This window comes from Myxococcus sp. NMCA1, assembly GCF_026810205.1.
GTDB lineage: Bacteria > Myxococcota > Myxococcia > Myxococcales > Myxococcaceae > Myxococcus > Myxococcus xanthus_A.
In genome coordinates, this window is the sequence record NZ_CP113950.1 from 5,829,988 (window position 1) to 5,945,330 (window position 115,343).

Annotated in this window: 95 protein-coding genes, 2 tRNA genes and 1 pseudogene (2 of these 98 only partly in view); 25 read left to right on the plus strand and 73 right to left on the minus strand. The window is 68.9% G+C overall.

What is annotated here, in order from left to right; genetic code table 11:
• The 3 genes in view from OZ403_RS23705 to tgt are tightly spaced (at most 39 nt apart) and all read right to left on the minus strand, a layout consistent with a single transcriptional unit that may run on beyond the window.
• Window positions 1-851, minus strand: partial view of an alpha/beta fold hydrolase gene (locus OZ403_RS23705; protein ID WP_268781813.1) — the 5' portion only. It extends 16 nt beyond the left edge of the window; only the first 851 of its 867 coding nucleotides appear in the window; the start codon lies at window positions 849-851; the stop codon falls past the left edge of the window.
• Window positions 852-890: 39 nt separating this feature from the next.
• The gene (locus tag OZ403_RS23710) at window positions 891-1,754 is read right to left on the minus strand and encodes a tRNA (5-methylaminomethyl-2-thiouridine)(34)-methyltransferase MnmD (RefSeq protein WP_268781814.1); all 864 of its coding nucleotides are present in this window, start codon (window positions 1,752-1,754) and stop codon (window positions 891-893) included.
• Window positions 1,751-2,920, minus strand: coding sequence for a tRNA guanosine(34) transglycosylase Tgt (gene tgt / locus OZ403_RS23715; protein WP_268781815.1), 1,170 nt, complete (start codon window positions 2,918-2,920; stop codon window positions 1,751-1,753). The genes OZ403_RS23710 and tgt overlap by 4 nt, the downstream gene beginning before the upstream one ends.
• A 314-nt stretch (window positions 2,921-3,234) precedes the next feature.
• Between tgt and OZ403_RS23720 the strand changes: the two genes are divergently transcribed.
• The gene (locus OZ403_RS23720; protein WP_140793320.1) at window positions 3,235-4,833 is read left to right on the plus strand and encodes an ABC-F family ATP-binding cassette domain-containing protein; all 1,599 of its coding nucleotides are present in this window, start codon (window positions 3,235-3,237) and stop codon (window positions 4,831-4,833) included.
• Window positions 4,834-4,930: 97 nt separating this feature from the next.
• Here the strand turns inward: OZ403_RS23720 and OZ403_RS23725 are convergent, their stop codons facing one another.
• Together OZ403_RS23725 and OZ403_RS23730 are read right to left on the minus strand one after the other, a co-directional pair.
• Window positions 4,931-8,743, minus strand: a complete 3,813-nt coding sequence (locus OZ403_RS23725) for a chitobiase/beta-hexosaminidase C-terminal domain-containing protein (protein WP_268781816.1) — start codon at window positions 8,741-8,743, stop codon at window positions 4,931-4,933.
• 251 nt (window positions 8,744-8,994) lie between these two features.
• A complete protein-coding gene (locus OZ403_RS23730) occupies window positions 8,995-10,074 on the minus strand; it encodes a YihY/virulence factor BrkB family protein (RefSeq protein WP_140793324.1) in 1,080 nt (359 codons plus the stop codon).
• A gap of 246 nt (window positions 10,075-10,320) precedes the next feature.
• On the opposite strand from OZ403_RS23730, the gene OZ403_RS23735 reads away from it, so the two are divergent.
• From OZ403_RS23735 to OZ403_RS23745, 3 genes are read left to right on the plus strand one after another with little or no spacing between them, the layout of a single operon-like run.
• Window positions 10,321-11,871, plus strand: coding sequence for a PEGA domain-containing protein (locus OZ403_RS23735; RefSeq protein ID WP_237077363.1), 1,551 nt, complete (start codon window positions 10,321-10,323; stop codon window positions 11,869-11,871).
• Complete coding sequence (locus tag OZ403_RS23740) at window positions 11,861-12,853, plus strand: tetratricopeptide repeat protein (protein ID WP_140855762.1); 993 nt, start codon at window positions 11,861-11,863, stop codon at window positions 12,851-12,853. Before OZ403_RS23735 ends, OZ403_RS23740 begins: the two co-directional genes overlap by 11 nt.
• Before the next feature lie 36 nt (window positions 12,854-12,889).
• Window positions 12,890-14,659, plus strand: coding sequence for a serine/threonine protein kinase (locus OZ403_RS23745; protein WP_140855764.1), 1,770 nt, complete (start codon window positions 12,890-12,892; stop codon window positions 14,657-14,659).
• 248 nt (window positions 14,660-14,907) lie between these two features.
• On the opposite strand, the pseudogene OZ403_RS23750 reads toward OZ403_RS23745, so the two are convergent.
• A pseudogene (locus OZ403_RS23750) lies at window positions 14,908-15,102 on the minus strand (transposase); the annotation flags it as partial.
• A 226-nt stretch (window positions 15,103-15,328) separates the two neighbouring features.
• Here OZ403_RS23750 and OZ403_RS23755 point away from each other — a divergent pair.
• Window positions 15,329-16,648, plus strand: a complete 1,320-nt coding sequence (locus OZ403_RS23755) for an MFS transporter (RefSeq protein WP_140855768.1) — start codon at window positions 15,329-15,331, stop codon at window positions 16,646-16,648.
• 6 nt (window positions 16,649-16,654) lie between these two features.
• Here the strand turns inward: OZ403_RS23755 and OZ403_RS23760 are convergent, their stop codons facing one another.
• Both OZ403_RS23760 and OZ403_RS23765 read right to left on the minus strand, forming a co-directional pair.
• Window positions 16,655-18,616, minus strand: coding sequence for a DUF4185 domain-containing protein (locus OZ403_RS23760; protein WP_268781817.1), 1,962 nt, complete (start codon window positions 18,614-18,616; stop codon window positions 16,655-16,657).
• Between the two features lie 112 nt (window positions 18,617-18,728).
• On the minus strand, window positions 18,729-19,178 hold the full coding sequence (locus tag OZ403_RS23765; protein WP_140855772.1) for an SRPBCC family protein: 450 nt from the start codon (window positions 19,176-19,178) through the stop codon (window positions 18,729-18,731).
• Between the two features lie 474 nt (window positions 19,179-19,652).
• Between OZ403_RS23765 and OZ403_RS23770 the strand changes: the two genes are divergently transcribed.
• Window positions 19,653-20,387 carry a hypothetical protein gene (locus OZ403_RS23770; protein WP_237080579.1) on the plus strand — a complete coding sequence of 245 codons (735 nt, stop codon included), beginning with the start codon at window positions 19,653-19,655 and terminating at the stop codon, window positions 20,385-20,387.
• A gap of 10 nt (window positions 20,388-20,397) precedes the next feature.
• On the opposite strand, the gene OZ403_RS23775 is transcribed toward OZ403_RS23770, so the two are convergent.
• The 5 genes from OZ403_RS23775 to rfbB are packed head-to-tail and all read right to left on the minus strand — an operon-like array spanning window position 20,398 to window position 25,211.
• Window positions 20,398-21,831, minus strand: coding sequence for an MFS transporter (locus tag OZ403_RS23775; protein ID WP_140793338.1), 1,434 nt, complete (start codon window positions 21,829-21,831; stop codon window positions 20,398-20,400).
• 3 nt (window positions 21,832-21,834) lie between these two features.
• The gene (rfbC, locus tag OZ403_RS23780; RefSeq protein ID WP_140793340.1) at window positions 21,835-22,386 is read right to left on the minus strand and encodes a dTDP-4-dehydrorhamnose 3,5-epimerase; all 552 of its coding nucleotides are present in this window, start codon (window positions 22,384-22,386) and stop codon (window positions 21,835-21,837) included.
• Window positions 22,383-23,264: a glucose-1-phosphate thymidylyltransferase RfbA gene (rfbA, locus tag OZ403_RS23785; RefSeq protein ID WP_268781818.1), complete on the minus strand. Its 882-nt coding sequence runs from the start codon at window positions 23,262-23,264 to the stop codon at window positions 22,383-22,385. The genes rfbC (OZ403_RS23780) and rfbA overlap by 4 nt, the downstream gene beginning before the upstream one ends.
• A gap of 15 nt (window positions 23,265-23,279) precedes the next feature.
• Window positions 23,280-24,182, minus strand: a complete 903-nt coding sequence (locus OZ403_RS23790; protein ID WP_268781819.1) for an SDR family oxidoreductase — start codon at window positions 24,180-24,182, stop codon at window positions 23,280-23,282.
• 3 nt (window positions 24,183-24,185) lie between these two features.
• Complete coding sequence (rfbB, locus tag OZ403_RS23795; protein ID WP_140876094.1) at window positions 24,186-25,211, minus strand: dTDP-glucose 4,6-dehydratase; 1,026 nt, start codon at window positions 25,209-25,211, stop codon at window positions 24,186-24,188.
• Between the two features lie 119 nt (window positions 25,212-25,330).
• On the opposite strand from rfbB, the gene OZ403_RS23800 reads away from it, so the two are divergent.
• The 3 genes from OZ403_RS23800 to OZ403_RS23810 all read left to right on the plus strand — a co-directional run bounded on the left by OZ403_RS23800 (window position 25,331) and on the right by OZ403_RS23810 (window position 29,847).
• Window positions 25,331-26,971, plus strand: coding sequence for a glycosyltransferase (locus OZ403_RS23800; protein WP_268781820.1), 1,641 nt, complete (start codon window positions 25,331-25,333; stop codon window positions 26,969-26,971).
• Window positions 26,961-27,482 carry a hypothetical protein gene (locus tag OZ403_RS23805; RefSeq protein ID WP_140793349.1) on the plus strand — a complete coding sequence of 174 codons (522 nt, stop codon included), beginning with the start codon at window positions 26,961-26,963 and terminating at the stop codon, window positions 27,480-27,482. The genes OZ403_RS23800 and OZ403_RS23805 overlap by 11 nt, the downstream gene beginning before the upstream one ends.
• Before the next feature lie 253 nt (window positions 27,483-27,735).
• Window positions 27,736-29,847: a glycosyltransferase gene (locus OZ403_RS23810; protein WP_268781821.1), complete on the plus strand. Its 2,112-nt coding sequence runs from the start codon at window positions 27,736-27,738 to the stop codon at window positions 29,845-29,847.
• Window positions 29,848-29,901: 54 nt separating this feature from the next.
• Here the strand turns inward: OZ403_RS23810 and OZ403_RS23815 are convergent, their stop codons facing one another.
• Entirely contained in the window at window positions 29,902-31,095 is a 1,194-nt protein-coding gene (locus OZ403_RS23815; protein WP_268781822.1) for a DUF2304 family protein, read from the minus strand.
• 177 nt (window positions 31,096-31,272) lie between these two features.
• On the opposite strand from OZ403_RS23815, the gene OZ403_RS23820 reads away from it, so the two are divergent.
• On the plus strand, window positions 31,273-33,435 hold the full coding sequence (locus OZ403_RS23820; RefSeq protein WP_268781823.1) for a hypothetical protein: 2,163 nt from the start codon (window positions 31,273-31,275) through the stop codon (window positions 33,433-33,435).
• Here OZ403_RS23820 and OZ403_RS23825 read toward each other — a convergent pair.
• The 10 genes from OZ403_RS23825 to OZ403_RS23870 all read right to left on the minus strand — a co-directional run bounded on the left by OZ403_RS23825 (window position 33,419) and on the right by OZ403_RS23870 (window position 47,175).
• A complete protein-coding gene (locus tag OZ403_RS23825; protein ID WP_268781824.1) occupies window positions 33,419-35,761 on the minus strand; it encodes a glycosyltransferase in 2,343 nt (780 codons plus the stop codon). The genes OZ403_RS23820 and OZ403_RS23825 overlap by 17 nt on opposite strands.
• Window positions 35,758-37,812 (minus strand): class I SAM-dependent methyltransferase, encoded by a 2,055-nt coding sequence (locus tag OZ403_RS23830; protein ID WP_268781825.1) that lies wholly within the window; start codon window positions 37,810-37,812, stop codon window positions 35,758-35,760. Before OZ403_RS23830 ends, OZ403_RS23825 begins: the two co-directional genes overlap by 4 nt.
• A gap of 62 nt (window positions 37,813-37,874) precedes the next feature.
• A complete protein-coding gene (gene rfbC / locus OZ403_RS23835; protein ID WP_268781826.1) occupies window positions 37,875-41,702 on the minus strand; it encodes an O-antigen biosynthesis protein RfbC in 3,828 nt (1,275 codons plus the stop codon).
• A 41-nt stretch (window positions 41,703-41,743) separates the two neighbouring features.
• Window positions 41,744-43,057 (minus strand): ABC transporter ATP-binding protein, encoded by a 1,314-nt coding sequence (locus tag OZ403_RS23840; RefSeq protein WP_140876108.1) that lies wholly within the window; start codon window positions 43,055-43,057, stop codon window positions 41,744-41,746.
• An 8-nt stretch (window positions 43,058-43,065) separates the two neighbouring features.
• Window positions 43,066-43,848, minus strand: coding sequence for an ABC transporter permease (locus OZ403_RS23845; protein WP_161605168.1), 783 nt, complete (start codon window positions 43,846-43,848; stop codon window positions 43,066-43,068).
• Between the two features lie 202 nt (window positions 43,849-44,050).
• Window positions 44,051-44,125, minus strand: a tRNA-Gly gene (locus OZ403_RS23850).
• A 51-nt stretch (window positions 44,126-44,176) separates the two neighbouring features.
• A tRNA-Gly gene (locus OZ403_RS23855) sits at window positions 44,177-44,251 on the minus strand.
• A gap of 81 nt (window positions 44,252-44,332) precedes the next feature.
• Window positions 44,333-45,022, minus strand: coding sequence for a CDP-diacylglycerol--glycerol-3-phosphate 3-phosphatidyltransferase (gene pgsA / locus OZ403_RS23860; protein WP_140793362.1), 690 nt, complete (start codon window positions 45,020-45,022; stop codon window positions 44,333-44,335).
• A 13-nt stretch (window positions 45,023-45,035) separates the two neighbouring features.
• Window positions 45,036-46,532 carry a tetratricopeptide repeat protein gene (locus OZ403_RS23865; RefSeq protein WP_140855791.1) on the minus strand — a complete coding sequence of 499 codons (1,497 nt, stop codon included), beginning with the start codon at window positions 46,530-46,532 and terminating at the stop codon, window positions 45,036-45,038.
• Complete coding sequence (locus tag OZ403_RS23870; RefSeq protein ID WP_140793365.1) at window positions 46,489-47,175, minus strand: lytic transglycosylase domain-containing protein; 687 nt, start codon at window positions 47,173-47,175, stop codon at window positions 46,489-46,491. Before OZ403_RS23870 ends, OZ403_RS23865 begins: the two co-directional genes overlap by 44 nt.
• An 87-nt stretch (window positions 47,176-47,262) precedes the next feature.
• On the opposite strand from OZ403_RS23870, the gene nadB reads away from it, so the two are divergent.
• From nadB to OZ403_RS23885, 3 genes are all read left to right on the plus strand, one after another.
• Window positions 47,263-48,852 (plus strand): L-aspartate oxidase, encoded by a 1,590-nt coding sequence (gene nadB, locus OZ403_RS23875; RefSeq protein ID WP_268781827.1) that lies wholly within the window; start codon window positions 47,263-47,265, stop codon window positions 48,850-48,852.
• 93 nt (window positions 48,853-48,945) lie between these two features.
• Window positions 48,946-49,599, plus strand: a complete 654-nt coding sequence (locus tag OZ403_RS23880; protein WP_140796565.1) for a rhomboid family intramembrane serine protease — start codon at window positions 48,946-48,948, stop codon at window positions 49,597-49,599.
• A 1-nt stretch (window position 49,600) separates the two neighbouring features.
• Window positions 49,601-50,194: a TIGR00730 family Rossman fold protein gene (locus OZ403_RS23885; protein WP_140799057.1), complete on the plus strand. Its 594-nt coding sequence runs from the start codon at window positions 49,601-49,603 to the stop codon at window positions 50,192-50,194.
• A gap of 6 nt (window positions 50,195-50,200) precedes the next feature.
• Here the strand turns inward: OZ403_RS23885 and OZ403_RS23890 are convergent, their stop codons facing one another.
• The 9 genes from OZ403_RS23890 to OZ403_RS23930 all read right to left on the minus strand — a co-directional run bounded on the left by OZ403_RS23890 (window position 50,201) and on the right by OZ403_RS23930 (window position 59,657).
• On the minus strand, window positions 50,201-50,833 hold the full coding sequence (locus OZ403_RS23890; protein ID WP_140793370.1) for a hypothetical protein: 633 nt from the start codon (window positions 50,831-50,833) through the stop codon (window positions 50,201-50,203).
• Window positions 50,830-51,396: an orotate phosphoribosyltransferase gene (gene pyrE, locus OZ403_RS23895; protein WP_140855797.1), complete on the minus strand. Its 567-nt coding sequence runs from the start codon at window positions 51,394-51,396 to the stop codon at window positions 50,830-50,832. Before pyrE ends, OZ403_RS23890 begins: the two co-directional genes overlap by 4 nt.
• A gap of 3 nt (window positions 51,397-51,399) precedes the next feature.
• A complete protein-coding gene (locus OZ403_RS23900; protein ID WP_268781828.1) occupies window positions 51,400-52,788 on the minus strand; it encodes a ParB/RepB/Spo0J family partition protein in 1,389 nt (462 codons plus the stop codon).
• A 64-nt stretch (window positions 52,789-52,852) separates the two neighbouring features.
• Window positions 52,853-53,602: a bactofilin BacP gene (gene bacP / locus OZ403_RS23905; protein ID WP_268781829.1), complete on the minus strand. Its 750-nt coding sequence runs from the start codon at window positions 53,600-53,602 to the stop codon at window positions 52,853-52,855.
• 3 nt (window positions 53,603-53,605) lie between these two features.
• Window positions 53,606-53,986: a bactofilin BacO gene (bacO, locus tag OZ403_RS23910; protein WP_011554629.1), complete on the minus strand. Its 381-nt coding sequence runs from the start codon at window positions 53,984-53,986 to the stop codon at window positions 53,606-53,608.
• Window positions 53,983-54,324, minus strand: coding sequence for a bactofilin BacN (gene bacN / locus OZ403_RS23915; protein ID WP_002636699.1), 342 nt, complete (start codon window positions 54,322-54,324; stop codon window positions 53,983-53,985). Before bacN ends, bacO begins: the two co-directional genes overlap by 4 nt.
• A gap of 55 nt (window positions 54,325-54,379) precedes the next feature.
• Window positions 54,380-55,219 carry an alpha/beta hydrolase gene (locus tag OZ403_RS23920; RefSeq protein WP_140793378.1) on the minus strand — a complete coding sequence of 280 codons (840 nt, stop codon included), beginning with the start codon at window positions 55,217-55,219 and terminating at the stop codon, window positions 54,380-54,382.
• Window positions 55,220-55,231: 12 nt separating this feature from the next.
• The gene (locus OZ403_RS23925; protein ID WP_268781830.1) at window positions 55,232-57,106 is read right to left on the minus strand and encodes a tetratricopeptide repeat protein; all 1,875 of its coding nucleotides are present in this window, start codon (window positions 57,104-57,106) and stop codon (window positions 55,232-55,234) included.
• A 43-nt stretch (window positions 57,107-57,149) separates the two neighbouring features.
• Entirely contained in the window at window positions 57,150-59,657 is a 2,508-nt protein-coding gene (locus tag OZ403_RS23930) for an ATP-binding protein (RefSeq protein WP_140793381.1), read from the minus strand.
• Window positions 59,658-60,142: 485 nt separating this feature from the next.
• Between OZ403_RS23930 and OZ403_RS23935 the strand changes: the two genes are divergently transcribed.
• Window positions 60,143-61,744, plus strand: coding sequence for a hypothetical protein (locus tag OZ403_RS23935; RefSeq protein WP_268781831.1), 1,602 nt, complete (start codon window positions 60,143-60,145; stop codon window positions 61,742-61,744).
• A 9-nt stretch (window positions 61,745-61,753) separates the two neighbouring features.
• On the opposite strand, the gene OZ403_RS23940 is transcribed toward OZ403_RS23935, so the two are convergent.
• From OZ403_RS23940 to OZ403_RS24070, 27 genes are all read right to left on the minus strand, one after another.
• Complete coding sequence (locus tag OZ403_RS23940) at window positions 61,754-62,494, minus strand: TlyA family RNA methyltransferase (RefSeq protein ID WP_268781832.1); 741 nt, start codon at window positions 62,492-62,494, stop codon at window positions 61,754-61,756.
• Window positions 62,491-64,242: a 1-deoxy-D-xylulose-5-phosphate synthase gene (locus OZ403_RS23945; RefSeq protein ID WP_140799063.1), complete on the minus strand. Its 1,752-nt coding sequence runs from the start codon at window positions 64,240-64,242 to the stop codon at window positions 62,491-62,493. Before OZ403_RS23945 ends, OZ403_RS23940 begins: the two co-directional genes overlap by 4 nt.
• Window positions 64,242-65,135, minus strand: a complete 894-nt coding sequence (locus OZ403_RS23950; RefSeq protein ID WP_140793387.1) for a polyprenyl synthetase family protein — start codon at window positions 65,133-65,135, stop codon at window positions 64,242-64,244. Before OZ403_RS23950 ends, OZ403_RS23945 begins: the two co-directional genes overlap by 1 nt.
• A 17-nt stretch (window positions 65,136-65,152) precedes the next feature.
• Window positions 65,153-65,533, minus strand: coding sequence for a response regulator (locus OZ403_RS23955; protein WP_140793389.1), 381 nt, complete (start codon window positions 65,531-65,533; stop codon window positions 65,153-65,155).
• A gap of 24 nt (window positions 65,534-65,557) precedes the next feature.
• Window positions 65,558-65,908, minus strand: a complete 351-nt coding sequence (gene xseB / locus OZ403_RS23960) for an exodeoxyribonuclease VII small subunit (RefSeq protein WP_140793391.1) — start codon at window positions 65,906-65,908, stop codon at window positions 65,558-65,560.
• 42 nt (window positions 65,909-65,950) lie between these two features.
• Window positions 65,951-67,666 (minus strand): exodeoxyribonuclease VII large subunit, encoded by a 1,716-nt coding sequence (gene xseA, locus OZ403_RS23965; protein ID WP_140793393.1) that lies wholly within the window; start codon window positions 67,664-67,666, stop codon window positions 65,951-65,953.
• Window positions 67,663-69,411, minus strand: a complete 1,749-nt coding sequence (locus tag OZ403_RS23970) for an FHA domain-containing protein (protein ID WP_140876129.1) — start codon at window positions 69,409-69,411, stop codon at window positions 67,663-67,665. Before OZ403_RS23970 ends, xseA begins: the two co-directional genes overlap by 4 nt.
• Window positions 69,412-69,438: 27 nt before the next feature.
• Window positions 69,439-70,893, minus strand: coding sequence for an FHA domain-containing protein (locus OZ403_RS23975; protein WP_140799069.1), 1,455 nt, complete (start codon window positions 70,891-70,893; stop codon window positions 69,439-69,441).
• A gap of 6 nt (window positions 70,894-70,899) precedes the next feature.
• A complete protein-coding gene (locus OZ403_RS23980) occupies window positions 70,900-71,790 on the minus strand; it encodes a type II secretion system F family protein (protein WP_140793399.1) in 891 nt (296 codons plus the stop codon).
• Between the two features lie 10 nt (window positions 71,791-71,800).
• Window positions 71,801-72,646 (minus strand): type II secretion system F family protein, encoded by an 846-nt coding sequence (locus OZ403_RS23985; RefSeq protein ID WP_140793401.1) that lies wholly within the window; start codon window positions 72,644-72,646, stop codon window positions 71,801-71,803.
• Window positions 72,647-72,687: 41 nt separating this feature from the next.
• Complete coding sequence (gene cpaB / locus OZ403_RS23990) at window positions 72,688-73,503, minus strand: Flp pilus assembly protein CpaB (RefSeq protein ID WP_140793403.1); 816 nt, start codon at window positions 73,501-73,503, stop codon at window positions 72,688-72,690.
• A gap of 203 nt (window positions 73,504-73,706) precedes the next feature.
• On the minus strand, window positions 73,707-74,441 hold the full coding sequence (locus tag OZ403_RS23995; protein WP_140793405.1) for a hypothetical protein: 735 nt from the start codon (window positions 74,439-74,441) through the stop codon (window positions 73,707-73,709).
• 116 nt (window positions 74,442-74,557) lie between these two features.
• On the minus strand, window positions 74,558-75,304 hold the full coding sequence (locus OZ403_RS24000) for a hypothetical protein (RefSeq protein ID WP_140793407.1): 747 nt from the start codon (window positions 75,302-75,304) through the stop codon (window positions 74,558-74,560).
• Window positions 75,301-75,528, minus strand: a complete 228-nt coding sequence (locus OZ403_RS24005; RefSeq protein WP_140793409.1) for a hypothetical protein — start codon at window positions 75,526-75,528, stop codon at window positions 75,301-75,303. Before OZ403_RS24005 ends, OZ403_RS24000 begins: the two co-directional genes overlap by 4 nt.
• A complete protein-coding gene (locus OZ403_RS24010; protein WP_140793411.1) occupies window positions 75,525-76,334 on the minus strand; it encodes a hypothetical protein in 810 nt (269 codons plus the stop codon). The genes OZ403_RS24005 and OZ403_RS24010 overlap by 4 nt, the downstream gene beginning before the upstream one ends.
• Complete coding sequence (locus OZ403_RS24015; protein ID WP_140876133.1) at window positions 76,331-77,140, minus strand: hypothetical protein; 810 nt, start codon at window positions 77,138-77,140, stop codon at window positions 76,331-76,333. The genes OZ403_RS24010 and OZ403_RS24015 overlap by 4 nt, the downstream gene beginning before the upstream one ends.
• On the minus strand, window positions 77,106-78,299 hold the full coding sequence (locus OZ403_RS24020) for a TadE/TadG family type IV pilus assembly protein (RefSeq protein WP_140793414.1): 1,194 nt from the start codon (window positions 78,297-78,299) through the stop codon (window positions 77,106-77,108). The genes OZ403_RS24015 and OZ403_RS24020 overlap by 35 nt, the downstream gene beginning before the upstream one ends.
• 8 nt (window positions 78,300-78,307) lie before the next feature.
• Window positions 78,308-80,392 carry a Tad domain-containing protein gene (locus OZ403_RS24025; RefSeq protein WP_268781833.1) on the minus strand — a complete coding sequence of 695 codons (2,085 nt, stop codon included), beginning with the start codon at window positions 80,390-80,392 and terminating at the stop codon, window positions 78,308-78,310.
• A 21-nt stretch (window positions 80,393-80,413) separates the two neighbouring features.
• A complete protein-coding gene (locus OZ403_RS24030; protein WP_140793418.1) occupies window positions 80,414-81,403 on the minus strand; it encodes a TadE/TadG family type IV pilus assembly protein in 990 nt (329 codons plus the stop codon).
• A 264-nt stretch (window positions 81,404-81,667) separates the two neighbouring features.
• Window positions 81,668-82,876: an anti-sigma factor family protein gene (locus OZ403_RS24035; protein WP_268781834.1), complete on the minus strand. Its 1,209-nt coding sequence runs from the start codon at window positions 82,874-82,876 to the stop codon at window positions 81,668-81,670.
• Window positions 82,873-83,505 carry an RNA polymerase sigma factor gene (locus OZ403_RS24040; protein WP_174258872.1) on the minus strand — a complete coding sequence of 211 codons (633 nt, stop codon included), beginning with the start codon at window positions 83,503-83,505 and terminating at the stop codon, window positions 82,873-82,875. Before OZ403_RS24040 ends, OZ403_RS24035 begins: the two co-directional genes overlap by 4 nt.
• Before the next feature lie 82 nt (window positions 83,506-83,587).
• Window positions 83,588-83,995 carry a DUF2085 domain-containing protein gene (locus tag OZ403_RS24045; protein ID WP_268781835.1) on the minus strand — a complete coding sequence of 136 codons (408 nt, stop codon included), beginning with the start codon at window positions 83,993-83,995 and terminating at the stop codon, window positions 83,588-83,590.
• Window positions 83,964-85,016 carry an ABC transporter ATP-binding protein gene (locus OZ403_RS24050; RefSeq protein ID WP_174260075.1) on the minus strand — a complete coding sequence of 351 codons (1,053 nt, stop codon included), beginning with the start codon at window positions 85,014-85,016 and terminating at the stop codon, window positions 83,964-83,966. Before OZ403_RS24050 ends, OZ403_RS24045 begins: the two co-directional genes overlap by 32 nt.
• A complete protein-coding gene (locus OZ403_RS24055) occupies window positions 85,013-86,032 on the minus strand; it encodes an ABC transporter ATP-binding protein (protein ID WP_328285461.1) in 1,020 nt (339 codons plus the stop codon). Before OZ403_RS24055 ends, OZ403_RS24050 begins: the two co-directional genes overlap by 4 nt.
• Entirely contained in the window at window positions 86,029-87,045 is a 1,017-nt protein-coding gene (locus OZ403_RS24060; protein ID WP_140799083.1) for a general secretion pathway protein GspE, read from the minus strand. The genes OZ403_RS24055 and OZ403_RS24060 overlap by 4 nt, the downstream gene beginning before the upstream one ends.
• Window positions 87,046-87,051: 6 nt before the next feature.
• Window positions 87,052-87,807: a general secretion pathway protein GspE gene (locus tag OZ403_RS24065; RefSeq protein ID WP_140793431.1), complete on the minus strand. Its 756-nt coding sequence runs from the start codon at window positions 87,805-87,807 to the stop codon at window positions 87,052-87,054.
• Between the two features lie 61 nt (window positions 87,808-87,868).
• Window positions 87,869-88,705, minus strand: coding sequence for a DUF4292 domain-containing protein (locus OZ403_RS24070; RefSeq protein WP_268781836.1), 837 nt, complete (start codon window positions 88,703-88,705; stop codon window positions 87,869-87,871).
• A 43-nt stretch (window positions 88,706-88,748) separates the two neighbouring features.
• Between OZ403_RS24070 and OZ403_RS24075 the strand changes: the two genes are divergently transcribed.
• Window positions 88,749-89,471 (plus strand): MotA/TolQ/ExbB proton channel family protein, encoded by a 723-nt coding sequence (locus OZ403_RS24075; protein WP_140793435.1) that lies wholly within the window; start codon window positions 88,749-88,751, stop codon window positions 89,469-89,471.
• An 18-nt stretch (window positions 89,472-89,489) separates the two neighbouring features.
• Window positions 89,490-89,942, plus strand: coding sequence for an ExbD/TolR family protein (locus OZ403_RS24080; RefSeq protein WP_011554662.1), 453 nt, complete (start codon window positions 89,490-89,492; stop codon window positions 89,940-89,942).
• A gap of 97 nt (window positions 89,943-90,039) precedes the next feature.
• Here OZ403_RS24080 and OZ403_RS24085 read toward each other — a convergent pair whose 3' ends face one another.
• The 4 genes from OZ403_RS24085 to OZ403_RS24100 form a co-directional block, all read right to left on the minus strand.
• Window positions 90,040-91,884 (minus strand): acyl-CoA dehydrogenase, encoded by a 1,845-nt coding sequence (locus tag OZ403_RS24085; RefSeq protein ID WP_140793437.1) that lies wholly within the window; start codon window positions 91,882-91,884, stop codon window positions 90,040-90,042.
• A 168-nt stretch (window positions 91,885-92,052) separates the two neighbouring features.
• Window positions 92,053-92,718, minus strand: coding sequence for a MaoC family dehydratase (locus tag OZ403_RS24090; protein ID WP_140793438.1), 666 nt, complete (start codon window positions 92,716-92,718; stop codon window positions 92,053-92,055).
• A complete protein-coding gene (locus tag OZ403_RS24095; protein WP_002636736.1) occupies window positions 92,718-93,167 on the minus strand; it encodes a MaoC family dehydratase N-terminal domain-containing protein in 450 nt (149 codons plus the stop codon). Before OZ403_RS24095 ends, OZ403_RS24090 begins: the two co-directional genes overlap by 1 nt.
• 14 nt (window positions 93,168-93,181) lie before the next feature.
• Window positions 93,182-94,183 carry an NAD(P)H-dependent amine dehydrogenase family protein gene (locus OZ403_RS24100; RefSeq protein ID WP_140799089.1) on the minus strand — a complete coding sequence of 334 codons (1,002 nt, stop codon included), beginning with the start codon at window positions 94,181-94,183 and terminating at the stop codon, window positions 93,182-93,184.
• A gap of 237 nt (window positions 94,184-94,420) precedes the next feature.
• On the opposite strand from OZ403_RS24100, the gene OZ403_RS24105 reads away from it, so the two are divergent.
• Window positions 94,421-95,536, plus strand: a complete 1,116-nt coding sequence (locus OZ403_RS24105) for an HD domain-containing phosphohydrolase (RefSeq protein ID WP_140799091.1) — start codon at window positions 94,421-94,423, stop codon at window positions 95,534-95,536.
• Between the two features lie 9 nt (window positions 95,537-95,545).
• Here OZ403_RS24105 and OZ403_RS24110 read toward each other — a convergent pair whose 3' ends face one another.
• Window positions 95,546-97,714 (minus strand): peptidylprolyl isomerase, encoded by a 2,169-nt coding sequence (locus OZ403_RS24110; protein WP_140799093.1) that lies wholly within the window; start codon window positions 97,712-97,714, stop codon window positions 95,546-95,548.
• A 110-nt stretch (window positions 97,715-97,824) separates the two neighbouring features.
• Between OZ403_RS24110 and OZ403_RS24115 the strand changes: the two genes are divergently transcribed.
• The 4 genes from OZ403_RS24115 to OZ403_RS24130 all read left to right on the plus strand — a co-directional run bounded on the left by OZ403_RS24115 (window position 97,825) and on the right by OZ403_RS24130 (window position 104,012).
• Complete coding sequence (locus OZ403_RS24115) at window positions 97,825-98,712, plus strand: hypothetical protein (RefSeq protein ID WP_237077371.1); 888 nt, start codon at window positions 97,825-97,827, stop codon at window positions 98,710-98,712.
• 67 nt (window positions 98,713-98,779) lie between these two features.
• Window positions 98,780-99,715, plus strand: coding sequence for an AAA family ATPase (locus OZ403_RS24120; protein ID WP_011554669.1), 936 nt, complete (start codon window positions 98,780-98,782; stop codon window positions 99,713-99,715).
• Entirely contained in the window at window positions 99,712-101,049 is a 1,338-nt protein-coding gene (locus OZ403_RS24125; protein ID WP_140793446.1) for a DUF58 domain-containing protein, read from the plus strand. Before OZ403_RS24120 ends, OZ403_RS24125 begins: the two co-directional genes overlap by 4 nt.
• 200 nt (window positions 101,050-101,249) lie before the next feature.
• Window positions 101,250-104,012 carry an SNF2-related protein gene (locus OZ403_RS24130; RefSeq protein ID WP_140793448.1) on the plus strand — a complete coding sequence of 921 codons (2,763 nt, stop codon included), beginning with the start codon at window positions 101,250-101,252 and terminating at the stop codon, window positions 104,010-104,012.
• Here the strand turns inward: OZ403_RS24130 and OZ403_RS24135 are convergent.
• The 5 genes from OZ403_RS24135 to aspS form a co-directional block, all read right to left on the minus strand.
• Window positions 103,994-104,362, minus strand: coding sequence for a Smr/MutS family protein (locus OZ403_RS24135; RefSeq protein WP_140793450.1), 369 nt, complete (start codon window positions 104,360-104,362; stop codon window positions 103,994-103,996). The two genes, OZ403_RS24130 and OZ403_RS24135, sit on opposite strands and share 19 nt — an antisense overlap.
• Complete coding sequence (locus tag OZ403_RS24140) at window positions 104,325-104,576, minus strand: hypothetical protein (protein ID WP_140793452.1); 252 nt, start codon at window positions 104,574-104,576, stop codon at window positions 104,325-104,327. The genes OZ403_RS24135 and OZ403_RS24140 overlap by 38 nt, the downstream gene beginning before the upstream one ends.
• Window positions 104,577-104,629: 53 nt before the next feature.
• Window positions 104,630-105,685 (minus strand): DUF72 domain-containing protein, encoded by a 1,056-nt coding sequence (locus OZ403_RS24145; RefSeq protein ID WP_268781837.1) that lies wholly within the window; start codon window positions 105,683-105,685, stop codon window positions 104,630-104,632.
• 169 nt (window positions 105,686-105,854) lie between these two features.
• Window positions 105,855-106,781 (minus strand): diacylglycerol/lipid kinase family protein, encoded by a 927-nt coding sequence (locus OZ403_RS24150; protein WP_140793456.1) that lies wholly within the window; start codon window positions 106,779-106,781, stop codon window positions 105,855-105,857.
• A gap of 153 nt (window positions 106,782-106,934) precedes the next feature.
• Window positions 106,935-108,755 (minus strand): aspartate--tRNA ligase, encoded by a 1,821-nt coding sequence (aspS, locus tag OZ403_RS24155; protein ID WP_268781838.1) that lies wholly within the window; start codon window positions 108,753-108,755, stop codon window positions 106,935-106,937.
• Between the two features lie 236 nt (window positions 108,756-108,991).
• Between aspS and OZ403_RS24160 the strand changes: the two genes are divergently transcribed.
• The 3 genes from OZ403_RS24160 (at window position 108,992) to OZ403_RS24170 (ending at window position 111,468) form a co-directional block, all read left to right on the plus strand.
• Window positions 108,992-110,281 carry a hypothetical protein gene (locus tag OZ403_RS24160; protein WP_140799099.1) on the plus strand — a complete coding sequence of 430 codons (1,290 nt, stop codon included), beginning with the start codon at window positions 108,992-108,994 and terminating at the stop codon, window positions 110,279-110,281.
• A 17-nt stretch (window positions 110,282-110,298) separates the two neighbouring features.
• Window positions 110,299-111,057 carry a hypothetical protein gene (locus tag OZ403_RS24165; RefSeq protein WP_140796567.1) on the plus strand — a complete coding sequence of 253 codons (759 nt, stop codon included), beginning with the start codon at window positions 110,299-110,301 and terminating at the stop codon, window positions 111,055-111,057.
• Between the two features lie 183 nt (window positions 111,058-111,240).
• Window positions 111,241-111,468, plus strand: coding sequence for a YHS domain-containing protein (locus OZ403_RS24170; RefSeq protein ID WP_011554678.1), 228 nt, complete (start codon window positions 111,241-111,243; stop codon window positions 111,466-111,468).
• Window positions 111,469-111,481: 13 nt separating this feature from the next.
• On the opposite strand, the gene recJ is transcribed toward OZ403_RS24170, so the two are convergent.
• On the minus strand, window positions 111,482-113,194 hold the full coding sequence (gene recJ, locus OZ403_RS24175) for a single-stranded-DNA-specific exonuclease RecJ (protein WP_140799101.1): 1,713 nt from the start codon (window positions 113,192-113,194) through the stop codon (window positions 111,482-111,484).
• Between the two features lie 226 nt (window positions 113,195-113,420).
• Between recJ and OZ403_RS24180 the strand changes: the two genes are divergently transcribed.
• Window positions 113,421-114,023, plus strand: a complete 603-nt coding sequence (locus OZ403_RS24180) for a hypothetical protein (RefSeq protein ID WP_268781839.1) — start codon at window positions 113,421-113,423, stop codon at window positions 114,021-114,023.
• Between the two features lie 111 nt (window positions 114,024-114,134).
• Here the strand turns inward: OZ403_RS24180 and secF are convergent, their stop codons facing one another.
• Window positions 114,135-115,313 carry a protein translocase subunit SecF gene (gene secF / locus OZ403_RS24185; protein ID WP_140793467.1) on the minus strand — a complete coding sequence of 393 codons (1,179 nt, stop codon included), beginning with the start codon at window positions 115,311-115,313 and terminating at the stop codon, window positions 114,135-114,137.
• 23 nt (window positions 115,314-115,336) lie between these two features.
• A protein-coding gene (gene secD, locus OZ403_RS24190; RefSeq protein ID WP_140793469.1) for a protein translocase subunit SecD crosses the window boundary here: on the minus strand, window positions 115,337-115,343 show its final stretch. 1,766 nt of this gene lie beyond the right edge of the window; only the last 7 of its 1,773 coding nucleotides appear in the window; its start codon lies beyond the right edge, outside the window; the stop codon is at window positions 115,337-115,339.

Here is a 115,343-nt window from a genome sequence, read left to right on the forward strand (position 1 = left end):
GCCGCCGCGCGGGCTGTCTCCAGGCCGTCGAGGAACGCGAGGATGCGCTGTGCGCAGCGCTCCGGCTGCTCCAACGGAAAGAGGTGTCCCGCGCCGGGAAGCTCCTCCGTCTGAGGCTCATTCAGGGTGAGGCGTGCCCGCTCCAGCGCGTCGCCCGTCAGCGTGTCGGACTCGCCGCCGCGAATCACCAGGGCCGGGACGTTCACGGTGCCCAGTTCCCGCCAGACGTCCTTGGGAGACGTCTCGAAGACACGCGCCTCCCAGGCCTTGGGGATGGTCAGCTTGAAGCCACCGTCCGGGGCCTCGGTGAGGCCGTGGGTGATGTAGTCCTGGAAGCACTCCGGGTCGAAGCGCGCGAACAGCGGCTTCTTGCCGTAGCTTCGCGAGGCCTCTTCCCGTGCGCCCCAAGACTCACGCCGCCGCCTCGCTAGACTCGCGGGTGGCACGCGGCTTCGCAACCCGAGCAGCGTCAAGGCACGGAGCGCCCATTCCCGCGCCCCCGTGAACAACACCGGGTCCAACGCCACCACGGCCCGGAAGAGCGCGGGAGCCTTCGCGGAGGCGAGCAGCGTCGCCACGCCGCCCATGCTGTGCCCCACGCCCACGATGCCCTGCACGCCCTGAGCACGCAGGGCATGAATCAGGTCATCCGCCATGTCATCCCAGGTCCGCATCTCCAGCGGGTCCGAGCCCGGCACGAGACACCGCGTGCGAAGCGTGAAGACGTGGTAGCGCGGCTTCAGGTGCTCGATGAGCTTCCGGTAGCACCCCGGAGGAAAGCCATTGGCGTGGGCCAGGTGCAGCACCGGACCGGTGCCACCCCAGTCCTCCATCTGAAGGGCTTCGCGCATGTCCCGTCGATTACCCCGGACCGCGGCGAATGTCTTCCGTCACTCGGAGGCGGACCGCCACTGCGGGTGCGCCAGCACGCGCGCCTCGATGTCGGGCGTGAGCTGCCCGCCATGAGGCGCCCGGGAGGACGAGCGCTTCCATCGCTCCAGCCACCGCTCTCCGAGCGGCGCCTCCAACGACTCCCGCCGCGTGGCGCCCACCGTCGTCTCGCCCTTCGTCCCCGTCGACACACCCGCGCCCACAAAGAACCCGGCCAGCAGGAGCGTCACCCGCGTGGGCGTGGCCGCGCTGTACGTGAGCAGCAGCGTGCCCACCCCGTCCTCGCGGCAGTGCCGGCGCACACGGGCCAGCACCGCCTCGGTCCACATGTCCGGATTGGACGCCGGTGAGAACGGGTCGAAGTAGACGAGGTCCGCCACGGGCAGCGCGCCATCCAGGTGCGACACCGCGTCCCCCAGCAGCAGCCGCCAGCGGATGCCCTCCGCCTCCCACACCCCGTCGCGCATCAGCGTCTGCGCCGCGTCACGAAACGGCTGGAGGAAGGGAAAGCCCTCGGCGTCCGCCAGTGCCAGCCGCAGCGGCGCCAGGTCCACCTCGAAGCTGACCACCTCCAGCAGCCGGCGCTGCTCCGCGCCCAGACTCCTGGCACAGGTGAGCGCGGCCACCGCGTTGGTGGCGGCGCCCAGCCCCACGTCATGAATCACCAGCGGCGGCCCGGGCTGACGCAGCCGGTCCGCCAGCCGTGCCTGCTCCACATAGAGGCGCAGCGCTTCCTGCCACGGCCCCACGGAGGGGTGCATCACCTCGCCATGGCCCAGGTGCCGCACGGCGCGAGCGCCATTGCGCAGGGTGATGAGCTCGAAGTCGCCGTCGCGCGGGTTGGCTTCGGGTGCGGTGCTCACCCGACCTCCTTCAGCGTCACCTCGCGCGCGTTGGCCTCGTCCTTCAAGTCCTTGGGCGTGGCGATGGCCGCCTTCAGCTCGCGGTACACCTGCGCGTACGTACCACTCAGGATGCCCTCGCGGATGCGACCCATCAGCTTCTGGTAGTGCCGGACGTTGTGCACGGACAGGAAGCGCGAGCCCAGGTGGTGCTTGCCCCGCATCAGGTGCTGCAGGTAGCCGCGCGTGTAGCGCTTGCACACGAAGCAGTCGCACTTCGCGTCCAGCGGCTCGTCGGAGAGGCGGAACACGCTGCGGGAGATGCGGATGAGCCCGCTGAACGTGTACGCATACCCCTGCTGCGCCATCTTGGTGGGGATGATGCAGTCGAACATGTCCACGCCGCGCAGCACGGCTTCCACCAGGTCCGTGGGCGTGCCCACGCCCATCAGGTAGCGCGGCTTGTCGGCGGGCAGGGACGCGGTGGCGCGCAACGTCATGGACTCGCGCTCCACCTTCGTCTCGCCCACGGCCAGGCCGCCAATGGCGAAGCCGTCGAAGGGCAGCTTCGTCAGGAAGGCCGCGCTCTCGTCACGCAGGTTCGGGAAGACGCCGCCCTGGACGATGCCGAACATCGCCTGCCCGGTGTCCCGCGCCGCCTTCGCCTCCAGGCTGCGCACCGCCCAGCGGTGGGTGCGCTCCATGGCCTCGCGCGTGCCGGCCTCGTCGGTCCGCGAGTCGATGCACACGTCCAGCACCATCATGATTTCCGAGTTGATGGCCTGCTGCATGGCGATGCTCGACTCAGGGCTGAGGAGCTGCCGGCTGTTGTCGTAGAAGCTGCGGAAGTGGGCGCCCTTCTCCGTGATGAGCCGGTCCTCTGGCAGGGAGAAGATCTGGAAGCCGCCCGAATCGGTGAGCACGCCCCCGTCCCACTGCATGAAGGGGTGGATACCGCCGAAGCGCTTGAAGACCTCGGCGCCCGGCCGGAGCATCAGGTGGTAGGTGTTGGCCAGCAGGATGCTGGCACCCGCCTCCTTCACCTCCTCCATGGCCAGATGCCGGAAGCCCGCGTGGGTGGCCACCGGCATGAACATGGGGGTTTTGAAGGAACCCCGGCGTGTGTGCAGGATGCCTGCACGGGCGCCCGTGGGGTCGGTGGTGAGGAGCTCGAAACGAACGGCCATGGGCCGGCCCTTATACCCGTCATGCCCGGCAGGCACCGCATCCATCTGCCCTGCCCGCTCCCCCACCCGCAATCCAGGCCTCCTGCCCTCCTGGACAGCCGTACAGGCATCCTGGCATTCCGTCCGAGGCGGAACGCCGCCGGCCTCCCGGCATCTCACGTCCTCCGCCGCCGCTTCCGGGGTCCGAAGTCGACACCGGGGAGGCATTCTCCCGCCTCCCCAGCGGTTACATGGAGTCCTCGCGGTCTCCTGCAGAACGCGAAACACCACGCCGCTTTGGCCCACCGCACCATTTCCGCTACAACGCCGCCGCCATGTTCAACGTCATCAACGTCTCCAAGGCCTACGGGCCCAAGAAGCTTTTCGAGGACGTCAACGTCACGTTCTCGCCGGGCCGCCGCTACGGCCTGACCGGTCCGAACGGGGCCGGGAAGTCCACGTTCATGAAGATCCTCGCCGGGGACGAGGAAGCGGACATGGGCAACATCGTCCGGCCTCGCAAACTGGGAATCCTGCGCCAGGACCACTTCCGCTACGAGGACAACCGCGTGCTCGACGTGGTGCTCATGGGCAACCGTGCCCTGTGGGCGGCCATGTCCGAGAAGAACGAGCTGCTGGCCAAGTCCGACATCACCGAGGAGGACGGCAACCGGCTGGGCGACCTGGAGGGCGTCATCGCCGAGGAGGACGGCTACTCGGCGGAGAGCGACGCGGCCACCCTGCTGGCGGGCCTTGGCATCGACCAGGCCTTCCACGAAGAGCCCATGAAGCAGCTCACCGGCGGCCTCAAGCTCCGCGTGCTGCTCGCACAGGCGCTGTTCGGCAAGCCGGAAGGCCTGCTCCTCGACGAGCCCACGAACAACCTCGACATCGACTCCATCCGCTGGCTGGAGAGCTTCCTCCACGACTACGAGGGCGTGCTCATCACCATCAGCCACGACCGGCACTTCCTCAACGCCATCTGCACGCACATCGCGGACATCGACTACGAGACCATCATCCACTACCCCGGTGGGTATGACGACATGGTCCGGCAGAAGGCGCAGGTGCGCAGCCGCGTCGAGTCCGAGACGGAGGAGAAGAAGAAGAAGATTGCCCAGCTCCAGGACTTCGTCGCGCGCTTCCACGCCGGTACCCGCGCCTCGCAGGTGCAGAGCCGCATCAAGCAGATCGACAAGCTGAAGTCGGACGACCTCAAGCGCTCCAACATCGCGCGCCCGTTCATCCGCTTCGACCAGAAGGTGGTCAGCGGCAAGCAGACGCTGATGGTCGAAGGCATCCACAAGTCCTTCGAGGGCCAGGAGGTCATCAAGCCCTTCAACACCCTGGTCTGCAAGGGCGAGAAGGTCTGCGTCATCGGTCGCAACGGCGTGGGCAAGTCCACGCTGGTGAAGATGATTGCCGGCCAGTTGGAGCCGGACGGTGGGAAGATTGGCTGGGGCCACCAGGCCTCCGTGGGCTACCTGCCGCAGGACCACCATGGCGTCGTGCGCAAGGGCACCACCTGCTTCGGCTGGCTGCGTGACTTGCACGACAAGCTCACCAACGAGGAGATCTCCGGCGTGCTGGGCCGGATGCTCTTCTCCGGTGAGGAGCGGATGAAGAACACCGACACCCTCTCCGGTGGTGAGACGGTGCGGCTGCTCCTGTCCAAGCTGATGATCATGCAGGACAACGTGCTGGTGCTCGACGAGCCCACCAACCACCTGGACCTCGAGTCCATCGCCGCGCTGGCCGAAGGCCTCCAGAAGTACGAGGGCACGGTCATCGTCGTCACGCACGACCAGGAACTCATCTCCGAGGTGGCCACCCGCATCTGGTCGCTCCAGGCAGGCAAGGAGGTGCTCGACTTCAACGGGCCCTACTCGGAGTTCGTGGAGAAGCACTCCGACGTCGCCGCGCGCCGCCGGTAGTCCGACAGACACTGGTGGAAACACGAATCGCCGCCCGGCCCGGGGATGCGCTCCCGGGACGAGGCGGCGATTGCCGTTTCACCCTGCCCTGGCGGGACTACGGGTTCCGGACGCCGAACGAGGAGCCGCCCACGAACCAGTCATCCCGCGTGTCCGAGTCCGTGGCACCGATGCGCTGCACGGAAGAGGACCGGCCCTGGGTGACGAAGGCCTGAGACCAATCCACGGAGACCTCCCATGCAGTCGGGAAGCTCGCATACGTGCACAGCGCGCCGTTGCAGTTCGCCGGCAGCCACAGGGACTCGTCTTGGAGCGCCTGGAGCAGCGCGGGATAGCCCGCGAAGGAATTGCTCGGAACGACGACAGCCAGCGCATCCTGGGTGACGTCGAATCCGTCCTGGATGCGCAAGGTCCGGTTGCCGGTCCCCACGCCGAGCGTGGTGCCATGGAAATCCCAGGCGGTGTCATAGTTCCAGAAGAAGGAGGAGGCGGGGTACTGCGTCTTGCTCAGCGTCTCCGAGCCCGGGGCATCCGCGCCCGGTGTAACGCGGTCCGGGTTGAGGTGGATGACGATGATGTCCCCCGACGCGACCTGCACGTCCGGCAGCGTCGCCAGGGTGGCGTTTCCATCCAGGAGCGTGGCCCCCATGACGGAGCCGCTCGTCAGGACAACCAACTCCACCAGGTCCCGGTTCTGCTGAACATTGGGCGCCACCTCGGACAGACGCAGCCGGGCCGGCACCTGGTAGCCCGTGAAGCTGGTCGAAGCGGCCGTGCTGTCGACGGAGACGCCGCGCCGGTCCCGCACGCTGCTCGCCGCCGTCACCGTGTACTGCTGCCGCGGCGTCTGGCTGGCGGTGCTGAGCCAGACCTCGCCGGTACTCAGCACGACCGCATCCATGACGCTCAGCCCAGGGATGGAGAACTGGCTGCCGTTGCGCTGGACAGAGAGCGGGTCGATGGCGCGGGTGAAGCGCAGGATGACCGAATCGTGGTGCATCGCCTGCGCCCCCGTCACCCGAGGCGCCGGGCAGGAGTGGACGGTGGCCTGGCTCTCCGTCCACACGGAGGGCTGGATGGTATGAGTCGTCTGTGTCCCGCTCATGAAGACCCAGAGCGGAGACACCACCGTCAGTGAGCACCCCTGCGAGAGCGCCAGGGTGTCGTGGAACGGCTCCGCGACGCGCAGCCGCAGGGCCGCCGCGCCTGGAGAACCTTCGGGAACGCCCGCCGTCGTGAACGGCGCCTGGACATGGCCGAGCCCGGCATTGGAGAAGCCCGGGTTGCCAATGGTGCCGGTGATGGAGATGTACTCGGACTCGTAGGCGGGCGGCGTGCCCGTGGTGACATCCACGCCGCTCACGTCCTGGACCAGGTCCGACAGCGAGTGGCCCGTGCTGAGCACGGCGTACGCGGAGATGCGGGCGCGCGTCTGGCCATTCACAAGGCTCTTCTCGGAGACGGTGACACGCACCCGGGCGCCCGCCTGCGGCGCGGGAGAGAGCGTGAGCGGGTCCACCTCGACGAAGAGCGCCGGCCCGGCCTGCTCGGCCTGGAGGAAGAAGCCCGCCGCGTCATTCACCACGTTGCCCACGGCCGGCTTGACATAGGTGATGCGGGCGCCGCTGATGACCAGGTTCACCGTGCCGGTCGCGGCATTGCGAACCGCCTGGATCTGCTCCGAGGCGAGCCGGTCCAGGGAGGGCAGCACATAGACGGCCTGCTTCGCCAGCTCCACGTTGCCCGCGTGGTCCACTGAGGCGAAGCGCAGCGTCGTGCTGGCGGAAATGGAGACAGGTCCCGCGTACACCGGCGAGTCCGCCTCCGGCGCCGAGCCGTCCAGCGTGTAACGCGTCTCGCGGCACCCCGAGCCGCTGTCACTGCACGACAGCGTCACGGTGACGGCATCCGTGTACGAGCCGCCCCCGGGCGAGACCGTCGTCACCGGGGCCACCGTGTCCAGTGTGTACTGTTCGGACTTCGCCGGCTCGGCGTTGCCCGCCAGGTCCACGGAGAAGAAGCGCAGCGTGGCGCTGGTGGAGATGGAGATGGCCGCCGAATAGCGGAGGCTGGAAGTCGTGGGCGCACTGCCATCCAGCGTGTAGTACGTGGCCGCGCAGCCACTGCCGTCGGCGTTGTCCGTGCAGGCCAGCACCACCGACTGCGTGCTCCGGTAGGTGCCGCCCGCGGGCGTCGCCGTCGTCACCGGGGCCACCGTGTCCAGCGCATACTGTTCGGACTTCGCCGGCTCGACGTTGCCCGCCAGGTCCACGGAGAAGAAGCGCAGCGTGGCGCTGGTGGAGACGGAGATGGCCGCCGAATAGCGGAGACTGGAAGTCGTGGGCGCACTGCCATCCAGCGTGTAGTACGTGGCCGCGCAGCCACTGCCGTCGGCGTTGTCCGTGCAGGCCAGTACCACCGACTGCGTGCTCCGGTAGGTGCCGCCCGCGGGCGTCGCCGTCGTCACCGGGGCCACCGTGTCCAGTGTGTACTGTTCGGACTTCGCCGGCTCGACGTTGCCCGCCAGGTCCACGGAGAAGAAGCGCAGCGTGGCGCTGGTGGAGATGGAGATGGCCGCCGAATAGCGGAGGCTGGAAGTCGTGGGCGCACTGCCATCCAGCGTGTAGTACGTGGCCGCGCAGCCATTGCCGTCGGCGTTGTCCGTGCAGGCCAGCACCACCGACTGCGTGCTCCGGTAGGTGCCGCCCGCGGGCGTCGCCGTCGTCACCGGGGCCACCGTGTCCAGCGCATACTGTTCGGACTTCGCCGGCTCGACGTTGCCCGCCAGGTCCACGGAGAAGAAGCGCAGCGTGGCGCTGGTGGAGACGGAGATGGCCGCCGAATAGCGGAGACTGGAAGTCGTGGGCGCACTGCCATCCAGCGTGTAGTACGTGGCCGCGCAGCCACTGCCGTCGGCGTTGTCCGTGCAGGCCAGTACCACCGACTGCGTGCTCCGGTAGGTGCCGCCCGCGGGCGTCGCCGTCGTCGTGGGCGGGGTACGGTCCTCCGCTGAAGCCTCCCGCGTGTAGAGCTCCGACACCACGTCGGAGACATTGCCCGCCCAGTCCACCGCGATGAAGCGCACGCGGGTGGTGGCCGTCAGCACCAACGGCTCCTGGTAGACGGACGAGTCCAGGGAGGGAATGGCGCCATTGGTGGTGTAGTGGATCGCCGCGCAGCCGCTGCCCTCACCGTCGTCACACGTCAGCGTCACCACGCGCGTCCCGGTGAACGTGCCACCCCGTGGCGTCGCGGCCACCTGGGGCGCCTCCGTGTCCACGACGTAACGCGCCTGCCGCACCGCCTCGACGTTGCCCACCCGGTCCACGGAGAAGAAGCGCAGCGTGGTGGACGTGGCGATGGACAGGGGCGCCGTGTAGCGCGGCGAGGCCTGCGTGGGAACGCTGCCATCCAGCGTGTAGTGCGTGGCCGCGCAGCCGCTGCCCGCGCCGTCGTCACACGTCAGCGCCACGCTCCGGGGGCTGCTGAACGAGCCGCTCGCGGGGTTGACCACCGTGCTGGGCGGCTCCGTGTCCGCCGAACCCACCAGGGTAAATGTCGCCGTCCCCGGCGCCTCCGCATTGCCCGCCGCGTCCACGGAGTAGAAGCGCACCGTGGTGGTGCTCCCCAGCGTGAAGGGCTCGCGATACTGCGTGGAGCCGGTGCCGGGCGTGGAGCCATCCAGCGTGTAGTACGTGGCCGCGCAGCCACTGCCGCCGCCGTCGTCACAGGCGAGCGTCACCACCACGGAGGTGGTGAAGTCGCCTCCCGCGGGCGTGGCGCGCGTCGCGGGCGGCGTGAGGTCGGTGGGAGGTGGAGGCTTCGATTCGCCGCCGCCACAGGCCAGGACGAGTTGAGCCGTGAGAAGCACCGCGCCGCAGCGCAGTGGCCAGAAGGGGGTCTGAGACATCGGAACTCCAGGGCGCACGTCGTGCGCGCGCCGGGGCAAGCAGGGTGCGGGGGGAATGTCCGAGGGGGACTGCCAGTGGACGACGTCAGTCACTGTCGTCCAGCCAACAAGGCGCGCACGCTCGCACTGGGGGTAGGCGCTCCGCAAGCCCGCTGCGACGACAACCCTTCACACCGGAATTGCGCCGCGAGTCAAAAGCCACCCGTCGTCACCCACGAACGCCCCGGCTTCACTGGGAAAAGAAAGACGCTCTACCGGGGGGCCGACTTGCGCAGCAGGAACAACCCCAGGCCCATGCCCACGGTCCACTTGAAGGCCGCCGCGAGCGGCGTGTCGCGCAGCCTGGGCGGAGCAGACGGTGGGTCATCCAGGGGCCGGCCCGTCACCGGGTCCACCACGGGCTGGAAGCCCGGAGCGCCCGGAAGCGACGCGCCTCCCGCCTCCAGCTCCGTCTTGGTGGCGGCCAGCGCCTTGCCCTGCTCCGGGACCTTCTGGCCCGGCGCCTTTCCGTCTGGGGAGCGGTGCTCGAGGATGGCGTTGATTTCCGCGCCCAGCAGGATGACCTGCGCGGAGATCCACATCCACAGCAGCATGACGATGACACCGCCGATGGCGCCGTAGTTGACGTCGTACCTGCCGAAGTTGGCCACATACTGGGAGAAGCCCCACGACGCGAACACCCAGATAAGTACGCCCACCACCGAGCCCGGGGTGATGAAACGGAACTTCTGATTCACGTCCGGCAGCACGTAGTACAGCACCGCCCACAGGAACATCATCATCAGGCCCGCTACCGGGAGCCGCAGCCACATGAGCACGGTGCCCAACCCTCCGGGAAGCTTGCCAGCGATGACGGGCGTGACGATGACCGCGAACGCCGCGAGGATGGCCACCGCCGCGCCGCCCAGCGTCACCAGCAACGCGATGCCGCGCAGCCTCCAGATGGGACGCGACTCCGTCACGCCGTAGACCTTGTTGAGCGCCGTCATCAGCGCCACCACGCCCGCGGAGGCCGCCCAGACGGCACCGACACCGCCCACCGTCAGCAGCCCCACCGGCCGGCTGTTCGCCAGCGCCTCGATGCGCTCGCTCAGGATGGACGTCACTTCCCGGGGCGCCACCCGCGCCAGTTCCTGGATGAGCACCTGGGCCTGGGCGGGCTCGATGAGGAGGCCCGCCAGCGACACCAGGAACAGCAGGAATGGGAACAGTGCCAGAATCATCCGGAAGGTGAGCGCGCCAGCGACGTCCCCCACCTCGTCGCGCGTCCACTCGTCCTTCAGCGCCAGAAAGAACTTCTTCCAGCTCATTCCCTTGCCAGGGAGAACCATTCCGCCTCCTCGGAGGTGTTGCGACCGGGGGAACGATGCGCATTCCCCACACCCCAGGCGACCTCCAGCCCCCAGCTTCCCTGCATGCGGCCAGAGGACAGGCGAGCAGGAAGGCCCTGGAAGGCGCCTTCCCAGAAATCCCTCCGTTCTCGGGGCTCCCCCCTAGGCAGGAGAGCGTTCATTGGCGTACACCTTGGACGGGGGCCGCCGGTCGGTTCCGCCGCGGCCCCCTCCCCCGAGGACGCCATGTTCGTCTCCTGTCTCCTGAGTGTCAGCCTGGCGCTGAGCGCCGGCGCCGCACCCGGAATGCCCCCGGGCACCCAGGCACCCACCCCTTCGCACACGCTGTGGCTCGTCCAGGCCCTGTACCCAGGACAGGACGCGTTGCTGCAACGCACCGAGGAAGGGATTGCCGCGCTGATACCGCAGGACGTGCAGGCGGAGCAGCTCATCGGCCGGGGCGCCCTGGCAATGCACCTGAAGGGCCAGGGCGGCGACCTGCGCTGCGTGTCCGGCGAGGCGCGCTGCCGGGAGCCGCTGGAGGCGTACCTGGAATCACTGGGCCTGGAGCGCGTGGTGCTGGTGCAGGTGGGCCAGGACGACGCCGGCTACCGCTTCCGCGCCGTCAGCGTCCGGCCCGGCACGGGCGCCCGGGGCCAGGCGGAGACGGCGAACCCGGCGTTCGAGAAGGCCCTGGCCGGCGTGCTGGTGAAGTTCCTGTCACTCAACGCCACGGTGGTGGCGGAGACAACGCCCGCGGGGGCCACCGTCTTCATCGACGGCGTGAAGGTGGGCTCCACGCCCTTCACCACGGAGGTACTGCCGGGTGAGCACACCTTCCGCTTCGAGCTGGCTTCGCACCTTCCGAAGGAAGAGACGCGCGTGATGAGCTCGCGCCAGCAGGTGAAGCTGGACGCCGCGCTGGAGAAGGTGCCCGCGCGGCTGGTGGTGAAGGCGCAGCCGGAGGGCGCGGAGATTCGCGTGGACGGCCAGCCGGTGGGGACCACCGCGGTGGACCAGGGCATCCAGCCCGGCACGCGCATGGTGTCGCTGACGCTGGACGGCTACGAGCCCCACGAGGTGAAGGCGGAGATCGCGCCCGGCGGGACATACACGCTGGAGCACGCGCTGACGCCCACCTCCATGCAGTCCTTCAAGCTGGCCATGCGCCGCCGCAAGGAAGCCACCATGGCGCGGCAGAGCTACCTGGAGGCCTCGTTCGAGATGCAGCGCCTCACGGGCACGTCGCTGGCGTCCCAGCCGCTGAGCACCTCGGAGGAACTGGAGAGCCTGCGCACCCGGGACGTGCGCGCGCCGGGCTCGCGCAACCTGCGCGGCGTGGGCGTCGAGTACGGCCGATACGGGCAGTTCTTCGGCGTCATGCTGGTGGGCGCCACCTACGCCTCCACTGGCGACACATGGACGCTGGGCATCGACGTACCGCCTGGCGTGGGCGGCGTGGGGCCGGACGGCGTGTCGTCGCTGGACACGCAGGTGCAGGCAGTGTCGCTGCGCGCGCTCCAGCCGCAGCTGCGCTACGTGCTCGGGCCCGTGTCCTTCGCCATCCAGGTGGGACTGGAGGGTCGAGGACTGCTGGTGAAGGAACGCGCGGGTGACGCGGCCATCTTCAAGGACGGCCTCTACGCGCTGGACCTGCACGCGTCCGGACAGGCCACCGCGCGCATCTTCGTGTACGAGGGCCTGTACGCCTCCGTCGCGTACCAGCACAGCTTCACGCTGCTGAAGAAGATTGCCGGAACGAGCAACATTCGCGGAGGGCTGGGCTATGCGTTCTGACCTGCGGCGCCTGACGTGGGCTTGTGTGCTGCTGACGTGTGGCCTGTCCCTGGCCGAGCCCCTGGTGGGGCCCTCCGTCGGCCGTGGCGATGCGCTGCTGGCCGAGGGCACCCGCCTCTACAACAAGCGCAAGCACAAGGACGCGGCGGAGGTGTTGCTCCAGGCCACGCGCGCCAATCCGTCCCTGCTGCCCGCCTACCTGGGCCTGGCCCGCGCGCGCATGGGGGCGAAGGACGTCCCCGGTGCCTGCGCCGCCTACCGCGCCTACGTGCGCAGCGCGCCGGACATCCAGGACCGCACCAAGGCTCAGCGCGAGCTGGCCCTGTGCGAGCGCAAGCTGAAGGCCGCGCGCCGCAAGAAGCGCAACAAGGTGCCGCCCGACATGACGGCCCGGCACGTGGAGTTGAAGGCCGGCTTCTTCGCCGCGCTGGAGGAAGGCCGGCTGGTCGGCCCCAGCGCCGCGGGCGAGACGCTGCGCACGCTGGTGTCCGAGGGCTACCTGGGCACGGACCTGGGAGACATGGCCGCGCGGCTGAGCGCGGCCTCCAAGGCCACCACCGACGACCTGCACCAGCGGGCCCTGGCCGGTGAAGCGCTCCCCACGGCGCGCCTGCGAGCGTCCGGCGCGCTCTTCGACCTGGCTCGCGACACGGGGGAGCCGTCCGCCACGGCCGCTGCCCAGGCGCCTTTCCTGGAAGGGCTCGCGGCGCTCCAGAGTGGAGACTCCGCCGGGGCGCAGCGCCTGTTCGCGAAGGCCGCATCAGCGGCGCCCGAGCGCACCGAGTACCGCGTGTGGCGCGCCGCCGCGCTCCAGCGCGCCGGAGATTTGGACGGCGCGCTGACGGTGCTGGAGACGGACCTGCCGCAAGATGCGCGCACGGACGTGCTCCGCGCGGCCTCCGCCCAGCGGAAGTCCCCCGAGGCGGGAGCTCGCGAGTTGGAGCGCATCCTCTTCCAGCGCTACGCCCCGGCCACGCGCTGACCGCGGTCCCCTCCCCTCCGGCCCTGCAAGGACACCATGTCGCTCTTCATCTGCCAGCGGTGCGAGGTCCAGCATGAGAAGTGGGACGGCGCCTGTCCGGCCTGTGGTGGCACCGAGCTGCTGACGGTGGCGCCGGCCGTGGACCGGATGCTCGGCCGTGTCGTGGCGGGCCGCTTCCGCATCCTCCGGCGGCTGGGCCAGGGCGGCATGGGTTCGGTGTACCTGGCCGAACAGGTGGGCATCGGCCAGCAGGTGGCGATGAAGTTCCTCAACAGCGGCCTGTCCATGGACCCGGACGTGGCCCGCCGCTTCCTCAACGAAGCCAAGAGCTACGCGCGGGTGGCCCACCCCAACGCGGTGACGCTGCACGACTTCGGGCAGGACGAGGAAGGCAGCCTCTACATCTCCATGGAGTACGTGGAGGGGGATGACCTCAAGAGCCTGCTCGCCACGTGCGGCCGGCTCGCGCTCGACGAAGCCGTGGACATCGTCCTCCAGGTGGCGGACGTGCTCGCCTATGCCCACGCGCGACAGGTCATCCACCGCGACCTCAAGCCGGAGAACATCATGGTCCGGCAGGGCATGCGCGGCTGGCACGTGAAGGTGCTGGACTTCGGCATCGCCCGAATCACCGACGGCGCGACACGGCTCACCATCCAGGGCTCGGTGGCCGGCACGCCGCGCTACATGTCCCCCGAGCAGGCCATGGGCCTGGACGTGGACGCTCGCGCGGACGTGTATGCGGTGGGCATCGTCCTCTTCGAGTTGCTCACCGGTCAGCAGCCCTTCGACGGCAACAGCGTCTCCGAAATCATGCAGAAGCAGGTCCACCAGCCCATGCCACGACTGGCGCAGGTGGTGGCGGACTTCCAGCACCCGGCCGTCGACGCCGTCATCCAGAAGGCCACCGCGAAGAACCGCGCGGAGCGCTACTCCACCATGGAGTCCTTCGCGTCGGACCTGGTCAACGCGCTGCCCACCCTCACCAGCCGCCGCGCCGTCAGCGGCGTCAACCCCGCCATCACAGGCGGCGGCCTCGAACCGGCGCGGCCGGCCACGCTCCTCTTTGGCTCGGAGGGCTCCGAGGCCACCCTGGTGCGAGCCGCCCCTGCGGAGGCCGCGCCGGTGACGGGCACCGCGCCCATTCCGCTGACCCAGCCCGCCGCGCCCTCCGGGCTCCGGGTGGGGCCGGAGGGCTTCAACAAGACGGCGCACGCGGCCTCCCCCTACGCGGCGCCGAAGCGCTCGAAGTCCAGCGCGGTGGTGGGGCTGGGCATCGCGGGCGTCCTGCTCCTGGGCGGCGTGGGCCTCGTGGCCCTCCGGGGCGGGAGCGGCGACGACGTCAAGGTGGGAACCCTGGTTCCAGTCGGTTCCCCGGCGCAACCGGCGCCCCCTGTGGCGCCACCCGCCAAAGAGGCCGGAGCGTCACCTCACGCCACCACCGGGACAGTGGAGACGGCGCCTGACGATGTCGCGACCCGGCAACTCAAGGTGCTCGCGGCGGGACAGGCCATCGACATCGGCAATGACTTCAACGAAGGCCGGCTGGACAGCGCGATGAAACGGCTGGCCCAGGCACGGAGCCTGGGATTGGAGGCCGTCGAACCCGAGCTGGCGGCACTCGCGGGCAAGGTGGAGGACGCCTCGAAGCGCATGGCCCGCGCCCGCGCTCTGGAGAACGACGGCAACTGCGAGACGGCCATCCCCCTCTATCGCGCCCTGAAGCGCGACCATCCGCAGCTCGTGGAGGCCCAGCGGGGCATCCGGCGCTGCCAGGACATGCTGCCTCCAGAGGTGTCCGACTAGGCGGTAAAGCCCCGGCCGGCGTGGGCCGGGGTTTAGGCTCCAGGCGCGCGGAGGAAGCCGCTCTCGACGAAGTACTTGAAGTCGGTGCGGAAGAGGGACTCGTCCACCAGCGGGCATTCGATGCCACTGCCCTCCAATCCCGCGCGCGTGTTCTGGTGTTCCACGCGTCCCCAGGATGAAAACAGTTGCAGGGGCCCCGCGCTGCCCGGCTCCTCCCGCGCTCCAATCAGCGGAGCGAGCGCGAAGAGCGCGTTCTCCTTCTCCAACTCCTTGAGCCGCGTCGCGTCGCCTGCCTCCATGCCGCCGAACTTCTGCCGCCACCGGTAGAGCGTCTGCTCGGCGACGCCGTGCTTCCGGGCCACCTCCACCACGCTGGCCCCAGGCGCCTCCGCCTCCCGCAGGATGCGGACCATCTGCTCCTCGGTAAACCTGCTCTTCCTCACGACCGACCTACCTCCTGGCCGCGAGGACTCTCTCACTCTTCAACTGGTCCGAAAATTGGGGAGCAGACCAAACACCGTTTCCCCCTCCATCGCGGTCAACCTCTGGTGGTGGGACATCCCATCAGCGGTTCGCGTCGGTCCGGTGGCGGCACGCATTGCCCTTGGGATGAAGCTGCAAGAGGCTCATGCCTCCCTGCACCGCAGCCCGCCCCGTGTCTGAGCAGTGATGAGCGAGCCAGGGAACGGAGTGCTGCGCTTCGCCATCATCTGGGGCGGCCAGACGGTGTCGAAGCTCGGCAGCGCCCTGACCAGCTTCGCCCTGGGGCGCTGGGTGTATGGCCTCACCAGCTCGGTCACGGATTTCGCGCTGATCTCCGTGCTGACCATCCTGCCCGGGGTGCTCGTGGCGCCCATCGTGGGGGTGCTGGTGGATCGCTGGGATCTCCGGAACGCGATGCGTCTGGGAGATTGCGGCGCGGGGTTGGTCACCCTCGGCTATGCCATTCTGCTCTCGTTGGATCAGCTCGCGCCCTGGCACGTCTACGTGGGCACCGCCATCGCGTCGGTGAGCGGTGCGTTCCAGCGGACGTCGTACACCGCCCTGACCCCAGCACTCATCCCCGCGAAGCACCTGGGCCGAGCCAACGGCCTCGTCCAGGCGAGCGATGCCGCCGTGCCCCTGATCGCCCCCCCCTTGGCGGGGTTCCTGATGAGCGCCACCAGTCTGGGCACGGTGGTCTTGATCGACTTCATCAGCTTCCTGGCCGCCATCACCACGTTGTCGCTCATTCGGAGCCTGCCCGCTGGGAGCGGGGCCTCCTCGGATGCGGGCACATCCGCGCTGCAACAAGCCCTCGAAGGGTGGAACTACCTCAAGGAACGCCGGGGTCTGCTCGGCCTGCTCACGTTCTCCGTCATCACCAACTGCTCGCTCTCCGCCATGCAGGTGCTGCTTCCTCCGCTGGTGTTGGACATCGCCAACCCAGCCGTTCTCGCGGGCCTGCTGTCCACGGGGGGCCTGGGGCTCCTGGTGGGGAGCGTCGTGATGACCGCGTGGGGAGGGCCGAAAAACCGCATCCATGGGGTGCTCGGAGTCGGGATTGGCCTGGGGACGGTCGTGGTGCTCGCAGGGCTGTTCCCCACCCTGAGGATGCTCGGCTATTGCACCTTCATGGCCGGATTCTGCATCCCCATCATGGATGCAAGCAGCCAGGCCATCTGGCAGGGACAGGTCCCCGCCGCACTCCGGGGGCGCGTCTTCGCCATGCGCGGGATGATTGCCTGGTCCGTCCAGCCGCTGGCGTACCTTGCGGCGGGTGTCACCGCGGACCACCTGGACGGCGTCTCCTTCTCCATCCCCGCGCTCTTCGGGCCGCTGGAACAACTCGACGCGCGGAGCCGGGGCATCGCGCTGTGCTTCATCGCCGCCGGCCTCTTGACGCTCATCGCGGCGGTGCGGGGCTATAGCGCCCGCCACGTCCGCGAAGTCGAGGAGATGCCGCCAGGCCCCACCTTCACCGGGGCCGTGTCCCCGCCTTCGCGGTAAGGGGCCTCAGTCCCGCGTCAGCGTCAGGTCATCCACCTGAATCCAGGTGTCGCCGTTGTTCGCCCACATCCCCGCGAACACCTCCACGCTGTGCTGGGCGCCGGAGTTGAACGACACCGACAACTGCGTGTAGTTGCCCAGCGGCTGCGCGAAGCGCACCTCGTTGAGGATGGGCCCACCCCGGAGCAGCCGCGCACCGAAGTAGCCATCCGCGTGGTTCGTGGACGTCTTCACCCAGCCCGTCAACGTGTATTGGGTGTTCGGCGTCACCGCGACCTCCTGCTTCACGGCATTCCACCCCGTGTCGTTCCGCGCCCAGGCGTTGTTGGCGCCCGTGCGCGCATAGCCGAGTCCCCTGTCAATGCCCGCCTTGCCTTCGGTGTACCAGGGCGACGTGGCGTTGTGGGTGGACTGCTGTTCGAAGCCCGCCTGGTGGATGAGATTGCTCCCGCGCGTCAGGCTGACGTCATCGAGCTGCATCCAGGTATCACCGTTGTCGGCCCAGAGGCCGCCATACACCTCGATGAGCGCGTTCGGCCCGGAGTTGAAGTGGACCACCCGCTCCGTGTAGGCCCCCAGCGCGCCGAAGGGCACCTCGCCCAGGATGGGGCCATTGCCCTGCCCGCGAGCCCCGAAGTAGCCCGCGGTGTTGTTGGCGGAGCTGCGGACCCAGCCGCGCAGCGTGTAGTCCGTGTAAGGCTGGACGACGACGCTCTGCTTGAGCGCATTCCAACCGCTGCTCGCGTGCACGAAGCCGTTGTCCTGCCCACTGCGCGCGTTGCCGAGCGCCCGGTCCACGCCGCCCGAGCCTTGCAGATACCAGGGCGCCATCACCGGCGTGGCCGCCTGTGTCTCGAAGCCGGGCTCGGAGAGCAGGTTGTCGCTGTGCGCGTCGTGGGCCAGCGTGGCCCGCATGAGGAAGGTGTTGTACGGCGTCCACTGGGACATGACGAAGTACAGCGAGTTTCCGGTGTTGCCCCAGGGGTGGATGAACGCGTTGTAGAGGCCCGGGTACACGGCTCCACTGGAGAGCACCTTCTCTCCGCTCCAGGGCCCCGTGGGCGTGGCGGCGTCACGCATCACCACCGCCTGCCGGTGCTCGTTCAGGTACGTCATCAGGAAGCGCCCGAGCGGAGCGTGGTACGAGACGGACAACTCACCCGCGATGCCGATGGCGACGGGCCGCGCCGCCGCCTGTGACACGCTCCAGCCGTTTCCATCCCAGTAGCGGTAGGCGTTGATGTCCAGGAGCGCCGTCTCCGGCACGCGGGCCAGGTGGACGTTCCCGAACCGGCCGTTCGGCGTCGCGTACATGTAGACGAACCCGCCGTTCCTGACGAAGGCCGCCATCTGGAAGTTGTTCGTCCAAGCCGGCGTGTTCTGCCAACGCGCCGTCGGGTGCTTCACCCAGTTCTGCCCCTGGTCATCCGAGTACGCGATGCCCGCGTGGTTCGTGAACCACATGCCCGCCTCCCCCCAGTGGTGGATGGACATGTAGTGGATGTAGTGCCGCGAACCGATGGTGACGCCCGCGGTGGGGATGACGGTGATTTCGTCGAAGTTGACCTTCCGGGACGCGAGGATCTCCTTCGCATGCCGAGGCCCGTCCTGAATCATGGTGGAGAAGGACAAGCCGTCGGCCAGGTTCGTATCGGACGAACGCGCCAGGACGTTGCTGCGCCAGCCGCCCCCACAGCCGCCATTGCCACACCAGCCCGCGCCGAAGGTGTCCCCGAACAGGACGAACACCTCGCCACCGCCCTTGTCCCAGACGATGCCCAGGTCCGTCCCATGGACGTCGTGGTTCGTGTGCGTCTGGTTCGGGTTCGGCAGCAGCTCACCGGCGGGCGTCGCGCCCGTCACCCGGGAGACCTTCGTCACGTTCGACGGCGTTACGGCCGCCGCCGTGGTGCCCCACAGGAGCGCCCACGTGGCGTGCAGCAGGAACGTCCGCTTCCATGTCGTCATGCGCTTCATGGCCACCTCTCTGGTTGTCACGGTGCGACCCGGACGGGAGAGGCGACTCTAGCCGCATAGCAAGACTAACCTTTAAATCAAGACACGACGGACGACCGGAGTGTCAGCCCTGCGCCAGCACGCGGACAAGGACGTCAATCATGGTGGCCCAGCCCTGCTCCGTCCGGCTCGCGTAGTCGGCCCACTTCGCGTCCATCTCGTGGGTGAGCGTCAGCTCACAGCCGGTGTCGCGCGGTGTGATTTCCACCGTCACCCGGCTGAGCTCGTCCTCCTCCTTGTCGATGTGCCAGGTGAAGACGAGCCGGCGCGGCCGGTCAATCTCCAGGTACGTGCCCACATGGTCGATTTCTTCTCCGGCCCGCCGCACGAAGAACGAGAACTTGCCGCCCACGCACGGGTCGATGGCGAGCCGCAGCACCTCCTCGTCCCGGACCGTCGGCCCGGTCATCCACTGGCCGACCATCTCCGGCTTGAGCCAGGCGTCGAACACCCGCTCAGGCGACGCGTTGAAACGCCGTGTGACGCGAACCTGGACGCTCTGTGCTGAGGACATGGCTTTTCCTTTCAATCCGAGGGTTGGCGCCTTTGATAAACCACATGGTTCAACATACTCCCGGCCGTGGCAATGAACAACCACTTGGTTGACCTTCGTCACGGGTGAGCCCGGGGCGTTTCTGGTAGAGCCTGGGGCATGCCTCAGCGCCCCACCGTGGCGGAAGTGGAATCCATTCTCCGCGCGCCAGTCCGCCAGAACTGGGAGCAGTTCACCAAGACGCTCAAGACGCTGCCAGCGGATGTCGACCCCGACCTTGCGTCACAAGCTGCGTTGAGCCTCATTCACGGGCAGCCCGCGTCCCACTGGTTATTCGGGCGTACCTGCCAGCAGCTCCCTGCCCCTGTCATCCGCGCGCTCCTGGGTCGGCTCGAAGCCGACTCCCGGCCCCACGCCTACTTCCTACGCGAAGCGGTCCCCCAAGAAGCCTCCGACGAAGAGCTCCGAACGACATGGAAGGCAGCACTCCAGGGCTTGCTCGACCTGGAGACGACCTATGCGTGGGGCTCGAAGCAGCGCAAAGCAAAGTTCCAGGCGCTGGCGAACACCCCATCCTTGCTCCAGGCCATCCAGACCGCTGTCGTGGCCTGTGAGCAGGTGTCGGTGGACATGCTGGCCGTGCTGACGGTGGATGCGTCGGACTCCTCGGTCGATGCGCTCATTCCCCATGTGGAGCGGGCCGTGCAGAGCCAGGGCTGGGAGTTGGACCGTCTGGAGGACTTGCGCAAGCACGCGCGCTCCACCCCCGTGATGGACGACATGTTCGCGCGAATGGAGGCCCTGCTCCAGGGACGTCGCGCGCGCTCGCCCGCGCTCGACCTGGCCCGGCACCTGGGCTTCGGTGAACTAGATGCCATCTGGTTCAGAACCTACCTTCTTGCTGGGGACACCCATGCGACGAACCCCCTCGCGCATCAGTGCAACATCAACGTGGATAGCCGCACCCCTCGCTGGTTCAGTGTCTGGCAGACATCCCGAATGGATGGCCTCGACAGAAACGCCTGGAGCGACACCCACTTCGACAACGAAAAGCTGCACAAAGACATCCGGGGACTTGGCGCATGCGAGTTGATGCAACTTCCTGATTGGGTTGCGCGCACGGCCAAGCGCCTCGGCGCAGCGTGGAACATCAGCGACAGCGCGTTGTTTACGAACCTTCGCGGGAAGAAACGCGCAAGACTCGCGGAGTGGCTTCGCTCGGGCACATGAGCCGCCCGGCTCACCCCACCCTGCGGCCCCCGATGTGCGCCCCGGCATTGGGCGACAACCGGCGATAGAGCGGTCCGGCCAGCGACGACATGATGCCCACCGCGATGAACGGCAGCACGAAGCGGTCCGGCGTCAACGGCGCCTCACCAGCGCCGCGCGCCAGGTGCAGCATCAACCCGCCGAAGCTGATGCCCAACCCCAGCGCCATCTGCATCGTCACCACGGACAGCGTGGACGCGTTGCTCACCGTGTCCGGGGGAATGTCCGCATACGCCACGGTATTGATCGCGGTGAACTGCATCGAGCGCATGAATCCGCTGACCACGAGCACGCCAACGATGAGCGGAATCGGCGTGCTGTTCCGGAAAAAGGCCGGCAGCGCGGTCAGGACGGCGGACGCCAGGTTGGCGAAGATGAGCGTTTGCCGGAAGCCGAACCGCCGGATGATGTAGGGCGCCACCGACTTGCATGCGAGCGCGCCCACGCCGCCGCCGATGGTCACCAGCCCGGCCTCGACGGGCGTCCAGCCCAAGCCGACCTGGAACAGCAGCGGCAGGAGGAAGGGCGTCGCCCCCAGGCCCATGCGCGTCAGGGTTCCGCCAATCATGCTGGCCCGGAAGGTGTCGATGCGCAGCAACCGGAGATTCAATACGGGCCGCTCCACGCGCAGCGCGTGCCACACGTAGGCCCCCAGCGACGAGAACGCGACGGCCGCGAGCCCCAGTTGCAACGGCAGCGGCATCAGCCCGATGCCCACCGTCTCCGCCGCGCCAATCAGCGTGGTGATGGCGACGGCCGCGAGCACGAAGCCCCGCGTGTCGAACGGCCCCGGGTCCGGCTGGTGCAGCGGCGGAACGAAGCGCGCCACCGCGAGCATGCCCAGGATGCCCACGGGCACGTTGATGAAGAAAATCCACGGCCAGTCCGCGACGCCCAGGATGAGGCCCGCCAACGGAGGCCCCACCAGCGGGCCCACCAGCGCGGGCATCGTGAACCAGCTCAAGGCGGCCACCAGGCGCTCTCGCGGCGCCGAGCTCACCACGATGATGCGCCCCACGGGCGTCATCAACGCGCCGCCCAGCCCCTGGAGGGTGCGGAAGATGACCAACTGGGTCAGCGACTGTGAGAACCCGCAGAGCACCGAGCCCAGCAAGAACACGCTCATCGCGAACATGAAGACGCGACGGGGCCCGAACCGGTCCGCCACCCAGCCGCTCGCGGGCGCGAGCACCGCCAGCGCCAGGATATAGGACGTCAGCGCCAGCTTCAGGTGGATGGGGTCGGTGTCGAACGCCAGCGACAGCCGAGGCAACGCGGTGGACAGCGCGGTGGAGTCCACGAACTCCATGAACAGCGCGCTGGCCACCGCAATCGAGGCCAGTCGCGAGCCCCGGGGAGAATCTCCACCTGCGCCGGTGCGGCTGGGAACCGGATGCTCAGGCACGGTTCAGCCCACGTACTCCGGAAGCAAGGGCGCGTCGCGGAGTCTCGGGGCCTGGGCATCCTTGGGCGACAACAGCGGCTCGCTCACCGGCCAGGGAATCGCCAGGTCCGGGTCATTCCACGCGACGCTCCGCTCCGTCTCCGGCGCGTAGAGCGCGGTGCACTTGTAGTGGAAGTCCGCGGAGTCACTCACCACGCAGAAGCCGTGGGCGAAACCCGGCGGAACCCAGAGCTGACGGCGGTTGTCCGAGGACAGCTCCACCGCCACCCACTGGCCGAAGGTGGGCGAGCCGCGCCGCACGTCCACCGCGACGTCGTACACGGCGCCCGCCAACACCTGCACCAGCTTCCCCTGGGCCTGCGGCTCCTGGAAGTGCAGGCCCCGCAGCGTCCCCTTCGCCGAGCGCGAGTAGTTGTCCTGCACGAAGGGCCCGGGAATGCCCACGGCTGCGTACCGCGCCGCATGGAACATCTCCATGAAGAAGCCGCGGTCATCACCGAAGACCTTGGGCTCCAGCAGCAGCACGTCCGGAATCTCCAGCGGCGTCACCTTCACGAAACGGCTCCCCGGTTCTCCGCGAGCGCCCGCAGGTACTGGCCGTAGTCGTTCTTGAGCATGGGCTCGGCCAGCGTCAGCAGTTGCTGCGCGCCGATGTACCCCATACGGAACGCAATCTCCTCCGGGCACGACACCTTGAGGCCCTGGCGGCGCTCGATGATTTCGATGAAGTTCGACGCCTGCATCAGCGATTCGTGCGTGCCGGTGTCCAGCCACGCATAGCCGCGCCCCATGAGCTCCACGTCGAGTTGGCCGCGTCGCAGGTACTCCGCGTTGACGTCGGTAATCTCCAGCTCGCCCCGCTTGCTCGGCTTGAGGCCCGCGGCGATGTCCAGCACCTGGTTGTCGTAGAAGTACAGCCCGGTGACGGCGTAGTTGGACTTCGGCTTCAGCGGCTTCTCCTCCAGGCTCACCGCGCGGTTCTTCGTGTCCAGCTCCACCACGCCGTAACGCTCCGGGTCCTTCACGTAGTACCCGAACACCGTCGCGCCCGAGGCACGTGACGCCGCGCGCTTCACCAGCTCGCTCAGGCCGTGGCCGTAGAAGATGTTGTCGCCCAGCACCAGCGACACGCTGTCACCGCCCACGAACTCCCGGCCGATAACGAAGGCCTGGGCCAGCCCCTCTGGCCTGGGCTGCTCCGCGTAGCTGAAGCGCATGCCCCACTGCTCGCCGCTGCCCAGCAGCTCATGGAAGCGCGGCAGGTCCTGCGGCGTGGAGATGACCAGCACGTCCCGGATGCCCGCGAGCATCAGCGTGCTCAACGGGTAGTAGATCATCGGCTTGTCGTGCACGGGCAGCAGCTGCTTGCTGACCACGCGCGTCAGTGGGTACAGCCGCGTCCCCGAGCCACCGGCGAGGATGATGCCCTTCATGTCCACCTCGGCACGTCAGTGTCCCCGAGCCGCGAGCCAGGTCGCGTGGAAGCGCGACAAGGACTCCGCGAGCGCCAAGGGAGGAACGGAAAGTTCGGCGCGGACCTTGTCGGTGCGCAGGCCACTCTTGAGCGGGCGGGGGCTGGCGAGCTTCAGCTCCGCCATGCGGGAGGGGACGATGAGCCTTGCATCGAACCCGAACACCTCGCACAGCGCGAGGCCAAAGCCCACCCTGTCGATGACCGTTCCGCCGCAAGTGTTCCACACTCCACCCAGCCGCCGCGTCCCCAGCTCCACCAGCATGGCGGCCACGTTGTCCGCGAAACTGGGCGACACAATCTGGTCCTCGAAGAGGCGCACCTGCTGCCCCTTCTCCAGCGCCGTCACCAGCCAGGCACCGAAGTTGAGCCGGCCCTCCACCGGAGGCCAGCCATACACCACGGCGGTACGAGCAACGGCGCAGCCGGGCGCGAGCACGCGCGCGGCCTGCTCCCCCATGTGCTTCGTCACCGAATACACACCGCGAGGATTCGGAATCGCGTCCTCGGAATAGGGCCCGGCCTCGCCGTCGAAGACGTAGTCTGTGGACACGTGCACCAGGTGCGCACCGGCCTTGCGCGCACTCCGCGCCACGGCGGCGGCGGCGGTGACGTTCCCCGCGTAGGCGGCCTCCGGGTCCTTCTCGCAGGCATCTACCTCCGTCATGGAGGCGCAGTGGATGATCACCTCGGGCGCGGCGGTCTCTACCGCGGCGGCGACGTCCGCCTCACGGGTGAGGTCCACGCTCGCGTAGCCATACTCCCCACCGGTGCGCCGGGCGCCGCGGCCCAGGCCCACCACCTGGTGCCCGCCCTGGTGGAGCAAGGAACACACGCGGCTGCCTACCAACCCGTTGGCCCCCGTGACGAGGAAGCGCATGGCTCAGGCCCTCCCCTGCAGGCGCGTGCGGTACTGCGTTTCGAAGTACTGGCGATAGGCGCCGCTGGTGACGCGCTGCCACCACGCCGGGTGGTCCACGAACCAGCGCACCGTCTCCGCCAGGCCCTGCTCGAAGGTGTGCGCGGGCGTCCAGCCCAGCTCCGCGCGAATCTTCGACGGGTCAATGGCGTAGCGCCGGTCGTGCCCCGGCCGGTCCTTCACGTACTGGATGAGGGACTCCGGCTTGCCCACGAGGCCCAGAATCGCCTTCACGATGTCGATGTTCCGCCGCTCCGCCCCACCGCCGATGTTGTAGACCTCGCCGGCCCGGCCCTTCTCCAGCGCCAACAGCAGCGCATGGCAGTGGTCCTCCACGTGGAGCCAGTCGCGCACGTTGCCTCCGTCGCCGTACACCGGCAGCGGCTTGTCGTGCAGGGCGTTCACCACCATCAACGGAATCAACTTCTCCGGGAACTGGTAGCGACCGTAGTTGTTCGAGCAGCGCGTGACGACGACGTCCAGGTTGAACGTGTGGTGATACGCGAGCGCCACCAGGTCGGAGCTCGTCTTGCTGGCCGAGTACGGGCTGGAGGGCTGCAATGGCGAGGACTCGGTGAAGGCGCCCGTGGGGCCCAGCGAGCCGTAGACCTCGTCGGTGGACACCATGAGGAAGCGCTTCACGCCGCGGGCGCGGCTGGCCTCCAGGAGCTGCTGGGTGCCCAGCACATTGGTGGTGACGAACACCTCCGGCCCGAGGATGGAGCGGTCGACGTGGCTCTCCGCCGCCAGGTGCATCACCGCGTCAATGGCGTGCACGGACATGAGGTGCTCCACCAGCTCGCGATTGCCGATGTCGCCCCGGATGAAGACGTGCTGGGGGTCGCCCTCCAGCTCGGACAGGTTCTCGAGGTTGCCGGCGTACGTGAGCTTGTCGAGGTTGACCACCGTCCAGGCAGGCCGCTCACGGCGCAGGTACTTCACGAGGTTGGACCCGATGAAGCCACAGCCTCCTGTCACCAGTACGTTCATTGTCCCGTGGACCTCATGCGCTCGAAGCGAGCGCCTGCGTATCGAAGGGGTCCACGACCGTCAAGGCGCGAGGAGGCCAGGCTTGTGGGCGGCCCTGCACGGCGGTAAGGGAGCCGGTCGTGAGCACACCGCGCCCCCCTCCCCGCCGGACCGGGCTTCCCGCCATCCACCAGGTGCTCCCCCGGCTCGCCTGGGGCGACGCCGTGGGCAATCAGGTGCGATATCTCCAGGGCCTGCTGCGCCGCTGGGGCCATTCCTCCGAAATCTACGCCGAGGCCTGGGACGACGCCTGCAAGGACCAGGTCCGCCCGGTGCGTGATTACGAGCGGGAAGCGGACCACAACGCAGTCCTGCTGGTGCATCACAGCTTCGAATCGCGGCTGGTGCCCCGCATCGCGAAGAGCCCTGGCCGCAAGGTGCTTGTCTACCACAACGTGACACCCGCGCGGCTGTTCGAGGGCTTCGAGCGCAAGGTGGCCGCCGCGTGTGACGCCGCGCGGGGTGAGCTGCTGGCGCTGCGCCCCCACGTCGAAGCGGCCTTCGCCTACTCGCGCTTCAGCGCCGAGGAGCTGGTGGCCGCGGGCTACCCGAACGTCGCGGTGCTGCCCTTCGCCATCGACTGGGCGGCGTTCGACACGCCGCCGGACCCGGCGCTCCAGGCCGAGCTGGACGACGGCATGTCCAACATCCTCTTCGTGGGCCGCGCGGTGCCCAGCAAGAAGGTGGATGACGTGCTGCGCGTCTTCACCGCGTACCAGCGGCTCTACCAGCCCCGCAGCCGGCTCGTCGTCGCGGGCTACCTGCATCGGGATGGGGCCTATGGCGCCTATCTGCATGGACTGAAGGACGTGCTGGGCGCCGAGCAGGTCCGCTTCCTGGGACGCGTCAGCGCCGCGCAGCTCTCTGCCTGCTTCGCCACCGCGTCCGCGTACCTCTCCATGAGCCGCCACGAGGGCTTCGGTGTGCCACTGCTGGAAGCCATGTACCGGGGTGTGCCCGTGGTGGCCTACGGCGCCGCCGCCGTGCCGGAGACGATGGGCGGCGCGGGGCTCGCCACGCGCTCGGACGAGCCACGCGAGGTCGCGAAGCTGCTCGCCGTGCTGGACCGCAATGCCGGGCTGCGCGCGCAGGCGATTGCCGCGCAGCGTGAACGCATCGCCGAGCTGTCGCAGGAGGCCGTGGCCGAACAGGTCCGCGTGGCCTTCGAAGGCATCTGCTCCGGTACGGCGCCGCAGCGCCCGGTAGCCACGACGACGGCAGCCACCGTGGAACTCGTCTGCCCAGGCTTCACCGTACGGCCCGAGGAGCCAGCCTCACGTCTGGCCCGCCGACTGGCCGAGCGCCTGCCAGGTGCCCGAGTGCTTGCCCTGCGCCCGTGGGGTGAAGACGCGTCCCTGACGCCGGAGCCCATCAGCGACGACGGTGTCGCGGTGACGCACTTCACGCCGGACCAACCGGTGGACTCAACCCCCAGGACGGCCCTACCGGGGTCCTCCGCGCTGGAGACGGCGGTGCGGGCTTCGAGCGGGCCCGTGGTGCTGCTGAGCGCGGACACGGTGTCAGCGCAAACCCTGATGCCCCATGTCTCGGCGAAGGCCTTGGGCATCTGTGCACCTTCCAGCCAGCCGGCCCTGCTCGCATCCGCCCGGGAGCACCTGGGTGACAGGTTGGTGGTGGAGGAGCCGGCTCACCTCGAGACGGCGCTGCAGGCACTGCTCACGACGCTGGCTTCAACGGGAGTCCTCCCACGTGCGACCTGAAGACCTCATCACGCGCAGCCCCACGGCCGAAGCAGTGGTGCGCGAAACGCAGCAACTGCCCACGCCCTCCAATGAAGCCCAGGATGCGCTTCGCCAGACGCTGGAGGCGGCGGCTCGTCCACCCACGCCCACGCCCTGGCCCGCGCTGCTCCAGGAAGCACGTGGGAAGATGGACAGCCGCTACGCGGAACCGGCGACCTCCCACCGGGGAGTCATCACGGGCACCGCGCTCGTCCTGGCCAAGCGCGCCTTCCGACTCGCCTTCCAGCCCTTCATCAACGAAGTGCTGCGCAAGCAGGTGGAGTTCAACGAGTCCATCCTCGACGCGCTGGCCACCGTGCACGACGTGCAGCGCGAACAGGCGCGTGCCCAGGCCGCATGGCGCAAGGAGTTGGAGCGCAGGCTGGCGAAGCTCGAAGCCACGGGCACCCGCACCGAAGCCGTCACGACCGAGCAGCAGGCGCCCACGCCTGCCGCGTCCTCCAAGCGGACACGCAAGCGAGGCCGATGACGGCCAGGGCGCGGGACCTCGACCCGTCATCCTCGTGAATCCGCGTCCTGCGGAAGGAGGCGTGAAAGCCTCCGGCCTCGACAGGCGATGAGCATATGACTCAGGGGCGGCGTTGAGGATGGCGGCCGTTCGGGTGTATTCCCCATCCGTTCGACGCCTTCCTCTGTCCAAGGTCTGGTCCTTGCGCATCTGCCTCGTCTCCAAAGAACTCGCCCCCTTCGACAGGGGCGACATCGCGACCTACGTGGCAACCATGAGCCGGGCGCTTGCGGAGGCCGGACATGAGGTCCATGTCTTGACGGCGGCGCATGCCGACTGGCAGCGGGCCGTGTCCTTCCTTCCCGGCGTGCAATTGCACGCCGTGGATGAGCGAGAGGTGGACTTCAAGGGTGCGTTTCCACACGCACCACTTCGCCATGCGTGGGCGGCGTACAGAAGCCTGCTGGAACTCCACGCGCGTCATCCCTTCGACGTCATCGAGTTCCCCGACGACGCAGGCGAGGGCTATTTCGCGATGCGCGCCCGGCGGACGCTGGGGCACTTCGAGCCAGCGGTCCTCGCGGTGCGCTTGCACGACTCCACCCACGACCGCCTGCTGCTCAACAGGGTGGCCACGCTCGACATGGACACCACCCAGCGCGAGCACATGGAGGACACGTCCATCCGTGAAGCGGACCTCGTGCTGTCTCCCTCCGGGCCAGCCATGGCGCGAGTCCGCACCAGGCTGGAGCTGAAGCGCAGCGGCGTCGTGATTCCACCTCCGTTCTCGGCACTCCGGGAGCACCGCTCATCCCCTCGTTCCCGCGAAGGACTGCCCCTGGTGCTGTACGTCGGAGACCTGGAGTACCGAAAGGGCGTGCATCTTCTCGTCGAAGCCATGCAGGTGCTCTTCGAGCAAGGAGTCGCCGCGGAGGTCCGGCTCATCGGGGATGACACACGCACCGGCCCGTTCGGCCGCTCCCTACGACAGTGGCTGGACCAGCGCATCGCCCCCGCCTGGCGAAACAGGTTCCACTTCACACCTCCGCGCGAGGGAGCAGACCTCGCCTCGGCGCTCGCCGAAGCAGCGGTGTGCTGCATCCCGTCTCGCTGGGAGCACTTCTCCCACGTGTGCATGGAAGCCATGTCCGCTGGAGCGCTCGTGGTGGGCAGCGATGGAGGGGGCAACGCCGAACTCATCGAGGACGGCCAGAGCGGCTTGCTGTTCCGGAGCGACGATGCTTCACAGCTTGCCCGCGCGCTCGAGAGAGCCCTGTCCACACCGGCGCTACAAGAAGCCGTCCGGCATACAGCGCCCGCCCGTATTGCTTCCTATTGCGCCCCCGCCAGCATCGTCCGCCAGTTCGAAGCGGCCGTGGCGGATGCGAGGCACCAGCGTCACATGGGCCCCATCAGCGCCGCGCCCAGGAAGAAGGACGCGGCCACGCCGTACGTGTCCATCCTCGTGCCCTACTACAACATGGGGCGCTACCTCCCCGAGACGCTGCGGTCCATTCGCGCGCAGACCTTCACGGACTACGAAATCATCCTCGTGGATGACGGCTCGACGGATTCGGAGAGTCGAGCCGTGCTGGAGACGCTCCACGCGCCAGACCTCCACATCCTCCGCAAGCCCAACGGAGGGCTCAGCTCGGCCAGGAACGCCGGTCTGCGCGCCGCACGGGGCCGGTACATCCTGCCGCTGGACCCGGACGACCTCATCCAGCCCACCTTCCTGGAGAAAGCCGTCGCGGTGATGGACAGCACACCAGGGCTGGCCTACGTCACGTCACTCGTCTCCTACTTCGTCGAGACGCCGGACCAGCCCGTGGGCGGATGGATTCCCTGGGGCACCGAACGGGACGCACTCCTCGCGGAGAACGTGGCCTCCACCTGCACCGCGCTGATGGAGCGACAGCGCATCGAAGAAGTCGGCGGCTACGACGAGTGGCTCACGGCCTATGAAGACTGGGACGTCTTCTGCTCCCTGGCCGAGCGAGGGCTCGCGGGCTCCGTCATCCCAGAGCCGCTCTTCCTGTACCGGCTGCGCCCGGACTCGATGACCCGCAGCATGCGCGTGAACGACCGTCATGCGCAGATGGCCTACCTGTGCCAGAAGCACCCTGCATTGCCGCTCCACCCGGAGCGCGCACTCCGCATGCAGCTCGGCCGAGCCCACAAGCAGGAACTCCATCTGCGCGCGACAGGCGCGGCCTCCCCACCGCTCCTGAATCGATTCGCCGACAAGATGAACGCCACGCTCAAGCGGTTCGACTTCGCCCATGCCACCTTGAGGCGCGCCGCGCTCTGGGTCGCCGGCGCGGACGACGACTCCCGCCCACTGCGTCATCAGGTCATGGAGCGGTTCTTCGGACGCCGTCATTGAAGCGCCGGCCGCTCCACGCGGCGGAGCGGGCCCCATCTACGCGCGCCCTCCCCGCTACCCGCCCAACCGCCCATCCTCTGCCGGTGGAAATGAAGCGGGCTCTCGAGGGGTGAGCGACATCACGGGGGGCGCGGCGCCTTCCGCCGTCGGCACGAGAGCGCTCGGCTCCTTGCGAATCAACGAGCGCAGCCGCAACCCGAACAGGGCGGAAGCCACCTTCGTCATGAACTGGAACCCCTTGAGCCCCGTCAGGCTCGAGGTCCCCGTAGTGCGAGGGCGCATCGCGACCGCGACCTCTCCGATTCGAAGCCCGGCGAGCGCGACGAGCGCGATGGACTCCGGCTCCGGGTACTCATCCGGCATGAGGCGCAACAACGTGGCCACGGCGCGAGGCGAGTACACCCTGAAGCCCGATGTCGGGTCTGTCACCTGGGCCTGCTGGCCAAACATCCCCAGCAGCATGCTCACGACGCGACCTCCCACCCAGCGAAGCGGCGTCGTGCTGACCAACGTGTCCGTGCCTCCCGTCGCGACATCGCAGAAACGGGAGCCAATGAGCAGGTCGGTCTGCCCGCTCCGCGCCGAGCGAACCAGGTCAGGGATGGACTCAACGGGATGCTGCCCGTCGGAGTCACACTGCACGACGTAGCTGACCTCCAACCGCAGGGCCAGGAGGAACCCCGTCCGCAGCGCCCCGGACACGCCGATGTTGGTGTGGTGTGTGACGTGGTTTCGTGGAGCCAGCCGCCGTAACACCCCGGCCGTGCCGTCCACCGACCCATCATTGACGATACAGAAATCCAGCTCCCAGTCCGGCGTGGCGCGAGTCAACGCCGTGAGACGCGGCAGGAGCGCAGGAAGGCTTTCCGACTCGTTGTAGCAAGGGAGAACCACCAGCACGCGGGGACGACCACCTTCCGACGTCGCTGGCACGTCGGGAAACGTTTGAGCGGCAAGAGCTGACACGACCTGCCCCAGTTGCCGCTGCACGCGTGTGCTCTCCGCGTAGTGCGCCAGCATCTGAACGAACAGGAACATGGTGAGCCCAGCCAGGACCATGTTGCTGACCAAACTGATGCCCATCAGTCGAGCCACGGGCAGCAACCAATCCGGACGGATGGCCGCCACGAGCACGAAGCCACTGGCAAGGAACCACGTCACGGAATGCCGTGCCGCGAGCCGCGCGCCGAACTGGGAAATGACCACGAAGAAAAAGCCCACCACCACGGTAATGAATGGCAGCGACATTCCGGAGTCCCCCACAGCAATGCCCTGATGTTCGAACACGCAGAGAAGCACTCACACTTCTCAGGTTTGCATTGCCCCCCCCTCCGTACGGTACTCACGCCATCAATGCAATCCCCTGAAGCACCGGTGCCAGTCCCTGACGTACGCCCCGCCCCACGGCGCTGGACTCGCGCCGTGATGAGCGTGTTGCTCGCGCTCAGTACCGCAGGGGTATTCACGCTGGGGGCATGGGCCCCCCCCTTCCAGTCCCTGGGCTCCCGCCTCGTGCTGGTCCTGGGGTGCCTGGCTTTGGGCGCGCTGCTCTACCGCCCTCTACTTCCGTGGCTGCACAGTCGGCTGACGCGCTCCTCGCCCGCTCAGCAGCGGACCTGGCTGGGAGTCGTCGCCCTGGTCACCGTGCTCCTGATGGTAGCCACCCCGCTCCACGTCATGATGCCCGCGGAACGGCTGCCCGTGACGGTCCGTGCCACGGGCGAGCGGAACCCCAGTTCACAGGGCAGCGAAGTGTGGGTCCTCGGACTGCTCGACGCCTACGGTAACCCGCTGCCTCCCGATGGCTGGCGCCCCGAAGGAAACTGGGAACGCCGCGATGGAGGCGCCTGGCTTTCGCACCTCGACCAGCCGGCGCGCCTGCATTGGGAAGCAGAAGGTCACAAGCCCAGGGTCCTCCAATTGTTGGCGCACGGATTCTCCGGTGTCGTGGAGTACACCGTGAACGGTCGAACCGAGCGGCTCGACCTCTATTCGCCGCCCGGGACGGACGCGCGCCGGGACCTGGTCCTCCACCATCCCGACAGCGCATTGACCGCCAGTGCCGGGATTCGAATCACCGTCACGTTGGCGGCCCACGCGCTGGTCCTCGGCACCCTCCTGCTCCTGACGGGGCTCTGGCTCACGGGCCGTCCGCCTCCACCTCTCAAGCCCCTGCCACGACGCTGGGTGGGACTGCTGACGGCCATCCCCACCGTGGTGGTGGCTGGCATCTGGCTGATGACTGTCTACCCGGGGATGCTGAGTCCAGACTCGACATCACAATGGCGTGACGCCCTTTCCGGGCACATGGATGATGCGCATCCGTTGTTCCACACCGCCTCCATCCGATTCATCCAGAAGCTCTGGGAATCACCCGCGGCGGTGGCACTCGCACAGATTGCCGGCCTGGGGGTGCTCGTAGGTTGGGGCTGCGCGGCGCTCGCGGGGGCAGGTGTCTCCCGAGGCATCATCGCGCTCACCGCGATGGTGTTCGCGCTGGCGCCCGTGAACGGGACGATGGCCGTCACCCTCTGGAAGGACGTCCCGTTCAGCCTCTGCATCCTGGCGCTGTGTATCTGGGTCTTCCGCTCCGCGACCGACAACACCATGCGCTGGGACGTGCCCTTCTGGGTGAGCATGGTGGTGCTGGGAGCCTTGGCCATGTTGTTCCGTCACAACGGCCTGCCCGCGGTGGTCGGAACCTTCCTGGCACTGGGTCTCCTCCGGAGGGAGCGCTACAAAGCAGTGGCGCTCGCGCTCGTGGCCACGTTTGTCGTCGCGTCGGGTACCCGCTGGGTGCTGAGCCAGACGTACACCATCAAACCCTTCGCCAAGGGGATGACGCTGGTCGGATTCCTGGGCGCCCATGTGGCGGCAGGAACGCCCCTGGAGCCCGGTGAACGGGCCCTCCTCGAGGAGCTCCACCCGCTCGACGACAAGTGGAACTACCGCTGTTTCAGCAACGTGTTCACCATCTGGGACGGGCGCTTCGACATGGACGCGCTGACCCGGCACAACAAGGCATTGCTTCCGCTCCTCGTCCGCCTGACACAACGAGACGCAGCGCCCGTGCTCTCACACGTGCTGTGCAGCAGTTCGGTGCTCTGGAAGCTTTCGCAAGGCTCGGACCACCTCAATGGCCCTCCCATCTGGAGGGGGCCCGGCGAGGAGCTGGGCACCATCGAGCCCGGAGCGCGACACCTTCGGTCCGACTCACTCCTTCCAGTCCTGCGTGAGCCCCTTCTCCGGTGGACCGTCCGGACGCTTCAGCCAGACCTGGCCTGGCTGCTCTGGCGCCCGGCGCTGCCGCTCTACCTGCTGCTGCTCGCCTGCGCGGTGGCATGCATCCGCCACCGGACCTGGCGGCTTGCCGCTGTGGCGCTCCCCGTTGTCCTGCATACGGCGGCGCTCGCCGCGCTCATCCCGTCACCCGACGTGCGCTATCAGTACCCCGTGTTCCTCGTGGCCCTGATGTTCGTTCCAGCGTGGCTCGCGGGGATGCGACTGAATACGGCGCCGTCGGCCGAAGCGCCGCGGCGCGCGCCTTCCGTCTCGCAGGACGCGTCGACGCTCAGGTCAGCCGGCTGACCGTGCTCCGAATCGCGCGATGAATGACGGGCATCCGCTTGAAGAGCGTGTTCGCGCGGTCCACGAGCACGTAACGAAGCGGAGGCGCCTCCCCGGGACTCGCGCCCCCCGTCTCCCCGCTGGTGGGAACGGGTTTGCCCGCGACGGCCTGCTTGAGCAAGGGGTGCACGAGGGGCAGGCGCTTCAAGGCCGCGTTCATCAAATCAACCACGTCGTAGCGCAGCGGGCGCACGGCCTCGGCCAGCGATTGGGCGGACTCCAGGGCTGCGGACGCCGCGGAGGACGGCCGACGCTCCTGCGTGTCGAGCGCGCCATATGGGTCGACCATGGCCTCGCGGGAGTGCGCGAGCAGGGCGAAGAGCCGCGTCGACGGGTGCAGTGGCGCGGGCACGCCTTCGAAGAGCCGCACCAGCCAGCGGAAGTGCTGGCGCTGCTGGGACGCGGACGGGGTGATGGCATGCCCCCGCCGCGAGAAGAAGTGGACCTGGTTCGTCACCAGGAAGCGGTGTCCCCCCTGCGCGAGCCGCAGGAAGAAATCCCAGTCCGCATAGCCGGACAGGGTTTCATTGTAGGCATGCTGCTCCAGGACGGTTCGGCGCAGCAGCGCCGTGGGCGCGGAGACCTGGTTCGCGGCCAGCGCGTACGTCGGACAATCCCCCAGGTACGTCATGAACCCCTTGAACTGGCGGTTGGCCAACTCTTCGCTGGAGTGGAAGCGGCCCCCGGTGGGAACAACCCCTGAGAACTCCTGTCGCGCTTCCAGCGCGGAGACGGCGTGTTGGATGAAGTCCGGGGACAGGCTGTCGTCCGACTCCAGGAACACGACGTATGCCCCGCGTGCGGCTCGGACACCCAGGTTACGAGCCCCCGCGAACCCGCGGCGGACCGGGGAGCGGACGACACGAAGCCCCTCCCCTTCAGCCGCGGACCGCTCCAGGCGCTGCAGGACCTGCATGTCGAAGGCGCTCGTGGACCCATCGTCCACGACGACGACTTCCACTTCCGGGTACGTGCTGGCGGCGACACCTTGCAGCGCGATGGGCAGGAAGATGCCCTGGTCCTGATTGATGATGACCACGCTGACCAGCGGCGGCTGAGGGCTTCGCGTGGGCGGCGCCTCCCGCACGTGGCGCTCCCAATAGGGACGGTCCACCGTCCAGCGGACGGGGGCCAGCTCCGGTCCTTCCAACGCCTTGCGCATGGCCACCACCAGCGCGTCCAGGCTGCCGTCATACTTGTGGCAGTGGACCCCGTCGACGAAGGGGCTGTCGTCACCGAAGGCCAGGCAGGCCGAGTTGAGCACCAACCGGGTGCCCGCGACGGAAGCCTCGTAGGCCGTGAGATTCAGCGACTCATAGCTGGAGGTGATGACCACCACCCCCGCGCGCATGTGGGCTTCGCGGTCAGGACCTGGCTTGATGAAGACGAAGCGGTCCGTCAGGTCCGACGGGATGAGCGCCTTGACCTCGGCGAGGAAATCCGAATCGAAGGCATGGCACGCCAGGATGGCCTTGCCCTGGTACTCCGGCCACGTGCGCATCAACAGCACGGCACCCCGGACGAAGACATCCGGCTGCTTGAAGTGCTGGATCTTGGTGACGAACACCAGGTTGCGCTGAGCCGCAGGAACGTCGAACGGCCGGGACGGCTCCGCCGGAGACTCCATGACCACCGGGGGAAACTCCACCCGCACCTTGCGCATCCACGCGTCATCGAAGCCGTAGAAACGCCGGTTGAACTCGGCGATGCAGGGCAGATGCCCCACCACGAGGTCCGCATCGAGCAAGGACTTCCGCTCGATTTCGTAACGCCCCAGGTTCTCGACCTCGAGCGTGTTGGGCTCGTGGTGCATGAGGGTGCCGTAGCTCGAGTGCAGCCGCACCGAGAGGGTGGTCTGCGTGAAAGCCAGCCCCAGGTGCTTCTCCTGCAGCGCGGCGAAGGCCCAGCCGCGGAAATCCGCGAACTCGATGACGTCGAAGCGCAAGCCCTCCGCTTCGCGCGCCTTCAGGTAGCGCATCACCTCCAACGACTCACCGTGCCAACGAGAATCCCGAAAGGCTTCCGTGGGCGGATAGAAGCCATGCGCATCCGCGGTGGTCTGTTGTGGCTCGCGGAAGTCGCACAGATGCGCCTTCACCCGTCCCCCGAAGAAGAGCTCCACCTGGGCAGTCTGCACGGAAACGGTGGGCGGGAACAGGACATGGAACTCCACGTTCGCGCCGTGGCGCTGCGAGTCCATGATGAGGTTGTGCGCGACGCGGCCAATGCCCCCTGGGGTGAAGGGGTAGAGCTCATCGGTAACGAGGCAGACGCGGGTCATGCTCATGGCTGTGCGAACTCAAGATAGTGGTTGATCGCCTGGGCACAGAGCGTCTGGGTGTAGTCCTCCAGCATCTGCGCGTACTCCTCCGGCGAACGCTCCCGGAGGCCGACGACCCGCTCCAGCGCCGAGCGAATCTGTCCGAGCGAGCCGGTGCCCGCGACCTGAACCAATCGCTGAAAGGGGTGTTCATCCAGAGCCCCCAGGGTCAGCGGCCCTGTCAGGCACGCCACACCGTGAGTCAGTCCCTCCAGGGCGGTCATCGGCTGGCACTCGGCGAGCGTCACATTGAGGACGACGTCCGTCTCCCGGATGAGGTTGAACAGCTCCGAACGGTTCAACGGCCCCACGTTGATGACGGAAGCCTTGAGGGGCAGCTCCGGGCGGGCCGAGAAAGGACTGGTGACGAAGACGCGCTCCATCCCCGGCAGTGACGCGGCGACGAAGACGTTGGAATAGAAGTTCTTCCACCAGTTGTTGGGCGTGGGAACGAAGGCGGCCCGCGTCGGCGGAGCGCGGTGACGTTGGTCCGCCGGTGAGACCCGAGGAGGAAGGTTGAGCAGGACCTTCTGGAAGAGCAGCGGCGACATCAAGTGCATCTCTGGCTTGACGCAAGCCACGGCATCAAGAAGCCCCTGCTCCCGGAGCGCCAGCAAGCGGCTGAAGGTCTCCAATTCGAAGTCGAAGTGGAACTGGGCGGTGGAGCCGTGCCACACACAGCACAGCTTGAGCGTGCTGCCGAACACGCGGCGAAGCATGTGCATGACCTCCAGGGCATTGGGCGAAAACCCCTGGAAGATGATGGACCGTGCGCCCAGCCGCTCACACGTCTCGGCGATGCGCTGGTGGTCCGCCGCCGTCAACGCGCGATTCGCGGTGATGCCAATCTTGTGTCCCGGCGCGTAGCCAGACGCAGCACGGATGCCGTACCACTCCTGGTGGAAGAGATGCACCACCCGGGAGAGCCGCGGGTCGACATGAGCCCACGTCGTATCCAGTGGGGCATCGACCACGACGGCCTCCGCCACGGTGTCATGTCCATAACGCGGCGCAGGCGTGTCGACCGGCGCCCGAGCAGTCACCACCGGCTCGGCGCGAAGGCGGACCAGCTCATCCGAAAGCGACAACAAGCGCTGCCGCCGCTCCGACCGCTTCAGTTCGACCGTCAGGCGCTCCGTCAGCTCGGAAACCTGCATCCCCGTCAGGCCGTTCCCCGCCTGGAGCACCTCGCCCGCGTGCTCCGTCCACGCCCGCAGCCGGGGCAGGGACTGGACGTTCAGCGACTCCAGCGTCACCTCCCGGCGCTCGTCCCGGGGCTGCTCGACGGACTGGAGCTGGAAGAAGCGGCGCCCTTGGGACGCGTTGCGCTTGAAGACGTAGACGTCATGCGTGGCCAGGAGGCCACCGCCATGATGCATGTCCCAGCCAGCGGGCGTCAGTTCCGCGTACGGGTGCAGCCAGCATCCCTGGTGCCAGGCGTTCTCCCAGACACCGAAGGGAACAAGCTGGTTTTCGACCAGGCACAGCAATCCGCCGGGACGCACGAGCTTGCCCAGCGACTCCATCAGGCCAGGCAGGCGCTCCGGCGGGTTGTGGATGAGGACGGACACGGTGAACACCACGTCGAACGTCCTGTCCCCCACCGCCGCCAGGGCATCCGGCCCACAGAAGAGCCGCTCATCCACAGGCTCCAGCCCCACGGGCGGCGCTTGCCGCAGGGGCTCCATCATCGCCTCGGAGAAGTCGTAGCCGTGGTAGCGAACGCCTTCGAGGGAAGCCAGATAGGCGGCATGCCGCCCGAAGCCGCAGCCAAACTCCAGGACGTCCAGCGGCCTCTCCAGCGCGCGTTGCTCGGTCTGCATCAGCTTCGTGAGCAGCGCCTCTTGTTGGCCATACCCGGGGTTGCCCGCGTCCTGACGCGTGCGGATCATCTCCCGGTAGGTGTAGCCGCTCGTGGCCTTCCAATACTGGCTGCTTGCCGCTTCTTCCGGCTGCGACTGCCGCGGGGCGCTCGGCTCCGGCGACAACGCGATGTGAAGATGGGTGTCATCCCGCATGGTGAAGATTCCTTCTGCCGCGGCCCCCCTGGGCCAATGTTCAACCGCCAGCGACCCTGTGTTCAGCTGGCGTGTTCCAAGGATGAAGCCCGGTCGTCCAGCGTCGCCGCTGGGTGCGCACCTGTGTTCAGCAAGCCCTTCATGACCCGGTCTACCTCGGCCTCCCACGACGTCCGGCTGACCCGCTCCGCGGCATTCGCACCGAGCCGAGCCCGGAGCGCGCCGTTGGAGACGGCGTCGCGAAGCCGGGCCAGTACGCCACTCGGGGTCGGCTCGGCAAGCAGGCAGTTGTCACCATGCGTCAGCAACCACCGATTGGTGGGATTGTCGTTCGTGACGACCGTGACACCGCAAGCCATCATCTCCAGCGGCAGATACGACGGATGCCGGGTGAACATGAAACACAACCCGACATCACACTCGCGGTAGAGCGCCCCCGTCCGTTCCGCCGGCAACATTCCCAGATTGGTGACAAGCCCCCTGACGCCGTAGGCCTCGGGGTCCCACTCCGCGCCCGCCGCGAGCACCTCGACGGCGGGGCCCAGCTCCCGCTTGAGCTGCGCCAACGCGGCCAACCCCAGCTCGAAGCCGTTGCGCTCATTGCCCGGGCGTCCGTAGAAGAACACACGCACAGGCCCCTGGCGCGGTGGCCGGCGCGGATGAAACAAGGTCCCATCCACGGCGGGCTCGAACCAGGCGCCCTCCATCCCATGCAGGCCCACGACGTGTTCGTAGAGCCCGGGTGTGTTGAAGATGCCGTAGAAGCCCAGGCCATACGTCTGCTCGGCCAGCGCGGAGGGGGTGCCCGCCGCATGGAACAGCGGCTCGTAATCCTGGACGAAGTAGCCGCGAACGCCCGCCCGCGGGTGGTGCAGCACGCGATAGGCGGAGGTCCACGCGGTGGCCAGCGCCAGATCGCATGCGGGCAGTAGCGCCACGTCCTCTGGCCGGCGCAGCACGCGCACCGCCCCGACCGCGCCCGGGCAGATGGCCGCCACGCGGGCCTCGATGTCTCCGGGCCTCACGTTCGGCTGGTCGTAGATGACGAAGTCGCTGCGCACGCCGTGGCGGCGCTGCATCAGGTCCGCGAAGCGGAAGATGGTGTGGATGCCCGCGTAGACATGGCCGAAGGCGGGAACGAACCAGGTTGCCGTCTCCACCCGCCCCTTCGCGCGCAGCGCCGCCAGCGCCCCCGGCGCCGACTCGCGCGAGGTCTGGGCCTGTTCGGACGTGAAGTCCCAGGCCGCCAGGTGCCCGATGAGGTGCCGCTGCGCCCGCGCACGCTGCTCACCCCGGACATCCCGCGCGCTCGGAACGTCGCGCCCCAGCGTCCGGACCGCCAGTTGCTCGCCATCCTCCGGATGTCGGCGGAGGCCGCAGTCCGTGGCCGTCAGCGTGAGGTGCGGGTTGTAGTAGGGGTCGCCCTTCGGCCCCAGCCACGGCCGGTAAGCAGCGTAAGACAGCCAGTAGTCCGCTTCGGGAATGGCGTCCGCACGCCGGCTGGCCGACTCATGATGAATGAGCCGCGTCTGCGCCGTGCACACCACGCGGAGGCCCTTGGCGTTCAGCCGCAGGCCCAGCTCCACGTCACTGCCACACACCTGGAAACGCTCGTCGAAGCCCCCCAGCGCCTGGAAGACCTCGCGGCGGAGGATGACGCATGCGCTGGTGACGGACAGCCAGTTCCGCGTCCACTCGGTGTGCCCGAACGGAGTGGAGATGGGCCCCTCCGGCAGCCGCCAGAAAGGATGTCCCGCGAAGCCCGTCATCCCCACCACGACGCCCGCATGCTGCACGGTGCCCTCGGGGAAGAGCAGCTTGCACCCCACCGCGCCCACCTCGGGCCGCTGGGCCTGGGAGACCAGCTCATCCAGCCAGCAGGGGTCCACCACCTCCATGTCGTTGTTGAGGAAGAGCAGCAGCTCCCCGGAGGCCTGCTTCGCGGCCCAGTTGTTGATGGCCGGGTAGTTGAAGGGGTGGTCCCACGTCAGCTTCACCAGCCGCGGGTCCACCCATTGCTCCAGCAGCGCGAACGTCTCCGGCCGGGTGCTGTTGTTGGAGACGAGCAACACCTCGAAATGGGGGTAGCGGGTCTGCGCCAGGAGGCTGTCCACCAGCGTGCGCAGCAGGTCCGGGCGGTCCTTGAAAGGCACGATGATGGAGACCTTCGGCGTGCCCCGCACCGGATAGCGAACCCGGTACTGCATGGGCGCCGGGCTCGTCACTTCCGCGGACTCCCCCTGGCGAGCCAGGTGCTCCGACAGCGCCCGCACGCCCGCCTTCGTGGCCGTGTCCAGCCCAGCCCCCCGGCTGGCCGAAGCCGCCGACCCCTCACGTGCGTGGTACAGCGGCTCCGTGACGTGGCCAATGGACGAGGAGGCCTCGCTCAGCCGCAGCATCAGGTCAAAGCCCTGAGCGCCATCGAAGCCCTCTCGCAGACCGCCCACCTGCGCCAGCGTCTCGCGACGGACCACCAGGAAGTGACGGACGTAGTCCACGGAGCGCAACAGGTCGGGCGACCAGTCCGGCTTGAAGAACGGCGCGCAGCGGTGGCCCTGCGCGTCCAACCCGTCCTCGTCCGTGTAGAGGAGCGCGAGCTCGGGCTGCGCCAGGAACGCCAGCGCCACCTCGGCCAGGGCATGCGGTGAGAGCGTGTCCTCGGCGCCCAGGAACCCCACGAAGTCCCCACGGCACGCCGCGAGCCCCTCGTTGGTGGCCCGGGCCCTGTCCCCTTGGGACGACGCGGTGAGGACGCGAATGCGAGGCTCCTGCTCCGCCGCTTCCTGGAGGATGCGCGCCAGGTGCGGCGCGGTGCTGGCGTCATCCACCAGGATCCATTCCCAGTCGGCGTACACCTGCGAGGTCACCGAGGCGAGGCACTCACGAAGGAAGGCTTCCGAGGCATCGTGGACCGGCGTGACCAGCGAGATGAGCGGGCGCCGCGACAGCCGCGCGACGGCTTCCTGTGCCGCGGTGACACGCGCCGGCTCCCGCGCCGCGCACCAGGCGGGGTAGTCCGCCAGCGACGGCGGCTGTGGCGGCGCCGTCCGCGTGCCCAGGAGGTTGGCGAGCGCGAGCACCGACTCGGCATTGAAACGGGACTGGCGCCGCAGCACCTCGCCCCACAGCGGCTGGGTGACGCGGAGGGCGCCGGGGAGAGTCCGCCCCGCCAGCGGCTCGCGCAGCGCTTCGACGTCCGCCACATGGCGGCGGGCCTCGGCTTCTCCTGGAGCCTGGGCACCCGCCGCCGCGCGGATGGCCTCCACCATGGCCAGGTTCCACCGGGCCTGGCCCTGAAGAACGGCCTCCAGCACGGGTCCCAACGTGTAGAGGTAGCCCCGCTTGGCGAAGCCCACCAGCGCTCCCGCCACACGGCCGCGATGCGACCCCACCACCCAGCGGGTGGGTACCGCCAGCGGCTCCAGTTGAGCGACCGCCCAGGAGGACACGTCATCGCGCAGGCCCAGGGCCCGATGCACCGTCAGGTACTCCAGCACCCGCACGAGCGCGCGGTTGAAGTTCCCCTGGGGCCGAAGCATCTCGATGTGGAAAGGCTCCAACCCGTTGACGAAGGCACGCTTGGCGGACGTCACCAGCTTGCCCCCACGCGCCCGATGCGACGCCGGGATGGAGAAGGCAGCCGGGTCCGCCAGCCTCGCGGCTTCCTGGAGCGAGGACAGGCCCTGGCCGCCGTCGGGGAGCGCGCGGTGGAGGTGCTCCGTCGCCAGGCGCAGCGCGCCTTCCAGGGCGCTGCGCTCGTCGCACTGTTCGGGCGCGCACGGCTGACGCTCCTCCAGCACCTTCCGGAGGACAGCCACCATCTGCGCGAAATCCCCCGGCCCCGGCGAAGCCACGTGCCCCTGCGTCACATCAGCCCACTTCTGCCACATGACTCACCCTTCCCCCTGGGTACTGGCGCGCTCCTGAACCTTCATCCCACCTCCACACGCGGAGGCGTGCCTGGCTCGAAGGGGACTGCCGCCTGGGAGTTGGCACCCGGCTCCATCAACCACCGGTGAGGAGGACGAAACACCCCCTCCTCCTCGGTCGCCGACACCACCCGGAACGCACAGCGCCCGGACGACTCACCGTTCGAGGCCCGAGCCGACACCACCAGGGAGTAGTCGCCCCCCAGCGCCCCCAGGCGCTCGACCACGAAACGAAGCACGCCCTGGTCCGGCATCCGAGAGAGCACCACCGCCTCTCGGCGGGCGCTCGTCTCATACAGGGTACGTCCGTCCGCGGCCTGCAGTCGCACGTGGAAGTCCACGTCCTCGCACGGCCCTTCCACGGAGAAATCCGCACGAACCTCCAGGCCCTCCTCCGGAGACAGGACTTCCAGGGGCTCGCCCCGAGCATCCAGCAACCGCACCCGGTGGATGCGGACGGGCCCTTCGGCGGGCAGCGATGCGGAGGGGACTTGCGGCAGCGCACCGCCCCCTTCCGTGAGCGCTGGAGGCGTGAAGGCGGCGGACTGAGCCTCCGCCAGGGAAATGGCCTCACGGTACTCGGCGGTGACCTCCGCGGGCTTTCCCACGCGCCGGACGTAACCGCCATCAATCCACGCCGCGAGGTCGCACCAGCGCTCCACCGTGCTCAAGTCGTGCGTCACCAGGACGATGGTCTTCCCCTGCCGCTTGAAGTCCATCATCTTGGCGAGGCTCTTCTTGCTGAAGTGCTCGTCACCCACGGCGAGGATTTCGTCGATGATGAGGATGTCCGGGTCCACATGCGTGGCCACCGCGAACGCCAGGCGCATGTACATGCCGCTGGAGTAGGTACGCACCGGCTCGTCGATGAACTCGCCCAGCTCACTGAAGGCGATGATTTCATCCATCCGGGCCCGAACCTCGGCGCGCGTCATCCCGAGGATGATGCCATTGATGAGGATGTTCTCCCGTCCGGAGAAGTCCGGATGAAAACCGGCGCCCAGGTCCAGCAAGGCGGAGATGCGACCGTTGATTCGCAGGTCGCCGGAGGTCGGCGTGTAGATGCCGGTGATGAGCTTGAGCAGCGTGCTCTTCCCCGAGCCGTTCCGCCCGATGATGCCCACCGTCTTCCCCATGGGGATGGTGAGGTTGATGCCGCGCAGCGCGGTGATGAGGCTGGCATCGCGCGACTGGCGCTTGCCCCGAAGCCAGCGGAGCAGCTCGGACTTGAATGTCGTGTACTCGCCCCGGATGGTCCGCTTCCGGAAGCTCTTCACGACGTCCTTCAGGATGATGGCGTCCATGGATTCAGGCATGCCGACGCTCAGATGGACTCCGCGAACTCTTCGCGGCGGGATTCGAAGATGGACGAGGCGCCCCACAGCAGCACCACGGAGACAGCCGCCAGCGTCATCAAGGGCGCTGCGTCCGGCAGCCGGTGCTCGTAGAAGATGGCCTGGTACGACGTCATCAGGCTGACCATGGGATTGAGCGCCAGCATCAACGAGCGGGCGCTCTCATCCTGGATGGTGGAGAGCGGATACAGCACCGGCGTGGCGAAGAACCACAGCGTCAGCAGGTTGCTGACGATGTGCTGCAGGTCCCGGAACGTCACGTTGATGGCCGCCAGGATGTAGGTCAGCGCCAGCGTGAAGGTGAGCTGGATGAGCACCACCACCGGGAACAACACCACGTGCCAGGTCGGCCACTGTCCATAGGCCATGCCCAGCACCAGCATCAGCGGAAGCGACAAGACGAAGTTGCAGAGGTTCGTCACCACCACCGACGTGGGCAGCACCTGGGCCGGGAAGCGGACCTTGGTCAGCAAGTCCCGTCGGTCGCTGATCGCGCTGGCCCCGCCGCCCACCGACGTGGAGAACCAGATCCACGGCAGCAGGCCCACGAACATGAAGAACGGGAAGTTGGGGATGTTCTGCCGCATCACCACGGTGAACAGCAGCACGTACACCAGCATGTGGAGCGTCGGATTCAGGAACGTCCACAGGAAGCCGAGGAACGAGCCGCGATAACGCGCCTTCAGTTCCCGCTGGACGAGGCTGATGAGCAAGCCCCGGTACTGATACAGTTCACGGACGAGCCGAATCATGAGGGGGCCTTCTATAGCAGGGCCTCTTGCTGTTGCGAGGACGCCCGGCGCCCCCAGCCCCACTCCGCTGACGCCCTCGGACGGCCGCTCACATGAAGAGCAAGCCATCCACCGAGCGATTGTCCGGCCCTGGCTCCAGCACCTGAGCCACCAGGACACCGGAAAAACGAAAGGCCCCCTGGTTTCCCAGAGGGCCTCAATTTGGAGCGGGAAAAGGGATTTGAACCCTCGACCCTCGCCTTGGCAAGGCGATGCTCTACCGCTGAGCTATTCCCGCGTCAGACCCTGCAAACTAAAAGGCCCTCTGGCTTCCCAGAGGGCCCGATTTTGGAGCGGGAAAAGGGATTTGAACCCTCGACCCTCGCCTTGGCAAGGCGATGCTCTACCGCTGAGCTATTCCCGCATCAGGTGCCGCGCTTTCGTCACCGCCGTGTGACCGCCGGGCCGAAAGTGAGGTGGGGTATACAGAGCCCTTCCGGACCCGTCAAACACTTTTCGCGGGGTCGGGCTCCCCCCCACGCTTCGCCAACATGGCCAGGAATGCCCGGAAGTAGACCACCGCGCTCCACACCGAGAAGGCACCGGACAGGTAGACGAGCACCTGGCCCACGAGGTTGTAGTCCACCGGCACGGAGAAGGTGCGGAACTCCAGTGGATGCACGTAGTGGACGCAGAGCGAGATGATGCCCACCAGTTGGAGAGACGTCTTCCACTTCCCCTCCTGGCCCGCGGCAATCACCATGCCCTCGCTGGCGGCGATGGTGCGCAGTCCGCTGACAATGAGCTCCCGCGCCAGCAGGACGATGACGACCCACGCGGCGATGCGCCCCAGCCGCACCATCATCACCAGGGCCGCCATGGCGATGAGCTTGTCGGCCAGCGGGTCCATGAACTTGCCGACCACGGTGATGAGGTTCCACTTCCGCGCGAGATAGCCGTCAACCACGTCGGTGATGGCGGCCACCGCGAAGACGAGCCCCGCCAGCAGCGAGTTGAGGGGGTCCGCGTCGTAGGTCAGCCATACGAAGAGCGGAATGATGAGGATGCGCCCCAACGTGAGCATGTTGGGCAGGTTCCAGAACTCCTGCACCAACACGCTGGGCTTGCGCGCCGCGCGCTTCCGGGCGCGCTCCTCTCGCTTCCGCTGTTTCCGCGCCGCTCGGTCCGTGGCCATGGCAGGGGCCCTTCTAGCGGACACCGAGGGTGATGAGGGCAAAACCTTCACCACCCAGCTCCACCGCCGCCCGAAGCGGCTCCCCAGAGGGGGACTTGAGCACGGGCACCATGCGCGGCGTGAGGTTCCCCTGCCAGCCCACCAGGTGCGTCAGCGGCACCGTCACCGGCTGCTCCTGGCGCACCGCCACCGCACGCAGCGGCCCCGGGAGACTCAAGAGCACCTGGCCCTGCCCTCGCAGGTGCACCAGGTCCAGGTCCGGCGCGATGTCCGACGGAACCCGTCCGTTCTCGAACATGACCGGCTCCTCGAAGGCGAACACGCACTCGTCGCGGAAGTACGCGGAGTCCTCGCCCAGGTCCACCGCCAGGAAAGTACGGGTCGCGGCCGGCTCCAGGTAGAGCACGCCCTGGCCCCGGGCACGCACCATCCGCGCCGCCCCTTCCCCGAATGACTTGTCCGTGGCCCGGCCCCGGAAGCGCTTCATCTCGGGCTGGAAGGAGAGCTGCCCCGCCAGCGCCACCAGGCCATCCAGGCGCGTCAGGAGCTCCCCCTCCACCGCCACGGTGTAGCAGCCCGGCCCCGCGCCGAAGGGCCGCGACGCCTCCGCGCCGGGAAGGACGACCGAGCCGGCGAGCTCGGCCAGCGACGACTGCGCGCCGTCCCGAACCAGCGAGGACTCCGGCGCCGGAGACGTGGGCGCCAGCGACGTCGCGGGCACCTTGCGCAGCTGCAACCGCGTCAGGGGCACGGGCGCGGCCACCGCCTCGGAGGTCTCATCGAAGGCCGACTCGGGAGGCGACTCCCGCGCCACGCCACTGTCAGCCGCTGCTTCCGTCGCCTCGGACGCCGAGGCGGCGGACAGGGCGCTGGGGCCCTCGTCCTCGGCGAAACGAATCTCCTCGTCTTCCTCCGGTTCGGCGGCGGGCGGCGGCGGTGCGGGCGGCGCCGGCTCGGCGACACGGGGCTCCACCGGCGCGCTTCGGGGCGGCGGCGTGGCGGCGGCGGCCGGCTTCGCGTAGCTCTCCCCCGCGATGGCGCGAGACATCTTCTCCGCCATGACGTCACTGCCGGCGAGCAGGAAGTGCTCGCGGGCGCGGCCGTACTCGCCCATCTGCGCCAGGGTGAGGCCCAGGTAGTTCTGGGCCTTCTGGTGCTCGGGGGCCAGGTCGGTGGCCGTCTCGAACTCGCGCGCCGCGCGCTGGAGCGCGGACGTCTTCAGGTACACCAGGCCCAGGTTGACCCGCAGTGTCGGGTCCACCGGGTTGTCGCGCACCAGCATCTCGTACAGCTCGGCCGCCCTGTCGTACTGGCCGAGCTTGAAGTAGCAGAGGCCCAGCAGGTTCTGCGCCTTCTCCATGCGGGGCTGGAGCTGGTGGGCACGCTCCAGGAACGGCTGAGCCTCGTGGACCCTGCCTGCGGCCAACAGCTCGCCACCGCGGGAGAGCTGCTGGAGGAACTCATCATCAGCGGGGCTCGTCTCCCCCCGCCCCTTCGCGCGCGTCGTCATTCTGGGATGTGGGCTCGCTGGGGCCGCTCGAGACGGCCGCCTCGCGCTCCTTGTAGTGGTAGTAGAGCTTGAGCACCTTGCGCACGTACCCCTGCGTCTCTTCGTAGGGGGGCACCTTGCCACCATAGCGCTTCACCGCTTCGGGGCCGGCGTTGTACGCCGCAACCATCTTCACCATGTCGCCGTCGAACATGTTGGCGAGCACGCGCAGGTAGCGCACGCCGCCCTCGATGTTGTCGCGCTCGTTGAAGATGTCCTTCACGTACATGTCCGTCGCCGTGGCCGGCATGAGCTGCATCAGCCCGCTGGCGCCCTTGTGGCTGAGCGCGTTGGGGTTGAAGTTGCTCTCGGTGTGCATGATGGCGCGCACGAGCGCCGGCGGGATGCGGTAGCGCAGCGCCGCGGCAGTGATGTGCGGATCCAACTCCGGCGGGGTCCGCTTGCGGCCCACCACCGGCGTGTTCTTCGCGGGGGCCTTGGTGAACGTGCCCTTCAGCGTCTTGGCCCGCTTGCTGCCCGTGGGCTGCACGTTCGTATAGATGATGGTGCCGTCCTTCTCGACGTACCGGTAGATGGCATCCGCCCCCGCCGACAAGGGCAGGGCCAGCACGGCGACGGAGAGGAACGCGGAATAGGCACGCATATCGGCCCACGAACCTTAGACATCCGCGGGAAACTCCTCAAGAAAACGCCTTGTTTCCAGCACTTACAGTCGTTAAGGCTGCTCACCATGCCCCATCGGTTCGATTTCCTCGTCCTGGGAGGCGGCGTGGCGGGCCTCTCGTTCGCCCTCCAGGCGGCCCGCCATGGCACGGTGGCCATCCTCACGAAGCGCGACCGTTTCGAAAGCAGCACGGCCTATGCCCAGGGCGGCATCGCCAGTGTGCTCGCGCCCTCTGACACCTTCGAGGCCCACATCGAGGACACGCTGGTGGCGGGTGCGGGGCTGTGCCACCACGACGCGGTGGAAGTCACGGTGAAGGAAGGCCCCAGCCGGGTGCAGGAGCTGGCCGACCTGGGCGCGGAGTTCAACCGCCGCATCACCGGCGAGTTCGACCTCACCCGCGAGGGTGGCCACTCCGCGCGCCGCATCATCCATTCAGGCGACATCACCGGCCGCGAGGTGCAGCGCGCGCTGCTCGCCGCGTGTGACGAAATCCCCAACATCACCTTCTTCCCGCAGACGGCCGCCATCGACCTCATCCAGGACCGGCGCGTCCCCTCCCCTGGGGTCAGCCGGTGTCTGGGGGTCTACGCCCTGCTGGAAGACGGCGTCATCGAGCGCTTCCTGGCCAAGGTGACGGTGCTGGCCACCGGCGGCGCTGGCAAGGTGTACCTGTACACGTCCAACCCGGACGTGGCGACCGGTGACGGTGTGGCCATGGCGTTCCGGGCGGGCGCGAGGGTGGCGAACATGGAGTTCTACCAGTTCCACCCCACCTGCCTCTACCACCCGGAGGCCAAGAGCTTCCTCATCAGCGAGGCGCTGCGCGGCGAGGGCGGCAAGCTGAAGCTCAAGAGCGGCGCGTCCTTCATGGAGCGCTACCACCCCATGGGCGCGCTCGCGCCGCGTGACGTGGTGGCGCGCGCCATCGACGCGGAGATGAAGCGCACGGGCGACGACTGCGTCTACCTGGACATGACGCACCTGGGGCGCGCCTTCCTCGCCGAGCGCTTCCCCAACATCTACGCCACCTGCAAGGCCTTCAACATCGACATGGCGGTGCAGCCCATCCCCGTCGTCCCGGCGGCCCACTACATGTGCGGCGGCGTGGTGACGGACCTGGAGGGACGCACCAACGTGCCCGGCCTGTACGCCATTGGTGAAGTCACCTGCACGGGCCTGCACGGCGCCAACCGGCTCGCGTCCAACTCGCTGCTGGAAGGGCTCGTCTTCGGCCACCGCGCCGTGCAGGTGGCCTCCGAAGAAGTGCGCGCCCAGGCCTCTCCCTCCGAGGACCCGCCGCCCTGGGATTCGGGCAGCGCGGTGGAGTCGGATGAGAGCGTCGTCGTCACCCACAACTGGGACGAGATTCGCCGGCTCATGTGGAACTACGTCGGCATTGTCCGCACGGACAAGCGGCTGATGCGCGCGCGGCGCCGGCTGGAGCTGCTGCGCGAGGAGATTCGCGACTACTACTGGCGCTTCAAGGTGACTCGCGACGTCATCGAGCTTCGGAACATCGCCGACGTCGCCTACCTCATCGTCGACTGCGCCAGCCGCCGCAAGGAGAGCCGAGGCCTCCACTACACGCTGGACTACCCGCACCCGGACGACCACCGCTGGCTGCGGGACACCGTCGTGTCCAGGGAGCCGTGAGCCCACATGTCCTCCCGTCCGCGACGCATTCTCGATGCACCCTCCTCCGCCTCGGGCGGTGAAGGCACCGGCGCGCAGCCCCCTGGCCCACCAGTGCCAGGCCCACCGCAGCCGCGGCCCTGGGTGTGCTACGCCCTCATCGCCTGCGCGGTGTCCCTCTTCGTGGCGGAACAGGTCCTGCCCATCTCCCAGGTGGTCCGGAGTGAGCACGGGCGGATGCAGATTCCGCCCCTGGGCCTGTACGGCCCCTTCGTGCAGGCGGGCCAGTACTGGCGGCTGCTGGGCGCGGTGCTGGAGCACGGCAGTCCCCTCCACCTCCTCTTCAACATGTCGGTGGTGGTGACGCTCGGCTTCACGCTGGAGCGAGGCATCGGCAGCCTGCGCTTCTTCGGCCTGTCGCTAGTCACGGCGCTGGGGGCGTCCACCTTCTCGCTCATCTTCGACTTCGACGTGCCCACGGTGGGCGCATCCGGAATGATTCTCGGCTGGGCGGGGGCCATGCTGCCCGTCGCCACACGCGAGGGCCGCCGGGACTTGTTCATCTGGCTGGCGCAGGTGGCTGTCCTCAGCCTGCTCCCCTTCGTGAGCTGGGCGGGGCATCTGGGCGGCTTCCTCTTCGGCCTGCCTTGCGGATTGGCCCTGCGCATGGGGCGGCAGGTCTATGCGCGCGCCCTACCCATCCTTCTTTTTCTCTCGGTGGTGGTAGCGCTCTACGCAGCCCACCCCGAGCGGCGTGGAGGCTTTTGACATGGAAGTGCGAAGTGTCTGTGTGTTCTGCGGCTCCCGGCCCGGCGCGCGTCCGGAGTACATGGATGCCGCCACACGCATGGGCGCCGAACTGGCGCGGCGAGGACTGACGCTCGTCTACGGCGGCGCCAGCGTGGGGCTCATGGGCGCGGTGGCGGACGGCGCGCTGGCAGCTGGTGGCAACGTCGTAGGCGTGCTGCCTGGCTTCCTCGGCGCCAAGGAACTGGCCCACCGGGGCCTCACGGAGCTGCACTCCGTCGGCTCCATGCACGAGCGCAAGGCGCTGATGGCGGAGCGCTCAGATGCCTTCATCGCCCTGCCCGGAGGTTTTGGAACGCTCGATGAACTCTTCGAAATCGTGACCTGGGCCCAGCTCGGCCTGCACCGCAAGCCCATGGGACTGCTGGACACGCGCGGCTTCTTCCAGCCATTGCTGGCCATCGCGCGGCACCACGCGGAGGAAGGCTTCGTCCCCGTGGAGCAGGCCGTGCCCTTCGCCGTGAGCGCGTCGCCCACGGCCCTGGTGGACCGGCTGCTGGCGGGCCCGACGATGCCGCCCGCCGAGAAGTGGCTGAAGCGCTCCAGCCAGACGTGAGCCGCGCTACTGCGCGCTCACCTGCATGTCCGCCTTGCCCAACGACGAGGCCATGCGGAACGTCACCGCCTCCGTGCCGGGCGGAATGACGGGGCTCCCGTCGGACATCTGCGTGGGGAACTGAATCTCCCACCCCACCCAGAATATCGACGTGTACGGGTAGTACGCCCGCGTCTGCATGTTCACCCGGCCCAGCCGGCGGATGCGCGAGGGCGTCACCTCGCCAGCGGGCGTCACCAGCGCCAGGCGCCAGATGGAGTGCTTGGAGTCGAAGTCGGCGTACACGAAGTCGTTGAAGTGCACGCCCAGGAAGAACTCGTGGGCCTGCGAGGCCTTCACCTGCTCCTCGGCGAGCATCTGCTCCACCTTCACCGTGGGCAGCTGCTGGAAGGCGGCCTGGCGATGCACGCGCGCTTCGCGGAAGGACAGCGTCTGCAGCGTCACGCCCGCGAACACGCGCGTGTCGAAGCCGTCGTAGATTTCCTTCTGCCCCGTGTAGCGCGCGAGAATCTTCCGGTAGGAATGCTCCGCGTGCTCGTCCGGCAGCGACGGCGGCGGATCACTGATGGCGGTGGGCGGCGTGGTGACACAGCCCGCGAGCAGTCCCAGCAGCGCCGCGGTGAGGAACGGACGCCTCACGGAATGAAGTCCTTGCGGGTGAAGAGCGTGTGGAGCCGGTGACCCGAGGCCTCCACGGCTTCACGTCCACCCTCCAACCGGTCCACCAGCGCGAAGGCGCCCAGCACCTTCAGGCCCTCCTGTTGGGCCCGCTCGATGGCCTTCAGCGTGGAGGCGCCCGTCGTGACGACGTCCTCCACGATGGCCACCGCCGCGCCCTGCCCCAGCCCGCTCAGGCCTTCAATCCACTGGCCCGTGCCGTGCCCCTTGGGCTCCTTGCGCACGATGAAGGCCGCCAGCGGCGTGCCGGACAGGTAGCCGGTGAGGCTCACCGCGGACGCCAGCGGGTCGGCACCCAGCGTCAGCCCGCCAACGCCCACGGCTTCCGGGGCCTCGCGCCGGATGGCCTCCAGGAACAGCCGGCCAATGAGAAAGTGGCCCTCGGCCAGCAGCGCCGTGCGCTTGCAGTCGATGTAGAAGTCCGACTCCTTGCCGGACGAGAGCACCACGCGGCGCTGTTCGAAGGAGCGCTCGGTGAGCAGCTCCAACAGCCGGGCACGGTCGCGCACGAGTGGTTCCGCCATGGCTTACAGCCCCTCCAGGTAGGTGACCAGCTCGGACGAGTAGCGGAGCTGCATCAGGAGCTCCGCCTTGCGCGACTCATCCAGCGCGGCGAACACGTCCGCCAACAGCGAGAGATCCTGATTGATGGCCCCGAGCCGCTGCGCCACTTCCTGCGCCAGCTCGTCGGCGTCAATCTCCTCTTCGACGCCCTCCGGCGCCAGCGTGTCCTCGGTGGCGAGCGCCTTCTCCAGCATGTCGCGAACGGCCGCGCTCAAGCGCCCCTGCGCCTCGAGCTCGTCGCGCTTCGCCTCCAGGACTTCCGGGCCCACCGGCGTGGCGTGAATCGCCTCCGCCAGCGACATCACCAGCGCGTCCTCGTCCGAGAGCCGCAGGTGGACCCGCGCCTGCACCGCGTCCCGCTTGAGGAAGCGCAGCGCCGCGACCCGCCGGAAGCCGCAGACGAGCTGGTAGCGGTCTTCTCCCGCCGGGCGGACATCCACCGGGAACAGCTGCCCCAGCCGCGCGATGTCCGTGGCCAGCCCCGACACGTCGCCTTCCGGGCGGAGCTTGAACGCGCTTTCGTCCTGCAGCTTCTCCAGCGGCAGGAGCACCGTCGTCACCCGGCCCGAAAGCCGCTGCTCGGGTTCGGGGAGGACGTCCTCCTGCGACTCGTCGTCAGAGTCGCTGGCTTTGTCCCCGTCGGCCTCACCCGTCCAGAACGCGCCTTGGGGGCGCTCGTCCAGCCCGGGCGTGGCACGGGCCTCGCCGTCGGAGGGGGCCTGCTCGGCGCGCGCCTCCGCGTTGGCGACGGACCCGCCTCCTGATTCGCTTCCGTCCTGCCCGTGGGACTCACTCACGGCCTGGTGCTCGCCCTGCGCATGAGACGCATCCTTGGCATGTGGCTCCGCCTGACCGTGGGACGTGGTGCCCTCGGCCTGAAGTCCACCTTCCTGCGAACCTGACTGGTCCTTCGAACCTTCGCTCCCGGAGGCGTCCGCGGAGCCCGGCGCGTCCCCGCCCGCGTCGTGCGGCCGTGCGCCCTCGCCCTGTGTGTCGCCACTGGCCTGGGACGCTTCCTGAGAAGAAGGCGTTCCATCAACGGGAGGCTCACCGCCCTGCCCCTGCGCGGAGCCGGCGTTCTGGGGCTCGCCGGGTTCAGAAGGCGTGCCCTCGGCTCGCGGCTCCGAACCTTCGGCGGGCGACGTGCCCTCGGCACGGTGCTCACCGGACTCCGGTGACGCATCCTCGCGCTTGTGCTCGCCCTGCTGCTCCGAGGAGGCCCCCGAAGCGTGCGGCTCGGTGCTCACGGCACCGCCCTGGGCGCCGTCCTGCCCGGACGACGCTTGCGAGCCACCTTCGGGCCCAGCACCCGCCGTCCCATCCTGTCCATCAACCCTGTGCTCGGCGTCCATGGTGGCACCCCTGATAAGCCCACGCGCCCGCACCGCCAACGACTGACGGCGCGGGCGGTGCGCGCTAGCGGGTCTTCTTCTTCACCACGACCTTCTTCTTCGCGCCAGCACCCACCAGGACTGGCGTTGGCGGCTCGGCAGAGCCCGCCTGCTCAGCCTGCGGCTCCGCCCGCTCCACGCGGGTCGGCGGAGGCGGCGGCAGCGGTTTGCTTCCCAGGCCACCCAACCCCGGACGGGTGATGGGCGCCGAGGGGCGCGTCACCGCGGGAGGCGCCGAGGGGCGCGCGGGCGGCGGAGGAGGCGTGGGCCGCGACGGCGGCGGAGGAGGCGTGGGCCGCGACGGCGGCGGTGGAGGCGTAGGCCGCGCGGCAGGAATCGTCGGACGCGCGGGCGTCACCGAGGGGCGGCTCACCGCCGTGGGGCGGACCACCGCGGGGCGCTCGGCTGGCAGACGTCCCGGCTCCACATCACCCATGTCCACGCGGCCGCGGAAGCTGGCCCCGTCGACGATGATGACGCGTGGGGCGCGGATGTCGCCCACCATGCGGCCTTCGCGGGTGAGCTCCACGCTCTCGGTGGCGTTGATGTTGCCCACCACCACGCCACTGACGATGGCGTTCCTCACCGCCACGTTGGCCTTCACCACACCCGAGGGCTCCACGATGAGGGTGCGGCTGAGCGTCAGCTCACCCTCGACGCGCCCTCGGACCGTGAGGTCCTCGTCGCCCGTCAACCGGCCGCTGATGAGGATGGAAGGCCCCACCACGGTGTTGTCGACGTTGTTGCTCGCTGAGAGCTCCTTCGCGGTGGCCACGAATCAGCGCTCCTTCATGTCCATGTCGACGTTGCCCTTGAAGGAGGCACCGTCGGCGATGAGGATTCGGGGCGCCTTGATGTCGCCCACCACGCGGCAGTCCGTCTTCAGCTCCACCTTGTCGCTGGCGACGATGTTGCCCGTGACGCGGCCGGCGATCTCCACGTTCTGCGTCTCGATGTCCGCCTCGACGACGCCGCTGCCCTCCACGTAGAGGCTTTCCTTGAGGGAGATCTTCCCCTTCACGGTGCCCTGGATGACCAGGTCCTCGTCGCCGGAGATTTCCCCGTCGATGACGATGCTCGAGCCAATGACCGTATTCGCCATGAGTGTTGTCCGCCTCTCGAAAGGTGTGTGCCGTGCCGTGCGCGGCGTGAAGCTCAAATATCGTCAGGAAGCCGTACGTCCATCTCGATGGAGCCGTTGAACACGGCCCCGTCCTCGATGACGACGCGAGGTGCCTTGATGTCGCCGGCCACCTTGGCCGAGGCGTTGATGGCCACGCGCGACGAGGCGTCGATGTTGCCGCTGGCCTCGCCGTTGATGGTCAACTCCTCGGCGCGGATGTCCGCCTGCACCTTGCCGGTGCTCTCGATGGTGAGGTGGTTCTTCAGGGCAATCTGCCCCTCCACGCGTCCCTCGATCACCAGGTCCCCACCTCCCGTGAGGTTGCCCTTGATGACGATGCCCTTGCCGATGATGCCCGTTTCACCCGTTGCCATGCGGTGACCTCACCCAGCGCCAGCTCCTCCCTAGGAGCCGGGCGACCTGATTATGTCAGAGATGCGCGGAGATCCAGCCGGAGATATCCCGGAACACCTCCGCACGGCCCACCTCGTTGAGCGGCTCATGCCGCATTCCGGGGTACTCCTTGAACTTCTTGTCCGGAGACCCGGCCCGCTCGAAGTACTCCCGCGCCGCCGCCGGAGCGGCCACCCCATCCTCCGCGCCACACAGGACGAACAGCGGCACTTGAATCTTCGGCGCCAGCAGTACGGCCTCGGCCTGCGCCCGGGTGGATTCGACGAACCACCGCGGCGTGGCGATGGCCTGGTGGAGCGGGTCCTCCCGGGTGGCCCGCTGCACGTCGGTGTCACAGGTGAGGTCCTCCACCTTCAGCCCGGAGGAGATGCTCAGCCATGGCACCAGCTTGCCCACCGCGCGCGCGGCCATCAGCTTCGAGGCCGGAGGGGTGATGGCCAGCTTGAGGTACGGCGCCGACAGCACCAGCCCCGTCAACCCCTCCACCTGCCGGCTGGATGCCCACGTCGCCGACATCAGGCCGCCGTGGCTGTGCGCCAGCACGAAGGCCTTCTTGCCCTCCGACACCGCGCGCACCCGCTCCCAGAAGACCTCCAGGTCCTCCAGGTAGTCCGGCCACTTCTCGCAGTAGGCCCGGCGCCCGTCGGCCTTGCCATGGCCCCGGTAGTCGAAGCCGTGGACCGCGAAGCCGTCCGCCAGCAGTGCGTCCGTCACGAAGGCATAGCGCCCGAAGTGGTCACCATACCCGTGCACCACCGCGACATGCGCGCGGGGCTCGGCGTCTGGAAGGATGGACTTCCAGTACAGCCGTGTCCCGTCCCTGCCGGGAAAAAAACCCTCGTCGCTACGCGCCATAGGCGCACCAACTTAGCGGTCTGGCGCACGCGTGGGTAGCGCATTGAGCTTGCGCTCCAACGCGGCGCGCTGACCGGGGGGCTCGGCGGACTCGGGGTCCAGCGTCAGCACTTCCAGGGCGCGCCGCCAGGCCGCAGCGGCATCGTCCGTCCTCGCCACCCGCTGGTAGGCGTCTCCCAGGTGTTCGAGGATGACGGGCTCGTCCGGAGCCAGCGTGGAGGCCCGCTCCAGCGCGTCCACGGCCCGGGCGTAGTCCCCTCGCCGGAAGTACACCCAACCCAGTGAATCCAGGTAGGCCCCGGTGTCCGGCCGCAGCTCCAGGGCCCGCCGCACGCGCCGCTCGGCCTCGTCCAGGTTCTGCCCCGCCTGCGCCAGCAGGTAGCCCAGGAAGTTCAGCGCGGCGGCGTGGTCCGGCGACACGGCCAGCACCGCCCGCATGCGGGCCAGTGCGCCCGTCACGTCGCCCTGCCGCTCATGGGCCGCGCCCAGCACGTACAGCAGGTCTTCGTCCCAGGGAAAGCGGGCCACCGCCTCGCGCAGCAGTGTCAGTGCTTCGCGCCCTCGGCCCTGCCGGTGGAGTGTGGCGGCCAGGGCGTCATACAGCGCCGCGGAGGGACCGGCGGCCAGGCCCTCGCGAAGGAGCAGTTCCGCGCGGTTCGGCGTGCCGCCGCGCTCCAGGGCCCGGGCGAACTGCATCCGGACGTCCACGTCCTCTGGCGCCGCCTGCATCGCGGCCCGGTAGAGCGTGAGGGCCCGGGAGTGCTCGCCCAGGAGCGACAGGCTGCGGGCCCGGCGCAGGCGCGCGTCGGCGTAGACATCCGACTCCGCGGGCACACCGGCGAAGGCCCCCGCCGCGTCGGCGAAGCGGCGCATCCGCTCATGGACGAGCCCCGCGTAGTAGGCCAATCGAGGGTCCGCATGGTCCCCTCGGCGCGCCGCCTCCAGCACCTCCGCGGCCGCCCCGGGCTCGCGCGCGGCGAGGTAGCTGAAGGCCACCCGCACCGGCATCTCCGGCTCGGAGGAGAGGGACAACAGCCGGTCGAAGTACGCCCGCGCCCGGACGGAGGAGCCCGCCTTCAGCGCCGCGCGTCCGGCGCCCAGCAGCACCTCGCGGCTGTCCGGGTCCCGCTCCAGCGCCCGAGCCAGGGACTCCTCCGCCTGCACGGGCCGTCCGGTGTCCTCATACAGCCGCGCCAGCGCCGTCAGCACCTCCACGTCCCCCGGGGCCCGGGTGGCGGCCTCCACCAACAGGCGCTCGGCGCGCGCCGTGTCGCCTCGCTCCGCCAGCGCCAACCCCAGGCGCTGGTACCCAATGGCCTCCCCCGGCAGCGCCAGCGCCAGGGCGTCCACCACCTTCACCGCCTCGTCCGGGGCCCCTATCTCCAGGTGGAGTTGGGCCAGGACGAGGTAGGCCTCCGGCTCGCGCGGCTTGAGGGACACCGCGCGCCGCAGGTGCAAACGGGCTCGGGCGAACCGCTTCGACTCCGTGAGGACGCGGCCCAGCAGCACGTGCGCGGGGTAGTAGGCGGGGGCGCGCAGCACGGCCCGGCGCAGCTCGCGCTCCGCGCGCGTCAAATCGCCCACGCGGGCGTACTCCTCGCCCAGCCGGGTGAGCAGCAGCGGGTTTCCGTCATCCGTGGCCAGGGCCAGCCGCAGCGCGTCCACCGCGCCCCGGTGGTCTCCGGCATGGTGCTTCAGCCGGGACTGGAGGTAGTTGGTGTAGCTGGCGGAGGAGGCATAGCGGCCTTCGTCCGTGGCGCCCGCGTCGATGGCCTCCCGCATGGCCTCCGGGTCCACGCGCGGCCGCCGTGACGGGGCAGCCGCGGACACACCCGGCGCCACGAGGACGGCCAGCAGGGCGGATACGAGGAGGCGAGAGGGGCGCACGCGAGCATGAGTCTAGCGTGAGCCCGTCCCGCGCGCAGTCGCCTCAGGTCTCTTCGGGGGCCGGCGCGCCCAGTTTCTCCAGCAGCTTCTCGACCGAGTCGCTGTCCTGGCTCACATCCGCCACCGCCGACCGGTACTCCGTGTCCGTCGCCTTCTCCACATCCGGCAACATGCGGCTGATGACGGCGCGCGCCGCCTCCGCCTGGCACTCCGGCAGGACGACGGCGAACACACCTCCGCCCAGGTGGGAGATGGCATCCGGGTGGCGCACCCGCTTGCGCATGACATCGGCGATGTTGGACGGCACCGGCTCCACCGGCCGGTCGGGCCGGAGCACGGCGAGGCTGAGCGCGCGGTGGTAACGCCGGCTGCGCGCCACCTCCTGCTCCAGCCGCAGCAGCAGCCCGCGCCGGTCGTGCAGGCCCGTGGCGGGGTCGCTGCCGGTGCGCCGCTGCAGGGCGCTGGCCTTCTCCTTCTCCTGCTGCTCGCGCTCGCCCTGGCGCAGCTTGAGGGCGCGCTCGGTGCGGTTGAGGAGCTCCACCGCGTTGAACGGCTTGCTCATGTAGTCCACCGCGCCCAGGTTCAGCGAGCGGACCTTCTCCGCCACGCCCTGGTGGGCGGACAGCAGGATGACGGGGATGCGCGCGGTGTCCGTCGACGACTTGAGCGCCATGGCCGCGTCCAGGCCGTCCAGCTTGGGCAGGAACACGTCCATGACCACCAGGTCCGGCCGCTGGGCCTTCGCCCTGGCCAGGCCCTCCGCGCCGTCGCGCGCCACCTCCACGCGGTACTTGGAGCGCAGCACCTCCGACAGCACCGCGGCGATCTCCGGCTCGTCCTCCACCACCAGCACGCGCGGCTGCTCCTGCGGCGTGGGCGCGGCGGCGGGCGGCGGACGCGGGTTGCGCGGCGCTTCCTGCGCCAGCGGCAGCGTGAAGACGAAGATGCAACCGGTGTCCGGCGGGCTCTCCGCCCAGATTTCGCCGCCGTGCAGCTCCACGAACTCCTTGCAGATGGCCAGCCCCAGCCCGGTGCCCTTGCCGCCGTGGCGGTAACGGTCGAAGACGAGGTGCAGTTCGTCCGGCGGAATGCCCACGCCGTCGTCCTGCACGCACACCTTGGCCGCGTCTCCGTCCGGGCGCCCCAGCCGCTGGGTGCTCACCACCACTTCGCCGTCCTGGCGCGCGTGGTGGATGGCGTTGGTGATGAGGTTCTGCAGCACCTCGTGCAGCTTCACCTCGTCGCCGATGAGCATCAGGCTGTCCGGACAATCGGCGCGCAGCGACACGCCCCGGTCCGCGGCCAGAATCTCCAGTTCATTGACGGCGTCGCGGCACAGCTGCGCCACGTCCAGGACGCGGGGCTCGATGGACAGCCGCGCCGCCTCGCCCTTGCCCTTCTCCAGCAGCGACTCCACCAGGCCGAGGATCTTCTTGCCCTGGCGGATCATCGCCTCGGAGGACTGGCGCTGCTGCGGCTCCAGCGGCCCTTCCTGCAACAGCCGCCCGTGCCCCAGGAGCACCTGGAGCGGCGCGCGCAGGTCGTGGCTGCACACCGCGATGATTTCGTCCTTCAGCCGGTTGAGTTCCTTCAGTCGGCGGTTGGCCTCGTTCAGCTCCTGGTAGCGCTGGACATAGGCCTCCTCCAGGTCCTCGCGCTTCTTCTTCACCGCCGTGTGAAGGCGCGCGTTGCGGATGGAGTTGGCCAGCACGCCAGCCACCGCCTGGGCGAACTCCTGCTCGTCCCGGCCGAACGACGCGTCACCGCGCGATACCCGTAGGAACAGCGCCCCCAGCAGGTCGCCCTGACAGATGAGGGGCTGCACCAGGATGGACTTCACGCCCAGCGGCAGGATGTTGGTGCGGACCTCCGCCATCAGCGGGTCGCGCTGCGCCTCCTCGATGACCACCGCTTCCCGCGTCTCCAGCGCGCGGCGCAGCTCCGGGTAGCGCATCACCTCGATGTCCAACTGGACGAGGCTCGGGTCCTCCTGCGTGGCCACCACCTTCGCGGTGCGGGCATGGCTGCCCTCCACCAGCACCACGGAGCAACGGTCCGTCCCGGTGACGCGGCCGACCTTGTCCACGGCGATGCGGAGAATCTCCTCCAGTTCGAGCGAACTGGTGGCCGCCTGGGTGATTTCCAGCAGCATCCCCATGCGCAGGCGGATCCGCTCTTCCCGGTCACGCAGCCGGCCCGCGCGCAGCGCGGCCTCCAGACGGGGCACCACCTCATCGGCGCTGCGGATCCAATCGTCCACGGCCAACCGCTTGAAAGCCTCCGCCGAGCGCGCGCGGCCCAGGTCCACCAGCACCGGCAGGCGCTGGAGCCGGTCCACCTTGCGCAGCGACTCCAGCATCTCCGCGGCCCGCTTCGCCGTCACCGCCAGCAGGACGACCTCTGGCTGCAACGAGTCCGCGACCTGGGCCAGACCGCTCTCCTTCTCCGCCGACGCACACTGGTAGCCGCTCGACGTGAGCCGCTCCATGAGCGCATCGCCCGCCTCCTTGGCGGCCACCACCAGCACGCGCCCCCGCTGATCAGCCTGCATCTCGACTCTCACGGTGAACCCCAGCCCCGGCGACATGGCGCCGGGTAGAGAGGCTGCAAAAACCCGCTGCGTGCGAAAGAGTTCATGGTTCGGATCCCGATCATGCCGCTGAACACGCCCTGGGGCCAGAACGGCTGGCATGGGTGGGAGGATGTGGCCACGTCGGTCCCCGCCGCCCCCAAGCCCTCCGGGAGCCGAGCGTACACGATGGACGTCACTTCCCTATCGCCCGCGGACCGCGCACGGCCGCCCGCCCTGCCTACCGCCCATCAGGCGCCAGAGGGGCTGCAGATGCAACTTCCTGGCGCTCCCTGGCACTGTGACGCCGCCCACCGTACCGGGTCCCGACGGCGCGGGCGGAACTACCACAGCCAGCGGACATTGGGGGACGTTCCGCACCCAGGGGGAGAGAGTCGGTTCGGGCCCGCCCGACATGAGAGGGCCGAGATGCCTGGGACGCCGCGTACCGGCTAGAGTCCGGCGCCATGGCCCACCCCTCCCTGACGCGGCGCGCGCGGCGCTCCGCCCTCATCGCCGCTGGCAGCCTGGCCGCCGCCTGTGGCGGCAGCGAACCGCCCCCTCCCACGCCGGATCCCCCCCAGGTTGCCCTCACGGTACCCGCGGGCATCATCTCCGACGACAAGCTCCAGGTCATCGTCACGGTGTCCGGCTGCGAGGGTGGCTCGACGCTCAACGTCAATGATCGGGAGACCCTGCTCCGGACCTTCCCGCACAGCGGCGGCACCATGACGCTGACGCTGGAGCGCAACGACATTCCCTACGCCACGGCGGGCCTGGCCGCGAACCTGTCGTTGAACGCCGTGGCCACGTGCTCCGACGGGCGTACGAATCGCTCGCAGCCCGCCCCTGTCTCGTACTTCCCGGTGCAGCGCCGCATCGTGGAGCCGCAGAACGCCGGACAGGTCGTCACCGACCACTTCGTCATCGACGGCACCAGCGCCAACCCGACCTTCGTGGGCTGCGGCGTCCCGCCGACGGAGATTTCCACGCTGTACCGCGTGAACCTCAGCGGCAACGTGACGGGCACTGTCGGGATGCCCATCGCCTGCACCCCCGAGACGGTCATCACCGAGCGAAACCCCATCAGCGGCAAGCGCTGGGTGTGGACCCCGAACGTGGGCGCCTTCGCCGTGGACGCCGACCTGCGCATCACCGCGCGCACGACGACGGACATCGGTCCCACGCAGCTCACCGTGCTGCCGGGCGGTGACGCCATCATCGTCAACCGCATCGACGAGGTGCGCCGCCTGTCCCACAACCCCAACGGCACGTCGGAGAGCGTGGCCGAGGTCAAGTGGCTCTACGCGCCCACGACGCTGGAGAGCGTCATCGCCCCGCCCCTGGTTCGCGCGGACGGGATGATTCTCATCGCGTCCCTGGGCACGGGCCCGGATGCGTCGCGCACGGACGTCACCGTCACCGAGCTGTACGCGGGCGAGACGGGTGAGCAGGGCGCGGGCGGCACGCCCCGGACCACGTACAAGCTGCGGACCTTCGCGCGCAACGAGCGCCTCCCCCTGGGCGCCTTCAACGACACCGGCAACACGCTCTTCCTGGGCCTCCAGCTCGGCTCGGAGCAGTCGCAGGTCATCGCGTGCGCCGCGAACCAGGACGAGTGCGAGGGCGCTCGGCTCCAGTGGACCAGCCCCGCGCTCCCGGTGCCGCTTGCGCACATCCTCTACCACCCGGGCGCCTCGCGCCTCGTCGCGGTGGGCCAGCAGCGCGTGTGGTTCCTCGATGCGTCGGGGCAGATTCGCAACCGGGACAACCGCTCCATCGACGCGAATGGCGCGCTGAACGTGCTCCAGGTGCTGCGCCGGCCGGGGTCGCCGGAGCTCTTCCTGCTCAACGCGCCGGCTCGCGGACTGGATGGCGCGCCGACGCTCCCCAACGAAATCGTCGCCGTGGACCAGACGTCCGGCGGTGAGGCCCGCGAGCTGTTCCGCCATCAGGTGGTCGGCAGCCTGGGCGGTGCGATCGACCCGGAAGGCCGGCTGTGGATCCGCACCGGCTTCGACGTGGTGCAGACGCTGCCCCTGTCCGACTACCGCCGCTACCGGCCGTAGCGCGCGGACTCAGGGCCTGCTGGCGACGAGGAGTGCCTCCACGTTGCCAGCGGGCCCGGGCACCGTGGAGTCCATCAACCCGAGTACCTCCAGGCCCTGCTCGCGGACGAACGCCGTCACCGTGTCGATGGCGTCCTGCCTGGCAGCGACATCCCGCACCACGCCGCCCTTCCCTACCCGGTCCGGCCCCACCTCGAACTGAGGCTTCACCAGCGCGACCAACAGCCCGCCCGGCTCCAGGTACGTCAGCACCGACGGCAGCACCTGCGTGAGGGAGATGAAGCTCACGTCGATGACGACCACACCGACCTTCTCTGGAAGGTCCTCTTCCGTGAGGTAGCGCGCGTTGACGCGCTCGCGCGAGCGCACCCGCAGGTCCGTGCGCAGCTTCTCGTGAAGCTGCCCGTAGCCCACGTCAATCGCGTGGACGCGCGTGGCGCCGTGCTGGAGCAGGCAATCCGTGAAGCCGCCCGTGCTGGCACCGATGTCCGCGGCCACCTTGCCTCGAACGTCGAGCCCGAAGCGGTCGATGGCGCCCTTCAGCTTCAGGCCGCCGCGCGACACGTAGGGAAGCACCTCGCCCTTGAGTCGCAGCTCCGCCTCCTGCGGAATCAGCGTGCCGGGCTTGTCCACGCGCTGGTTGCCCACCACCACCTGGCCGGCCAGTATGAGCGCCTGGGCCTTGGTGCGCGACTCGGCCAGCCCGCGCTCCACCACCAGCACGTCCAGCCGCTCCTTGCGAGGCTTCACCGTCCGCCCCCTGCCAGCAGCGCCAGGCCCGCGCGCCGCAGGCCCGCCGCGTCCAGCCCCTGCTCCGCGCGCTGAACCCGCGCGTCCCCATGGGGAACGAACGCATCGGGCATGCCCATCAACCGGACGCGGGCCATCAGCCCGTGCGCCGCGAAGAGCTCCAGCACCGCGCTGCCCAGACCGCCGCGCGTGGTGCCCTCCTCGGCCACCACGACATGACCGGACCGGCCGGCCTCCAGCAAGGCGGCCTCATCCAGGGGCGAAGCGCAGCGCGCATCCAGCACGCTCCAGCCGGGCTCGCCCCGCGCGGCCTCCAGCGCGGCGATGCCCAAAGGTCCCAACGTCACCAGCGTCAGCCGGGGCTGCTCCGCGCGAAGCAGCCAGCGAGCCCCCCGCAGCGGCACCTCGCCCGCGCCCAGTCCTTCGGGCAGGGGCGGCAGCGTGCCGCGTGGGAAGCGGATGACGGAGGCGTGGGGCGCTGCCAGGGCGGTGTCCAGCATGGGCGCCAGGTCCTCCCCCACCATGGGCGACCACAGGTGCAGGTCCGGCAGCGGGCGCAGGAACGCCACGTCGTAGGTGCCCTGGTGCGTCGCCCCATCCGCGCCCACCAGCCCCGCGCGGTCCACGGCGAAGACGACGGGCAAGCCCGGCAGGCACACGTCGTGGATGATCTGGTCGTACGCGCGCTGGAGGAAGGTCGAATAGATGCAGCACACCGGCCGCGCGCCGGCCAAGGCCAGCCCCGCGCTGAAGGTGACGGCGTGCTGCTCCGCGATGCCCACGTCGTGCACCCGGTCCGGGAAGCGCGCCTTGAGCGCGTTGAGCGCCGAGCCCTCCAACATCGCGGGAGTCACCGCAACCACCCGTGGGTCCCGGGCCATGGCGTCCTCCAGCACCGCCGCGAAGGCCTCGCTGAAGGTCCGCTGGCCACCGCGCGAGCGCACCAGCTTGCCGTCCCGCCACTCATACGGGCCCATGGCGTGTCCACGCGTCTGCGCGTCGGCCTCCGCTGGCGGAAAGCCCTTCCCCTTCAGCGTCAGCGCGTGCACCACCACCGGCCGCGACGAGGCACGGGCCTCGCGCAGCGCGCGAATCAGCGCAGGCAGGTCGTGCCCATCCACCGGGCCCAGGTAGGTGAAGCCCAGGCCTTCGAAGAAGTCGCGCGCCTCGCGGGTGCGCAGCAGCGCGGGGATGGCCCCCACGTTGGCGCTGATGGACATCTGGTTGTCGTTGAGGACGACGACCAACGGCAGGGGGCTCCCCCCCGCGTTGTTGAGCCCTTCAAATGTAAGGCCCCCCGTGAGACCGCCGTCGCCCAACACCGCCACCACGTGGCCCCGGTGCCCCTGCTGCCGCCGGCCCTCCAGCACGCCCAGCGCCGCGGACACCGCCGTGCATGAATGCCCCGCTAGCAGGGCGTCGTGAGGGCTCTCCCGCGGGTCCAGGAACGGCGCGATGCCGTCCGCGTGCCGCAGCGTGTGCATGCGGTCACGCCGCCCCGTGAGGAGCTTGTGCGCGTACGTCTGGTGCCCCACGTCGAACAGCAGCGCGTCTTGGGGCGAATGGAACACGCGGTGCAGCGCGACGATGAGCTCCACCGCGCCCAGGGAGGCCCCCAGGTGGCCCCCCACGCGGCCGCAGATGGAGATGATGTCCTCGCGCAGTTCCTGGCACAGGCGCGGCAGTGCCTCCTCGGGAAGTGCGCGGACGTCCGAGGGCGAGCCGATGCGTGACAGCAACTCCGACATCAGGACTTCCGCTCCACCGTGTAGCGCGCCAATGCCGCCAGCGGCCCGTCCTCGCCCTCCAGGGGGCGTACGGCCGCGATGGCTTCGGCCACCTTCTGGTCCGCCAGCTTCCGCGACGCCTCCAGGCCCACCACCGCCGGGAAGGTGAAGCGCCCGGCCGCGGCGTCCGCGCCCGCGGGCTTGCCCAGCTCCGCCGCCGTGGCCGTCACGTCCAGCACGTCATCGGCAATCTGGAAGGCCAGCCCCACCGCGTCGCCGTAGGTGTCCGCGCGCGCCAATGCGTCTGCGTCTCCACCGCTGGCCAGCACGCCCATGCGGCACGCGGCCCGGATGAGGGCGCCCGTCTTCATGCGGTGCAGCCGGATGAGGTAGTCCAGCGCGGACGGCCGGTCCTCGGCGGTGTCCAGCACCTGCCCGCCCACCATGCCCGCCGCGCCCGAGGCCACCGCCAGTTCCCGGCACAGCGCGGCGCGCATGCTCTCGGGTCCACTGGCCACCAGGGTGAAGGCCTCCGTCAACAGCGCGTCACCCGCGAGGATGGCCATGGACTCACCGTACACCTTGTGGTTGGTGAGCCGGCCCCGGCGGTAGTCGTCGTTGTCCATCGCCGGCAGGTCGTCATGCACCAGCGAATACGTGTGCACGTACTCCAGCGCGCACGCCGCGTCGCCCGCCACCGCCGACAAGGTGCTTCCGCGCGCCACGAGGTCCGCGAAGGCCAGGCAGAGCACCGGGCGCAGGCGCTTGCCGCCGGCCAGCAGGGAATAGCGGATGGCCTCCGCGAGCTTCGGCGGCGTCCCGGCGGGCCCGAGCCGATCCACACGCTCGCTCAGGAGGGACTCGACGCGCGCCTGCTGGGCGGCCAGGAAGGAGTTCAATTGAAACGTTGCCACGAGCGTCCGTGCTCCTCTTATGGAATCTGCGCGGGCACGAGCTCGCGAATACGGCTGACGAGCTTGTCCATGTCCAGCGGCTTGACGAAGTAGTCCGCGGCGCCCACCGCCATGCCGTGCCGCTTGTCCTCGGGCTCCCCGCGGCCACTGATGAAGATGACCGGGATGTCCCGGAACTGCTCGTTCTTCTTCACCGCCCGGCACAGCTCGAAGCCGTCAATCCAGGACATGTTCACGTCCAGGAGGATGGCGTGCGGCCGGTGCAGTTGGAGCGACGCGATGAGCCGCAGGCCGTTGGCCGCCATGGTGACGGCAAAGCCCTCGTCCTCCAGGGCCGCCGCCAGCAGCTCCCGCGTGTCGCGGTCATCATCGACAATGGTGATTTTCGGCTTCGACATGCCGGAGTGGACGCGCCCGAGTACCTAGAACGGGACGTCATCCTCCGGGGGCGGGCGGGGAGCGGGGGCCCGAGGGGCCGCCGGCGCCGCTGGACGCGCGGCGACCGACAGGGGCGCCACCACGTCGTTTCCGTCCTCGTCCAGCAGGAGCTGTTCGATGCGCTGCTCCGCCTCGGTGAGCAGCTTCTCACCCCTGCGCACCAGCCGGATGCCTTCCTCGAAGGCCTTGAGCGAGTCCTCCAGGGAGAGATTGCCGCTCTCCAGTCGTCCCACCGTCTCCTCGAGCCGGGAGACCACGTCCCCGTACTGCTCGGGGACCTCGGTCTCCGCCACCTTGTCCGCCTTGGGCGCCTTGTCCGACTTCGCCACTTCCATCCACCTCCCCGTATGGGGCGCGGGACTCTAGAGGGTGGCCCGTCAGCAGTCCACCGGCCCTTTCACCGCCGTGACGGTGGCTTCGATTTCTTCACATCCCCCGAGCGACTTCGCCCCGTTCGACGCGAGCTTGAGCCCCAGGCGCTCTCCCACCTGGACATCCGCGCCCGTTCGGACCACCGCGCCATCGCGCTGTCGGAACACCACCGAATAGCCGCGCGACATCACCTTCAACGGACTCATGGCGTCCAGACGTCCCTCCAGACGCTGGAAACGCTTCTGTGCATCCGCCAGGGCCCCCTGCTGGAGCGCCAGCAGCCGCGCCCGGTGCGCGGCCAGCCGGGCACGCTCGCGGGACACCTGGGCCGCCGGTGACGCCCTCTCGAGCCCCAGCCGCGCCGTCGCCAGCGCCCCGTGCCGCGTCGCCACACCTGCGCGCACCGCCTCCGACAGCCGCATGGCCAGCTTCAACAGGTGCGCCCGCTGCTCACCCAGCCGTGCCTGGGGACGCGCCCGCTGCAGCCTTTCGGTCAGCGACCGCAGCGCCTCACGGTGCCCTCGCACGGCCGGCCGCAGCACGCGCATCATCGACTCCACCTGCTCGGACAGGTGCAGCCGCTGGTGGTTGATGGCCCGCCGAGGGTCCTCCAACCGCGACGCGAGCTGGCCCTGCTCCTCGCGCAGCTCCAGCACCCGACGCTCCATGGCACGCCGCAGACGGCCCGCCTGTGTGGCCAGCGTCAGCTCCAGGTCGGCCAGCACCGGCGCCAGGCGCTCCGCCGCGGCGCTGGGCGTGGGCGCGCGCAGGTCCGCCACGAAGTCGGAAATGGTGAAGTCGATTTCGTGACCGATGGCGGACACCACCGGCACCGGCGAGGCGAAGATGGCGCGGGCCACGCGCTCCTCGTTGAAGGTCCAGAGGTCCTCCACCGAGCCACCACCGCGCGTCACCACGATGACGTCCACGTCCGTGCGCGCCAGCCGCTCGATGGCGCGAGCCACCTCCACGGCGGAGCCTTCGCCCTGCACGCGCGCGTCCGCCACCAGGACGCTCTGCCGGGGGTTGCGCGAATGCAGCACGCGCAGGAAGTCCTGGAGCGCCGCACCCGTGCGGCTCGTCACCACGCCAATCCGCCGAGGAAGGGAGGGCAACGGCCTGGGGGGCCGCACGCGCCCGGGACCAATGAGTCCCTCCTGGGCCAGCCGCTCCTTGAGCTGCTCGAAGGCCAGCGCCAGGGCGCCCTCGCCCACCGGCTCCAGCCGCTGGACGATGAGGCTGTAGCGACCCTGCGGCTCGTACAGGTCCACGCTGCCTTCGGCAATCACCTCCATGCCGTCGCGCAGCGCGAAGCGCAGCCGGGCCGCCATGGAGGCCCACACCTTCGCGTCGATGGCCGCGCCCGCGTCCTTCAGCGAGAAGTACCAGTGGCCGCGCGCGTTGGGCCCACGGAAGCCCGTCACCTCGCCGCGCACGATGACGCGGGCGAAGCGCGACTCCAGCGTCTGCTTGAGCTGGCGGGTCAGCTCGCCCACCGACAGCACCACGCGCTCGGGCTTGGGCGGCGGAGGCGGCGCGCCTTCCATTGGCCCCAGCAGCGAGGTGCCGTCCTCGTCCACCGGAGGCGGTGGAGGCTTCGGCGGCGCCGCGGCCTTCCGCGCCGCGCCAGCCGCACGGGGGGTGGAGGCGCCACTGCCAAACAGGTCACCCTGCTGGCCCACTGGCGGCAGCGTGCCGCCTCCCACCTTGCGCCGGGTCATCGGGACAGCTTCTCGACCCAGGTCTTCGCCTTCTCGTGGTACTCGTCATCAGGAGGCGTCATCGCCACCACGTCCTTGAACTTGGGCAGGGCCTCGTCGGGGCTCCCGTCCTTCAGGGAGTAGGCCTGGAGGTAGACGTCCTTCGCCTTCGCCTTCAACTCACTGATGATGTTGGCGGCGCCCGCGTGTCCGGGGTCCGCCTGCAGCGCCTTGCGCGAGTAGTCCATGGCGCGGCCCCACTGCCCCGCCGCCTTCGCCGCGGTGGCGCCCTTGTAGAAAATGGTGGCCGCCCGCGTGCCCGCGTTGCGCGCCATCTTGCTGGGACGGCCGCCGGTGATGTCCTTGTCCAGCGACATCAGCTTCGACAGGCCCCGGGCGTCCAGGTCCTCCAGCCGCTTGTAGAGGTTGCCGAACTCCGTCACCTGCCCGAGCACCTTCTTGCACTGCGGCGTGCGCGCCATGCACGCGTTGAGGATGGCCACAGCGCCGGACATGTCGCCGTCGCGGAAGCGGTCAACGGCGGGCTCCCACGGCTTGGGGGCCGGCCCCTGGACCACGGGCCTGGGCGTGTCACGGACGATGATGGCCTGCGCCGCCTGCTCGTTGATGAGCTTGGCGTCGCGGTGCTCCGGGAAGGCCACCAGGATGTCGTCGGTGATGGCCTTGGCCATGTCGAGCTGATTCTCATCCAGCAGCTTGCGCGCCTCGCGCGTGCGCGCGTCCGCGGACTCCGACAGCGCGCGCTTCGTCGCGTTCACCTGCTCGTAGAGGAACTGGCTCTCACCCGCGCTGGCCAGCAGCGTGCCGGCCTTGCCCAGCTCCTTCTTCGCCAGGGCCTCCTTGGCCGCCGTCAGCTTCTCCTGGACGGGAATCTCCCGCGCGGCGTGCCCGAGGTAGTCCGCCACGCCCGGGTACTCCGGGGCCTCGGCCTGGAGCTCCTCCAGCTTCGCCTTCGCTTCGACCCACTTGCCCTCGCGCACCAGGTTCTTGGCGTCCTGGAACAGGCTGCCCAGCCGCTCCCGGTAGTTCTTGCCCTGACGGGCTTCTTCCGCGGCGACCGCCTGCTGCTTCTGGACGTTCATCCGCACCACGCCCAGGCCCGCGAACAGCACCACCACCGCGCCCGCCACCCCCAGCGTGATGAGCTTCTTCTTCTTCAGCTCCTCGGGGGTAGGCGCCGTGGCCGCCGTCGCGCGCGCACTGCGCACGCGGCCACCTTCGACGCGAGGCCCCGGACGGGGCGGCACCGCGCCGCGGCTGCCAGAGGCCGCCGGACGAGGACGCGGACCGGGGGCCGGCGCGCCGACCATCATCGTGGAGTTGGCCACGTCCTCGAAGCGCAGCTCCGTGTCGCCCAACGTGATGACGTCACCGTTGGCCAGCGGCGTCTCCTCGTTGATGACGTCGCCGTTGACGAGCGTTCCGTTACCGGAGCCCAGGTCGCTCACCGCCCAGCCCGCTCCCGACTTCCGCACCATGACGTGCTTGCGGGACACGGAGGTGTCCGGGATGCAGATGGCGTTATCGGTCGCTCGACCGATGACGTACTCCTCCTCGGACAGGGCAAACTCCTCACCATCCTTGGGGCCAGCGATGCAAATGAGCCGGGCTGCGGCGGAGACGGGGGCAGGCGCGGGCCGGGCGGACGTCCTGCGCACGGCGGGACGGGACCCGGTCCCACCCGAGGGCGCCCCAGAAGGGGGCCGGCGGCGTGCCGGAGGGGAACCGTTGGACATGCGAATCACCGACTTCCTGTCGAAGTGAGCACGCGCCTACAGCTCGTGCTCGTAAGCCAACTGCAAACCTAGATTGTGGCAGCGATGCTCGGCCGTAGGGAAGCGTCGACCCATTTCCTGCAACGCGGCCCGAGCCGTCCGCGCATTCCGGTACTGTACGCTGCGTTGGAAATCGAGCATCAGCTGGCTGCACTTGTGGTCCAGCTCGGTTGCAACCTGGCCGAGTTGGAAACGCACGTCCTGATAGATGTCAGGCTTGGTGTCCAGTGCCTCCAGCGTCACCCAAGCGAAGCGGTACTGCTGCCACGCCTTGAAGAGGTTCTCCGCGCCGACGTCGCGCGACTCATAGAAACTGGCGCCCGCGGCCACGTACTGACGCGCCTTGGTCAAGAGCTCGTCTTGCGGCAGCTCCGGCACCGGGATGATTTCCAGGCGCAGGTTCCACACGCGCCAGGTGTCCCGCCCCGGCGGGTTGCGGACATTGTCGAAGACGATGGAGTTGAGCTCGCCCCGCTTCAACGCGGAGGGCGGGAGAATCTGCTCCAGCCCGCGCTCCGTCACCGCATTCACGTCCGGCGGCACCCAGCCCACGTCCACGCCGTTGACGACCAGCGCCACCTCCTCCTTGGAGATGCCACTGGCCATGTAGTGAACCACGGCCACCGCCCGCGTCGGAGTGACGAACTGGAAGGCGAACGACTTGTGGTCCGGGTTCTCCCACGTCACGCCCTCGCCCACCCCGAACGAGTCTGAAATCACCTCGAAGCCCAGGTCCTCCGGCTCCACGCCGGACGCCCGGCCTTCGCTCTTGGGCATGAAGAAGACGGCCAGCACGCCCACCAGCGCCAACACCAGGCCGCTTCCAACCGCGCCCACGCCCAGACGCGCCGGCTTCGACAGCTGCCCCCACCACAGGAGCAGCTTGCCCGCCTGACTGCCCGCCAGCTCCCGGCGACGGCGTGCGCGCTCCGCCGCCGTCTGCCCCGCGCCGGGCTCGGCCTTCGCCACGGCGGCGGTGCCCGGACGCACCGGAGCCACCGCGGGCTGCTGCGCGGTGGGATAACCCTCCGGCAGCACGATGCCGGACGCGGCGGGAATCGGGTCGTTGAGACGGATGGGACGGGTGGCGTCCGGGTCGAGCGCTGGGACAGGGTCGCCCCGGCGGATGGGCCGCGTGGCGTCCTCGTCCCCTTCCGGCGGCACCCAGACGAAGGTGAACTCGACGGGGCCCACGCCAATCTTGTCCCCATCCCGCAGCTGCTGCTCACCTGACAGCAGCCCACCGTTGAGCACGGTGCCATTCGAGCTGCCCATGTCCGCGACGAAGTACTTGTCGCCGCGGAGCACGATGCGCGCGTGCCTGCGTGACACGCCGTGGTCGTGCAGCACCAGGTCGTTCTCCGAGGTGCGGCCGATGTTGACCTCGGCCGCCTCGAAGGTGAGCTCCCGTCCCTGCTGGAGCCCCTGGGTGATGGTCAGGAGGATGGGCACGGGGCGCTACCCCGCGACGTTTCCGAACATGAACTGGAACACGATGGGCCCGAACAGCACCATGAACACCGTGGGGAAGATGCACGCGATGAGCGGGAAGAGCATCTTCACCGGCGCCTCACCGGCCAGCTTCTCCGCGCGCTGGGTGCGGTCGATGCGCATCTGCGTGGACTGGATGCGCAGCACCTTGCCCAAGCTGGTCCCCATCTTGTCCGCCTGGATGAGCGCGGTGACGAAGGTGGTCAGCGGCGGCAGGTCCACGCGGACAATCATGCTCTTGAGGCCCTCTTCACGCGTCTTGCCCATCTTCAGCTGCTTGAGCACCAGCTGCAGTTCCTCGCGCAGCGGACCGGCCTTGCCCTTCTCCACCACCTTGGCCAGTGCCGCGGTGAAGTCCAGGCCGGCTTCCACCGACAGCGTCAGCAGGTCCAGGCTGTAGGGCAGCGCGCGGCTGATGAGCAGGTGGCGCTTCTTCACCTGGTCGTTCAGCCACATCAGCGGGTAGTACATGCCGAAGAGCAGGAACAGCGGCGACCACACCAGGCTCACGCCGAAGCCGTTGAGCAGGATGAGGCCCATGATGAGGCCCATCACCGCGCTGACTTCCTGCAGCGCCATGATGTCCTCGGGCTTGTACGCCTGCGGCTCGCCCGCCTTGATGAGGTTGCGGCGCGCCTTGGCCTCGTAGCCGGGCCACATGAAGCGGCGGTTCATCGCGCCCAGGCGGCGGATGGCCACCGAGCCAAAGCCCTTCATGCCGCCCGTGGACTCGTCACGGACCTCCGACAGGAAGCGCTCCAGCATCGTCTGGTACAGCCCCAGGCCCAGGAAGCCCACGGCGCCCGCGAAGAGGAGCGCCGAGCTGCCGATCAACATTGGCGTCAGGACATCGTCCACGGTGCACCTCTCAGATATCGATGTTGACGATGCGCCGGATGATGAGGATGCCCATCACTTCCATGATGGCGATGATGATCACGAGGATCCAACCGAAGATGTGGTCCATCATCGGCTCCATCAGGTCGGGCCGCATGTAGTTGAGCACCATGCCGAGCACACCGGGCATCGCCGCGACGATCCACCCCTGCAGCTTGCCCTGCGAGGTGAGCGCGTCGATCTTGCCCTCCAGACGGAAGCGCTCGCGGATCACCGTGGAGATCGTCTCGAACATCTCGGCCATGTTGCCGCCGAGCTGACGGGCGATGTTGGTGGACACGACGACCAGCTCCAGGTCGTCACTGCCCACGCGGCGGCCCATGTTGATGAGCGCCTCCTCCAGCGGAACACCCAGCTTCACTTCCTTCACGAAGAGCCCGAACTCCTGCGACAGCGGCGGCATCGCCTCGCGCGCCACGTGCTCGATGGCCTGGGGGAACGTGAGACCGGCCTTGAAGGCGTTGGCCATGGCCTGCAGCGCGTCCACCAGTTGCACGTTGAACTTCTTGATGCGCCGCTTCCGGTAGTGCTTGACCATCAGCATCGGCAGGAAGAAGCCGAACACCGTGGCCACCACCGCCAGGATGGGGTTGAAGATGATGTACGACAGGATCCCCAACAAGCACATGCACGCGATGTTGAGGATCAACATCTGGCGTGGATCGATGAAGAGGAACATGTCGCTCAAGTCGTTCATCGACTTGGCGACGTAGCGCTCCTGGTACTGCTCATACGCCTTCGACAGGACGCTGAAGATCACCAGGCTGAAGAAGAAGACCGAGCCGGTGACGAGGAGGAGGACGATTCCAGCAAGCATGTGCGCGCTTCCCTAAGAGCGAGGGTGGACGACGCACGCCATCACGGCGCGCCAGCGCCCGCGGCCCGCTCGGCACCGCCCTTGATGATTTGGATGATTTCGCGGCGCTTCTGCTCCAGCACGCGGGTGCGCTCACCCGACAGCAGCGTGCTGATGGTCGCGCGGCCACGCTCCTCGATGAGGTCCACGTCGTCCTCGTTGCGGAGGCTGAGCGTCAGCTGGCCGAGCTCCACCGCGAGCACCAGGATTTCGGCCTCTTCCGGCAGCACCATCAGCGAGATGTTGTTGTACTCGCGCTGGTTCTCCGGGATGAGGTTCACGTTGGTGGTACCGGTGATCTTGCCCGTGGCCACCACGATGACGTTCTGAAGCAGCGTCACGGCGACGTTCTCGTCCGTCTGCGGGTCGCGGAAGGTGCCAATCACGTCCACGTGGTCATTGGGGCGAATCCAGCCGCCCACCGACGTGGTGTGCTTCGCCTCGATGGTGAGGGCGCGCGCCTTCTTCTGCACCTTCGACGACAGCCGCTCGGCGGCCTTGGTCGTCTCGAACTGGCTCCACAGCAGCGGATCACCCGCCTGCAGCGCGACCAGCACCTTCTGGTTCACGATGTAGGTCGCGGAGTCCGGACGCACCACGGAGGACGTCACGAACTGCTCCGGCACGGAGCGCTGGGAGATCATCTCGAAGGTGATGACCGTGCCTTCAGGGACGTCCTGCGCCGCCACGACGACGGGCACCAGGTTCCATCCGCGGCGGACATCCGCCTCCTTCTTCTTGATGGCGGAATACGCGATGACGCCGGCCAACAGGCCCAGCACAAGCGCGACGACGAGCGGAGTCTTGCCCTTCAGCATGGTTCAGAAACCTCCAGAACGGGGGGGAGCCGTTCGGCGGCGATGATGGAGTCCGAAGTGGAGTCCAGAGCAGGTGTTGGAATACAGTGCAGTGCAATCAGCGAATGGCGCGCGATGTTAGCCGTGTGATACACCGGGTGTCAAAACCACCTCTCGCGACAGCTCTGTATCGCGCGCAATCCGGGACCTGACGTCGTACCGCGTCAGAGGTCGTCGATGGCGTCGCGGTCCGGTGTCGTCAGGCCACGGCCCTCGGTGATGCTGTAGAGGGCGTTCTGCACCACGCCCACGTCATCGGAGCTGTCGATGACCTTCCCCTCGAGGAGCCGCAGCAGTTCCTGCAGCGCGTCATCCGACGTGACGGGGCCGACTGCGTAGGTCATGAACTGGTTGGAGGGGTCCCGCTCCTCGTTCAGGCAGTACATGTAGAGGGGAACGATATAGGCGTTCTCCTCCACCCCGCCGTCCGGGGTACCGGCATCGTCCCGCCCGCCGGGCCCCGGGGGGGTGGGCGGAACGACGAGGATGGTGCGCTCGATGAGCAGGCCGTTCTGGCCGCGTCCCTCGGACGTGGACACGACGACGAGCCCCGGAGGGAACGTCACCTGGACAGGCGCCCCCGTGTCATTGCGCAGGGGCACGCAGACGCGGACATAGGCGCCCGAGCCCTGTGACTCCACACTGGCGTTCTCGCACTCGCCGGAGACCTCGTCGGCGCCGCGAAGGGTGCCGGCGAAGCTGACGCCCTCGGGGAGGGAGAAGGGCGTGCCCTGCGGCGCGCCGTCGTCCTCGCCCAGGCCGGGGCGGAAGACATTCACGCCCGCGTCGAACCCGTTGGAGGGCGGCGGCGGATTGTTGCCGCCTCCGCCGTCGCATGCCAGTACCCCTGCCCCGACCGCCGCCGCGACAACCATCCACTTCCATGCCGCCTGCGCCATTGCGCGCTCCTTCCGTCAATCCAGGACGACCCACCGGCCGGGACCGCCGCGTCATGAGGTCTGGCGAGACTGGCCGAGTCTCAAGGCACCCGCAACCTTGCTGAGAGCGCGAGGTGTCAGGGAGTGGGCGGAAACGCGGGCTGCGCGGGCGGCGGGAGGTCCGGATTGTACAGGCCTCGCAGCACCAGCGTTGCCCCCTGGTCATCCTTGAGGAGCGCCGGCTGGCCCTGGTGGAGCCCTACCAGCCGCACCGTGAAGCCCACGCCATCCGGCGTCACGTGCACCGCGAGTTGCCCCGGGACGAGCGGGTCCGGCACCGCGCTCTCGGAGGGCAGCCAGGCGACCTGGGGATGAACGGGGAGGAAGGCGCGCGTGTACACCCGCACCTCGCTGGCGCCGGACTTCTGGAGCGCGGCGCGCCACGCGTCCTGCGACTGAGGTGTCTCTCCATGTGACTGGAGCTCGTGCACCATCAGCAGGTGGACGCGCCGGGCCACGCGGAGCAGCTCCAGGTTGGCCGCCACATCGGAGCGGGACTGCTCCAGCCCTTGCGGACGACCGCCGGCGAGCGTGGCCATGACGCCCAGGAGGATGACGCCGGAGGCCCACATCGGCGCGGACCGGCCTCGCACCAGTTCCCAGCTCAGGCGCGCCGTGCCCACCGCCGCCAGCAACGAACCGGCCAGCACCAGCCAGCGCGGCGCCGCGCCCGCGTGGAAGGGCTGATTCAAGGCCTGCGTCAGGTGCGTCCACTCGGGCACAGACGCCACGCCCACGCCCACGGCGAAGGCGACGAACAAGACGGCGTGCACCAGCCGCAGACCCAGCGGGGACGGCTGCCCCACCTCACTGCTTGCCGTCACGGGAAAGGCAGGTTCAGCACGAAGTAGAAGGAGTCGTAATAAATCTGGTACGCCTCCATGAACAGGTCGATGACGTTGGACTGCTTGTCCTCCGTCCAGCGGACCTTCACCGACGCGCCGACGATGAGCGCGACGACGAGAATCCAGTTCAGGAGCGAGTACTCCAGCATGGCCTGCCCGCGACGGTTACGGGCGCGGGGACGCAGCGTCTTCGGGTGGTTCACGGCGTGTCCTCAGAGGTGTCGTGTCCGTGCCCGTCATCCGCGTCGCCGGGCAGGTCATCGAGTATAGCATCCGCGTACTCCAGCTTGATCTTCGGTGCGTCTGGAGCGGGGATGCGCATGCGGGGCTTGGCGTCGATTCCGTACTCCGCCACTTCCATGGCGTGCCCGATGCCGGGAATCTCAATCTTGGCCAGGTTCAGCAGCGGAATCTCACGGCTGAGCCACATCCGCTTGATGACGGTGTTCTTCATGACGACCTCGACGGGGACGGCCGCCACGGTGCCTGCCAGCGTCATCAACCGGGACTCCTTGCCCGAGCGCGTCGTGGGCTTCACGCCCTTGGGCAGCGGCGCTTGCTTCTCCGGCGGCGCGGCCTGAGCCTTCTTCGCGTCCGCCTCCTGCTGCTTGAGCACATGCTGGAGCGCCTCGTCCGAATACTCCTGGGGCTGGCCGAAGCCCGTGCCGATGTAGAGGCGGGAGATGGCGTCATAGCGAATCTCGTCGCCCTCCCGGGCCACCAGCATGCGCATCTGCGCGAGCGGCGACTTCATGGCCGGATGGGTACCCGCCTCCATCTCCACCCACACCGCGTCCCGGCCCTCCTTGTCCTTCTCCTCACCCACCACCGCCAGGCGCCAGTAGTAGACGCGCAGGCCGCCTCCGTTGAAGCGGTACGTCACCCAGTCGCCCAGTCGGGCCGGACGGGCGCCGCGGGACATGTGCTGAACCAGCTCCCGCGCGGGATTCGCCTCCACGCGGACCGGAAACGCCAGCACCAATGCCGCCACCACGAGCAGGGCCCTCACTTCGCGCCCTCCTTCTTCTGGGCCTGGTCCCGCTCGTAGGCCTCGCGGCTCTGGCGCACGGCATCGTCGTTGGGCACCGCGTCCGGACGGTCCGAGCCAATCCACATCTGGACCACCGCGGTGACACCCTCCTCTGCGTGCGACAGCGTCGTCACCACCTGCTCACCCTTGCGGGCGTGCTCCATGGTCAGCTGCGTGCCGCCGCCCATCTTGAGCGCGGACTGCCGCACGGGCGCGTAGCCGCGGCGCTCCAGCTCCGCGTTCACCTGCTGCTGCACCTTCGTCAGCTCTCCCGTCACCAGCGTGGTGCGGCTCTGCGAGCCACCCGGGTCATCCCGCGTGGCCAGGTCCTGGCTGTAGAGCGCGCCTTCCAGCGCTACCAGCCCGGGCGCCGGCTTCTTGGGCGGACGCACCCACAAGTCCCGCAGCGCAGTGAAGCCCACCGTCTTGCCCAGGTGCTTGCGCAGCACGACGCCACGCTGAAGCCCCTCGCGGGTATAGAGCGCCGACACCACGCCCTCGTCCTGCATGTCCCCTTCCACCACGGTGGGGTAGCCCTCTTCCTGCCACTTCCGGGCGAAGTAGGCCGCCACCTTCTCCATGGGGTCCGACGTCGTGAAGTACGCGAGGCGGTAGTACTCCCCGCCAATGACCAGGTCATTACCGATACGCGTGTGGATGGTGCCCGGATAGACGGGCAGCTCCTGTTCCGCGGCTGCTGGCGCGGAGGCCAGCAACGCGAACAGGAGCGCCGTCCGGACGGCCCCTACCCTACTCGCAGGGAATCTTGAGGTCTTGCTCGTCATTCTGCGTGGACTCCGGGCGGGCATCCGGGTCGGTCGGGTCATCCGCCATGGCCCGCTTGCACCCCATGTAGAACTCGCCGCGCGCGTTGAAGACCTTGATGTAGTTGCTGTTCGCGTACGTCATCTCGTCACGGAACGGCGCGGTGTCGAAGCAGTTGGGCCGTTCGTGGTCGGTCAGCTTGAGGCTGCGCTTGTGCATGACGTGGAGGCCGCTGCTGGCCTTCGCATCATACTGGGCAAGGCCGGTGCAGTCCCCCTTCTGCGAGGCGCCCACACCGTAGTTCCGGGACACCACGAAGGTCCCCAGGAAGTTGGGGAGCACCGAGGCGACCACATCCAGGATGGCGCCGATGCCCAGGCTGTCCAACGTGGAGGCGAAGCCCAGGAACACCATCCGGTCCACCTGGCGGTAGAGGCCGTGGGGCTGGCTGAGGGAACCACCGGTGTGCTGACCGGCGCGGCGGCCACGGATGATGGCGTCACCGCCGTCCGGCATGTGCCAGCCGTTGGCGTACATGGAGTACTTCGACTTGAGCCGCAGGCTGCCCAGGTCGCGCCCGCCCATCATGTTCTCTTTGAAGAAGCCGCCGTTGCCGCCGCTCTTGTCGAGGTACCGCGTCGGCAGGATGGTGTTCTCGTAGTTCATCTCGACTTCGGATTCGACCCAGCCCTTGTTGTTGAAGCCCCACTGGTTCAAAACCCATCCCATGCCGTTGTTCAAGGGGCTGAGGATGGCGCCCGCCAGGCCGCCTCCTTCGCTGGTACTCGGGCGGCTGAGCATCCCGCTTTCGAGAAGCGCGATCTCCTTGTTGGTGATGGTCGCCGTCACGTCCGTGTAGCGGGCAATGAAGTTGCCGCCGGTGCCGTTGGGCTCCACCGAGTCCATGTCCTTGAAGCGCTCGACGAACTCCTCGTGGGCCTCCCGGCGGGCGTCCTCGAAGGCGTCGTCGTGCTTCCCGTTCGCGAAGTCGGAGAGCGCGTAGCTCGTCATCTCCCAGACGGCGTAGCGCGCCGCCTCCTGGAGCTTGAGCTTCGCCCTCACCAACTCCGTGAGGTACATGCTGAACATCAGAATCATCACGAGGAGCGGCACGGAGAGCGCGAACTCGACCGTGGCGGCACCTCTTGAGCGCGAGCGCATTTGGAGACGGGCACGCATGGCAGTCCTCAGTGCGTAATGATCTTCGGGGCAATGCCCTGAAGCGGTCCAGGCAGCGCATCCATCATCTCACCAATCTTCGGCAGCGAGTGACGGCCCTGGAACACGGACGCCAGACGCGGGCGCCAGTAGGGGTTGAAGAAGTTGGGCTGCTCCGCCCAGTTGCCGGGGCGGTGGTAGTAGGACTGGCCGCGGGAGATGACGTTGAGGCCTTCGACCAGGCCCAGGAACTTCTTCCGGTTGTTCAGCATCTCCAGGCCGTCCGTGTCCGGCGTGAAGGCGAACTTCACCTTGCCTTCGTCGTTGAGCAGCGCGGGCGCGTTGGTGCCGGTACCGTCCTTGTTCTCCCGGTTCACGACCTGGTCCGGGTCTTTGTTCAGGGCGACCCAAGCGGTGGGCTGGTTGAAGTCCGCCTGGCGCTTGGACGCATTCTCCATCGATGCGTTGGCGGTGGGGTTGCACACATCGCCGAGCTGGCCGGGCTCGAAGTGCATGAACGGCGTCAGGCCGCCCCAGGGGTGGTGACCGTCCTGCACCGGCCGCACGTTGGCCGCGAAGACGTCCGTACGGGCCCAGCACACGAACGCGAGCTCCAGCACGCAGATTTTCGACTGTTGCAACCCCACGTCGCGCTCGGGGCCACCCGGCCGCATGTGGCCGGACCAGCGCTCCGGGTTGCTCGGGTAGTTGACGCGCCAGTGCATGCCGCCCCGGTGACGACCGCTGTCGGTGTCATTGAGCGCCCAGATGCTCGTCTTCGTCATGTGCTTGTACGGCAGCTTGGTGGTGTTGTTGTCCCCCTTGCCCTTGCGGTTGTCGCCGAAGCACTTCCAGTAGTCGTCGTTCTTGGTGCACGACACCGGGTTGTCCGCCTTGCCCACGCCCACGTCGATCTCCGGCGGGCCGAACTTGAGCCAGTACGGATCGTCCGAACCGATGTTGTCGCCCTGGGCCGTCATGCCCCAGGGATTGATGTTGTCGTTCCAGTCGCGGATGTAGTTGCGGCCTTCCTGGCCGGGACCGCGGCCGGCGCGGATCGCGTTGGCGTTGGGGAAGCCCGTGGAGAGCATGCGCGTCTGGCCGATCTTGCCGAACTCGAAGATGCCCGGGATGTCCACGCCGCCGTTGAAGAAGTCCCGCATGAAGCTGAGCATGTCCGGCAGCGGCAGCAGGTCACCCATGCGGCGGCTGGTGATGAAGCCCTGGGGGCACGCACCACCGTTGGCGTCACAGGCGTAGCGCGTGGCGTTCGTGATGCCACCCATGGAGCGCTTGGCGCGGGCGATGGGGTCGTTGGCGGCCTTCTTCGTCACGTCCAGCGCGCCGAACGGGTTCTTCCACGTGTTCGGCGCCAGCGGCTTGCCACCCGCGTACGGGCTGTGCGCCTGGCTGAAGAGACACTGGCTGTAGAGACCCGTCGCCAGCTGGCTGGCCAGCGAGGAGATGTTGCTGTCGTTGTCGTCGATGACCGTCTGCGTGGTCTGCGTCACGTGCGTGGACGCGGACATCATCACCGCCTGCGACGCGAAGTACATCACGCCGTTCATCACCCGGTGCGCGGGGATGATCCATTCACCGATGATCCGGTCTGGATTCAGTCGCGTGATGACCTGTTGGATGGGTCTGAGGAAGTAGTTCCGGTACGCAGTCATGATCCGGCCAATGGCCTTGATGACCGCGCTCACGTACGGAATGACGTTTTCTAGAATGGGACAGGCGATCTTCCAGAAGAGGTTGTTCGTCTTGCCCGCGCATGGATTCAACGTGCGCATGAAGCCGTAGATGTCCGTGAGGAACGCCTCGGCGGAATAGATGAGTGACAGCAGCGACTGCCACATCATCGCCGACACGTAGTGCGACACCTGCGTGCGGTTGGCGTACGCGTAGAAGTTGAACGCGCGCGCCTCCATGGCGGCCATGGAGTACGACGCGGAGTCCGCCGTGTTCTGCAGGCGGATGCGTTCATGCACCGTGTGGCCGATGTTGACCGTGGTCAACACGGCGATGGACATGATCAAAACCATCAGGGCGGCCAGCACCAACGCCTGGCCTTCCTGGCGGCGGAAACTCTGTCGGAGGGTCCGGGTGAACATGGGTCGGGAGTCCTCTTCCTCTTACAGACCCCAGTCGGGGTTCAGGTGCATGATCCACTTGCGGTGGAAGTTGGACTGCATGCGCATGCTGTACGTGGCCGTCAGCGGCATGAAGTACCGCTTGCCAGCCAGGTCGGAAACGAGCGGGATGCTGCCGTTGGCCAGCATCCAAAGCACGGTCATCTCGAGCGGATAGACGGAGTCGTACCCCATCTCGTGCTCGATACCGCGGGCGCCGGCGAGCAACGGATCGAGGTTGCCACGCCGGTTCATCATGTTCGCGCGCGGGTCCACGGTGCCGCGGTCAATGGCGCCTCGCAGCGCCATGCCCGCGTTCGAGGCGAACCAAGAGTAGAAGATGATGGAGTTCGCGAACGGTACGCGCAGCTGGTACCAGTAGCGCAGGCGGATGGTCAGTCGCGTGGACTTGCGGAACACCAGCTCCGCGTCGTCAGGCTCCGGCAGGTTGAAGAACTTTCGGATGTGGTTCTCCAGCGAGGGCACCTCCGGGAAGGCGTCCGCGCCGTCGAAGTCCAGCTCCTGCCAGTTGTAGCCGCTGCGCAGCTTCCACATCGAATCGATGGGCGTGAAGTAGGCGGGACTGATGGTGTCCACGCGAATGACGCCGAACAGGTTGGACCCGTTCACTGTCCGGGGCACGCGGCCGCCGCCGAAGTTCAGCATGCGCATGCCGGAGTCGTAGAGCTGGTGGATGACGAACGTCTTCCCCAACTCGACGATGTCGTCGGTACGCCCCATGGTGGGAAGCAACGCCACGATGGCCGCGTCATGCATGCGCTCGTTGTTGCCGTTCCACACGATGCCGGCACGCGCGGCCTGGTAGGCGGCGTACTCCGTCATCAGCTTCGCGTGCTGCATCATCGTGAGCTGGATGATCCCCAGCGTCATGAAGACGGCGAGCGGCATGATCATCGCCGCTTCCACCGCGGCTTGACCCGACTGTCGGCGAGACGCCCCCCGCGCCCGCGGCTCCTGTGCTTCCTGTCCCATGAAACCATTATCCGGGGACTGGTGTCAGAAGCGCATCGGTCAAATGGACAGACGTGCGCCTACGTTTCCCTCCCATTTGATGAGAAAATACACCCTGCTATTTCGCGGGTTTTGCGGGCATCTCGTTCGCCGATGACTCGCGAGCCACCCGCCGGCGCGCCGATCTGGCGGCATCCGAGGCCGGCGCTTCTTGTATCACGAGGTTGCAAGCCTCGAGTCCTTCGGCACGCCTACCGAGGGCGAACTCGAACTCACACAGCTGGTTCAAAAGCGTCCAGCGCTCCTGTCCAGTCGCCCCCGAGGCCAGGGCGAGCGGATCAGCCCAGCCGCCCGGCCTCCCTCCCCCGCGTCGAACGCCGCCCGTGCCTGGCGCGACAGCTCCGCAACGGTGGGGCGCTCCACGGGGGGCGGAGGCGGCGCGGCGGTGGGCGCGGCTTTCTTGGAGGTCGGTGCCGGCGCCGGGCGCGGAAGCTCGGCCTTGCCCGGGGCGGCGACGCCTCCCAGGGTGCCCTTGGATGCCGACGCGTCCAGTTCGCCGTCGTAGGCAGCGCCCCGTGCCGCTGGCGACGTGGATCCCAGGCGCAGCGAGTCGCGCGGGGGGACGGACCGAGGTGCCTGCGAGTCCGCGACGCGCCGCTCCGAGAGAGCAGCGAAGGCGTCGTCCGAGTCCGCCGGCGGCGTCTGCAGGTCCATGGATTCGCTCGCGACTTTGGACTCCTCGTCCAGCGACGATGGCGCCCCTTCCTGCGCCATGGGCGCGGGCTCCAGCGCGGCCCGCATGTCGGCCTTGGGTGCGCGAGCAGCGGCGGGCGGCCCGCGCTTCGCCTTGCTCTCGCTCTCACGCCGAATCCGCATGTCGAGCCCGCCGCCACTGCCAGCGTTGGCCCAGTCCTCCGCGAGCAGCCGCTGCTCCCGTGAGCGCTCGGCCCCCTTCGACTTCTTCGGCGCGGCCATTTCCCGGGCGGCGTAACCCGCCGCTTCCGCCTCGGCGGGCATCGTCACCGCCGCCGCGGGGGCCGGAGCGGCTGCGGCCGGCGCGACATCATCGGCGGACGGAGGGGCCACCAGTTCTTCCTTCGCGACCGCGACCTTCGCCGCGCTCAAGTCAGGCCGCGTGAGTTCGGGCGACCGGGCCTCGAGCGTCAGAAGGCCAAAGGTGCTCACGGAGGCCAGGCCCACCACGGGCAACAACCACCGGCGCCAGCGGGACGGCTTCGGCGCGGGGCCCGCGGCGGCGCGGCGCGCGGCCTGCTGGGCATAGGCCATCAGCGACTCCAGCCCCGCGTCCGGAGCGGGCTCCACCGACAGCTGGGACATGGTGGCGCGCACCCCGCGAATGTCGTCCAGGGCCTGGGTGCAACGGACGCAGCCCTCCAGGTGGGCTTCGACGAGGCGGGCCTCGGGAACCGGCAGCTCGCCATAGGCGAAGTCGAGCAGCCGGTCCTCCTGCGCATGCGGATTCTGCGGCTTCATCCCACCACCGTCCTTCCGTCCTCGGCGAGGTCGCCGTCGACGCCCATCTCCGCCAGCCGGCGGCGAAGCCCGTCGAGCGCGTAGCGCATGCGGCTCTTCACCGTGTTCTCGGACACTCCCGTCACCTCCGCGATGTCCTTGAAGGGGATGCCGCTGTACTCGCGCAGGGTGAAGACCTCACGCTGCTCGTCCGGGAGCGTCGCCAGGGCTCGCTCCAACAGGGGACGCAGCCGGGCGTTGTAGGCACCGCGCTCAGGGCTGGCCCCCGCGTCCGGCAGGCCTTCCCCCAGGGGGCGCGACTCGTCCCGCTCCGCTCCCGGGGCGGGTGCCTCCAGGGAAGACACCTGGCGGTAGCTCTCTTTGCGCGCGCTGTCCACGCAGAGGTTCCTCGCAATCGTGTAGAGCCAGGTCGTGAACTTCGCCTTGGGCGTGTAGTCGCCGGCGCTCCGAACCACCTTCAGCCACGTCTCCTGCAGCACGTCCTCCGCCCGTGCCCGGTGCCCCGTGAAACGGAGGATGAAGTTGAACACCGGCGTCCGGTGCTTACGCACCAGCGCCTCGAACGCGCGCGCGTCCCCCGCCTGGAAGGCGAGCATCAGCCGCTCGTCTGAGGTTTCCGGTCCCAACACTCCCCCAACTCTCCTTGGAGCCACCCTCACCCGGCCCACTCCGCCACCCGTGCACAGTTAACGTGCGACGGGCCGCCAGGGTCTATCCCCGGCGAGGTCTCTGGTAAGTGGCGAGAATGACAGGGACGGCCACCGCTGTCACGAGCGCGCCTTGCGCCAGGAGCACCGCCGGCAGTGGCTGCTGCAGGTGCACGTACAGGGAGCGGCCGAGCGCCGCCCCGAGCAGCACGCCCGTCAGGGTGCGCACCGCGTTGCTTCCGGACGCCGGCCGGAAGCGGCCCACTGCCCAGTCCGCCAGCGCGGGAACGGTGAGCGCCAGAACGGCGGGCACGTCCAGCGCCCACCGCAGCGGGGCGCGCACGGCGAACAGGCCCACCATCACGGCCAGGAGCACCGGATAGGTCCCCAGGCAGCGCGCGCACACGCGCACGCTGCCGAACAGGTAGGTGCGGTTGTACTCATCCGGATGATGATGGCTGAGCCAGAACACCGGGACTTCCTCCAGAAGGGGCTGCGGCCGGGGCCTCACGCGCATCGGCCTCCGCCAGGAAACACGCGGCGAAGTGGCCACCGCCCAGCGCATAGGACGGGGGCGACTCGCGCCGGCACCGCTCCATGGCATGCGGACAGCGCGGATGGAAGGTGCAACCGGGGGGCGGTGCCAGAGGTGATGGCGGCTCGCCCGGCACCAGCAGGCGCGTCCGGGCGTGGCCGGGGTCCGCGACGGGCACCGCGGACAGCAGCGCCTGGGTGTACGGGTGGCGCGGCTGACGGTACAGCGACGCGGCTGGGCCCAACTCCACGATGCGGCCCAGGTACATGACGGCCACCCGGGTGGACACGTACTCGACGATGTTCAGGTCGTGGGCGATGAAGACGTAGGTGAGGCCCCGCGCCTGTTGCAGGTCCACCAGCAGGTTGACGATTTGCGCCTGCACGGACACGTCCAGCGCGCTAATGGGCTCGTCGGCCACCACCAGGTCGGGCCGCAGCGCCAGCGCTCGCGCAATGCCGATGCGCTGCCGCTGCCCGCCGGAGAATTCATGAGGGTAACGCGCCAGGGCCTCGCGCGGCAGCCCCATGGCGTCCACCAACTCCGCCACCTCGCGCTCCCGCTCCCCCGGCCCTCGGGCCAGCCCATGGATGGCGAAGGGCTCCTCCAGAATCTCCCGGACCGTCATCCGGGGATTGAGCGAGGCATACGGGTCCTGGAAGACGAACTGCATCCGCTGGCGCAGCGGCCGCAGCTGGCGCTGGGACAGTCCGGTGAGCGCCTGCCCGTCGAAACGAACGGATCCCGCCGTGGGCTCCACCAGCCGCAGCACCGCGCGCCCCAGGGTGCTCTTCCCGCAGCCACTCTCCCCCACCAGCCCCAGCGTCTCCCCGCGCATGACGTCGAAGCCCACGCCGTCCACGGCCTTCACCGCGCCGCGAACCCGGCCGAGCACGCCGCCTCGCACCGGGAAGTGCACCTGGAGGTCGCGGACCTGGAGCAGCGGCGTGGAGTTCATGGCGCGGGCACCGGGTTGTGACAGGCCGCCCACTGCCCTTCTCGCGGCGACGTCAGCGCGGGCTTCACGTGCGCGCAGACGTCCAGCGCGCGTTCACAGCGCTCCCGGAACGCACAGCCGACAGGCAACTGCCGCAGCGGTGGCACCCTGCCGGGAATGGCCCGCAGCCGCGCCCGGGAGGCTCGAGCGCCGCCCACGTCGCGCCTGGACGGAATCGAGCGCAGCAGGCCCGCGGTGTACGGGTGCGCGGGCTGGGCAAACAGCGCTCGCACCGGGGCGCGCTCCACCACCCGGCCCGCGTACATCACCACCACCGCGTCGCAGCTCTCCGCCACCACGCCCAGGTCGTGCGTAATCAGCAGCACCGCCATGCCCCGCTCGGCCTGAAGCCGCGCGAGCAGGTCCAGAATCTGCGCCTGGATGGTGACGTCCAGCGCGGTGGTGGGCTCGTCCGCGATGAGCAAGGCCGGGTCACACGCCAGCGCCATCGCAATCATCACCCGCTGCCGCATGCCTCCGGAGAGCTGGTGTGGATACGCATCCACGCGCTCGGCTGGCGCGGGGATGCCCACCTGCCGCAGCATCTCCACGGCCTTTTCCCGGGCCTGCGCGCGCGCGGCGCCCAGGTGCAGCCGAACGCCCTCGGCAATCTGCTCGCCCACGGTGAACACCGGGTTGAGCGACGTCATCGGCTCCTGGAAGATCATCGCCGCGTGACGGCCGCGCACCCGGCGCAGCTCGGCTTCCGGCAGCGTGAGCAAGTCCCGCCCCTGGAAGCGCACCTCTCCGCCCACCACGCGCACTGGCGGCTCGGGCGCCAGCCGCAGCAGGGACAGCGCCGTGAGGCTCTTGCCACACCCGCTCTCCCCCACCACGCCCAGTGTTCCACCCGGGGGCAGTGCGAAGGACACGTCGTCCACCGCGCGCACCGGCCCTGCTTCCAGCGCCAGCTCCGTGGTCAGCCCGCGGACATCGAGCAACAGCTCCTGGCCCGCGGGCGTCACGGCGGCTGTCACTTCTGGGCCAGCTCCTCCAGGAACTCGCCTTCCTGGATGACGCCCTTGCGGATGAGCAGGCGGATGAGGCTGGCCACCATGCGGGCCGGCTTCACCTTCTCCGTGTCCAGCGAGGCATCCTCGCCGCGGGAGATGCGCTCGATGTCGTCCAGGATGGCCAGGTCCTCGTCGGAGAACTGAGGCGTGGGCGTGAGCGGCACCGACGGACGCGAGCCCTGCGCGGCCCCGCCGAACATCACCACCGGCACGCGTGGCCGGCCCTCCGCGCCGTCCCCCTCCGCGTCGGGAGGCGGAGGCGGCGGGGGCCGCGCCGGGGGCGAGGGCTTGCGGCCCAGCAGGTCATCCAGCGCGTCCACGCCAGACTCGCCATCGGTGGCTTCCGGCGGCGGAGGCGGGGGCGAAGCCGGGCCTCGGAGCGTGGGGGGACGGGCAGCGGCGGGCGGAGAAGGCGGTACGGGCTTGGGCACGGGCTTCGGAGCCTCCGGGAAATCCCATTCGAGCGGCGCGCCAGCGGCCACGGGCGGAGGCGGCGCACCGTCCTCGTCCTCCAGGGCCACGGCTTCCACGATGTCCAGCGGCTCGCCCCGGGCACGCGCCAGCGCGGCGTCCAGGTCGTCCGAAGCCGCCACGAAGACGCGCATCTGCTTGCGGAGCTGGAAGCGCAGCTCGTCCACGAGCGTCACGTCCGCCGGGTCATCCACCGCGACGAGGATGCGCTCGCTGCGGCCTTCCACTTCCATCCGGAACGGCACGATGCGGTGCTCGGACTGGAAGTCCACGGACACCAACCCCACGACGTTCGCCGGAATCTCCTCCGGCAGCTCCACGAAGGGAAGCGCGTGCTGGGCGGACAGGGCCTGTGCGATGTGCGTGGGCGTGCAAAGCCCCTGCGCCACCAGCACCTCACCCAGGCGCTGACTGCCGAATGCGCCCCGACGTCCCAATGCCACGCGGACCTGCTCCTCCGTCACGACGCCGGCCTCGACGAGCAGCTCACCAATCTTCTTGCGCATGGGGGACTACCGCTTGACCTTCGCGAGGTACTCCTCGCGGCTGAACACGCCCTTCTCGATGAGCAGCTCCACCATCGCCTTGAGGGCGGCGACTTCCTTGCGCTGCACTTCTTCCACGTTGCGAAGCAGCTCCGCCGGACTGCCGGAGGCCGCCGCGGGACGGGCGGCGGGAGCCTCGGGCGCAGGGGCGGGACGGGCCGGGGCCGGAGCGGCGCGCGGCGCGGTCGCCACGGCCGCCGGGTCCAGGTCCTTGAGGTTCTTCACCACCGTGCGGCCCTGGGCGTCCACCACCTTGAAGTTGGTGTCCGCGTCCTCCAACTCGTGGTTCTGCTCGTAGATGCGCGCGAAGGCCCGGGCAATGGAGGTCCGGCCCGCCACGTTGGGGATGATGCGGCACTTGGTGACGGCGCGCAGCTCGTCCAGCATGCGCACGTTGAGCGGATCGGCCATCGCCACCACCAGCGACTTGCCGTCATCCCGCAGCTGCAGCGGCAGCACGGAGAAGTCCCGAGCCGTCTGGGCCGGAATCTTCGCCTTCACGTGCGGCTGCACCATCTGCACCGCGTCCAGGTTCACCGCCGGCATTCCCAGTTGCTTGGACAGGGCGCGCACCAGGATGTCCTCGGAGACGAGGCTCATCCTGACCAGGATTTCGCCCAGCTTGCCGCCCCACTTCGCCTGTTCGGCGAGCGCGGCCTTCAGCTGGCTCTCCTGAAGCACGTTCGCCTTGATCAGCAATTCACCAAGCTTGATCTGTGCCATGTCGTGGCGCGCACTCTAGACTGTCTCGGCAGCGTGCGCCCCTTCTTCCGCGCCTGCCCGGTCAGGAACCCGGTGCCAGGGGCGCGGACGACCCGGAGGCGGGCTCCCCGGCGGGCAGCTCCCGGCCGGCAGCATCCACCTCCACCACCCGGGCTCCCTCGGGGGCAACCAACTCGTAGAGTGTGAGGTCCGGTCGCGCGTTGAGTTTGATCTGCTGGTAGCGGACCTGGAGCTTCGTCTTCGCCTGCTTCGCCTCCAGCGACACCCGGCCCGGGAAGATGAGCCCGCCCTGCTCCAGGAAGTCCTCGAAGCCCAGGTCGTACCCCGGGATGCCCCGCACCTGGCTCTTCATGATGCGCAGGTACTTGGTGTGGACGTCGAGAACCTGCGTCGCCTGGCCCCGGTGGAGCGTCAGCACGTAGACGCCCTTCTTGCGGTCCAGCTCCAGCGTCATCCGCTCCGGAGGGATGAGCGGCACCTGCCCGAGCATGATGGGCACCAGCTCCTCGCCCGGCAGCATGACGGGCAGGAAGCGGGACACGTTGGCGGGGCTGGCGGGGCCCTGGTACCAGGTGTTCGTATCCGCCTGATACAGCCCGAAGCGCTGTCCATCGGACACCAGGGAGGCGAGCGGCCTGTTGAAGAAGTCGAACGTCTCCAGGTGCAGCATGGCCGGCCGGGTGACGGCGACGAACATGCTCAGCGTGCCGCTCTGGTCGGGCAGCTCGGCGCGCAGCTTCGCATCCCCCTCCAGCGTGACGACGTTCTCCTGGTTCTTCACGACGCGCTGATAGACGGTGTCCGCATCCGTGAGCTCGCCCTCGGGGCCGAACTCGATTCGCTTGGGACAGCCAGAACAGAGCACTACCAGGAAGATTGCGACGGCTGCGCGGTTCATATGGCCTAGTCTGGGCCATGCCGCCCTGCCCGGTCACCCACCAATGAGCCTGAACGACATCCTCCATTACCTTCGCCTGGGTGGCGTCACCCTCGCCCTGCTCATCTTCGCCTCGGTCGCGGCGCTGATTGTCGCCGTCGAGCGAATCATCGCGCTCTGGGGCGTGGGCGAGCGTTCACGCGCCTTGGGTGAGACAGTGAACAAACACCTGCTGCGCGGGGACGTCGCCGCGGCCCGCACCGCCGCCGAGCGCTCCGACGCGGTGGCCGCCGACATCTTCCTGGCCGGGTTCGACCGGATGGAGCGCAGCCGCACCGCCGGGGGCGCTGGCATCGAGGCCGCGGTGGAGCGCGAGCGCGCCCAGGTGGCCCTCAAGCTGCGCCGCTACCTGTGGATCCTGGCCACCATCGGCTCGATTACGCCCTTCGTGGGCCTCTTCGGCACCGTGGCCGGCATCATGCGATCCTTCAAGGACCTGGGCCTGGACGTGGAAGCGGGCGGCACGGGCGGCAGCGCGGCGGTGATGACGGGTATCTCCGAGGCCCTGGTCGCCACCGCGGTGGGCATCCTGGTCGCAGTGCAGGCGATGGTCTTCTACAACTACTTCCAGGCCCGCCTGTCCCGCGTGCTGGTGGAGCTGCGCCTGATTGGCGATGAGTTCGTCGAGCTGCTCAAGGAGCGGGCCGCCGGCCTGCCGCCGTCCGAGCCCATGCCTCCCGAACCGCAGGCCGCCCCCGCCACGCGCTCGGACGCACAGCCCGCCTAGGCCGGAGGAGAACGCACCATGGGCATGGGAAAGACTCCGGGCAGCGACGACGGCTCCGAGGATGGCGTCTTCGCTGAAATCAACATCACCCCGCTCACCGACATCTTCCTGGTGCTGCTCATCATCTTCATGGTGACCAGCTCCGTCATCGTGCAGCAGGGGCCGGGCGGTGGCGCCAAGGCCGGCCTCAAGGTGAACCTGCCCAAGGGCGGCGCCGCGGACGTCACCGCGCGCACCACGGACCTGTCGGTGGCGGTGCTCGCGGATGGGCGCTTCATGCTGGCCGGCAACGTCGTCTCCCAGGACGAGCTGCAGCAGGCCTTCGACGACGCCAGGCAGAAGGACGAGGAGACGGTGGTCATCGTCCAGGCCGACGAAGGCGTGCCCCACGGCACCGTGGTGCAGGTGATGGAGCTGGCCAAGAAGGCCGGGCTCGCGCAGCTGGCCATCGGCGTTCGCGAAGGCGAATAAGCAACACCTCCCCGCTGGAAACACCAAGGCCACCCAGGGCAGCGAGCCCGGGTGGCCTTGGTGCTTCAGGCGCCCCGCGTTTCAGCGGGGCGCGGACTCAGACGGACGCGAAGGCGGCGTCCGAGATGTCCATGGGCGAGGTGTCCTCGATGGTGAGCATCTTCGCCGCCTGCTCCACGTTGGGCAGCACGTTCCGCGCGTACCAGAGGGCGCTGTACTTCTTGCCCTCGTAGAAGGCGTGGTCCGGGTGGTCGGCGGAGACGGAGGCCTTCGCCTTCTCCGCGATGAGGGCCGCGTCCAGCAGCAGCCAGCCCACGGCGACCTCGGACATCATGTTGAGGAAGCGGTTGGCGGACAGCGGAATCAGCGGGAACTTGCTGCCGTCCTGCGACCAGCCGAACACCACCATGGCGCTGGCCATCAGGGCCTCCTGCGCCGCGGCCAGGGACTTCACGGCCTCGCCGTAGACGGCGTGCTCGCGGTGGGCCTCGATGAAGGAGCCCACGTCGCCCATGAACTGCTGGAAGTGCATGCCACCCGCCTGGCCCATCTTCCGGCCCACCAGGTCCATGGCCTGGATGTGGGTGGTGCCCTCGTAGATGGAGAAGATCTTCGAGTCGCGGGTGTACTGCTCCACCGGGTAGTCCTGGATGTAGCCGGCGCCGCCGTAGATCTGGATGGCCTGCGCGCACAGGCGGAACGCCTGCTCGGAGCTGTAGGCCTTCACCAGCGGGGTGAGCAGCTCCACCTGGCCCTTGTGGTACGTGGCCGCGTCGTCGTCCTTGCCGGCCAGCTGGCGCGCCTTGTCCAGGTGCATGGCCAACTTGATGATCAGCGAGCGGATGCCCTCCACGTGCGCCTTGATGTCCAGCAGCATGCGGCGGACATCCGGGTGCTCGATGATGGCGGCGCGGGGCGCGGTGGGGTCCTTCCACTTGGTGAAGTGGGAGCCCTGCTTGCGGTCCTTCGCGTAGTCCAGCGCGTTGTAGTACGCGGCGGACGCCAGCCCGATGCCCTGGATGCCCACGGCGATGCGCGCGCCGTTCATCATCTTGAACATCTGGCTCATGCCGACGTGCTCGACGGTGCCCACGAGCTCGCCGACACAGTTGTCGCTCTCACCGAAGTTGATGACACAGGTGGCCGAGCCGTTGATGCCCATCTTGTGCTCGATGGAGCCCACGCCCACGTCGTTGGGCTGGCCCGAGCTGCCGTCCGCGTTGATGCGCAGCTTGGGGACGATGAATAGCGACAGGCCCTTGGTGCCCGGCGACGCGCCGTCGATGCGCGCGAGCACGAGGTGGATGATGTTCTCCGCCATGTCGTGGTCGCCGCCGGAGATGAAGATCTTCGTCCCGCGGATGTTGTAGGTGCCGTCGCCGTTGCGGCGGGCCGTCGACTTGGCCGCGCCCACGTCGGAGCCGGCGTGCGGCTCGGTGAGGCACATGGTGCCGCCCCACGTGCCGTTGAGCATGCGCTCCACGAACTGTTTCTGCTGCGCGGGCGTGCCGCACTCCGCGACAACTTCCGCCGCGCCGAAGGCCAGGCCGGGGTACATGTTGAACGCCGAGTTGGCGCCCGACAGCAGCTCCTCCACCGTCACCTGGAGCATCATCGGCGAGCCCTGGCCGCCGTGCTCCGGGCTCACGCCCACCGTCTTGAAGCCCTGCTCGTAGAGCTTCTTCCACGCGTCCTTGAAGCCCGTCGGCGTGAAGACGGCGCCGTTCTCCACCCGGCAGCCCTCCCGATCGCCCACCGAGTTGAGGGGTCCGAGCACCTCGCGCGCAAAGCGGTACGTCTCCGACAGCACCGCCTTCGCTTCGTCCGGACCCCAGGCATCGAACGGCGCCTGGCCGGCCACCTGGCCGAAGCCGAACTGCTCGAACAGCGTGAAGAAGATCTCTCGAAGGTCGGTCTTGTAGGTGTTGATCCCGGCGGACATGGCCACTCCTGCGTGACGGCTCGCTGCCCGCCCTCGGTGAAAAAGGATGAGGTCAGCGGCGCGTTGAGACGCAGGAAGTGTGGCGGCGACTGATTTTTGAGTCAACCCCGAATGACACCTCGCGTTGAGGGGCCGTCAGAACCGCCCCTCGAGACGCGGTGCGTCTGCCTACTTCTTCGCCTTCTTGGCGGAGGGAAGCGTGGCTGTCTTGGCCGCCGGCTTTTCCCGAGGAACCGTCTTCTTGGAGGTGACGCCCTCGCGGCGCTCGTCCGCCTCGTCGCCCTCCTCGCTGGGAGCTGCGGCGCTGGTGGCGGGTGCGGCGGCGTTGGCGTTGCTCAGGCTCTCCCGAGGCACCTCCACCACGATGGGGGACTGGCCGGAGCGCTGCCGGTTCTCGTCCTCCAGCGAGTAGAAGAGCTGGATCTGCGAGGAGCCCTTCATCACCAGTTCGCCCTTCTGGTTCTCCGCCCAGAGGTCGATTTCGACGAAGTAGCGGCCCCCGGAGCCGTGCCGGTCGCTCACGCGGCCCTTGCAGACGACGGTGTCACCCGGCCACACCATCTTGATGAAGCGCACGTTGTAGCGCCGCATCTGCCCGCCCCGGGCCCAGTCGCTGATGAGCTGACCGAGCATGCCCATGACGAGCATTCCGGGCGCGTAGACGCTCGGCATGCCCACGCTCTTGGCGTAGAGCTCGTCCACGTGGACCGGGTTGAAGTCTCCGGACGCACCGGCGTAGCGCGACAGCTGGACGCGGTCGACGGGCGCCTTGGCCAGCGCGGGCAGTTCGTCCCCGACGCGGATGGCTTCGAAGTACAACTTGCGCGCGGGCATCACGGGGTCTCCTTGGCGGCGCGGACCACCAGCGTCCGGCGGGCGCGGAACACGAGGTTGCCTTCCTCGTCACGGCCTTCGTCCTCGATGACCGCGATGTCCATCTTCCCGGACATGCCCGGACGCTCGAAGACGTCGGAGACGCGCGTGGAGACGTAGATGCGGTCCCCCGCGAAGATGGGCCGCTCGTAGTCGAAGCCCTGCTCCGCGTGGAGCAGGCTCTTGATGCCCACGCCCAACAGCTCCCGCAGGTCCGCCGCCGAGTGGAAGGACGCGGGGAACGTGGGGGGCGCGATGATGGTGGGGTACCCCGATGCCCGGGCGTACTCCTCATCGTAGTAGATGGGGTTGTAGTCCCCGATGGCCTCCGCGAACCGACGGATGGCGCCCTTTTCGACCTCGTTCAGCGTCGGCGGCGAGGCGCGGCCGATCGCGTTCTTGTCCAGCATTTCCTCTCCTGACTCTAGCGTCCGGCCGGAAGCTCGAGCACCGTGAGGAGCCCGGCTTCGGCGGCCGTCAAGCGTGGCGCGGCATTCACCAGCGCATTCGCGGTGGCCCGGTCGCCCGCCACTCCCCCCGGGATTTCCAACACCAGCTTCGGGTCAGCGTCGATTTCGATACGGTCCTTGGGGTCATCCGCCCCCACCGCGATGGTCAGCTCCAGCCGCACCCGTTCCTGTCCATCCTCCAACCCCACCACGGACTGGAACATGCCAGCCACCCTTCCCTTCCTGACGGGAAACGCGCCGCCAGAGATGTCCTCCTCGGCGAACACGGGGGCTACTTCTTCTTCGAAGTCGTCGCAATCCAGCCCCAGGCCGAGGGCCGCGAGCGCCGCGGACTCAACAAGGCCAACGTGGCCCAGTTGCTCACTGTCCACCAACTCGAAGAACTCCTCCTCCGTCAGCCCCGCGCCCACCGTCCGCTGCAAGGCCTCGCGCCGGGTCCGCGCATCCACCACGCGAGTGACGGTGGCACGACGGACCGGACCACAGACTTGTCCGGCAACCGCGACCAGACGATCCAGCACGAAGCCCGGATTGACGCCGGTGCCCACCACCGCGACGCCCGCCTTCTGCGCCGCCTGGTCCAGTTCGTCCGCCAGCTCCGGGTACTTCAGATGCGGGAAGGCCAGCTCCTCACACGTGCTGGCCACGGGCAGTCCGAGCTTCACCGCCTCCATCACCTGGTCGAACACCTTGGGCAGCCGCGAGCCGGTGGCATGCAGCACCACCACGCCCTTGCGTCTGCCCACGGCCTGCGCCAGCGAGGCGGAGACCTTCACACGAGGGGCGGGGCCTCCCAGGACATCACCCAAGGGGCGACCCACCAGGCCGGATTGCACGTCGACGGCCCCGATGAGCTCCACCTCAGGTGAAGACATCGCAGCCCGGGCAATTTCCTGACCGATGAACCCCAGCCCCATCACCACCACCGGCACGGGCCCTTCCGGGGCTTTTGCCATCGGAGATTGCTCCACGATTCCAAGGGGTTAGCGATACAGTCCAGCGTTGCCGCGCACCATAAATCACACCTTGGCGGGCAGGCAAGCGTGACGTGGTTCTACCTCTCTTCCTGAATGGAAGAACCTCCAAGGATTTCCATGACTTAGAAGCGCATAACCCGCCTAGGGGGTCTTTTGGGGGTGCGTAGCGGCGTGTATAAAGCTGTACAAGCACGCTGTCCTGGAGGCACATCGGGCATGGATCGCATCCTCGTCGTGGACGACGACGTCCTCATCCTGGCCGCCCTGTCACGCATCCTCCAGGCAGAGGGGTACGACGTCGTCACCCACAGCGACCCGGCGGTGGCGGCCCGGGAGGTTGGCTTCCAGGTCGTCCTGACGGACTTCATGATGCCGTACCTCAACGGCATCGAACTGCTTGGCGCCCTTCGGGAGAAGAACCCCAAGGCGGTGCGGCTGATGCTGACGGCGGCGGCGGACTTCCGCACCGCCTCCGAAGCGGTCAACCGCGGCGAGGTCTTCCGGCTGCTGGGCAAGCCCTGGTCACTCAGCGACCTGACGAGCAGCGTCCGGCAGGCCTTCGCTCACTACCGCCTGGTGGACGCCAACGAGCGGCTGTCGCGCGAGGTCGCGGAGAAGAACGCCGAGCTGGTGGCCATCAACCGCGACCTGGAGCGGCGGGTGGTGGAGCGCACCGCGGGGCTGCTCGACGGGCTCATCAGCGCCCTGGACTACCGCGACACGGAGACGCAGTGGCACTCGCGCCGCGTGTCGCTCTACTCCCGCCGGCTGGCCCAGGAGGTGGGGATGACGGGAGGCGCGCTGGACGTGGTGGAGCAAGGCGCGCTGCTGCACGACATCGGGAAGATTGGCGTGCGCGACTCCATCCTGCTCAAGCCCGGTCCGCTCACGCCGGATGAATGGGTGGAGATGCGCAAGCACCCGGAGTTCGGTTACCGGATGCTGGCGAAGATGCCCTACCTGCACGAAGCGGCGCTCATCGTGCTCCAGCACCAGGAGCGGTGGGACGGCAAGGGCTACCCGCAGAACCTGGCGGGAGAGGACATCGTCCTGGGCGCGCGCATCTTCTGCCTCGCGGACACGGTGGATGCGATTACGTCCGACCGCCCCTACCGCAAGGGCCGGCCCATGAGCGTCGCGCGGGATGAAATCCGCCGCTGCGCGGGCACCCAGTTCGACCCGGCGCTGGCGGAGGCCTTCCTCAACATTCCGGAGACGGAGTGGCAGCGCATCCGCCAGGAAGTCGAGGCCTTGGAAGCGGCGGAGAACGAGCGCTGGAACAGCGACCCGCTCGGGCCTCCCGCGCCCCTGGCCCGTGCCAGCGGCGCCTGAGTCAACGCTTCAGGGCGCCAGCTCCACCGCGCGAACTTCGCGGATGACGTCCCCTTCCAGGAGGGCGTCCACCACGTCCATGCCGGACACCACCTCGCCGAAGGCCGTGTAGCGGCCGTCCAGGTGCGGCTGCGGGGCGTGGGTGAAGAAGAACTGGCTGCCGCCGGTGTCCTTCCCGGCCAGGGCCATGCCCAGGGTGCCTCGTCCGTAGGGCCGACGCGTCATCTCGCAGCGGATGGAGTACCCCGGCCCGCCCTCACCGTCCCCGCGCGGGTCTCCGCCCTGCGCGACGAAGTCCGGCACCACGCGGTGGAAGGTGACGCCGTTGAAGTAGCCCTTGCGCGCCAGCGCGTGGAGGTTGCCCGACGTGAGGGGCGCCTCGTCCACGTCCAGCCGCACGGTGATGTCCCCCTTGTCGGTGCGCAGCACGAGCCCCGCGCGCGCCGGGGCGGCCACGGGCCGGAAGGTGTTCGCGGGCAGCTCCACGCGCGCCGAGCGCACGCGCTGCCCCGTCAACTGCGTGAGGGCCTGCGCCGCCACGCGCCGCACGTTGGCGTGCGGGTGCATCAGCCATTCACGCAGTCGGGGCTCGGCGGCCGGGCCCTGCAGCGCCACCAGCGCGCCCGCCACCGGCTCGGCCAGGTCTCCCGGCGTCTGCGGCACACGCGCCGCCAGCGCCTCCACGGCAGGCAACGCGGCCGCGTCCTTGAACACACCCGCGGTCGCCGCCGCCGCGCCCGCCACCACTTCATCTTCGCCTTCGATGAGCTCACGCACCGGCGCCGCCGCCTCGGGCACGGGCCGCGCGGACACGGCTTCCAGCGCCGTCAGGCGCACACGCGCCTCGGGGTGACGCAGGTACTTCACCGCGAAGCCCGCTCCTCCCTGCCCCTTCGACTGAGCCACCTCCCGCAGCCCCAGCGCCAACCGGCGCGCCTCGGGCACGCGCCCATAGCCGCAGCCCATGACTTCCTTCAGCGCTCCCTCCTGCCGGTCCATCGCCGCCGCCAGCCGGCAGTCCAGCCAGGCCAGGTCCGCACGCGCTACGTCCGAGGCCGCACCCCGCTCCGCGTCCGCCAGCGCGAGCCGCAGCGACTCCAGGACGGGACGGCCAAAGGCGGGCAGGCCCTGCTGCGCCAGCGCCAACAGCGCGTGTCCCTCCGACGACCGCGCCAACGTCTCCACCGGCGCCTTCGCGCCCTCCGGCGCCGAAGCCCCAGCCGCCGCTGGAGGCGCCATGCCCCGAGCCACGCGCTTGGCTCGCGCCACCAAGGCCTCCAGCGCATCCACCGCGGTACACGGTCCACTGCAAGCCGCCGCCAGCTTCGCGAGCGAGCGCGCCGCCTCCGCCGCCACACGCGGAACCGTGTCCTCCAAGAGCTGCCCGAGGACCACGGCATCCTCGGGACCACCCACGTCTCCGAAGCCCTTCGCGCACGAGGCCCGCACGTCCGCGTCCGAGTCGCCCAGGCAGCGGCGCAGCGCGGGCAGGGCCTCGGGCCGCTTCACGGTGGCGAGGAAATAGGCCCCCGCCTGACGCGCCTCCACCGGCCGCTCGGCCGCGAGCAGCGCCTCCGCTGGCGCCAGGGGCACCTGGGCAACCACCGCCGCGCCGCGGGTGCGCGCGAGGACGCCCAACGCCTGCGTGACCTGGGCCGCCTCCACCCCATCCGCTTCGCGCATCCGCTCGGACAACCACGCCACGGCCCCGGGCGTCCCCAGCCGGCCTACGGCCTCCACCACCGTCCGCCGCACGTCCGCGTCGCGTTCCGTCCGCCCGGCGTCCAACAGCGCCTTCTCCAACGCCGCGAGCTCGGCATCCACCAGGGGCTCCCAGGAGAGGGCGAGCACGCCCGCGGCGAAGGCGGCCTCGCCACGTACCGCCGAGTCCTCATCCTTCAGCCCCGCGATGACGGTCTCCAGGGTGGCCGGGTCCTGGATTCGCGCCAGCGCCCGCAGGGCCCGAGCACGCACCCGTGCGTCTGGTGCACTGGCGGCGAGCGAAACCAGGGCCCCATTTCCCAGCGAGCGCGCGTCCTCCCACGCCTGGATGCGCTCGATCGTCTGCGCGTCCACGGGTGGCGGCTTCACCGGTGGCACGGAACGGACGCATCCGGACAGCAGAGAGAGAGCGACGACACAGGTCGACAGGGCACGGGCGAAGTGCGAGCGGCGCATGGCGCGGGCCTAGGTCAATTCCCCGCGAAAATCCAGGGGTTAGGCCGCAGGGGTTTGACACGCACGGCCGGCGCTCCGAAGATGGAAAGCGGATTCTCTCCGCGGGAGCGTTGGTCCTGAACTGCCCTGGCTGCGGCTCGAAGGTAGCCGCCAACACGTCCATCTGTTCCGTCTGCGATTACATCATCGATGGCTCGTTCCTCTCGGGGGAACCGCCGGCCGAAGCGCCTGAGGAGTCCACGGACGCGGCGGAGGACCCCCGCCGAGCCGCCAAGCCGCCTCCTCCGCGACGCCCACGCCCGGCCACAGGCAAGTCTGGAAGCCGGCCCGCCGCCGCGGCCGCGCCGCCGCCCGACTCGGACTCCACCAACATCCGGAGCATGGAGGACGTCGCCCGCAGTGCGCCGCAGCAGCGCGCGGCGCGTGCAGCGGCACCTCGGCCCGCGCCTCGCAAAGCTCCCGCTCCCGAGCCCGCGGCCTCGGTGGACCCCTGGGACCGCTCGGGCTCGGACGACCGGGGCAGCGCCGTCACCGACCCGGATGAGCTCATCCGTGACGCGAAGGAGCTGTTCGCTCAGCTCCAGGGTGGCGACAAGGTCGCGTTCTGGGGCGCGGCGGTGGTGCTGATGTCGTGCTTCCTTCCGTGGAAGGAGACGGCGGTGGATGGAGACGTGCTCGGCCTGATGAGCCCGGGCTGCGGCGCCTTCATCATGTCCATCCTCCTGCTCACGGCCGTCACGGTGCGCGTCAAGGGCTCGTTCCCGAACGTGAACCCGGTGGTGCCGTGGATGGGCCAGCTCATCGTCAGCATCGTGTGCCTCATCTGGTGCGTCGTGTTCATCAAGGTGTCGTCCGACACGACGATGGTGCCCACGCCCATCGGCAACTCGGAGATGATGAACTCGTCGCCCAGCTTCGGCGTCTACGTTGCCATCCTGGGCGCGGTCGCCACGCTGGGCGGCACGCTGCTGGGGCTCAAGGGCCAGTCCTCGCACTGAGCCTCCGCGCCTCGAATGAAAAAGCGCTGCCGCCCTCCGCGGCAGCGGGCTAGCGTCACCGGCCACCATGTCCGACGCCTCTCCCCTCTCCCGTCTCACCGCCGCGCTCGACGCGGCCGTCTTCGGACAGCAGCGCGTGCTGGAGGACCTGGTGACGGCCTTCCTCGCGCGCGGCCACGTGCTGCTGGAGGGCGTGCCCGGCGTGGCCAAGACGCTCACCGCGCGCAGCATGGCCGGCGCGCTGGGGCTGCTCTTCACGCGCATCCAGTTCACCCCGGACCTGATGCCGGCGGACATCCTGGGCACCAACGTCTTCCAGCCCCAGGACCACGCCTTCCGCCTCGTGAAGGGACCCATCTTCACGGAGGTGGTGGTCGCGGACGAAATCAACCGCACCCCGCCCAAGACGCAGGCCGCGCTCCTGGAGGCCATGGAGGAGCGGCAGGTCACCATCGACGGCGTGTCCCACGCGCTGCCGCCCCACTTCTTCGTGGTGGCCACACAGAACCCCCTGGAGCTGGAGGGCACCTACCCGCTGCCGGAGGCCCAGTTGGACCGCTTCCTCATGCGCGTGCGCGTGGGCTACCCGGAGGCCTCGGCGGAGACGACTATGCTCCGCGCCTTCCACCAGCGCGAAGGCAAGCCGGCCACCACCCGCCAGGTGCTGGATGCGCCCACGCTGCTGGAGCTCCAGTCGCGCGCCGCCCGAGTGTCGTGTGACGACTCCATCATCCAGTACGTGGTGGCCATCGTCCGGGAGACGCGCACCAACCCGCGCGTGCGCCTGGGTGCCAGCCCCCGCTCGGCCCAGGCGCTGCTCGCGGCATCCAAGGCCCGCGCCGCGCTGATGGGCACGGACTTCGTCACCCCGGATGACGTCAAGGCCGTCACCTTCAGCGTCCTCAACCACCGCCTGCTCCTCAAGGCCGAGGCCGAGGTGGAAGGCATCACCGCGGACGACGTGCTGAAGCAGACGCTCGAGCGGGTCCGAGTGCCCCGGTGAGCGCCGGGCGCCCCGTCCCCACCGGCCTCGCCGTGGCCCTGCTGGCGGCGGGACTCCTCCCGGCGGCGCTCGCGGTGGCCAGCCCCGCGTTCGGCTGGCTCGCGCTGGCGACGGACGTGGCCGTGCTGGCCCTCTGCGTCGTGGACTTCCTCCGGGCCCCGCGCGCGGAGAGCGTCCGCGTCTGGCGGCGCGTGGAGCCCGTCCTCTCCTCCGGCACGCGCAACGCCGTGCACGTGGCGCTGGAGCGCCAGGACACCGGCACCGCGCCGCTGCACGTGGAGGTCCGCGACGAGCCGCCCGAGGACATGGCCAGCAGCGGGCACAGGCAATCCCTCACCCTGCCCGCGGCACGGGCCACGCCCCAGGAGTTCACCTACTTCGTCACGCCGCCTTCGCGGGGTGACGCCCGCTTCGGGGACGTGCACTTGAGGCTGCGAGGCCCCCTGGGCCTGTGCGCGCGACAGGTCCGCGTCCCCGCGACGATGGACGTCAAGGTGTACCCGGACCTCACCGCGCTCACCCGCGAGGCACTGGCGCTGGCCCACGCCTCGGACGCCCCTTCCGCGCGCACGCAGCGGCGGCGCGCCTCCGAGGGCCGGGAGTTCGAGTCGCTGCGCGAGTACCGCCCCGGCGACGACTACCGCCACATCGACTGGAAGGCATCCGCGCGCCACGCCCACACCCTGGTGCGCACGTGGCAGCCGGAGCAGCACCAGCCGGTGCTCCTGCTGCTCGACTGCGGCCGGCACATGGCGGGCCGCATCCAGGAGCGGCGCAAGCTGGACCATGCGGTGGACGCGGCGCTGCGGCTGGCGCGCGTGGGCCTGGAGGCCGGTGACGTGGTCGGCGTGCTGGCGTTCGCCAGCGGCGTGCGGGCCTACCTGCCGCCACGCAAGGGCCGCGAGCACCTGCGGCTCATCACCGAATCGCTCTACCGCACCGAGGCCGCGCTCGAGGAGAGCGACTACGGCCGCGCCTTCGACTTCGCCTTCGCACGCCAGACGCGGCGCGCCCTGGTGGTGCTGTTCACGGACCTGGTGGACCCGGACGCCTCCGCCAGCCTCCTCACGCGCACGCTGGCGCTGCGCCCCCGGCACCTGCCCGTCGTCGCCTCACTGTTGGACGAGGACGTCCAGGCGGCGGCCCACGGCGTGCCCGCGCAGACGCAGGATGCCTACGCGCGCCAGGCCGCGGCACGGCTGGAGACGGAGTACCGGCGGACGGCCACCACCCTGCGGGACGCGGGCGCGCTGGTGATCCGAGCCCCCGCGCGCGGCTTCGGCGCGGCCACGCTCAACGCCTATCTGGACGTGAAGGCGCGCGGACTGCTCTAGGCCTCTGCGTCAAGTCCAGCGAAAGTTTTGTACGCAGCGTGCAGTCATCGTGTATCGACGCCGCTCGCAAAGAAGCATGCCAATCGCGCGGAGGCCGATTTTTCGGCCTCGGACACGACCCCCTTTACAGATAGGCGCGCGTCAACAAAATGGCCGGTCCTCGCTCGCCGTGACGGCGGGCGACCTCGAAAACACCACGGATGGAGACGGTCTTGGCGGAGGTCGCGAGGGGATTCAGGGTGGAGGTTGAGGCGGACGCGGCGGCGGCGGTGGCGGCACGGATGGAGTCCGAGTCGGCGGCGGCACCCACGGCGTTGACGCCCTTCCATGAACGGCTGCTGGCGGAGGAACTGCTGGCCCGCAGCGGTGACACGCAGCAACGGCTGGCGGGAGCGCTGTCAGAAGCGAAGGTGGACCTCAACCCGCATCAGGTCGAAGGCGCCATGTTCGCGCTCGACTCGCTGTCGCGTGGCGGCTGCATGCTGGGCGACGAGGTCGGCCTGGGGAAGACCATCGAGGCGGGGCTCGTCATCGCCCAGCTGATGGCCGAGGGAAAGTCGCGCATCCTCATCATGGCGCCCGCCACGCTGCGCGCGCAGTGGAACAGCGAGCTGCGGGAGAAGTTCGACCTGGACAGCGTCCTGGTGGACGGCCGCACCGTGCGCGCCACCGGGAACTGCTTCGACCAGCCCTTCCCCGTCATCTGCTCGCACCCCTTCGCGGCGAACAAGGCGCACCTGACGTCGGAGATTCCCTGGGACCTGGTGGTCATCGACGAGGCCCACCGCCTGCGCAACGCGCACCGGCCCAACAACAAGATGGGGCAGGCGCTGAGGGCGTCCCTGGCCGGCAAGCCCAAGCTGCTGCTGACCGCCACCCCGCTCCAGAACGACCTGATGGAGCTGTTCGGGCTGATGTCGCTGCTGGACGAGCAGATTCTCGGCCCCGAGCACGCCTTCCGCAGCCGCTACCGGGCGGACGAGGCCGGCGGCATGCCCGAGGCCGCCGCCATCGAGCTGAAGGAGCGGCTGGCCCCCGTGGTGCAGCGCACCCTGCGCCGGCAGGTGCGGGAGTACGTCCGCTACACCAACCGCCGCTCCATCGTGGAGGACTTCACCCCCTCCCCCGAGGAGCACGACCTCTACGAGAAGGTCAGCGAGTACCTCCAGCGCTCCGAGGCCGCGGCGATTGAACCCGGCAAGAAGACGCTGCTGACGCTCTGCTACCGCAAGCTGCTGGCGTCCTCCACCTACGCCATCGCCCCCACCCTGCGCCGCCTGTCGGACAACCTGGAGAAGCGGCTCCAGGCGGCGAAGCTGGGCCAGCAGGCCCTGGCGATGTTCGAGCCCGAGGAGGCCAAGCAGTTCGTCGAGGAGGGCGAGGAGTGGTCGGACGACCCGGCCAAGGCCCCCAACGTCCGCGCGCTGGAGCAGGAGGTCTGGGAGCTGCGCCAGTACGCGGACCTGGCGGACTCCATCAAGGTCAACGCCAAGGGCGAGGCGCTCAAGCGCGGCCTGGACCGGACCTTCGCCGTGATGAAGTCGCACGGCTGGCCGGAGAAGGCGCTCATCTTCACCGAGTCCAAGCGCACGCAGCAGTACCTCTTCAACCTCCTGTCGGAGAGCGGCTACCAGGGGAAGATTTCCCTGCTGTCGGGGGACGCGGGCACGCCCGAGGACCGGCGCGCGCTGGTGGAGGAGTTCCGCAACCGCACGCAGATTCTCATCTGCACCGAGGCGGGCGCCGAGGGCCTCAACCTCCAGTTCTGCAACCTGGTGGTGAACTACGACCTGCCCTGGAACCCGCAGCGCGTGGAGCAGCGCATCGGCCGCTGCCACCGGTACGGCCAGCAGCGGGACGTGCTGGTCATCAACTTCCTCAACCGGATGAACGCGGCGGACGCCCGCCTCTTCGAGCTGCTGGAGAAGAAGTTGAACCTCTTCGACGGCGTGTTCGGCGCGTCCGACGAAATCCTGGGCGCGCTGGAGAGCGGCGTCGACTTCGAGCGGCGCATCCTGGACATCTACCAGTCCTGCCGGAAGCCCGAGGACATCAACATCGCCTTCGACAAGCTCCGCGAGGAGTTGGAAGGCCGCATCAGCCAGCGCATGACGGAGATGCGCTCGGTAGTGCTGGAGCGCTTCGACGGCGACGTGCGGCGCCGGCTCCGCGGACAGAACGAGCAGACGAAGGAGGCCCTGGCCAAGCGCCAGCAGGAGGCTCGTGCCCTCACCGCTTCCGTGCTGGGCAGCCGCAACTCGGGGCGGCTGGAGGTGGCCAAGGCCGCCTATGCCGTCAAGGAGCGTACCCAGGACGCGGTGAGCTACCTGCAGCTCGACGCGGCGGGACTGCCCTCACGGCTGGCGCGGCTCGCGGGCGGCGAGGGCTGGTGGTTCGCGTACAAGTTCGAGACGACCGGCCTCAAGCCCGAGGAGAAGCTGGCCCACCTGGTGCTCGTGCGCGACAGGGACGGCTTCCGCGCACTGCCCATGGCGGACGGCGCGCACTTCGTGAAGCTGGCGGCGAAGCCGGAGCGCCGGCGTCAGCCCGCGCCGGTGTCCGTGCAGCTGATGCAGGAGCAGGCGCTGATGGCGGCGAAGGACGAAATCGTCCGGGCCGCGGAGCGGCGCAACGCCCTGGAGCTGGACAAGGCCAAGGAGCGCGCGGACCGCTACGTCGAGGACTGCCTCATGGAGTCGCGCGAGGCCGTGGAAGCCGCGCGGCAGACGTGGATTGAGGCACGCAAGCAGGTGGGGCTGGCCGAGGACATCGCCGACAAGGCCAAGGCCCGCGCCCACTCCGACCGGATGGAGCGCGAGTACCGCCGCAAGCTGTCCTCACTCCGCAACGAGGAGGAGAAGCGCTACGCCTCCAAGGACCGGCAGTTGGCGGAGCTGGCCAACAAGGGGAAGGTGACGGAGAAGCGCTCCCTCATCGCCTCCGCCTACTTCTGGCTGTCGTAGTCCGCCGGGCGCAGACGCACCCACGTCGCGCCCCAGCCTCCGTCCCCTTCGCCCGCGGAACGGAACGACTCCACCTCGGGCAGCCGGGGAAGCAGCGACTGCACGGTGCGCCTCAGCGCGCCGGTGCCCTTGCCGTGGATGATGCGCACGTCCAGGACGCCCTTCTGCCGGCACGCCCAGAGGTACTCCACCACCAGGTCCTTCACATCGCGCGGGTGGAAGAGGTGCAGGTCCAGGTTCCCATCAATGGGAATTTCTACAGCCTCGTCCTCGGAAGGCGGCGGCTCCGGCCCTTCGGGCGGGAGCGGCGGCTCATTCGCGCCCAGGACGGGCAGGCGCCTTCGGCTCACGCTCCCACTCCTGCTTCTCCTTCTCCGCCTGCAAGCGGCGCCGCTCGCGGGCGGCCTTGAAGCGCTCGGACAGCGATGAGACTTCGCCCTTCAGCGCGGAGAGGTTCGTGGAGATGCTGCCCGGGTCGCCTTGCTGGCGCCCGGCTGCCTGCTCGCCCTGGGCGCCTGCGCCCCCTGCGGACATCAGCTGGACCACCAGTGCCGCAACCGTCATGACTGTCATGGCCCCACAGGTAAGCAAGACGCGTGCTCAGTGGCAAGTGGCACTCAGGTGGCGGCGGCCTGGCGCTCGGCCTCTTCCCTCCTGCCCAGGACGACGCGCTCGGCCAGTTTGATAGCGGACAGTGGCGCGCTGCCCTCGGCCTTGTTGTTGATGGTGATGAAGGTGGGCTTGTCCCGGCGCAGCGCCGCCAGGCACACCCGGGCCAGGACATCGCGCGTGGGGACGTCCTCGTCCACCAGCTGGTTGAACGGTGCGTAACGCGCGCGCGCCTCCTCGTAGCCGAGGTCCGGCGGGAGCATCCACCGCACCACCAGCGCGCGGGATTCGAAGGCACGAGTGAGCTTCGCCTGCCGGCCCACGGGCGGCATGTGCGCCCACACCGCCAGCACCGGGCTGACGCCCACGTCCGCCAGCGCCTGTGCCAGCCCCTCCGTGAGCAGCTGCTCGTTGCGCAGCTCCACCGCGTACAGCGGCCCCTTCGGCAGCGCGGAGAAGAAGGCGTGCAGCCGCTCCACGAAGCGCGCGGGCCCGCCGAGCGCCTGCGGGTCCTGCGGCGGGAACTGGAAGACGAGCGGCCCCGCCTTCTCTCCCAGCCCCTCCACGAAGGGCATGACGACGGCCTCCGTGGCGTAGGCGGCATGGAGGAAGCGCTCATTGGTCTGTCCCCGCTGCGTGCCGTAGCGCTCGTGCAGCGGGAAGCGAGCCAGGGTGCACACCTCATGGGCCTTCACCAGGAAACGGAAGGTGTCCGGCACCTGCGCGGCGTACTCGGCGAAGGCGCTGGAGGAGATGGGGCCGTAGAAGGTCCGGTCGATGCCCACCGTGCGCAGCACCGGGTGGTGCGCGTAGGCGGCCAGTCCCTCGCGCGCGAGCTGCGAGGCGGAGGCCTCATGGTCATAGACGATGCCGGACCAGCCCGGGAACGTCCACGAGGACGTCCCGAGGAACACGCCCTGCGGCAGCTCCCGCCCCAGCGTGGCCAGCGACTCCGGCACTGCCGCGGGCTCCACGGGCTGCGCGCCCTTGCACCCCTTGACGGGAGGCTCCACCGCGGCGCCGGTGAAGAGGTCGAGCTGTGCGGGTCCTCGCTCTTGAGGCATGGCGCGTCTCCTGGGCCAATACAGCAGGCACCGCGGGCACGGTGCCGTGCGTCCAGCGCACCTAACGCCGGACGCCACCAGATGCAGGAGGTTGCCTCAATCCAGCCCCACGTCCCAAGTGCCATGTCGCTCGACAGGCGACCGGGCGACGAATCGGGGCGCGCGAGCGCTACAACACCTTGAGGCGGATGGCCCCGGGCAGCAGCGTCATGGTGCACGGGAGGCGGCCCGGCGTCTCGCCGTCCACGTCCAGGAAGACGTCGCCGCCCTCCACGGGCTCGGCGCGCAGGGTGCGGCAGCGCAGGCGGCGCGTGCCCTTCCAGTTCACGTGCGAGCCGTTGTAGACGCCCTTCGACTTGAGGACGAAGTCGCTCAGGCTGTAGCCCGACCAGATGGTGACGTCGAAGAGGCCGTCGTGGGTGACGGCGTCCGGCGCGACGAACATGCCGCTGCCGAAGTAGCGGCCGTTGGCCACTGCCACCGCGGTGACACTCACCACCTCTTCCGGGCCCCCGTCCACCGACAGCCGCACCTGCCGCTCCGAGTACTTCACCAGGCCCTTCAACGTGCCCCACATGAAGCTCAGGTGGCCGCCCAGGGCCTTGCTGCTCTGGTTGACCTCCTGGGCCACCACCGCGCTCACGCCAAACGAGGCGATGTTGGCGAAGTAGCGCGTGGCGGGCTGGCCCGCGTTGTCGATGAACTCCAGCCGGCCCACGTCGAACGGCTCTGTCGTGCCGGAGCGCAGCCGCTCCAACGACGAGGCGAGTTCCAAATCCCACCCGAAGGTGCGCCGGAAGTCGCCACCCGTGCCCCGAGGAATCAGGCCCAGCGCCGCGTTCGGATTCAGCGCCTTGCCGTCCTCGAAGAAGCCGTTGGTGACTTCGTTGAGCGTGCCGTCGCCACCCACCGCGACGATGCACTCGTACCCATCCAGGAGGGCCTGGCGGGCGATGCGCGCCGCGTCCATGCCGCCCTGGGTGAAGCCATGGCCGAAGTCGCCCAGCGCCCTGCCTACCTGCGCGGAAATCTCAGCCCAGCGCTTTCCTGTCTGGCCGTTGGCGCTGCGCGGATTGACCACGAGGAACGTCTTCATCTGGCCCTACCCCTCCCTTTGCCCTCCCTGTTTACGCGGTTGTGCACCGGCACTCCACTCCGTGGCCACGTTCAGGGCACGGCGGGTCCGCCGCCACCCCGCCTCAAAGGGGGTGGCGGGAGCGCGCGCGGGCGAGGGCTCGCGTCTGACGGACTAGGCCTTCGGCGCCACGGGCACCGGCCGCACATGGACCTCGCGCAGCTGCCGGTCATCCACGTCGCCAGGGGCGCCCGTCATCAGGTCGGTGCCCGTCTTCGACTTCGGGAACGGAATCACGTCGCGCAGGGACTCGGCGCCGGTGAGCAGCATGGCCAGCCGGTCCATGCCCAGCGCGATGCCGCCGTGCGGCGGAGCGCCGAACTTCAGCGCGTCCAGCAGGAAGCCGAACTTGGCGCGCGCGTCCTCGTCGCTGATGCCCAGCGCCTTGAACACCTCCGCCTGCACCTTCGGGTCATGCAGACGGATGGAGCCGCCGCCAATCTCGAAGCCGTTGAGCACCACGTCGTAGCGGTGGCACTTCACCCGGCCCGGGTCCGTGAGCAGGTACGCCACGTCCTCGTCGTGCGGACGCGTGAAGGCGTGGTGCGCCGCCGCCCAGGTGTTCGTCTCGTCGTCGTACTCGAACAGCGGCGGGTTCACGACCCACAGGAAGTTCCACTGGCCGCCGCTGCCGTACTCCGGAATCAGGCCCAGCTTCTTGGCCACGTGCACGCGCAGGTTGGCCATCACCGTGTGGACCAGCGACTCCTTGCCGAACTGGAACAGGAGGAGGTCGCCCGTCTTCGCGCCCACGGCCTGGTTGATGGCCTGCCGCAGCGCGGGGCTGATCGTCTTGGACAACGGGGACTGCGTCCACTCGCCCCCGTCCGCCACCTTCGCGCGGGCCAGTCCCTTGGCGCCGGCCTGCTTGGCGAACTCCTCCAGCTTGTCGCTCTCCGCGCGGCTCATCGCCTTCTCCGCGGGGATGACCATGGCCTTGACGATGCCCTTGTTCTGCACCGCCTCCCAAATCATCGGGACGCCGCCGCCCTCGCCGTGCTCGCAAATCAGGTCGGTGAGCACCACGTGCTCCAGCCCGAAGCGCAGGTCCGGCTTGTCGTTGCCGTACTTCGCCATGGACTCGTAGAAGTCCATCCGCATGAAGGGCGTGGGGATGTCGATGCCCAGCACGTCGCCCCACAGCTTCTTCAGCAGGCCCTCAATCATCGTGAAGATGTCGTCCTGGGTGACGAAGCTCATCTCCACGTCGATCTGCGTGAACTCCGGCTGCCGGTCCACGCGCAGGTCCTCGTCGCGGAAGCACTTCACGATCTGGAAGTACCGGTCGAAGCCCGCCACCATGAACAGCTGCTTGTAGAGCTGCGGGCTCTCCGCCAGCGCGTAGAACTTGCCCGGGTTGAGGCGGCTGGGGACCAGGAAGTTGCGCGCGCCGCCCGGCGTGTACTTGCCCATGAAGGGCGTCTCCAGCTCCAGGAACCCGTTGTCCACCATGTACGAGCGCGTCAGCGCGTTCATCTTCGAGCGCGTCATCAGCGAGCGCTGGAGCGGCGAGCGGCGCAGGTCCAGGAAGCGGTGGGCCAGGCGCTTCTCCTCGGACGTGTCGATGCTGTCCTCGACGGGGAACGGCGTCGGCTCCGAACGGTTGAAGATGGTGAGGTCGCTGGCCCGGACCTCGATTTCACCCGTCTTCATCTTCGGGTTCACGTTCTTCCCGCGCGAGACGACCTTGCCGCGCACGCCCACGCAGTACTCCAGCCGGAGGCTGCCGGCGAGCGCGTGCGCCTCCGCGTGGTCCGGCTCGAACACCACCTGCGTGAGGCCATCCCGATCTCGCAGGTCGATGAACACCGCGCCGCCGTGGTCTCGGCGGTTGTGCACCCAGCCGAAGAGGACGACTTCCTCGCCGACGTTGGTCGCGGTGAGCTGACCGCAAGTGTGGGTACGCTTGACCTCGGAGATGAACGGGACTGCCATGGCACCGCCTGCTGGATTCGAAGGGGGAAAAGGCGAAGCACCATACGGATCGCGGAAACGACGCGTCAAGGAGTCCGAGCGCCCCGGGTACGTCTCAAACCGTCGGAATCAGTGCGGATTCCGGATTCCAAAGCCGCCCGCGAGGCCCGGGCTCACCGGCCGGCCGGCCGGCGTGCTCGCGAATGTGACGGCCAGGGGGAATACACGTTCCGGGCGGTCCGGAGTAAAACGGCGGCATGCTCCGAACAGTCATCGCCTCGACCGCCGCGCTCGGACTGGCCGCCGGCTGTGCGCCCGATTCGACCGCGCCCGTCAAGGTCAGTGCCCTGGTGCTCTCCAGCAATGGCCAGTACGTCCCCCAGGAGGTGGAGCTGAAGACCATCTCCGACATCGTCGGCCTCAAGGGCACGGTGGCCGACCTCCAGGGAGGCGCGCGCATCGTCATCGACTCCCAGGACCCGGACCTGAACAACGCCACCACGCCGGAGGGCTACGCCAACGCGCTGCTCAAGAACGCCGGCCGTGATGTCAGCGCCAACTACATCTCCCAGGACGGCGTCCTGTGGCCGGCCGACTTCCACACCTGGAACATGGTGACGGCGTACTACAGCATGGAGCGCGCCTACGATTACTTCCGCGTCGTGGGCAACATCCCCGCGGCGGACTTCAAGGACCCCGTCACCACGTACTACTTCCCGGAGTTCGTGCTCGCGGACGTGGACAAAAAACCGCTGAGCGACAACGCCATGTACTTCTCCGTGCTGGAGTCGTTTCTGGTGCTGCCCTTCGACAAGCTCCAGCGCGCCCCGCTGGCCATCAACGCCGGCATCATCGCCCACGAATACGCGCACCGCGTCTTCAACCTGAAGGCCTACAACGGCCAGCAGTTCCCGGAGGCGCTCTCGCTGTGGCAGCAAGCCGGCGCCAGCCCGGGCGCCAACATCCTCAAGTCCTTCGACGAGGGGCTCGCGGACTACCACGCGTACGGCTCCACCTGTCAGACGACCCAGGGCGGCAAGGGCTGTGACACGCGCTTCTTCTCCACGTCCTTCCACGGCAACCTGTACGGGCAAGTCACCGAGGACCGGGACCTGGCCCGCGTGGACCGCTGCATGGACGCGTCCCTGCTGAACCAGCTGTACAACCAGAACCTGAGCGCGTTCAGCGGCAACGAGTACCGGGTGGGCACGCTGCTCGCCAGCGCGCTCTACCAGGCCGGCGAGGCCACCGGTCAGCGCGACGTGCTGCTGCGCGCCATCGTCGCCTCGTACAACGACGAGAGCACGACGACGCCCGGCCTCTACCAGCTGGCGCGCGCCACGCTGGCGGATCAGTCCCGCTTCACCCTGGCCGTGGCCGCCAGCGCCATCATCACCCACATCACCGACCTGCGCCTGAAGGAGGCCGTCTGCAACGAGCTGATGGACCACCTCCAGATTCCGCGCGAGCAGCTCGTCGGCAACGACCCCAACATGTGCCCGCCCAGCGCCGCGGGTGGCACCACCTGCCCCCGCCTGGACCTGTGAGCATGAGGACTGCTTCCGTGAAGACGTGGCTCTTGCGTTGCGCCCTGGGCAGCCTCGCCCTGTCCGCCCCCGCCCTGGCCCAGGACGAGGACGACCCCTACGCCTACCCGGACGAGGAGCCCGCCAACGACGCCTCCGACTCCTATGACCGCGTCCGCCCCAAGGTGGACGAGGCGGACGACTTCCGCCGCGTCTCCGAGCAGGAGTACGACGACGGCGAGGACGGCTTCAAACCCCTCTCCGGGCTCGACGACCCGAACCTGGGCGTGGCCATGGAGTTCATCACCGGCGCCCTCTTCCTGGACAGCCCGCGCGGCCGGGCCGCGGAGACGCGCCTGGGCCTGGGCGTGCGCGCCACGTGGGAGTACGGCCGCATCCTCGACAACGAGTCGCTGCGCGAGGCCCTCTGGGCCGACGTGCGCTGGACGTTCGGCGGCACCAGCGATGGCACCGACTTCATCCAGGGCAAGACGCACCTCCACTACTTCACCATTGCCCCGGCCTACGAGCTGAAGCTCGGCAAGTCCGACTTCGGCTTCTTCGCCCAGGCGGGTGGCGGCATCGCGTACACGTCGTCGACCATCACCATCGACACGGTGGAGACGAAGGTGAGCGGCATCAAGCCGCTGCTCCAGTACGGCGTGGGCTTCCGCGGCCGGCCCCGGCTGACCTCCTCCGGTAACTTCCGCCTCGCCTTCCGGCTGGAGGCCATGGGCTACCGCCGGGGCTACCACAACGACTTCTTCCTGGGCGGCAGCCTCGGCACCGCCTTCTGAAGTCGCCTTCACCGGCCGCTCGCCGCGCTGCATCCGGCGGGCGGCCATGAAGATTTTCCACCGACTCCCCTCTTCGCCCGTGCCCCCTCCTTGCGACTTCAAGGAGTTGGGATTGGCACGCCGTGTGCTCCTATTTCCACCGGGACGGGAACCTGGGTTCCCCTGGGGGCTGGGAGGCGAGCGATGAAGAACGCGCAGGGACAGGGACAGCACTTGGACCCCGTATGTGGGAAGACCTTGGACACACCCGAGGGCCGTCCCACCGCCGAGTACAAGAAGCGCCGTTACTTCTTCTGCTCGGAGCGGTGCCGCCACGCCTTCGAAAGGCAGGCGGAGCGCTTCCGCTTCAACGAACTGGCCCGCGTCGGCGCGCTGATGACGCCGGGCCGCGTCCGCTGGGGCATTGCCTGAGCGCCACGGGCCGCTAGGCGGCCACCCGCAGGTCCTTGAGCCGCAGGGACAGCTTGCGCTGGCCTCGGAACGTGTCGAAGCCGGCCTGGAAGGCCAGGTCCACCGGGCCATCCACCAGCGTGGCCCGGTCCGCCATGTTGAAGCCGATGGCGTCCAGCTCCGGTGCGTCCGCCAGGGCCAGCTTGAGATGGCCGCTGCCCGTGCCGGACTTGGGCTGCAGCACGCGCGGGCGAGCCACCTGCCGGCGCAGCACCAGCACGGGCTCCGGATTGCCCTGCCCGAAGGGGCCCAGCCGCTGGAGCGACTCCACGGCGTGAGCGTCCAGCTCATTGGGATTCACCACCGCGTCCACGCGGCACCGGGGGATGAGGTCCTCCGGCGTGAGGCGCTGGTAGGCAATCTTCTCAAAGGCCTCCCGGAAGGCGGGCAGCCGCTCCGCGTCGATGGTGAGTCCCGCGGCGTGCTTGTGGCCGCCGAAGCGCGTCAGCATCTCCGCGCAGCCACTGAGCGCGTCATGGAGGTGGAAGGCCTCGATGCTGCGCGCCGAGCCCTTCCCCACGCCGTCCTTCACCCCCACCATGACGGTGGGCCGGTAGAAGCGCTCCACCACGCGCGAGGCGACGATGCCGATGACGCCCGGGTGCCAACCCTCGTCGAACAGCACCAGGCCGCGCGCGTCCTTCAGCGACTCCGCCTGGGCCAGCGCCTGCGTGAGGATGCTGCTCTCGATGCCCTGGCGCTCCGCGTTGGCCCTGTCCAACACCGCGGCCAGCGAGCGCGCCGTCTCCGGTGACTCCGAGCACAGCAGCTGAAGGCCCAGCGAGGCGTCATGCAGCCGGCCCGCCGCGTTGATGCGAGGCCCCAGGCGGAAGCCCACCTGACCCGCGGTGACGGAGGCGTCCGGGTCCATGCCCGCCACTTCCTTCAAGGCCCGCACGCCCGGCCGGCGGCCCGCGCTCAGCTCCTGGAGGCCATGCGTCACCAGGATGCGGTTGGCGCCGGTGAGGGGCACCACGTCCGCCACCGTGGCCAGCGCCACCAGGTCCATCATGGCCCGGAGGTTGGGCTCCTTCCGGGTGGCGAAGAAGCCCTCGTCGCGCAGGCGCTTGCGGATGCCCATGCAGAAGTTGAAGGCCACGCCCGCGGCGCACAGCGCCTTCGTCGGGTACTCGCAGCCTGGCTGGTGCGGGTTGAGCACCGCCACCGCGGGCGGCAGCGTGGGCGGCACGGTGTGGTGGTCCACCACCAGCACGTCCAGGCCCAGCTCCTTGGCGCGGGTGATTTCCGCCACCGAGGTGATGCCGCAGTCCAGCGTCACCAGCACCCGCGTGCCCTCCGCGGCGATGCGCTCCACCGCGCCGACGTTGAGGCCGTAGCCTTCATCCAGCCGGTGGGGGATGTACGTCGCGGGCGGCGCGCCCAGCTCCTTCATGAAGAGGTACAGCAGCGACGTGGAGCAGACGCCGTCCACGTCGTAGTCGCCGTAGAGCGTCACCTTCTCCCGCGAGCGAATCGCCCGGATGATGCGGTCCACCGCTCCCGGCATCCCCTTCATGCGGAACGGGTCCGGCAGGTCCGCCAACCGGTCCGACAGGAACGCCGACGCGGACTCGGGGGTGCGGTAGCCACGGTGCAGGAGCACCTTCGCCGCGAGCGGGTGCAGTGACAGTTCGCCCGCGAGGGACGCCACTTCCTGCTCGACTACATCTGGAAGCAACCACCGCACGCTCGACACTCCTCCTCGCCTTCTCCGAGGGGAGTTGGCGGGATGAATTGGCTACGAAAGCGACAGTACCTCAGACGTCTGACCAGGACAGTCCAACCTTGAGCCCGACACTTCCCCTCCTGCACGGGCGTTCAGACAAGCGCACGCATGGTGGCTCGCTGCTTCACGCATGGTCGGTCGCCGGTGAGCAGGTTCAAACGCACACCCGAAAACAGTGAGGTCGAGCATGCATCCAAGAGGTATCCGGGCCGCCACGCTGGCCCTGGCATTCGCCACGCTGGGCACCGCGGGTTCAGCGGCCGCGCAGGAGCGGCGCGAGGGGAAACGCGGTGACCTGAATGTGTTCCTCCGCGGCGGCGTGGGCGACTACACCGGAGGCCTGGGCGACCTGACGAGCACCGGCCCTGCCTGGGGTGTGACGCTCAACATCCAGCCCACCACCTTCCTCGGCTTTGAAGTGGGCTACGAGGGCTCACGCAACGGCCTCACCGACAGCCGCCTGCTGGAGCAGCCCTCGCTCGTCCGTCAGGGCGGCAGCGCGCTGGTGAAGGTGTCACCGCCCTTCCTCACCACCGTCCGGCCCTTCGTGGGCGCGGGCCTGGGCGTCTCCCACATGAATGTCCGCGGCCCGGTAGAGGACCTCTACCAGTCGGACACGATGCCGGAGGTACCACTGGCCGCGGGCGTGGAGTTCAACCGCGGCGCGCTCACGGCGGGCGTCCGGACCACGTACCGAGTCCTCCTCAACGAAGGCTGGGCGGACGGCGCCGTGGACGACACCCATGGAGGCCTGCTGGACGCCTCGCTCACGCTGGGCGCCCGATTCTGACAGGTGCCCTGAAACACCCAGGGCCCTGCTTCCCGTGAAGGAAGAGGGCCCTGGTCGAGTCCGGCGCGAGAGGCCTTCCTCAACGGAAGGAAGGCCTCAGGTGCGGGAGGCTCACGCAGCGTTCGGCTGCTGGTGGTCGACGTTGCCGCTGGCGCGCTGACGGGCTTCCTTCGCCGCGGCGCGCTCGTCCAGCCAGATGGTCAGCGGGCTGGCGATGTAGATGGTCGAGTACACACCGACCACGATGCCCACCAGCATCGCCATGGCGAAGTCGAAGATTTCGCCCACGCCGAAGATGAGCAGACCGATGAGCGACAGCGCCGTGGTGCCGGAGGTGAGGATGGTGCGGCCCAGCGTGTCGTTGATGGCGATGTTGATGACCTCCGCGAAGGGCTTGCCCTGGAACTTCGCCATGTCCTCGCGGATGCGGTCGTAGATGACGATGGTGTCGTTGACGGAGTAGCCGACCACCGTCAGCAGCGCCGCGATGGCCGTCAGGTTGAACTCGCGCCGGCTCACCAGGTAGTAGCCCGCCACCATGATGACGTCGTGGACCATGGCCACGAGCGCGCCCGGACCGAACTTGAAGTCGAACCGGAACGCCACGTAGATGAGGATGGCGACCATCGAGTACAGCAGCGCCATGATGCCGCGGTTGCGCAGCTGCTTGCCCACCTGCGGACCGACGTAGTCCACGCGGCGCTGCTCGAAGTCCGGCTTCTCCAGCCCGGCGTTGAGCGCGGCGAACACGCGGTCCGCCATGCCGCTGGCCACCACCTGGTAGTCGTAGCCCGTGCCGCCCTGGGCCTCGCCCAGGTCGCGGACTTCCTGTACGCCAATGCCCGCCGACTCCACCGCCTTCGTGACGGCGTCGGAATCCATGGGCTGCGCAGCGCGGAAGCGGATGATGCCGTTGGGCAGGTCCGAGTAAACGTTGCGCACGCCACCCAGCGCCTCCAGGGCCGCCTTGCCCTTGGCACCGCTCTCCTCGTTGAGCTGCGTGACGCCGCCCATGCGGAGCAGGAAGGTGTTCTCCTCCGCCGCGCCGATGTTCTGCACGCTGACGTCCGGCAGGCCACCCTTGTCCGCGCGCTCGCGGACCTCTTCGGCGGTGATGGGGTGGTCGAACTTCACCTCCACCACCGTGCCGCCCGCGAAGTCCACGCCGAAGTTGAAGCCGAAGGCGGCGATGCCGACGATGATCGCCAGGTTCAGCAGCGTGGAGAGAAACAGCGCGGGCTTGCGCTTGCTGATGAAGTCGATGTTCGTCTTGTTCTTGAGAATCTGCATGACGGTTCCCGGACTCCGGCCGGTCAGACG

Bases quoted from the DNA above. Each gene is read 5' to 3' on its own strand.
- tgt (WP_268781815.1), bottom strand. From the start codon at position 2,920: ATGGCCGTTCGTTTCGAGCTCCTCACCACCGACCCCACGGGCGCCCGT.
- OZ403_RS23720 (WP_140793320.1), top strand. From the start codon at position 3,235: ATGTTCAACGTCATCAACGTCTCCAAGGCCTACGGGCCCAAGAAGCTT.
- OZ403_RS23725 (WP_268781816.1), bottom strand. From the start codon at position 8,743: ATGTCTCAGACCCCCTTCTGGCCACTGCGCTGCGGCGCGGTGCTTCTC.
- OZ403_RS23730 (WP_140793324.1), bottom strand. From the start codon at position 10,074: ATGGTTCTCCCTGGCAAGGGAATGAGCTGGAAGAAGTTCTTTCTGGCG.
- OZ403_RS23735 (WP_237077363.1), top strand. From the start codon at position 10,321: ATGTTCGTCTCCTGTCTCCTGAGTGTCAGCCTGGCGCTGAGCGCCGGC.
- OZ403_RS23740 (WP_140855762.1), top strand. From the start codon at position 11,861: ATGCGTTCTGACCTGCGGCGCCTGACGTGGGCTTGTGTGCTGCTGACG.
- OZ403_RS23745 (WP_140855764.1), top strand. From the start codon at position 12,890: ATGTCGCTCTTCATCTGCCAGCGGTGCGAGGTCCAGCATGAGAAGTGG.
- OZ403_RS23755 (WP_140855768.1), top strand. From the start codon at position 15,329: ATGAGCGAGCCAGGGAACGGAGTGCTGCGCTTCGCCATCATCTGGGGC.
- OZ403_RS23760 (WP_268781817.1), bottom strand. From the start codon at position 18,616: ATGACGACATGGAAGCGGACGTTCCTGCTGCACGCCACGTGGGCGCTC.
- OZ403_RS23765 (WP_140855772.1), bottom strand. From the start codon at position 19,178: ATGTCCTCAGCACAGAGCGTCCAGGTTCGCGTCACACGGCGTTTCAAC.
- rfbA (WP_268781818.1), bottom strand. From the start codon at position 23,264: ATGAAGGGCATCATCCTCGCCGGTGGCTCGGGGACGCGGCTGTACCCA.
- OZ403_RS23790 (WP_268781819.1), bottom strand. From the start codon at position 24,182: ATGCGCTTCCTCGTCACGGGGGCCAACGGGTTGGTAGGCAGCCGCGTG.
- rfbB (WP_140876094.1), bottom strand. From the start codon at position 25,211: ATGAACGTACTGGTGACAGGAGGCTGTGGCTTCATCGGGTCCAACCTC.
- OZ403_RS23810 (WP_268781821.1), top strand. From the start codon at position 27,736: ATGAGCCGGGCGCTTGCGGAGGCCGGACATGAGGTCCATGTCTTGACG.
- OZ403_RS23815 (WP_268781822.1), bottom strand. From the start codon at position 31,095: ATGTCGCTGCCATTCATTACCGTGGTGGTGGGCTTTTTCTTCGTGGTC.
- OZ403_RS23820 (WP_268781823.1), top strand. From the start codon at position 31,273: ATGAGCGTGTTGCTCGCGCTCAGTACCGCAGGGGTATTCACGCTGGGG.
- OZ403_RS23825 (WP_268781824.1), bottom strand. From the start codon at position 35,761: ATGAGCATGACCCGCGTCTGCCTCGTTACCGATGAGCTCTACCCCTTC.
- OZ403_RS23830 (WP_268781825.1), bottom strand. From the start codon at position 37,812: ATGCGGGATGACACCCATCTTCACATCGCGTTGTCGCCGGAGCCGAGC.
- rfbC (WP_268781826.1), bottom strand. From the start codon at position 41,702: ATGTGGCAGAAGTGGGCTGATGTGACGCAGGGGCACGTGGCTTCGCCG.
- OZ403_RS23840 (WP_140876108.1), bottom strand. From the start codon at position 43,057: ATGCCTGAATCCATGGACGCCATCATCCTGAAGGACGTCGTGAAGAGC.
- OZ403_RS23845 (WP_161605168.1), bottom strand. From the start codon at position 43,848: ATGATTCGGCTCGTCCGTGAACTGTATCAGTACCGGGGCTTGCTCATC.
- pgsA (WP_140793362.1), bottom strand. From the start codon at position 45,022: ATGGCCACGGACCGAGCGGCGCGGAAACAGCGGAAGCGAGAGGAGCGC.
- OZ403_RS23865 (WP_140855791.1), bottom strand. From the start codon at position 46,532: ATGACGACGCGCGCGAAGGGGCGGGGGGAGACGAGCCCCGCTGATGAT.
- OZ403_RS23870 (WP_140793365.1), bottom strand. From the start codon at position 47,175: ATGCGTGCCTATTCCGCGTTCCTCTCCGTCGCCGTGCTGGCCCTGCCC.
- nadB (WP_268781827.1), top strand. From the start codon at position 47,263: ATGCCCCATCGGTTCGATTTCCTCGTCCTGGGAGGCGGCGTGGCGGGC.
- OZ403_RS23885 (WP_140799057.1), top strand. From the start codon at position 49,601: ATGGAAGTGCGAAGTGTCTGTGTGTTCTGCGGCTCCCGGCCCGGCGCG.
- pyrE (WP_140855797.1), bottom strand. From the start codon at position 51,396: ATGGCGGAACCACTCGTGCGCGACCGTGCCCGGCTGTTGGAGCTGCTC.
- OZ403_RS23900 (WP_268781828.1), bottom strand. From the start codon at position 52,788: ATGGACGCCGAGCACAGGGTTGATGGACAGGATGGGACGGCGGGTGCT.
- bacN (WP_002636699.1), bottom strand. From the start codon at position 54,324: ATGGCAACGGGTGAAACGGGCATCATCGGCAAGGGCATCGTCATCAAG.
- OZ403_RS23920 (WP_140793378.1), bottom strand. From the start codon at position 55,219: ATGGCGCGTAGCGACGAGGGTTTTTTTCCCGGCAGGGACGGGACACGG.
- OZ403_RS23930 (WP_140793381.1), bottom strand. From the start codon at position 59,657: ATGCAGGCTGATCAGCGGGGGCGCGTGCTGGTGGTGGCCGCCAAGGAG.
- OZ403_RS23935 (WP_268781831.1), top strand. From the start codon at position 60,143: ATGGCCCACCCCTCCCTGACGCGGCGCGCGCGGCGCTCCGCCCTCATC.
- OZ403_RS23945 (WP_140799063.1), bottom strand. From the start codon at position 64,242: ATGTCGGAGTTGCTGTCACGCATCGGCTCGCCCTCGGACGTCCGCGCA.
- OZ403_RS23955 (WP_140793389.1), bottom strand. From the start codon at position 65,533: ATGTCGAAGCCGAAAATCACCATTGTCGATGATGACCGCGACACGCGG.
- xseB (WP_140793391.1), bottom strand. From the start codon at position 65,908: ATGGAAGTGGCGAAGTCGGACAAGGCGCCCAAGGCGGACAAGGTGGCG.
- xseA (WP_140793393.1), bottom strand. From the start codon at position 67,666: ATGACCCGGCGCAAGGTGGGAGGCGGCACGCTGCCGCCAGTGGGCCAG.
- OZ403_RS23985 (WP_140793401.1), bottom strand. From the start codon at position 72,646: ATGCTTGCTGGAATCGTCCTCCTCCTCGTCACCGGCTCGGTCTTCTTC.
- cpaB (WP_140793403.1), bottom strand. From the start codon at position 73,503: ATGCTGAAGGGCAAGACTCCGCTCGTCGTCGCGCTTGTGCTGGGCCTG.
- OZ403_RS23995 (WP_140793405.1), bottom strand. From the start codon at position 74,441: ATGGCGCAGGCGGCATGGAAGTGGATGGTTGTCGCGGCGGCGGTCGGG.
- OZ403_RS24015 (WP_140876133.1), bottom strand. From the start codon at position 77,140: ATGACGAGCAAGACCTCAAGATTCCCTGCGAGTAGGGTAGGGGCCGTC.
- OZ403_RS24020 (WP_140793414.1), bottom strand. From the start codon at position 78,299: ATGCGTGCCCGTCTCCAAATGCGCTCGCGCTCAAGAGGTGCCGCCACG.
- OZ403_RS24025 (WP_268781833.1), bottom strand. From the start codon at position 80,392: ATGTTCACCCGGACCCTCCGACAGAGTTTCCGCCGCCAGGAAGGCCAG.
- OZ403_RS24030 (WP_140793418.1), bottom strand. From the start codon at position 81,403: ATGGGACAGGAAGCACAGGAGCCGCGGGCGCGGGGGGCGTCTCGCCGA.
- OZ403_RS24035 (WP_268781834.1), bottom strand. From the start codon at position 82,876: ATGAAGCCGCAGAATCCGCATGCGCAGGAGGACCGGCTGCTCGACTTC.
- OZ403_RS24050 (WP_174260075.1), bottom strand. From the start codon at position 85,016: ATGAACTCCACGCCGCTGCTCCAGGTCCGCGACCTCCAGGTGCACTTC.
- OZ403_RS24060 (WP_140799083.1), bottom strand. From the start codon at position 87,045: ATGCGCAAGAAGATTGGTGAGCTGCTCGTCGAGGCCGGCGTCGTGACG.
- OZ403_RS24065 (WP_140793431.1), bottom strand. From the start codon at position 87,807: ATGGCACAGATCAAGCTTGGTGAATTGCTGATCAAGGCGAACGTGCTT.
- OZ403_RS24070 (WP_268781836.1), bottom strand. From the start codon at position 88,705: ATGAACCGCGCAGCCGTCGCAATCTTCCTGGTAGTGCTCTGTTCTGGC.
- OZ403_RS24075 (WP_140793435.1), top strand. From the start codon at position 88,749: ATGAGCCTGAACGACATCCTCCATTACCTTCGCCTGGGTGGCGTCACC.
- OZ403_RS24080 (WP_011554662.1), top strand. From the start codon at position 89,490: ATGGGCATGGGAAAGACTCCGGGCAGCGACGACGGCTCCGAGGATGGC.
- OZ403_RS24085 (WP_140793437.1), bottom strand. From the start codon at position 91,884: ATGTCCGCCGGGATCAACACCTACAAGACCGACCTTCGAGAGATCTTC.
- OZ403_RS24090 (WP_140793438.1), bottom strand. From the start codon at position 92,718: ATGCCCGCGCGCAAGTTGTACTTCGAAGCCATCCGCGTCGGGGACGAA.
- OZ403_RS24095 (WP_002636736.1), bottom strand. From the start codon at position 93,167: ATGCTGGACAAGAACGCGATCGGCCGCGCCTCGCCGCCGACGCTGAAC.
- OZ403_RS24100 (WP_140799089.1), bottom strand. From the start codon at position 94,183: ATGGCAAAAGCCCCGGAAGGGCCCGTGCCGGTGGTGGTGATGGGGCTG.
- OZ403_RS24105 (WP_140799091.1), top strand. From the start codon at position 94,421: ATGGATCGCATCCTCGTCGTGGACGACGACGTCCTCATCCTGGCCGCC.
- OZ403_RS24110 (WP_140799093.1), bottom strand. From the start codon at position 97,714: ATGCGCCGCTCGCACTTCGCCCGTGCCCTGTCGACCTGTGTCGTCGCT.
- OZ403_RS24120 (WP_011554669.1), top strand. From the start codon at position 98,780: ATGTCCGACGCCTCTCCCCTCTCCCGTCTCACCGCCGCGCTCGACGCG.
- OZ403_RS24130 (WP_140793448.1), top strand. From the start codon at position 101,250: ATGGAGACGGTCTTGGCGGAGGTCGCGAGGGGATTCAGGGTGGAGGTT.
- OZ403_RS24140 (WP_140793452.1), bottom strand. From the start codon at position 104,576: ATGACGGTTGCGGCACTGGTGGTCCAGCTGATGTCCGCAGGGGGCGCA.
- OZ403_RS24145 (WP_268781837.1), bottom strand. From the start codon at position 105,685: ATGCCTCAAGAGCGAGGACCCGCACAGCTCGACCTCTTCACCGGCGCC.
- OZ403_RS24150 (WP_140793456.1), bottom strand. From the start codon at position 106,781: ATGAAGACGTTCCTCGTGGTCAATCCGCGCAGCGCCAACGGCCAGACA.
- aspS (WP_268781838.1), bottom strand. From the start codon at position 108,755: ATGGCAGTCCCGTTCATCTCCGAGGTCAAGCGTACCCACACTTGCGGT.
- OZ403_RS24160 (WP_140799099.1), top strand. From the start codon at position 108,992: ATGCTCCGAACAGTCATCGCCTCGACCGCCGCGCTCGGACTGGCCGCC.
- OZ403_RS24170 (WP_011554678.1), top strand. From the start codon at position 111,241: ATGAAGAACGCGCAGGGACAGGGACAGCACTTGGACCCCGTATGTGGG.
- OZ403_RS24180 (WP_268781839.1), top strand. From the start codon at position 113,421: ATGCATCCAAGAGGTATCCGGGCCGCCACGCTGGCCCTGGCATTCGCC.
- secF (WP_140793467.1), bottom strand. From the start codon at position 115,313: ATGCAGATTCTCAAGAACAAGACGAACATCGACTTCATCAGCAAGCGC.